The sequence below is a fragment of the Enterococcus sp. AMC1623 genome (genome assembly GCF_058216495.1).
Genome location: NZ_CM177096.1, coordinates 1968186 through 2083528, shown reverse-complemented (window position 1 = coordinate 2083528; position 115343 = coordinate 1968186). Strand labels below are relative to the sequence as shown.

The following is a 115343-nucleotide window of genomic DNA, read 5'->3' as shown; positions in this document are numbered from 1 at the left end:
GTCGGCATGTACTTGGAGCATGAGACATCTGAAGGAATTTTAGGAGGATATATTGTTGACTGTGAAGCCTATTTAGGGCCAGATGACCAAGCAGCACACAGTTATGGGATGCGCAATACGCCTCGTTTACAAGCGATGTATCAACAGCCTGGAACGATTTATCTATACACGATGCATACGCATTTGATTTTAAACATGGTGACACAGCCAGAAGGCATGCCTCAAGGTGTAATGATTCGAGGAATTGAACCTGCTACAGGCATTGAACAAATGGAAGAAAATCGTGGGCGTTCAGGCAAAGAATTATCAAATGGACCAGGAAAATTGGTAGCGGCATTAGGTATTACTAAAGAGCTTTATGGGCAATCTATTTTTGCAAGTCCGCTACATTTAGTACCTGAAAAGAAACGAACACCTAAAAAAATTGAAACGTTACCCAGAATTGGTATTCCCAATAAAGGCAAATGGACAGATATGCCGTTAAGATTTGTGGCAAGTGGAAATCCATATATTACGAATATTCGAAAAAGAGATATTGATCCAGATTTTGGCTGGTTAGAAAAGAGGAAAAAATAAATGGCAAAAGAAACGCTTATTACTTATTTAGATAAACAACTAACAAAGAAAATTACCGAATACGATACAGCAATTGATTGGGATGCAAAAAATCATACTATTGAACTAGTGATTCGTTTGTTTGCTGAAAACGCAGCAGGTACCGTCATTGATGATGCAGAAGGTGTCGAATCAGAAGAGGAAATCATTGAATTTGAAGATGGTATTTTATTTTACAATCCGCAAAAATCACGTTTTGATGAAGAAGATTATCTAGCAATCATTCCATATGAAGGCAAAAAAGGTATCCAACAAGCAGTGATTGACGGTTTAGTTGATTATTTACAAGAAGTATTAGATCAAGGTCAAAGTGATTTATTAGATTTTTTATCGGAAGAAAACGAAGATGAATTTTTTGAATTACAATTTTCAGAAGAAGCATTGGATCAAGCAATCGAAAAATATGAGGAAAAAGGTTATTTACCTTACCCAAGTTATTAAGGAGTAAAAAGAATGAAGTGGAATGAAGTAAAAATCGAAACTGCAAGTGAAGCGGTAGAAGCGGTAGCTAATATTTTAATGGAAGCTGGCGCAAGTGGAGTAGCCATTGAAGACGCCCTAGATATAGAAAACTTTCAAGGTGATGCATATGGAGAACTCTTGGACAAAGAAACTATTACCTCGTTAAAAGAAGGGGCATATGTAGCAGCGTATTTTCCTGAAATAATTTTCTTACCCGAAATTTTACCTTTTATTCGTGAAGAAGTGGCTAAATTACCTGAATACGGTTTAGCAATTGGCAAAAATGAAGTAACTGTCAGCGAAGTAGCAGAAGAAAACTGGGCAACTGCATGGAAAAAATATTACCACCCGGTACGCATTTCACGTTATTTGACTATTGTTCCAAGTTGGGAAGAATATACAGCTCAACATACCGACGAAAAAATTATTACTTTAGATCCTGGGATGGCTTTTGGTACAGGCACACATCCAACCACTCGTTTAACACTTCAAGCATTAGAAGTAACCTTGCGTGGAGGAGAAACTGTATTAGATGTTGGGACGGGTTCAGGCGTGTTAAGTATTGCAAGTAAATATTTAGGAGCTAAGGACGTTCACGCCTTTGATTTAGATGAGGTTGCCGTGCAAGCTGCACAAGAAAATATGGACTTAAATCCAATTGCTAGTGATGTGTCCGTAAGTGCCAACGATTTATTGAAAAGTATTGAAACGCCAGCCGATGTCATTGTAGCAAATATTTTAGCGGATATCATTGTTTTGATGGTACCTGATGCATGGCGTTTGTTGAAATCAGATGGTACGTTAATTGTTTCCGGAATTATCCATGAGAAAAAACAAATGGTTATTGATACCCTTGAAGCGCAAGGTTTTGAAGTTGACCAAGTTTTCCAACAAAAAGATTGGTATGCCATCATTTTGAAGAAACCTGAGGAAGATTAAGATGCAACGATATTTTTTAGCTGAAAACTATACACCTAAAGAACAATATGAAGTAACGGGGGAACCTTACCATCATATGGTCCGTGTCATGCGCATGAATACTGGACAACAAGTGTATTTAGCCTTTCAAAATCAATTGTCGATTATTGCTGAAATTAGTGCGATTACCGATGCTAGTGTTATCTTAAAAGAAATTGAAAAAGAGCAACAAGAAAAAGAACTACCAATTTCGATTACAATTGCAAGTGGGTATCCAAAGGGTGATAAATTAGATTTAGTGGTTCAAAAGGGAACGGAACTAGGCGCAGCAGGGTTTATCGGTTTTCCAGCCAAAACCTCGGTAGTAAAATGGGATGCTAAAAAATTAGCAAAAAAACAACAACGCTTAGAAAAAATTGCTCAAGAAGCAGCGGAACAATCACACCGTCAAGTAACCCCGATTGTTGAGCTTTTGGCAACCGAAAAAGAATTTTTAGAAAAAGTAGCTACCTATGACGTCATTGTTGTTGCCTATGAGGAATCTGCGAAACAAGGAGAACATGCACAGCTTGCCCGTATTTTGCAAAAGGTGGAAAAAGGTACCCGTTTATTGGCTATATTCGGACCAGAAGGCGGACTTGCTCCTCAAGAAATTGAAACATTGGTTGCAATGAATGGACAACTTTGTGGCTTAGGTCCTCGTATTTTACGAGCAGAAACAGCGCCGTTTTATTTATTAAGTGCGGCGAGTTATCAATTAGAATTAATGTAAAAATTCCTTGATAACTTTGGTTTTACAGGTTTGAAAAAAACACGGAAAATTTGTATAATATAACTGGTACTTAGGGATAGAAATTCCCAATCGGTCTCTTGTATACAAGTATAACCAAGAAGAGTCTGGGCGTTTGTCCAGACCTTTTTTCTCAAAGGAGGTTCCTACAATGGCTAAAGAAACGATTATGTCAGGCCCAACAGTGGTAAAACTTGTCTCTTATTATATGAGTAAAGAGCATGTCGCGTTTGTCCAAAAAGCGTTGGATTACGCAACCAAGGCGCATGAAGGACAATTTCGTAAATCTGGCGAACCCTATATTATTCACCCCATTCAAGTTGCGGGGATTCTAGCAGAATTACATATGGATCCTCATACTGTGGCGACAGGATTTTTACATGATGTTGTCGAAGATACAGATGTGACCTTAGATGACTTAAAAGCAGAATTCGGACCTGATGTGGCGATGCTAGTGGATGGCGTTACTAAATTAGGAAAAATTATGTACAAATCGCATGAGGAGCAATTAGCAGAAAACCACCGCAAAATGTTGTTAGCAATGGCACAAGATTTACGCGTGATCATGGTGAAACTGGCCGACCGTTTGCACAATATGCGGACATTAAATCATTTGCGTGAAGATAAGCAACGACGGATTGCCCAAGAAACAATGGAAATTTATGCCCCTCTCGCACATCGTCTAGGGATTAGTCGAATTAAATGGGAGCTAGAAGACCGTTCGTTGCGTTATTTAAACCCAAATCAATATTATCGTATTGTTCACTTGATGCAAACCAAACGTGAGGAACGTGAAGCGTATGTGGAAGGAACAGTTGAAGAAATTCGTCTAGCGACAGAAGAACTCGATATTTATGCGGAAATTTATGGTCGTCCCAAACATATTTATTCTATTTATCGCAAAATGGTGGATAAGAAAAAACAATTTGATGAGATTTATGATTTATTAGCTATTCGTGTAATTGTCGATTCTATCAAAGACTGTTATGCAGTTTTAGGTGCGATTCATACGAGATGGAAACCTATGCCGGGACGTTTCAAGGACTATATTGCTATGCCAAAAGCAAACATGTATCAATCCATCCATACGACAGTGATTGGTCCGAATGGCAATCCAATCGAAATTCAAATTCGGACCCATGAAATGCATGAAATTGCCGAATTTGGGGTTGCGGCTCACTGGGCATACAAAGAAGGACACACCGAAGAAATCAAACCAGATGCCATGACTCAACAGGTTGGTTGGTTTAAGGAAATTTTAGAGCTACAAGATGAAAGTTTTGATGCTTCTGAGTTTATGGAAGGGGTTAAAGGAGATATCTTTAGTGATAAGGTCTATGTCTTTACACCAAAAGGAGATGTCTCTGAATTACCAAAAGGGTCTGGTCCGCTTGATTTTGCCTATAATATTCATACCGATATTGGAAGTAAGACAGTTGGAGCCAAAGTGAATGGCAAAATGGTTCAATTGGACTATAAATTGAAAACAGGTGATATTGTAGAGATTATGACTTCGGCTAATTCATCTGGACCAAGTCGTGACTGGTTAAAATTAGTCGCAACAAGCAAAGCGAAAAATAAAATAAAACGTTTCTTTAAAACACAAGATCGTGAAGGAAACATCGAAAAAGGACACGAAGCAGTAGTCAAAGCGTTGCAAGATTTAGGCTTCGTTCCTAAAGAAATGCTCTCTAAAGCTAAAATGCAAGAAGCGTTGCAACGCTATAATTACCATACAGAAGATGATTTGTTTGCAGCAGTGGGTTACGGTGAAGTTAGCCCAACAACTTTAGCCAATCGTTTAACAGAAGAAGAGCGTCGAGAACAACAAATCGAAAAAGATAAACAACGCATGCAAGAAATTATGAATAAGCCGGCGAAAAAAGAACCGGAAAAAATGAAAATTCGTCATGAAGGCGGCGTCGTCATTCAAGGTGTAGAAAATTTATTAATTCGCATGAGTCGTTGTTGTAATCCAGTTCCTGGTGATGACATTGTGGGTTATATCACGAAAGGACGTGGGATTTCTATTCATCGTGCCGATTGTCCCAATGTGACGAATGCTCCTGAAAATGAGAACCGTTTGATTGAAGTAGAGTGGGAAGATACTTCTAGCAATCAAAAAGAATATGCAGCTGACTTAGAAATTCATGGTTATGATCGCTCCGGTTTATTAAATGATGTGCTACAAGTTATTAGTTCACAATCGAAAAAATTACTCGGTGTCACTGCACGTTCAGATAAAGACAAGCAAGCAACGATTCGTCTATCAGTTTCAATTCAAAACCTATCCCATTTACAAACAATTACCGATAAACTGAAACAAGTACCAGACGTGTACAGTGTTCATCGTGTGAAAGGATAAAAAAATGCGCGCAGTTGTTCAACGAGTAAGTGAAGCAAGTGTCAAAATTAAGGGTGAAATTACAGGGACTATCGAGCAAGGATACATGATTTTATTAGGCATTCATGCGGAAGATACCCAAGCAGATGTAGAATATTTAGTCGGAAAAATCGCTAAATTACGGGTTTTTGAAGATGACGAGGGGAAATTGAATCGCAGCATTGATGCTGTGGCAGGAAGTATTTTAAGTATCTCTCAATTTACTTTATACGCTGAAACCAAGAAGGGCAATCGACCAAGCTTTATCAAAGCGGCTCGCCCAGAAGTAGCAGTTCCTTTGTACGAGGCTTTTAATGAAGGTTTACGTCAATTACAAATACCTGTTGTGACGGGTAAGTTTGGTGCAGATATGAAAGTCGCTCTAGTTAATGATGGTCCAGTAACAATTATTTTTGATACACGTGAATAAAAAACTGTGGTTCGTTCCATCTATTGGAAACGAACCACAGTTTTTTTCGTTAACAATCAAACAATAAAAAAACAGTGTATATTTTACGTTCAGGCAAGAATTAGCGACGTTCAGGGAGAAAATGGTTCTGCTACAGTGAAAAAAGGTATAATCAACTTAAATACCCAAATTTATTCATTCGTTCATGTCTTACAAAACTGTTAGTTCCTGTTAAAAGGGAATTTTTTAAGAAAAAAACTCTAATAAAACCGCAGAAACAGGGTTCTTTTGAGAAGATGTTTGATTTTTTTTGTTTAAAAAGACAACAAATGTATGTGAAAAGCTTATAAAAATGATTGTAAGCCTTTTGTATCTATGGAATAATGAATAAAAATGTGATGTGATATGGAGGATCTGAAAGATGAAATTTTGGCAACGAGCACTGAAAAGTGTGACACGAAGAAAAGGGCGCTCTTTTATTTTATTTTTAGTTATTTTTATTTTAGGGAATGTTATTGCGGGGGCAGTGGCAATTCAACAATCCACAGAAAACGTTGAAAAAGAAACCAAGAAACAGATGGGATCGCAAGCAACTGTTGACATGGATTATGAAAAGCTGGAAAAAGAGCAACAAAAAAATCCAGAGAAATTTGAAGGCGATGAGTGGGCTAAACCACCATCAATGAAAGAATTAGAAGCAATTGGCAAATTATCTTATGTTAGATATTATGATATGTCCATTCCTGGATATATTGGAACCAATAAATTTAAAGCTTATTCATCAGAGGAAGGTAGCGTTAGTTATGGCGGTCCCTATAAATACGGTCTTAACATCAAAGGTGTAAACCGTAAAGAAGTTGTGGATCTTGAAGAAGGTATTATTAAGTTGGAGAGTGGCGAAACCTTTACTGATAAGGCTATTAAAGACGGAGAAAATACAGTGTTAATCAGTCGTGAAGTTGCTGAAGCAAATAATCTTTCTGTCGGGGATCAAGTAGCACTTGATGTATCTGAGCAAGCTTATTCCGAAGAGCCGATGGAAGAAGAGAGTGAGGAACCTGCGACACCTGAAGTTCTCACGTTCGATTTTCCAGTTAAAGTTGGTGGAATCTTCTCGGTCGTAAAAAAAGAAAACACAGAGAAAAATAAAGGCGAAGACAATGGCGAAGATGAATGGCGTGCGACGGAACAAATTAACACCATTTATATGCCAAATGAATTAGTCAAGGCTTTAAATAAAGAACAGTCTCAAAAGTTTTGGAATATGAGTGAAGAAGACCTCGCCTTACAAGAATCGCAAGAATATTATCAAGTAACCTATGTCTTGAAATCAATTGATGATGTAGAAGCATTTCGTGAAGAAGCGAATGCATTAATTAGTAATGAATATTACCAAGTCTTTGCCTCAACCGATCAATACGATCAAATCGCAGGTGGAATGAAAAAATTAGGTACTATTTCAAAATATGTCGTAATTATTGCAGCTTTAGCAACGATTTTAATTATTTCATTAGTGGTGTTGTTATTCTTGCGTGACCGTAAACATGAATTAGGCATCTATCTATCCTTAGGTGAAAGTCGTACGGAAATCATTGGTCAAATTATTGTTGAGTTGTTACTAACAAGTATTATCGCTTTGGTACTTTCACTAATAACAGGAAATCTATTAGGTGGTGCAGTATCAAATTCATTGTTACAAACAGATTGGTTAAATAATTCTAGTGATATGATGGGTGGCTATATGGGTGGTTATTCGTTAAATACACCAAACGTTTCTTATGAAGATATTCAATCAGCTTATAAAGTGACGTTCTCAGTTGGCTATATTATTAGTTATTTACTATTAGGCTTAGGAACAGTCTTGCTTTCAGCAATTTTACCATTGCTTTATATTCTACGCTTGAATCCGAAAAAAATTATGATGTAAGGGGGATGAAATAATGACTTTATTGGAAACAAAAAATGTTGATTATTTTTATCAAGATGGCGATCAACGCCGTTATATTTTAAAAGAGACGTCTGTGTCTTTTGAAAAAGGAACGTTCTATGCTATTTTAGGTCAATCTGGCTCAGGAAAAACAACCTTTTTATCATTAATTAGTGCGTTAGATTCGCCAAAATCAGGCGAAATTTTGCTTAATGGTAAAGACATTAAGGCATTAGGTTATGATAAGTATCGTCGGGATGAAATTAGTATTATTTTCCAAAGTTATAACTTGATTCCTTATTTAACAGCAGTCGAAAACGTCTTAGTTCCAATGTCAATTACTGATAATAAATTGCCGGACAATCATCGTGAAGTTGCTTATAATTTGTTGGATTATATTGGTATTACTCGTGATAAAGCCGATCGTTTAGTCAATCAATTATCAGGTGGAGAACAACAACGTGTGGCGATTGCGCGAGCTTTGGCTACGAATGTGGATATTATTTTAGCAGATGAACCAACTGGAAATTTAGATGAAGAAATGGAACAAGAAATTGTTGATATTTTTAAAGAATTAGCTCACGCACATAACAAATGCGTGATTATGGTGACTCACTCTAATGAAATTGCCCAACAAGCAGATGAAATGTTGTACTTGAGAAAAGGTGTGTTGAAACCATATGAGTGATTTTCTTTCTAACTTTACGAAAAATAATTATGATGGGCAAAAAAAAGAGACGGCAAAAAAGACCTCTGAACCTGAAGAAAATCTAGAAGAAACGGTGTCTTCTGAACCTGTTGAAGAAAAGAAGGTCTCAGAACCCATCAAAGAAACACCGCCGTCTAAAGAAGCAATACGCAAAGCTAAACCTAAATCAGAAGAAAAAACGGTCAGTCGTTTTCAAACGGAGGAGACTGAATTTGATCCAACCTATCAAAAACGCCAACGAAAAAAATATCTTTTTATTGGTTTGGCGGCAGTTTTGGCAGCAATCGCTTTGTTTTTCACTTATTATCAATTGACCCACGTGAAAGTTCCAGATTTTGTCAAAAAAGAAATTTCTGAGGTGCGTACTTGGGGAACTGAAAATGGAGTAGTCATTAAAGTCGATCAAGAATACGATTTTGATACGGAAGTTAACAACGTAATTTCTCAAGCTGTTGCTCCAGATAAAAAAATTAAAAAAGGTAAAACCTTAACGATTAAAGGTAGTCTTGGAGCAGATCCAGAAGAAAAAATTGCCCTGCCAGATTTTAAATCGATGGATAACACCGCCGCTTCTGATTGGATTACAGAACATAAAGCCGAAAATATTACGTTGCTAGAGTCGTTCGATGACAAAGTGGCTAAAGGCGAATTTATCAAACAAGAAGCAGCAAATAAAGAATTAAAATTAGAAGAATATAAACGAAAAGATCGTTTAACCATCTACTATTCAAAAGGAAAAGAAGTATTTGAAAAAAATATTGAAGTTCCGGATTTTAAAGGTAAAGATCTATCTGAAGTAACAGACTGGACGAAGAAAAATGAAGTGAAGCTAAAAACCATTAAAGATTTTTCTAATGATGTTGCGGTAGATACTGTTATTTCACAAGAAACCGGAAAAGGAACAAAAATCGCGAAACAAGAGGAAATTGTCGTACACATTTCAAAAGGCAAAGCGATTGTTGTTCCTGATTATGCAACCTATACATTGGAAGAGGCAAGTAGCATTGAATCTAAAGTACCAGTGATGATTAAAAATCTATTTTCATCGGATGTGCCATATGGTCAATTCATTAGCCAATCAGTGGAACCAGGAAAAGAATATACAGAAGGGGATACGATTCCGCCTGTAGAAGTGGTTTATTCGCAAGGTCGTCCCTATATGAAGGATTTACGTGGCAGCACGAATGAAGGAGATTTACCAAAACTCTTCTTTGATGAATATCAATCCAAAGGTGCATATATTTATTATACCGTTTATTATGTCGATTCTTCTGAACCTAAAGGAACAGTCGTCGAAATGAGTCAATATGGTCAATTTTTACCAATTGAAGCTACGATTAATATTGGGATTAGCTTAGGGAATTTGAAACCAAAAGTGGACGAAATTCCCGAAACGCCTGAAACACCCACTTTAGAAACTGAAGAACCAGCAGAAGATAATCCAATAAATGAATAAAAATAAACCGAAGCATTTTTTGCTTCGGTTTATTTTTTAGGAACGTATGTTTGTTTTTCGCAATAAGATATGCTATATTTTGGTTAGAATATACCAAGTAGATAAGATAGAAAGTAGGAACGTTCAATGAAACTATTATATACGACGACCGCAATAATTGGTGACCAAGAGTATACTTTTGCCGCAACGGACTACGGTTTAGCTTATTTTGATTTAGTAACGAACGATGAAGATATACCTAAATTTTTTAAAGGGTATCAAGTGATTACGGATAGCCAAAAAGTCGCTAGTTATGTTCAACCACTCAAAGATTATTTTGCACAGACAGGGACGTCATTTCCATTTGCGATTGATTTAATTGGTACTGATTTCCAAAAACAAGTTTGGCAAGAATTGTTAAAGGTGCCTTATGGAACCACCACCACCTATAGTGCGTTGGCAGAAAACATTGGTCGCCCAACGGCTGTTCGTGCGGTTGCTAATGCAGTGGGAAGAAATCCGCTCTTAATTGTAGTTCCCTGCCATCGAGTTTTAGGAAAAGATGGCTCATTGACAGGCTTTCGTGGCGGATTACCATTGAAACGTCGCCTATTAACAATTGAAGGGCATGCCTGTTTTTAACGAGCAATTGCTCGTTTTTTTGTATACAATCCCAACTTCCGATATAATAGAATTATCAGAATTTTTTATTTATTTGTAGAGGAGTGAGGAAATGGGATCTATTCAACAATTCGAGCAAACAGACATTCGTCCGGAAAATCCATTATTTTCGAGTACGAAAACATTAATTGAAACGATATTTTATGGAAACAATGTCGAACTTGTATCTGATTTAGAAAGCGCTTACTATAAGGCGGCAAAGGCACCAGGTACCATTGTTACAGATTTACCGGTTAAGCATGCGGATAAGTTAGCGTTACCTGCAGATGCAAAAATGCTTGTAGGCAATGATGGTAAGATTGTGGGACGGACATCAGCGGCACGGGTGATTATTGGTCAGCCAGGTGTGGATCAAAAATATTATGATGCCTTATTACGTGAAGCGATGTATCAAGCAACCAAACAAACATTTTATCAAGGCAATGCGATTGTTGGTTTACATGAAGAATTCATGATTCGTAGTCATGTGTTAGTACCAAAAGGCTTTGAATTAAATCTCTATTCGTATTTATTGAATTTTCAAATTGAAACAGCCCAGTGGCGTACGCGGTATCAACATTCCAAACCACTTAAAGAAAATGATATCTATCTATTTGCCAATCCGGAATGGGCGCATCCAGATTTTCCTCATGGGTTAGCCTTATTTGACCCCATTCATAATGTCGCAGCAATTTTGGGATTGCGTTATTTTGGTGAATTAAAAAAAGGAACGTTAACTTTGGCGTGGGCAACCGCCCATCGAAATAATTTCGTGGCATGTCACGGTGGGCTAAAACAATATCAATTAACCGATAGACAATTTACGATGGCAGCTTTTGGACTTTCAGGTTCGGGAAAGTCCACGATTACTTTAACCAAACATCGTGGCCGCTATCATGTGGATGTATTGCATGATGACGCTTTTGTTATCCATAAAGAGACGGAAACCACAATTGCTTTGGAGCCTGCTTATTTTGATAAAGTCCAAGATTATCCACTAACGGATAGTCGCGTAGAATATTTTTTAACGATGCAAAATGTGGGTGTCACATTAGATGAACAAGGCCGGAAAGTTCCAGTCTTAGAAGATATTCGTAATAGCAATGGGCGAACAGTTAAATCGCGATTTGTCACGAAAAATCGTGTAGATGTGATTACTGAAAAAATTGATGCTATTTTTTGGATTATGAAAGATGACAGTTTACCCCCGGTTGTTAAAATCGACGATCCAGTTTTGGCAGCTGTATTTGGGTTAACATTAGCAACCAAACGAAGTACAGCAGAAAATTTAGTCGGAGAGGTTGACTTGGAGGCGCTAGTTATTGAACCATATGCTAATCCTTTCCGTAGTTATCCTTTAGGTGAAGATTATCAAAATTTTCGTGAGTTATTTCAAAAGCAAGCGACAGATTGTTATATCTTAAATACAGATGCGTTTAATGGCAAAAATATTCCCGCAAAGGTAACGTTGGCAAGTATTGAAACAATTATTGAACAACCCGACGCTTTTGTACCATTTGATTCAATTGACGGATTAAGTTATTTACCTTTAGATGATTTTGTCGTTGATTTTACCCAGGTGACTTATTTGGAAAAAGTGCAAGCAAGAATGCAAAACCGACTTGATTTCATATTAAAGCAAAATGACTTCAACCGTTTACCAGAAGAAGCTGCACAAGCGATGGAAAATGTAATTGATTCCTTAAAGAGAATGAAATAAAAATTCGCAGGAAATGTGTTATCGAGGCATTTCCTGCGAATTTTTTTGGCGTAAGGCAGAGGGCGAAACACCGTATTGCTTTTTGAAGGATTTGCTAAAATGGTAGGCATCTTCATAACCCACGGCACGAGCAATCTCTTTGATTGGATATTCTTCTGTCATTAAAAGTTGTCGTGCTTGTTGTAAACGAATCAAAATTAAATAATTAATCGGCGAAACGCCGGTCACTTCTTTAAAAATTTTAGATAAATAGGTTGGACTGACATAATGAGTTGTTGCTAATTGTTCAATTGTAATTTCTTGGGCATAGTTATTTTCAATGTACGTAATAATCAGTTGAACCGCTTGTTTGAGTCGTTCGTTTTTACTTAAAATAGAAGGCTCAGTTTGTTCATTTTGTTCTAAACAACGTAAAATCAACCCCATCATTTCGTAGATCAATCCTTTACAAATCAAGTTGATATTATGGTGACCGAATTCGTTGATTAGTTGCCAAGCTTTGTCAAAGACTTTAATTTGGTCTTCTTGACTAGTTAAAATAATTTCTTGATTGGGAAAAGTATTTTCGGAAAGCCCTTCCAATTTGAAGCTACCAATCCCGATATGCAGTTGATGCGAATAAGTTTTAGGCAGTTGACGTTCGGCATGTTCAACGCCTGGATTAAATAATAAAATATCGCCACCTCGTACGGTTTGCCACTGCTGGTTAAAAAAATAAGATGCTTCACCTTCTAAAATAATAGAAATTTCGAAAAAATCATGATGGTGTTTCCCGTTGGCATTGTTTTCAGGATTCCACACATCAAATGCATAATAAATTTTTGGATTAAACTCTTGGATGTCCATTCACTCACCTCTTTTTTTTATTATAGCGTAAAATAACAACTTGATTAATGAAAAGCAGAAAATACCTATTTTAAATATGGCAAAAATCTCCATCTTTCTAACTAGAATATTCCATTCTAATTGAAAATTATAACGGTATGATAGTGAATACAAAGGACAGTTTGGAGGGATGTCTATGAATAATTTCCAATGGATTTGGAATTACGCCAAAGTTTATAAAGTTCGTCTGCTTATAGCTCTTATTTTTGTGGTCGTGAATTCCATTTTAATCATCGTAAATCCAGTTGTTTCAGGGATGCTGGTCGATCAAGTTATTGAACAAGGAAAAGGTCAATTATTGTTGCCGCTACTAGGCGTGATGATTGGAATTACACTTTTTAGGACCATTGTTCGTTATGCGTATCAAATGATTTTTGAGCGTATTGGTCAAAATGTATTGTTTCAATTACGGAAAGATATGTATAAAAAGCTACAAGAATTAGATTTTGACTTTTTTAACCATACACGTGTAGGCGATATTATGGCACGAATGACTGGAGATACGGATGCTATTCGTCATTTTGTTTCGTGGGTGTCTTATAACATTATTGAATGTGTGTTATGGTTTGCGACAGCTATCATTATGATGGGAACCATTAATTTTCCTTTAATGGTTGCATTAGTGGTGATTACGCCAATTATTTATTTCTTAACGATGAAAATGTCAAAAGAAGCGCATCCAGTCTTCTTTGAAATTCGTGAAAGTTTTTCTCGTTTGAATTCGATGGTAGAAGAAAATATTGGTGGGAACCGTGTCGTTAAAGCATTTGCTAGAGAGCCTTATGAAATTGAAAAATTCCATGCTTACAATGAAGATTATAAACAAAAAAACATGGAATCTGCTAAAGTATCGGCAAAATATTTACCTTGGTTGGATATGCTCGCAGGCAGTTTAAATTTAACGACCTTGATTTTGGGTGGTTGGTTTGTCATTCAAGGGGAGATGTCACTAGGGAATCTGATTACCTTTAACGGTTTTTTATGGATGCTCAATCAACCTATGCGCATGAGCGGCTGGTTGATTAATGATGTGCAACGTTTTTCTGCGTCATGTATTAAGATTCGTCAAATGATGAATACTCAAGCAACCATTCCAGTGGAAGGCGAAGATGAGGTAACTATTCAAGGATATGTGGAATTCGACCATGTCTCTTTCCATTTCTCAGATGATCCAAATAGTAACGTCTTAGAAGATGTCTCATTTAAAATTGCCCCTAGTCAAACCTTAGGAATTTTAGGTGAAACCGGCTCAGGTAAAACAACGTTAGTCAATTTAGTGGCACGGTTTTATGATCCAACTAATGGCCGTGTATTGATTGATGGGAAAGATGCGAAAAGTTATCCAGTCCGACAATTACGCGAAAATATTTCGATGGTTATGCAAGATGTCTTTTTATTTTCGGATACGATTGAAGATAATATTGCTTTTGGTAATCCTTATGCGGATGAAGCTTATATCCAACGAGTCGCTGAAATTGCTGATGCTCATCATTTTATCAGCCGAATGCCAGAAGGATATGAAACGATTGTTGGCGAACGTGGTGTTGGTTTATCAGGTGGGCAAAAACAACGGATTTCTCTAGCGCGAGCGTTAGCGAAAGATCCAGCAATTTTGATTTTGGATGATACAACATCTGCGGTGGATATGGAAACAGAGTCTAAAATTCAAAAAGAATTAACTGCATTAACGGATGCGAAAACGACCTTTATTATTGCTCACCGGATTTCGTCTGTTCGTGAAGCCAATTTGATTTTAATGATGGAAAAAGGACGAGTTATCGAAGCCGGAACACATCAAGAACTGGTTGCGAAAAAAGGTTTTTATTATGATGTTTATCAGAAACAACTGGGTTTAGTTGATGGGGAGGTGGAATAGATGGCACGAAATAAATTTGATGTGGATGAGGAATTAACCCGCGAATTTAACTGGTCGCATTATAAGCGACTAGGAGGGTATATCAAACCTTATCAAACAGCAATTTTTAAAGTCCTATTTGTCATTATTTTAGCAAATACGGCTGGAATGTTAGGACCTTATTTCACTAAAATTGCGATTGACGATGTCATTCCCCAAAGGAACGTTCAATTATTATTAGGGTTAGGCGCAATCTTTTTAGTCTCGTTGGTTGTGATTGCCTGGTGTATGAAATACCGAATTTTGGCGATTACTGAAATCGGTCAAGATATTTTAAAAGATATGCGTTCTTCAATTTTTGAACATTTGCAACGCTTGCCGTTTTCATACTTTGATAATCGTCCACACGGGAAAATTTTGATTCGCGTGGTCAACTATATCAATACATTAAGTGATTTGTTAAGTAACGGTCTCATTAATTTAATTTCAGATATTTTTAGTGTGATTATTACATTGATTTTTATGTTTTTTATCGATGTCAAATTAACTTTATACAGTCTAGCGCTGTTGCCAGTCTTGTTTGTTTTGGTGATGGTAATTACGAGTCAGCAACGAAAAGCTTATCAAGCGTTGAGTAATAAGCAATCCAATCTGAATGCCTACATTCATGAAAGTATTGCTGGTATTAAAATTACCCAATCTTTTGCACGTGAGAAAAAGAATTATGAAGTTTTTAATGAAGTCAGTGAAGAATTTCGAACCTCGTGGATGCACGCTGTCAAAATCCAATTTTTATTATGGCCAGGTGTTCAAAATATCTCTGTATTAACCACTTGTTTGATTTATTTTTTAGGGATTCGTCAAATGGGCGTGGATGTCTCAACGGGGACATTGATTGCGTTTATTGGTTATATTAATAACTTTTGGAATCCGGTTATTAGTATTGGAAACTTTTACAACTCTTTAGTAACCGCAACAGCTTATTTAGAACGAATTTTTGAGACAATGGATGAAGTACCGGATATTCAAGATGCGCCAGATGCGAAAATTTTACCATCGATTAAAGGACAAGTTGATTTTGATGAAGTGACTTTCCGTTATGAAGAAGGCAAAAATATTTTAAATCATGTGTCGTTTCATATTACTCCAGGGCAATCCATTGCATTAGTGGGGCCAACTGGGGCAGGGAAAACCACGATTATCAATTTATTGAGTCGTTTTTATGATGTTAATGAAGGGAGCGTTAAGGTGGATGGTTATGATGTCAGAGAGGTGACCTTACATTCTCTAAGAACGCAAATGGGTGTGATGCTGCAGGATACGTTTGTTTTCAGTGGCACGATTTTAGAAAATATTCGCTATGGAAAATTAGATGCAACCGAAGAGGAGATCATTGCAGCAGCAAAAATTGTACGTGCGCATGACTTTATTTCAGAATTAAAAGATGGCTATCAAACGGTCGTGGAAGAAAGAGGAAGCACCCTTTCTGCAGGACAACGTCAATTGATTTCTTTTGCACGTGCATTATTGGCAGATCCTAAAATCTTGATTTTAGATGAAGCAACATCTAGCATTGATACAAAAACAGAGGAGCTTTTGCAAAAAGGGTTGCAGGAATTATTAAAAGGTCGGACATCATTTATTATCGCTCACCGACTATCAACAATTAAAAATAGTTCTCAGATCTTTTATGTAGATCAAGGACAAATTGTTGAAGCAGGAACGCATGATGAATTGATGACTCTAAAAGGCAAATATCATCATTTATATCAATCGCAATATGATTTGATTCATACTAATTAAAAAAAGCATCTATCAAACTTTTTAGTAAAAAATACCTAAAAAGCGCGATAGATGCGATTTTTTTTGTTATAATGAAAGCGCAACATGATTGAAGGGGGAAAACACATGACAGCATTAGAAAAATTGCAAAATGGTTCAGACATTCGCGGTATTGCGATTGCGACCGAAGAGTATCCAGCTAATTTAACACCAGCTGCGATGGAAAAAATTGCTTCAGGTTTGATTCATTGGTTACGTACCAAAGTAGATGAGACACCGCTTGTTGTTGGAATTGGGCAAGACAGTCGTTTAAGTGGAGCCAGTCTAAAAACAGCCTTAATTGATGCGCTGACTCGTCAAGGAGTGGATGTAATTGATTTTAATTTAGCGACAACTCCCGCAATGTTTATGAGTACACAATTTCCAGAATTTGCTTGTCATGCAGGTGTCATGCTGACAGCGAGTCACTTACCTTATTACTTTAATGGTGTCAAAATATTTAGTCGCCAAGGTGGCGCTGAAAAAGAAGATATTCAATTTATTTTAAGTCATACCGATGAAATTAACGCCGAAAAAGGCAGTGTGCGCCAAGCCGACATTTTAACACCGTATGCCAACGATTTAGTTCAAAAAATTCGTCAAGGAATTGAGGGCGCACCGCAAGAACCATTAAAAGGATTAAACATTATTGTAGATGCTGGAAATGGCGCTGGCGGTTTCTTTGCAGATCAAGTGTTAGCACCATTGGGAGCAGATACAACTGGTTCGCAATTTTTGGAACCAGATGGGAATTTTCCTAACCATATTCCCAATCCAGATAACAAAGAGGCGATGGCAAGTATTCAAGCAGCTGTTTTAGCAAATCAAGCCGATTTAGGTGTTATTTTTGATACGGATGTCGATCGTTCAGCAGTTGTTACTAAAACGGGAGATGTGTTAAATCGAAATAATTTAATTGCTGTCTTGAGCCGAATTGTGTTAGCTGAACATCCTGGAACAAGTATTGTAACCAATTCGCCAACCACAGACCATTTAAAGGCCTTTATTGAAGCCCTAAATGGGAAACAGGTTCGTTACATTTCAGGGTATCGGAATGTCATTAACAAAGCGATTCAGTTAAATGAAGCTGGTGTTGATTCTCAATTAGCTATCGAAACGAGTGGTCATGCGGCCTTTAAAGAAAATTATTTCTTAGATGACGGTGCCTATGTGATTGCCAAAATTCTAATGTTATTGCCACAATTACAAGCTGAAAATCAAACATTGGAAGGTTTAATTGCTGATTTAAAACAACCCGCCGAAGCACAAGAAGTACGTTTTAAATTGGAAGCCGATGAATATCGTAAACTAGGCGAAGCAGTGATTCAAGATCTTGCTAACCATCAAGTTGCTGGTTGGACGGTTGACCCTGAAAACGATGAAGGTATTCGCTTTAAACTATCAGATGATTTTGGATCTGGTTGGTTCTTATTGCGCATGAGCTTGCATGAACCACTCTTAGTTTTACAAGTAGAAAATGATGAAGCTGGCATTATTCCAAGTGTCTTACGTGAAATTCATCAATTTTTAAAGGCTTATGAAGAGGTTAATCAAGAAAAATTATTGCCACTTATTTAAATAAAAAGTCAAGAATTTTAGAAATAGAATTCTTGGCTTTTTTGTATGGATTATCAATGGTCTAAATACTAGAAATTTGGTACAGTAAAGAAGACAAGGAGGCACGAACATGGCAAAAATTATGATTGTAGAAGACGAAGCAGTGATTCGTCAGTTAATTATGGAAGAATTAGAAAAATGGCAATTTGAAACATTTGGGACGACTGATTTTCATCAAGTTTTGTTGGATTTTAAAACCGAAGACCCTCAATTGATTTTATTGGATATTAATTTACCAGTGTTTGACGGATATTATTGGTGTCAAAAAATTCGTGAGATCTCAAAAGTTCCAATTATTTTTATTTCAAGTCGAAATACCAATATGGATATGATTATGGCGATGAATATGGGAGCGGACGATTTTATTACTAAACCATTCGAACTCGATGTGTTGGTTGCCAAAATTAATGCATTGTTGCGTCGATCATATAATTATGTTGAAAACAATAGCGAGACAATTAGTCACAATGGTTTAGTATTAAATGTGGATAACGGTAGTGTTGACGTAAATGGGGAAGTGATTGATTTAAGTAAAAATGAATATCGTTTATTGTATATCTTAATGAAAAATCATGGGAAAATTTTGAGTCGCGAGAAATTATTACGCGCACTATGGGACGATGAACGCTTCGTGGATGATAATACGTTAACGGTGAATATCAATCGATTGCGTCGTAAAATCGAACAAGCAGGAGTCGAAGGATATATTGAGACGAAGGTTGGTCAAGGCTATATTATTCCGTGAGGTGAGCGATGAATATTTTTAACTATTTAAAAGATCAGTGGTGGGTATTTATCGGCTGGTTTCTTTTTGTGGTGCTAACCATGTTTGTTATTTGGCTATCACCTGGTGTGCAGCTAAGTACAGGGACATTTTGGTATTTAATTTTAATGCAAAGTGTGGTTTTAGGCATTATGTTAGCTGTTCATTATTTATCGAAGCGACGTTGGTGGCAAGAGCTTTCCTTTCACAAAGGCGATAGTGTGTTGCAAAAATATCTTTCAACTGCCAGAAGTAAAGAAGAGCGTTTAGAACAAGAATTTATTAACCAAGTCATTCGTGAACATCAAGAGAATATGCAACAGGTAGTCACCAACCAAGACGAACAAAAAGATTATATTGATTCATGGGTCCATGAAATCAAGGTACCGTTAGCAGCTAGTCAGTTATTATTACGCTCGATTGAATTTGATATTGATGATAATAAATACATTGCATTAGAAAATGAATTGCATCGCATTGATGAATATGTTGACCAAGTTCTTTATGTCGCTCGTTTGGATAGTTTTACGAAGGATTATTTAATTCAAGAAACATCCCTTAAACAAATAATTCAACCTGTCTTACGGAGTCAAGCCAATTATTTTATTCAAAAAAATATTCGTTTCACTGTAGAAGGCGAGGATCAGCAGGTATTGACTGACCCAAAATGGATTAGTTTTATTTTTCGCCAGTTATTGAGTAATGCAATTAAATATACATTGGAAAATGGCACCATTACGATTCATTTGCAAAAGAAACGCGAAGGGGTGCAATTGGAAATTGAAGATAGCGGTATCGGTATTCCAGAAGAGGATATGCGGCGAATTTTCGATAAAGGATTTACTGGACAAAATGGTCGAAACGCGCAGACGCATTCAACTGGACTTGGATTATATTTGGCTAAAAATTTAGCGAAGCAACTAGGAGTGGAGTTAACCGCAGAATCTGTAGTGGGTATCGGCACCAAGATGATCTTATTTTTCCCTATGCTAAGTTACTATGAAGAAGAACGCTAAAAGTTCTCTCATATAACACATGTTACTCTTGTCATAATCAGGCATTCATTGTTAGACTAATACGGTATTTTTATTAATTTTTAACAGAATGGAGTTCATATGACTATTTTAATTGCGTTAGTACCAATGCTTGCTTGGGGAAGTATTGGGCTAGTTAGTGGGAAAATTGGTGGCGATGCCAATCAACAAACATTAGGAATGACGATTGGTGCGTTTCTATTTTCTCTCGTATTATTTATTACTTTACAACCAACCATCACCCCGTGGATTTGTTTGATAGGCTTCTTATCTGGACTATTTTGGTCTGTTGGACAAAATGGACAATTCCATGGCATGAAATACATGGGGGTATCGGTGGGATTACCTATGTCAACTGGGATGCAGCTTGCATTGAACACTTTAGCAGGAGCTGTCTTTTTCCATGAGTGGACGCAAACCCGTGATTTTACGATTGGAATCTTAGCGTTATTCTTCTTAGTGTTTGGTGCGTATTTAACTGCTCGCCAAGATGATGAAAAAGAAAAAACCGGTCGTTTCTATGATTTTGGTAAAGGATTTAGAGCCTTAATTTTTTCAACAATTGGATATGGTGCCTACACGATTATCATTACGTGGGCAGAATTAGATCCATTGGCAATTATTCTCCCTCAAAGTATGGGGATGATAGTTGGTGCCAGTATGTTTGCCTTTAAAAAAGTAACTATTGATTCTTTCGTGTGGAAAAATATGGCTTCAGGGTTACTATGGGGTATCGGTAATATTTGTATGTTGATGACCGTCCAACAAATCGGTTTAGCAATTGGCTTCTCTTTATCACAAATGGGAATTATCATCTCGACATTAGGCGGTATTTTTATTTTAGGAGAAAGTAAAACGAAGAAGGAGTTCCGTTATGTGATTCTGGGTTGTTTCATGGTCATCATTGGCGGATTATTGTTAGGTTACTTAAAGGCAGCGTAATAAGGACTTAACAGATGGAGGACACATGAAGATATTTAGAAAAAAGTCAGTGAATAAACAGGTCGTAAGCTATTTAACGAAAGAGCTAACGCTAAAAGATTTGATTATGCTTGGAATTGGCGCGGTCATTGGTACCGGCATTTTTGTAGTAACAGGACAAGCGTCAGCCAATTACGCAGGACCTGCATTAAGTGTTTCATTTATTGTTGCTGCGATTGTTGTGATATTAAGTGGTTTATGTTTTGCTGAATTTGCCTCACGAGTTCCCATTTCTGGTGGACCATACGGCTACATGTATGTCGTTTTTGGAGAATTAAGTGCCTGGATGGCAGGTTGGTTTTTAATTTGCGAATACATGTTAGCTGTGTCATCGGTTGCGTCAGGCTGGTCTGGTTATTTGCAAGGCTTTTTGGGAAGTATTAACCTTTCGTTGCCAAAAGCGTTAACTGCCAGCTACAATCCCCAAGAAGGCACCTATATTGATTTGATTGCTGCATTAGTCGTCGTCTTTATCACCTTGTGGGTAACTCAGGAAGCGAAAAAAGCTTTACGATTAAATAATTTGATGGTTTGGGTGAAATTTGGCATCATCATTTTATTTATTGCAGTAGGTGTTTTCTACGTGGATCCTACTAATTGGCAACCTTTTATGCCCAATGGAATGAAAGGGATAATGGATGGTGCCGCTTTGGTATTTTTTGCTTTCTTAGGATTTGATGCCATTTCAATGGCTGCAGAAGAAGTAAAAAATCCTCAAAAAGATATTCCTAAAGGGATTATTGGGGCAATTGTGATTGCGACATTGCTGTATATCACCGTAACCATGATTTTAACCGGAATTGTGCCGTTCGAACAATTAGGAATTGGTGATCCTGTTGCATTTGCGATGCGTTATGTTGATCAAGGAGTGGTTGGTTCCATTATTTCTGTGGGAGCAATTTTAACCTTATTAACCGTAACTATTTCGATGTTGTATTCGTTAGCACGTTTGATTTATGCAATCAGCAAAGATGGTTTGTTACCTAGCTTTTTACAAAAGATTGATGAAAAACGTCGAACACCTAAAAATGCCACCTATGTAGCAGGTGGAATTGCTTTATTCTTTGCGGCAGCTTTTCCCTTGACGATTTTGGCAGAGTTAACAAATATTAGCGCATTAGCGTGTTTGGTGATGATGTCTTTAGGGATTTTACGCTTACGCAAGCAACTGGGGACACCTAAAAAAGGAGAATTTCAAGTCCCTTTTGTACCCTTATTACCGATTATATCAGTGATTGCCTGTGTTTTTTTAATGACACGTTTTAGTGCAGTCACATGGATTGTTTTTGGAATTACGATTGCTTTAGGATTACTTATTTATTTTGTGTATGGGTATCAACATAGTCACTTAAATAAAAAATAAGACTGCTGGCACGTTAAAGGTGCCAACAGTTTTTTTTGTTTTAGCAGGCGGAAATTTATCTGTGTTACACTAGAAGTAGCGAAAAGGAGGAGCGATATGAAAAAGCGAACCAAAAACATCTTGATTGCCATTGCTGGACTGATTACAGGTTTTATCTTGTCGTATATTTTTAGAACGTTCTTTTTTTAGAAGCTAAAAAAGAACCAACTACTATTTAAGTAATTGGTTCAAAAAATTAATTTTGATTGCCAGATGTAATTTCTAATAGACGTTGTTTTAAATCTTCTTCCATCATCCCTAATTCAACTTCGGCATTACGGCGTTTTTCTTTTCCTTCTTGTTGAATACGCAAGGTTTCTTGAATAGTTTCTACTAGATCATTTTGTGTTTGTTGTAAGGTTTCAATATCAACAATGCCACGTTCGTTTTCACGAGCAGTTTCAATGGCAGAAACTTTCAACATTTCTGAGTTTTTACGCAATAAATCATTCGTTGTTTCAGAAACTTGACGTTGCGCAGTAGCGGCATCTTTTTGACGTAATAAAGTTAAAGCAATTACTACTTGGTTTTTCCATAAAGGAATTGCTGTATTAATTGATGCGTGGATTTTTTCTGCTAATGCTTGGTTTGTATTTTGAATCAAGCGAATTTGTGGTGCTTGTTGAATGGTAATTTGACGTGCTAAACGTAAATCATGTGTTCGTTTGTCTAAACGATCTAAAAATTGTGAATAATCATTCGCAATTTGCACATCCATTTGATCGCCAGTTTGACGAGCTTTTTCTAAGGCTTCAGGAATGATAGTTGTTTGTAATTCTTCCATTTTTAATTCACCGGCTGCGATGTAGATGTTTAAAGCATCGAAATAATCTTTATTTTTATTATAAAGTTGTTCCAGCATTAAATTATCTTTTAACAAACCTTCTTTTTCTTTGTCTAACTTCACCGCAACTTTATCAATTTGGGCACCGATTTTTTGATATTTTGCAGTAATTTCAAAGATAGATTGTTTAACTTTACCAAACATACGCTTAAAGATACTACCTTCACCAGCACGTAAATCATCAGGATTGGCTTCTTGTAAACGATACATTAATTCTGTCAATGAATCACCCACTGGACCAATATCAGCCGCTTGCACATGATTTAACATTGATTGAGAGAAATCGCTTAACTTTGTTTGAGCAGCGGCACCATAAGTAATTACGGCTTGTTGGTCAGTCGCATCGATTTTTGACGCTAATTCTTTGGCTTGTTGTTGACGGCTTTCTGGTAATTGGTCAATTAATCTAGGTGCTTTTTGTTGCTCTTGTAAAGATGAAATCTCTTGTTTTTGCGTAGTTGTTAATGAGTCTAAATTTGGTGCAAATGGATCACTTAATAAATCTTCTAATGTATCAGTCACATCTGTCTTAGGTGTGTCAGTCATATATGTAGTTCCTCCTTTGATAGAAACCTTGTTTTATTCGAGAGAAATGAGACAAAAGATTTCTTTTATCTCACTTCTTCTTTATATTGATTTTCTCTTTTTATGCTTTGTTTGGCAATTGATAACTCTACATCTAATTCTTCTAAATCATCCGATACAAATTTTTGGTAATCTTGTTTGATTAATGAAGCCATTTGATCGATGATTTGGATACTTTCTTCCATTTTTTCATATGTGTCACGACTTTTAATTTCGTGATTATTGATTTCTAAATATTTATCAGTTAAATCAACCATATTTGGTAAGTGAGTATAAAGAAAATGACTTGCTTCGTTTAAACGAGTTGGTTCTTTGACTAATTCTTTAAATAAAGCTTTTGCTGCTCTAATTGTATCATGACGTAAATCAATTGCCTTCAATTTGGCATTTTGACTAATGTTGGCTTGTAATTTTTCAATTTCTGTTTTCGCTTGATTTAATGTTTCACGGAAAAATTCAATCTCACGATAAGACATCCCACTGTCCAGATAAGTTTGTTCCCGTTTTTTGGACAAAACAGGCAAGCTATTGTTTGAAACGGGTGCTGATTTTCCTTTGAAACCATACACAACCAGTAGAACGCCACCAATTAGTAAAAGCACAGGGAAGTAATCGGATAACATCGTGCCAAAAACAATTGCACCGATAGTGACAAGACCAATAACAGTCCAAGTTGAACGTTTCATTTGCTCATTCCTCCTAAATTTATTGGATACAACATGCTGTTTTAAATTTGTTGTTGTTATAAATTTATTTTAGCATGTAACTGAAAATAAAAGTATCCGACTTGCGGTGGATTTTTATGAATTTAGGAAATTTATAAGAAATGTTTGTATTTCAACCGATGTATTTGTTAAGAAATAAAACTTAAAATACAAGTTTCCGCATCACTACTTATTTCGACTAAATATTTTTCATTGCGTTGTAAATTTGGTAAAGCTTGCTGTGTATTTGGTTCAAGCGTATATTCACCGATTTTTTGATTATCAGAAAGACGAGTAATTCGCAGACTAACTGACGCCGTCTCTGAACCATTAACCACTGATTTTATTCCTAATAAAGCTCGCGTAGAAAGGTAAGGAACTGTTTGCTCTTTTGTATCTGTAAAAGAAGCAGGAAGCCATTCTTCTCGTTTTTCTTGTGGAATTTGAGTGATAGAAACCTCATGTGCGGTCATAATTTGTGAAAAATTGGAGCCTTGATACGTTAAAGCCAATCCACCGATTAAGAAAAAAATAACGGTAAGTAATCCTAAAATAAGATAACCTTTTAAGCGATTTTGTTTTTGTTCATGAGTAATTTTTTTGACCACTGAAGTATCTTTAGAAAATAAGTTTTCAAGTGGTACATCAAATAGTCGGCTGAGAGAAACCAAATAGTCCAAATCAGGAAAACTTTTGCCGCTTTCCCAATTAGAAATCGTTGTACGTGAGACAGCCAGTTTGTCGGCTAGTTCGTGTTGCGTCCAATTGTTATCTATGCGGTATTGTTTTAATTGTTCTCCAAGGGATTTCATCGCTTTCCTCCTAGCGTATTTACGGCTACAGTAATTGCTTATTATTCTTATTATAGAGGAATTATGAGGGTTTTTCTATTCGTAATTTAATTTTCTGCTCATTTTATCGAGAAAATAACGCAATTTTCTTCATTTTATTTATAAAACTCTATCTTAGGTCTTAGGAAATCTCATCTTTTCTATGGTAAACTAAGTGATAATGAATAAATCAAGAAAGAATGGTGACACAATGCTTCGTTATGAAGATTTTGAAGAAAAAACAATTACACGTAAAGAAATTTTTCACGGGAAAATTATCGATGTTGCATTAGATGAAGTTCGCTTACCAGATGGCCAAACAGCGAAACGTGAACTGGTTTTTCATCCAGGAGGAGTCGGTGTGTTAGCGTTAACTGATGAAAATAAAATTGTTTTAGTCAAACAATTTAGAAAACCTTTAGAACAAGTTATTTTTGAAATTCCTGCAGGGAAAATTGATCCTGGTGAGGGACGCCATCCAGAAGAAACAGGCGCACGAGAATTAGAAGAAGAGACAGGCTATCGTGCTGAGAGCATGGAACATTTGGCATCTATGTATTTATCACCAGGTTTTGCTAATGAATTATTGCACGTCTATTACGCTAAAAATATAAAAAAAGTTGATAATCCATTGGCACAAGACGAAGATGAAGTTTTAGAAGTTTATGAATGGACATTGACAGAAGCAAAACAAGCGATTCAAGAGAAAACAATCTGTGACGCTAAAACAATTTTTGCGATTCAGTATTGGGAATTGTTGATTGCTCAAGGGAGGGTATAAGATGGCGAAACGTCCTTTAGTGACACGATCAGAGTTACGGAAAAGAAAAGATGAAAAAGAAGCCGCTTTAGAGCGCAATCGTCAAATTATAAAGAAACCAAAAAATAAAGAAGTTCCTTTAAAAAAATCAACGGAACAAGAAACAAAAAAAGCCAAAACAAAAGAAAAACAACCAACAAATTATTATCGAAAAGAATTAAAAAAAGAGACATCGAAAAAAACACGTACGAGTGAGCAACAACGTTCTCGTGAAATGAACACTTTTTTAATTAAAAGTATTGTGATTGTAGGGCTGTTGCTTGTCGTCGTGATGATGATGATCTTTTTCTTATAAAGGAGTAGACGAATGAAAATTGGAATTATTGGAGCGATGGCACAAGAAGTTGCTGTTTTAAAAGAAAATTTAGCAGATATGCAAACATGGGAAAAAGCTGGCGCAACATTTTATTCAGGGACATATGCCGGTCATGAGGTAATTGTTGTTCAATCGGGCATTGGAAAAGTCTTATCTTCATTAACAACTAGCTTATTAATTCAGCAATATGAGGTAGATGCTGTTATCAATACGGGGTCAGCAGGTGGCATTGGTACTGGTCTAGCAGTGGGGGATTTAGTTATTTCTGAAAAATTAGCTTACCACGACGTAGATGCCACTGGTTTTGGTTATGCCTATGGACAAGTTCCTGGAGGGATGCCGTTGTATTACGAAGCAGATGCTCAGTTGATACAAGCAATCGAAAGAGCTGCTGAAAAAACCAAGCATCAGGTGAAAAAAGGTCTGATTGTGACAGGAGATTCGTTTATTGCCGATTCTGAGAAAATTCGTGCTATTTTGGAACATTTTCCAGAAGCCTTAGCTTGTGAAATGGAAGGAGCGGCAATTGCTCAAACAGCGATGCAATTTGATGTGCCTTTCTTAGTGATTCGCGCAATGAGTGATACTGCTGACCACGAGGCAACTCAATCATTTGATGAATTTATCGAGGTTGCAGGGAAACGTTCAGCAGAGATGGTCTTGGCTTTTGTGGAGGCTTTAGCATAGGAGGAAAAGATATGAAAGCATTGATTTCGATAGATTATACCAATGATTTTGTTGCAACAGATGGCGCATTAACGACCGGTGCAGCTGGTCAAGTAATTGAAGAAACGCTAGTAGCTCAGACGAAGGCTTTTATCGAGAATGGTGATTTTGTGGTCTTTGCGATTGATCGACATGAACTAGATGATAATTTTCATCCAGAAAATAAATTATTTCCACCCCACAATTTAGCGGGCACTGCTGGACGGGAACTATATGGTAGTTTGGCGCCGTTATACGCGAAGCATCAAGAGGATAAAAATGTCTATTGGTTGAATAAACGCCATTATTCGGCATTTAGTGGTACCGATTTAGATATTCGTTTGCGTGAACGTCAGATTACGGATATTTATTTAACGGGTGTATGCACTGATATTTGTGTCTTGCATACAGCAGTTGATGCGTATAATTTAGGCTACACTATCCATATTATTGAAAAGGCCGTTGCTAGTTTTGATCCGCAAGGTCATGAATGGGCATTGCGTCACTTTAAAGGCAGTCTAGGCGCAACTGTCGAATAATAAAACAACCATCCGTAGTAGATAGAGTGAGTAATTCTTCTATCCACTACGGATGGTTTTTAGTTTACCAAATTTCTACACGATTTTCAGGTGCACGATACATAGCATCTTCTGTTTCAATGCCATAAAACTCGTGGAAGTCTGCTAAATTTTGTAATTGAATATTTGCCCGTAATTTAGCAGGTCCGTGCACATCGACAGAAAGTAGTAATTGTTGGTATTGTTCTTTGGCTTTCGTACGCCAGATTTTGGCCCAGTTGGTAAAGAAATCGTCTAATGAAACGTCCGCCTCTTTTTTCGCTGCTTCTAATGCACAACTTAATCCGCCTGCATCCGCAATGTTTTCAGAGACGGTTAATTTCCCATTAACTTTGCCACCAGCAATTTCCAAGCCGTCAAATTCGGCAATCATTGCTTCAGCTAATTGATTGAAGTGTGCTAAATCCTCTTCAGACCACCAGTTATTCAGATTACCAAATTCATCAAACTTAGCGCCATTGTTATCAAACGCATGTGAAATCTCATGAGCGATTACTGCTCCAATACCGCCATAGTTGGCACTTGCCGATTGTTCGACACTATAAAACGGCTGTTGTAAGATGGCTGCTGGGAAGACAATGACATTCATCATGCCACTATAATAGGCATTGACGGTACAAGCTGCCATGCTCCATTCGTTGCGATCAACGGCTTGTTTTATTTTAGCAAAACGAGCTTCCCGAGCTAGACGTGAGAAATGCCGGACGTTGCTGACAAGGGTGCCACCTTCTTCAGCTGTTTGGGTGATAAATAAATCATAGACGGCTGGAATTCTATCGGGATAACCGACATGGACACCGATGTTATTTAGTTTAACAATCGCTTTTTCACGAGTGGCAGGACTAAGCCATTCTTTTGTTGATAAGCGTTCTTTATACACATCAATCATTGTGTGGACCATATGTTGGACATCTTGCTTCGCTTGATCGCCAAAATATTTTTGCCCGTAATATAAACCGATTACTTGCCCAAATTCACCTAATGTTAAGTGATACGCTGCTTTTTCTTGCGACATGGCTTCGTCAATACCTGAAAGGAAACGACGATAGGTACCACCTAATTGGCGCAAATCTTCACTTAAATAGCTAGTATAAGCTAAGATTGTTTGGATATACATCCAACTTTTTAATAGTGGTAGATTTTCCTCATTCATAATTTCATCCAAGGCTTCAAAATAAGCAGGTTCTGTCACAATCACTTGCTCAAGAGGAACAGCCACCAATTCGCCAATTACTTTTACAAAGTCGAGCTGTTCAGAATAGGCAGCAACCTCAGTAAGTTTTTTAGGATTGTAAGCTTTGGTGTAATCGGCACTTTCTTCTGCACTTAATACATGAGGCGCAATCGCTTTATCAAATGCTAATGCTTGTTCAGCAATGGTTTCTGCTTCGGGAAGCGTTCTGCCAAATTTTTGCAATAATTTAACAGACATTTCAAAGAATACTTGCAATAATTTTTCGGCTTTGGGATGTCCGTCTTCATAATACGTTTTATCTGGCAAAATTAAGGAAGTTGGATTCAAGTACAAGGCATGCTCAGTTGTATTTTTCATATCAGGCATGACAAAAAAATAGAACGGTAAAGGTAAGCCTTCTTTAATCCAATTACTTAATTGATGATTTAATTCTTCAAAAGAAGATAACGCAGCGACTCGTTTCAACAAGTCAGCAATGGGCTCATCGGCTAATTGATTTCTGGTATCATAATCACGTGCTAGTTGATAAAATTTTACAGCGTCTTGCATGCGATTTTCAGGGATGGCTAATTCATTTTGACTCATTTGATTAAGTTCATTGATTAAACGTTGGTCAATCCCCTCAACTAAATCTTGGAAACCACCTGTTGCTGGTTTGTCAGCTGGAATGACCGCTGTTTTGATCCAGTCTCCATTGACATACTCGTAAAAATCTTGTTTTTTTAAATCTGTCATTGTTTTCACTCCATTTCATTCCCTTATTATGATACAGTTGAAGCAAACACGCAAATGAAGGAGACAAAGAATGAAAAAAGATGAATGGATCGGCATTCCCGAAGAACGATTTAGAGCGTACCGCCAATGGACAACGCCTCAAGGTTATCTTTGTGGAACCCATGCGGCCGCTGTTTTACTAGCGTATTATCAAGATTATCTTGATGAAGAAGTTATTCCAACATATATTCGTCAGAAAAATAGTCGCCAATCAAAAGCACTAGTGAAATTTTTACAGTTATTTATTCAGCGCTATGGCTTGCCAACAGTAGCATGGCAAGTAGCGCATGGCTTATCTGCGTATTTTGATTATACTGATAAAAAACTACGTGCTCGTATGACAATGGCGGGTGGTTGGCAACGTGCAGTGAAGCGAATTGACCAAGGAAAACCAGTTGTAGTCGGGGTTTTAAAAGTTTTAGGTAGCACGTATGGCAACCATTGGGTAACCGCCTACGCATATATGGAAACAAGTGAGGGAGAACGTTTTTTGAAAGTTCATGATAATTGGGGCAATTATAATAAAATTATTCCTGCAAAATGGGTCAACGGTACAGTGTCACTTCCTTGATATCATGCAGAGAATCATGCTAAACTAAATCGGTAAAGTGTGTTAAAATGAAAAAAAATTCTATTGGAGGATCACATGGTCGAAAAATATCACGATGAATCGTTGAAAATCTTTAGTTTAAATGGAAATGTTCCATTAGCAGAAAAAATTGCAGAAGTATTTGGTTGTAAATTAGGAAAATGTGACATCAAAAAATTCAGTGATGGTGAAATTGCTATCAGTATTGAAGAAAGTGTCCGTGGTGCACATATTTACATCATCCAATCAACGAATCAACCCGTAAATGATTACTATATGGAATTAATGATTATGATTGATGCTATGAAACGTGCAAGTGCTAAAACAATTAATATTGTATTGCCTTATTATGCGTATGCTCGTCAAGACCGTACAGCAAAACCTCATGAGCCAATCACTGCTAAATTAATTGCTAATATGTTGGTAGAAGCAGGAGCAACACGTTTGTTAACACTTGATTTGCATACTGTTCAAGTTCAAGGGTTCTTTGATATTCCGGTAGATAATTTATTTACAAGTCCATTGTTTGCGCATTATTACAAGGATAAAGGATTTGATGGTGATGACTATGTTGTTGTTTCTCCGAAAAATAGTGGTGTGCAACGTTCAAGAAGCTTAGCTGAGTATTTGAATACAACGCTAGCAATTGTTGACCAAGATGATGAGTTAGAAAATGGTGGGTATGTTATCGGTGATGTTGCTGGTAAGACCTGTATCATGGTTGATGATATTTTAAATTCTGGAAAAACATTTGCACAAGCAGCTCGTCTATTGAAAGAAGCTGGTTCTGGCGATATTTATGCATGTGCATCACATGCATTACTTTCACCACCAGCTAAAGACACCTTAAATGGAGCACCAATAGAAGACATTTGTGTGACTGATTCTTGTTTGACGGATGAATCACGTCATCCAGAAAATTTAAGTTATGTGACTTGTTCGAAATTAATGGGTGAAGCAGTAAAACGAATTCACGAAAACACACCAATGAGTCCATTATTCAAACTAGATGACGAAAATTATTTATAAAAAAAGGAACCAATCAAAGAAGAACTGTGCCTCTTCTTCTTTGATTGGTATTTTTCATAATTTTGTTATAATAATGTTATTAAAAAAGAAGGTGACAAAATGACATATTTAGATCATGCTGCAACCACACCCGTGCGACCAGATGTTGTAGAAAAAATGAGTGAAGTAATGCTGGAAGTTGTCGGCAATCCCTCGAGTATTCATCAATATGGCAGACGTGCGCATGAATATTTGGAAAATGCTCGTCAAATAATTGCGGATAGTTTAGCAGTAAACCCGCATGAAATTATTTTTAATAGTGGTGGAACAGAAGGAGACAATACTGTATTGATTAATACAGCTCTGGGACGCCAAACAGAAGGAAAACATATTATCACTACCGCCATCGAACATCCAGCTATTTTACGAACAGCAGAATATTTGGAAACACTGGGATTTGAGGTGACGTATCTGCCCGTGGATAAAAGCGGACAAATTCTCCTGACTGATTTAGAAGCAGCGTTGCGTCCAGATACAATTTTGGTATCGATCATGGTTGCGAATAATGAAACTGGAAACCTATTACCTATTCAAGAAATTGGCGAATTATTAGCAGAACATCCGGCTTGGTTTCATACAGATGCTGTTCAAGCTTATGGAAAAATACTATTGCAACCCAAAGAATGGCACATTGATTTGTTAACCGTTTCAGGCCATAAAATTAATGGACCTAAAGGAATAGGGTTTCTTTATAAAAGTGATGATGTACAGTTAAAGCCGTACCTTCATGGTGGTGAACAGGAAGAAAAACGTCGTGCGGGTACTGAAAACTTAGCGGCGATTTGTGGAATGGCACAAGCAATTAACGCTTTGACGCCAGAAGTTCAACAACAACAACAACAGACCTATGCGGAATTTTCCACGTATGTAATTGACCAATTAACGAATGCAGGTGTTGATTTTCATTTGAATGGAGATCAAACCAATAAATTAACGCATATTTTAAATTTGCGTTTTCAAGGGGTTCCAAGTGATTTATTGTTAATGCATTTAGATTTAAAAGGATTTGCCGTTTCAACAGGTTCTGCGTGTACTGCAGGAAATGTTGAACCTTCACACGTTTTAGAAGCTATATATGGAAAAAATGCACCAGCCATTCGCGAGTCTATTCGTATTAGTTTCGGTTATGGAAATACGCAAGCAGAAATTGAAGACTTTGTGGCCGTGTTAATTGCTTCTGTCCAACGTTTGAAAAGAGACTAGTCAAACCTCTCAGAACCCTTTATAATGAGAATAAATGAACAAGATGAGGTGAAAAAATGGCATTTCAAGAAATCGATACAGTCTTAGGCGCAGAGGTGAGTTACCGTTTAGCACCAACTGCTAAGCGTTATACCTTACGCGACAATGGCTTTACTGAAACAAAAGGCGGGAATTTTCAGTTAATTCGTCCGCTAGAAGCAACACCACAAAGCAAAGAAGGCTTTAAATTAAAAATTACAGTTGATAAAGACATCCAAAAAATCAAAATGTCAGTGACAACTGCTAACGGCTTAAAAGCTGTCAATATTTTTAAAGATTCAGCGAATGATTTATTACAAGAAAAATTTTATTTCTTAATGGACGGTTTTATCAGCCGTGGACTATTTGAAAAAGTGTAAGAACAAAAAGATATGTAAGGCAACGAATATCCGAACTATTTTTAATGAGAATTGTTAGTTCTTGTAGGTTATGAAAAAGACCTGCTAGACGCTCATAGCAATCTCTAATAGTTCGGGTATTTTCTTGTCAATTTGACTTAAGACACAAGCTGTTTAGTTAAACAGTGCGAAAAATGTCCATATCAATGGACATACAAAAAAGATTGCGCTTACAAAAATGCGCTATAGTATGTACAAGGAGTTGATGATATGCAGCTGAGCAAAAGAGAAAATCATTTGTTAGAACTATTGATAAAAAATGACATGACTCTAACAGCACAAGAACTCGCCAGTTTTGCTCATGTCTCTACTAAAACAATTTATCGAACCATCAAAAGAATCAATGACGAGTTTCCCAGTGGAGACATTATTATTTCTGAAGTCGGAAGAGGTTTTCGTTTGGACTACGAGAAATATTTGAGAGAGAGTCGCGAAGGAAATGTAGAACGAATGGACGAAGCACGTAATCGACGCAATAATATTCTGTTGACGCTACTTTTTAAATCGCCAAATTCAGTAAGCATTAGTGAGTTGTTTGAACCTTATTTTGTTACGGAGACTGTTATTATACAAGATTTAAAAAAAATGCAGTCATTTTTGAGAACCTATCAATTAGAAATTCGAAAAAAGAAGCAACGTTTATCAATACTTGGTGGAGAAAAAAATATTCGCAAGACAGTTAACTATTTAATCGGACAAGAAAATTTAATCAATGACACATTTTTAGCAGATGCTAAAAATGTAAATGCTTACGATATTGATTATATTACTTCCTTACTAGAATTTATTGAAAAAAAGTTGAACACGACGATTAGTTATCCTTATAATATCAATATTTTTTCACATCTCTATATTTTATTGAAGCGTAGTCGAGAAGGGGCCATTTCTAAAAAAATAGATAATACCTTAGATGATAGTGAAAAAAAGTTGATTGTGAAATACCAGTCTCTCTACGATGTATCAGTCGAAGTTGTTCAACGAATGTCAGGGTATCTAGGGACAGCTTTAGCTGAAATTGAATCCTTTTTCTTGTTTCAATATTTACTTTCTTCCCGTTTAGAGAGTTACTATACGAATGTTATTGCTAAAGAGGAAGAAGCGATTGAACTCACTGCCTTTTTTATGGAAGAGATGAGGCAACTGATTGGTACAGAAATCGATATCGATGAATATCAGGAAGACTTGATTAGCCATATTGCTCCTTTATTATATCGCTTAAAAAATGAAATCGTTATCAAAAACGAGTTGCTAAAAGATATCCGTTTAGAATATCAGAGTATGTTTCAATTTGTCTCGCAAGTATCCAGGAAAGCTGAGCAAACATTTCAATTATCCACAATTAGTGATGATGAAATTGGTTTTTTAGTATTGTATTTCGTACGCTACAAAGAAATACAGAAACGAAAGAAACGCATATTGATTATGTGTAGTAGTGGTGTAGGGACATCAGAACTATTGAAAGTGAAGGTTAGAAAAGCGTTTCCCGATTTGGAAATTGTAGATGTATTATCTTCTAAAAAATTTAGTAAGAACTTAGAGCAATATGAAGATATTGATCTTATACTCACAACCATTCATTTTACATCACCTACAACGATACCAACGATTTTAGTTAACTCTGTTTTTACAAAACAAGATGAGGAAAGAACAAAGAAAATTTTAGGAGGAATTGGTAATGGATCAACATTTAACAGAAAATTTCAGCATAGCTAATGTTATTACAGAAGACTTAGTAAATTTAGAATTACAGGCAACTACAAAAGAAGAGGCACTTAAAGAGTTAACCCAACTTCTTTATCAAAATAAGTTAATTACAGATGTGGCAGGCTTTTTGGAAGATGTGTTCAATCGCGAAAAGGAGGGGATGACGGGACTAGGACAAGGTATTGCGATTCCACATGGCAAATCAGATTGCGTGACCAAAACATCACTTGTTGTTGGAAAAACGCAGCAACCTATTGAATGGGAGTCATTAGATGAGGAACCAGTGAATGTGATTATTTTATTTGCTGTTAGAAATGTAGAAGCGAATACATTACACATTAAGCTGTTGCAGAAAGTAGCGATGTTACTAGCAGATGAAACGTTTATTGAAGACTTACATCAAACCACCACCAAAGAAAAAATGATTGAGTTATTGTCTAAGGAACCTGAATAGTCGAATGCTTAAATGGAAAAATGAGGAGGAACTAAAATGAAAATTGTTGGCATTGCTGCTTGTACATCAGGCATTGCGCATACGTATATTGCAAAAGAAAAACTAATCAAAGCTGCTCAAGCGCTAGGTCATGAAATTCATATTGAAACGCAAGGCACAATTGGAACAGAAGACGAATTGAAGCAAGCAGATATTGATGCTGCCGATATTGTGATTATTGCTGCCGATATTAAAGTAGGTGGGAAAGAGCGATTTAAAGGAAAAAAAGTAGTAGAAGTACCGACAAGTTTAGTTATTAAAGCACCAAAAGGATTAATCAATAAAATAGAAGAACAATTATAAAGGAGACAGGCTTATGTTGCGTAAATTAGAAATAAAAAAACACGCTTTAACAGCTATTTCTTATATGTTGCCAGTTGTAGTAACAGCAGGTTTATTGATTGCTATTGGGAATTTAACTGGTGGACAAGTAATTAGCGATTATTCTACCAATTATTCTGTATCAGATGCACTTGTTTCTCTAGGTGTCTTAGGAATGGGCTTACTAGCACCTGTTATTTCTGCTGCGATTGCCTATTCGATTGCAGATAGACCAGGAATTGGGCCAGGGTTATTTATGGGGCTAATTGCTAATTCTATTGGCGCAGGTTTCTTGGGAGGAATGTTGGGTGGTTACATTGTAGGTTTCTTCGTTTTATTTCTAGTGAAAAATCTTAAAGTACCGAAATGGGCGCAAGGATTAATGCCGATGATGATTGTACCAGTTACATCGACGATTGTGGTTGGTTTAGCGATGTATTTCGTTATTGGTGTACCGATTGTGTGGGCGACAAATGCTTTAACTGAATTTTTAACCAATCTTCAAGGGTCTGGAAAATTCTTGTTTGGCTCAATTGTGGGTGGTATGGCGGCCTTTGACTTTGGAGGTCCTGTTAATAAAGTGGCTTCTCTCTTCGCAGATGGGATGTTGTTAGAAGGAATTCAAGAACCGGAAGCAGTCAAAATCCTAGCGTCTATGGTTCCGCCGTTTGGTGTAACATTTGCTTGGATTTTATCGAAGGTATTCAAGAAACCAAAATTCTCACAAGGAGAAGAAAACAATATTAAAATTGCGTTTCCAATGGGCTTGGCAATGATTACAGAAGGTGTGATTCCAATTGCAGCAGTCGATCCACTACGAGTAATTGCTTCATGTACAATCGGTGCTGCGATTGGTGGTGGGCTGAGTATGAGTTGGGGAGTGGGGTCTCCTGTGCCATCAGGTGGTGTTTTCATCATTCCGGCGATGACTGATCCATTGAAGTTCACGATTGCATTATTAATTGGTTCGGCAATTACGGGGATTCTGCTGTTTGTTCTCAAAAAAGAACCAGTTGAAGAGGTAGAAGATGTCGAGGAAGAAGAAGTAGACTTTTCTTCCATCAAAATTTCTTAGGAGGTTATTATGTACGTTTCTATGAGAGAAATGTTAGCTAAGGCGAATAAAGAAAAATATGCGGTATTAGCAATTAACTGTTTTAATTTAGAAACAGCAAAGGCAGTCATTGAGGCTGCCGAAGAAATGCATTCGCCAATTATTATTGATTTATTACAAGATCATCTAAAAATGCATTTGGATCACCGCTATTTAACACAACCAATTATTCGTATGGCTAACAATGCTAAAGTGGAAGTTGCGATTAATCTGGATCATGGACAAGATATAGCATTTGTTAAGCAATGTTTACATGAAGGATTCTCAAGTGTCATGATGGATGCTTCCATGTATCCATTGGAAGAAAATATCCGTATTACGAAAGAAATTGTAAAGTTTGCGCAACAATTTAATGCCAGTGTTGAAGCTGAGGTTGGTGATTTAGGGGTGGTAGATGGAAATCAATGGACCAATACAGAAATGTATACAGATCCGGACGAAGCAATCTATTTTATTCAAGAAACAGGAGTAGATTGTTTGGCATTATCTTATGGCTCAACACATGGAGATTATCCTGAAGGGTATGTGCCAGAATTCCGATTTGACATTGTAGAAAAAATTAAAGCAGCAACTAATTTGCCATTGGTTTTACATGGAGGATCGGGTGCAGGGGAAGCAAACATTCGTCAATCCGTTGCATTAGGAATCAACAAAATTAATGTGGGCTCTGATTTTATGAAGGCACAATCGTTAGAAATTCAGAAATGTCTCGCTGAAGATCCAACGATTGGCTATCCTGAGCTAATTCATGGAACAATTGCAGCAGGTAAAAATGTTGTTAAGAAGTATATTGAGATAGCCGGTTCCAAAAATAAAGCATGATAAAAAAAGATTGGAGAGTACGTAAATATGTTAATTAATATGAGCCAAATGTTAGAAATTGCCAAAGAAAATCGATTTGCTGTGGGAGCATTCAATGTCGCAGATAGTAACTTCTTGCGCGTAGTTATTGAAGCTGCAGAGGAAAATGATTCACCTGCTATTATTGCGGTGCATCCAACTGAACTTGATTTTGTCAAAGATGAGTTCTTTCAATATGCTGTTTCTCGTGCGAAAAATAGCAGTGTACCTTTTGTGATTCACATGGATCATGGAGATAGTTTAGCTAGTATCATGCGTGCGATTCATTGCGGCTTTACGTCAGTGATGATTGATGGTTCTCTGTTACCGTTTGAAGAAAATATTGCGGTAACAAAAGAAGTCGTGGATGTATGTAAAACGATTGGAATTTCGGTTGAAGGTGAATTAGGAACAATTGGCAATACAGGAACCACAATTGAAGGTGGGGTATCGAAGGTTATTTATACGAAACCAGAAGATGCGGAAGAATTTGTTGCCAAAACAGGGATTGATACATTAGCTGTAGCAATCGGAACAGCCCATGGCATTTATCCAAAAGATGTCAAACCAGAACTAAAAATGGATGTATTGGAACAAATCAAAGATCGAGTAGATATTCCCTTAGTATTACATGGTGGTTCAGCCAATCCAGATGAAGAAATCGCACGAGCTGTAGAAATTGGCATTCAAAAAATAAATATTTCATCTGATTACAAATATGCCTTTTATAAAAAATGTCGTGAAATTTTGGCTAGCACCGAGTTATGGGATCCCAATGCTATTTATCCAGAATGTATTGATGCTGCCAAAGAAGTGGTTAAACAAAAAATGGGATTATTCAATTCTATTGGAAAAGCAAGTATTTACCGAGAAATTCATGAAAAACCATTTAGACAAGCATTTAATTAACATCTTGATTAGGGATATCCGTCTGTTTAACAGATGGGTATTTCTTTTTGAGGAATAAACAATTAAGAGAAAATAAATAGGAAATGAAAATAATCAACAAACGTGAAATTCTTTTTAAACTACTGTATAATAGCAACTACTGAAAAAGTAGCGACCTTCAAATCGTGGATGTTTCAGAATCTATATTGAAATGATGGTGAAATTCATGACAGACAATAGCAAAATCCGTGTTGTCGTTGGAATGAGTGGCGGGGTGGACTCGTCAGTAACAGCACTTTTGTTGAAAGAACAAGGGTATGATGTAATAGGTATCTTTATGAAAAATTGGGACGATACCGACGAAAATGGTGTATGTACAGCAACAGAAGATTATAAAGATGTTGCGAAAGTCGCAGCACAAATTGGGATTCCTTATTATTCTGTGAACTTTGAGAAAGAATATTGGGACCGTGTTTTTGAATATTTCTTAGCGGAATATCGTGCAGGGCGCACACCAAATCCCGATGTTATGTGTAACAAAGAAATCAAATTCAAAGCCTTTTTAGACTACGCAATGGATTTAGGTGCAGATTATGTAGCGACTGGACATTATGCACAAGTAGAACGCGATGAAAATGGCGTTTCTCATATGCTTCGTGGTGTCGATAATAATAAAGATCAAACGTATTTTTTAAGTCAACTCTCACAAGAACAACTAGCAAAAACGATGTTTCCACTAGGTCATATGGAAAAAGCAGAAGTTCGTGCAATTGCTGAACGAGCTGGGTTAGCCACGGCTAAGAAAAAAGATTCAACAGGTGTTTGTTTTATTGGAGAAAAGAACTTTAAACAATTTCTAAGTAATTATTTACCTGCTCAAAAAGGGAATATGGTAACATTAGATGGCGAAATTAAAGGACAACATGATGGGTTGATGTACTATACAATCGGTCAACGCCAAGGGTTAGGTATTGGTGGTGGTGGTAAGTCTTCAGAACCTTGGTTTGTTGTTGGTAAAGAATTAGAAACCAATACTTTGTATGTTGGACAAGGATTCCATCATGACGCATTGTATGCAGATCGTTTGGAAGCCAGTGAAATTCACTTTACAACCAATGAAGAAAAACCAAAAGAATTTCGTTGTACAGCGAAATTCCGTTACCGTCAACAAGATACAGGTGTTACGGTTCGTTTGTTAGAAGACGATCGTGCAGAAGTTATCTTTGATGAACCTGTTCGTGCAATTACTCCAGGACAAGCAGTCGTGTTCTATGATGGCATGGAATGCTTAGGTGGCGGTTTAATTGATCACGCTTATAAAGCTGAAAAAGTATTGCAATACGTATAAACAAAAAGTATTTGAGACAACCATCTCAAATACTTTTTTTCTATTTAAAATAAAATCATTGACAATAGTTAGGTACCGAACTATACTAAAGGTGTATAAAACGTTAGGTACCTAAATAATTTGAAGGAGTGAAGAATATGAGTCACTTTACAATGCAATTGCTCAAACAAATTGAAGCAGTTAGCGGTGTTGCACGTACATTATTTTTGCAAAAAAATCAACGGTTTGATGGACAACAGCAAGTAATCAACCTTTTAGGAAAAGAAGATGGTATGACCCAAGGAAACTTAGCGGAACTTTTGGATATACGTCCCAGTTCATTAGCGGAATTAATTAAAAAATTAGAGAAAGCTGAAGCAGTTACGCGGGTAGAAGACGAACATGACAAACGAATTAAACGTGTTTATCTGACAGAAGTGGGCCGTCAACGCATTATTCAGACATCAGACGTACGAGAAGATTTAAGTGCACAATTTTTTGCTGGATTAACAGAAGAAGAACAACAACAGTTTAGTCACTATTTAGATAAAATTGTGGACGGTTGGCCAGAAGAATTTGAGGCTTATCAAACTAGAGCAAATGATCCAATGGAAAGACTAGCTGAATTTCAGCATTTACGAGAAAAAATGATGGGAATCGATTGGCAATCATTGTCTCATCAAGAACAACATCGGATGCATCGTGAATTTAAGCGTCAGTTGCGCCAAGCTGGAATGGATAATCGGATGTGGAAGGGACAATTTGAGCAAATGATGCGCAATCAACGAGGAATGCATCGTGAGTTCAGTGGTCGCCCATTTGAACGTCCTTGTCCACCAAAACAAGAACGACCTTCAGAAAGCGATTGGACAGATTTCTAATAGTAAGGAGAGTAAAATGGAAAAAGAAAATACCACAACAACTTACAAATTAAAAGATTTTATGCGTTTGATTAATAGTGTGAATCCTAAAAAATTTGTGTTTGCTTTTGGGTTATTTTTAAGCATTTTAACGAGTGGTGCAAGTTTACTTGTACCACAGTTAACGAAAGGATTAATTGACACAAGTCAGTTAGCCCAAATCGATAGTAAATTATTGGTTGTTTTAATCTTAGCTTTTGTTTCCCAATTAGTCTTTGGGGCAATTGGCGGGTATTTATTGCGGTATGTTGGAGAAACAGTAGTTAAATCTTTACGGGAAAAACTATGGCGTCAATTACTCTATTTACCAGTAGATTATTATGATCAAAATAAATCAGGTGAAACAGCTTCACGGCTAGTCAATGATACTGGAGTCGTCAAAGATTTAGTGGCATCACAGTTTCCTAATTTTATTACGGGTGCCATTCAATTAGTTGGTTCCTTGATTATTTTGTTTATCATGGATTGGAAAATGGCATCGATTATGTTTTTAATCATCCCAATTGTTGCGTTAATTTTGTTGCCAATTGGACGAATTATGATGAAACTAGGACGCCAATTACAAGCAGCAACTGCTAAGTTTAGTGGTGAAGTAACTGAAAAAGTTGGAGAAATACGTTTAATTAAAGCTAGCAATGGTGAACAAGTCGAAGAAAAACGGGGCAACTCGTTGATTCAAGATATTTTCAAAATTAGCATTAAAGATGCTCGTGTCGAAGCAATTTTACAACCGATTATGATGACGGCTATGTTAGGAATGTTTGTCGGCATTTTAGGTTATGGAGCTATTCGTGTTCAAGCAGGCACCTTAACAAGTGGATCATTAGTTGCTTTCTTATTATATCTATTTAATATTATTGCGCCAATTGCCACTTTTGCTACTTTCTTTTCACAAGTTCAAAAGGCGATGGGAGCAACTGAACGAATCGATAGTATTTTTCAAACGACAATTGAAAAAACAGATGAAGGAAAAGCCTTTGATGTCGAAGGACAAACCATTATTGCAGAAAATATAACCTTTGCGTATGAAGAAAATCGTCTAGTTTTAGAAAATGTTTCATTTAGAGCCGATCCCAATACGGTCATTGCTTTTGCCGGACCAAGTGGTGGGGGCAAATCAACGGTATTTTCTATCTTAGAACGTTTTTATCAACCTATATCTGGAAAAATTTCTATTGGAACTCAAAATTTAGAGGAGATTAAAATAGCTGATTGGCGTAGTCAAATTGGCTATGTCTCACAAGACAGTGCAGTGTTTGCAGGATCGATTCGAGAAAACTTAGTTTATGGTTTAGAAAAAGAATTAACAGATGACGAGCTATGGCACGGCTTAGAACTAGCTTATGCAGATCACTTCGTACGAGATTTTCCTGAAGCGTTAGAAACGGAAATTGGCGAACGTGGCGTGAAATTATCGGGAGGCCAAAAACAACGAATTGCAATTGCACGCGCATTTTTACGTGATCCTAAAATTTTAATGTTGGATGAAGCAACAGCCAGTCTCGATTCACAATCTGAAGAAAAAGTGCAACGAGCATTGGATAAATTAATGAATGGACGGACTACTTTAGTAATTGCGCATCGTTTATCAACAATTGTAGGTGCCAATCAAATTTATTTCATTGAAAATGGTCGAGTGACAGGGCAAGGTACGCATCAAGAATTATTGCAAAATCATGCGTTATATCGTGAATACGTACAAGAACAAGTTTTGAACTAATACAAACACCACAGAGATTTGTACCGACCTCCAGAAGTTAGTTTTTGGCGCTAACTTCTGGAGGATCTACACTTTCTGTGGCGTTTGTATTTATATACAAGCATGGTTCATACAAACAAGTGGGAAAATCACAATTAATATAGGTGTATTAGGCGGTATGATTAGTCAATAACTGGTACTTTTTTATCAGAAAATACAGAAAATAGTGACAGTTTTAACGGAAGCTTAGAAAATAATTTTACCATGGGGATTCTCTTGCTAAATAGATTGATAAAGCAGACTTTTAAACAAATTACCTAAGGATTATCTAAAAAATATCGTGGATTTACCTAGGTTATGATTCATGTGTTTTTTTATTATTTTTTATGGATATAATAATCAGTATAAAAGGCTATTTATCAATAAATTTTATTCATGTGAAATAAATAATAGTGATTATTGTACATGTATTTTTACAAGGAGCTAGAATAATCCCAAGTTCATAGTCTTTTAAACTATGATATACTAGTTGTCATGAATAGAATGATTCAAAATGATAGATTTCGAACCTTACAAGCATTGGCTTTCACAAGCGTGGTGCTTGAAACTTCTAGTTAAACTGACTAATATTACGGTAATAAATGAAGGTAAGGGGCGGAGTCCATGTATCAAGTAATAACCATGTATGGTGATAATGAACCCTGGTGGTTTTTTGAAGAGTGGCAAGCAGATATCCAAGAAGAAATGACTTTTTCAGCATTAGAAGAAGCACAATTATTTTATCGCAAAAAGTGGCAAGCAGTTTACGCAGAATATAGCTATATTCATGCCAAACCAAATTACTTGAGTGCTTTTTGGAATGATGGTGACGAACGCTGGTGCGAAGAATGTGATGAAGACTTGCAACAATATAAAGGATTAGCTCTTCTAAAAGATTATCAACCATTAACAATTGAAAGTGAAAGGGAATTTTATGAAGCAACTAATTCTAGCGGAAAAGCCAAGCGTTGCCAAAGATCTAAGTAAGGTTTTAGGAGCGAATCAAAAGCATAAGAACTACTATGAAGGTCCTAAAGTGATTGTCACTTGGGCTTTAGGTCATTTGTTAGGCCTAAAAATGCCTGAGGATATCAATAAAGAATGGCAAAGTTGGCAAATGGAAACTTTACCAATGATTCCAAAAAATATAGGAATTAAGCCTTTACCAAAAACAGGTCATCAATTAAAGGCAATTAAACAATTAGCACAACGAAAAGATGTTTCAGAAGTAGTCATCGCAACAGATGCTGGACGTGAAGGAGAACTTGTCGCACGTTGGATTTTGGAATGGGTGAGGTTTGATAAACCTGTTAAGCGTCTTTGGATTTCTTCGCAAACAGACAAGGCCATTAAAACAGGTTTCGCACAATTGAAACCTGCACAACAATACGACAACTTATATCAATCAGCCATTGCGCGCGCAAAAGCTGACTGGTTAGTTGGTTTAAATGTTACCCGTGCACTAACAGTAAAATATCAAGACAATTTAAGTGCTGGACGAGTACAGACGCCAACGCTTGCTTTAGTGCGTCAACAAGAACAACAAATTGAAAAATTTCGACCGCAAACATATTATGTCATTGAATTGGCTGTAGGTGAGGAACAAGCTCGATTGGTACAAAAAAATCCTTATGCTTTGAAAGAGCACGAACAAGCCCAACAACTGGTAAATAAAATGAGCAAAAAAAATGGTCGTGTGATGCAAGTTGTGGAAAAAATCAAAACAGAGTCGGCGCCCTTACCTTACGATTTGACTGAAATTCAGCGTGAGGCAAACCAGCGTTACGGTTTTTCAGCTAAAAAGACACTATCTTTAGTACAAAGCTTGTATGAAACGCATAAAATTGTGACCTATCCACGAACAGATAGTAAATATTTAACAACAGACATGAAAGCGACAATGAAAGAACGCCTTCAAGCTGTTTCAGACTTTGCGCCAGAAGTTAAAACGTATTTAAAAAATGGTGCAGTCGTCCAGCAAAAAGCGGTATTCAATGATGCGAAAGTATCGGATCACCATGCGTTATTACCGACAGAACAAAAACCAAACTATGCAAAATTAACCAGCGATGAACAACGAATTTATAATATGATTGTTATTCGTTTCTTAATGTTATTTGCATTACCGCACAAAAAAATCCAACAAAAAGCCACCGTGGCATTTGATACGGAACAATTTATTTTTACCCAAAATAAGATTGTTGAAGCTGGTTGGAAAACAACTGAAGAAAATAAAACCTCCACGATTAACTGGCAAGAAGGTATGAGCGTTGCACCAAATTTTGCTATAAAAAAAGAATTAACCTCGCCACCAAAACCTTTAAATGAAGGAACCTTGCTTGGAAAAATGGAGAAATTTAGTTTGGGAACGCCGGCAACGCGTGCAGAAATCATTGAAAAATTAATTAAATCAGAATTAATGGAACGGACACCAAGTGGTCTGCAAGTTTCTCCTAAAGGTAAACAATTGTTAGAGCTCGTTAATCCATCACTTGTTACACCAGAATTAACAGAGAAATGGGAAAAACAGCTAGAAGCAATTGCAAAAGGACAATTTTCAAGTGGTGCTTTCTTACAACAAATAGAAAACGATACGAAACAATTAGTCAAAGAAGTTAAGCATAGCGAACAAAAATACCAAGATTTCTCTCTAACACAAAAGAAATGTCCTGAATGCGGGGAATTGTTACGAGAAAAAAATACGCGTGATGGTAAAATTTATGTATGTTCAAGTAATGACTGTAATTATCGTCGTCGTAAAGATCCAAAATTATCAAACCATCGTTGTCCACAATGTCATAAAAAAATGGAGATTATTGAAGGAAAAAATGGAGCCTACTTCCGCTGCAAATTTGATGGCACGACTGAAAAAATTCCAACAAAAAAAGAACAAAAGAAAAAAATGACGAAGCATGAAGAACGACGTTTGATGAAAAAATATTCTCAAGAAGAACCACAAGAAAGTCCATTAGCTGCTGCACTGAAAGCTGCCATGGAGAAAAAATAAAGTTAAAGCGTCCCATTGTTCACGCAATGTGACGCTTTTTTTAAAAGATAGAATCCGTTTTTTTGAAATTAGGAAGTCATGAGAAATCAAAGATAGTAACTAGACTTTTTCCGGTTCGTAAGTGAAAATAAAGAGAGTTTAACTAAGGAGGGAAATTATGGAAAAAACAATGCCAAAAAACTTTTTATGGGGAAGTGCTTCTGCTGCTTATCAAATTGAAGGCGCTTATAATGAAGATGGAAAAGGCTTATCAAATTGGGATGAGTTCGTTAAAATTCCTGGAAAAACATATAAAGAAACAACTGGTGAATTAGCTGTTGACCATTATCATCGCTTCAAAGAAGATGTCGCTTTAATGGCTGAAATGGGCTTAAAAACCTATCGCTTCTCAATTGCATGGTCACGCATTTTTCCTAATGGTAAAGGTGAAGTCAATCAAGCTGGTTTGCGATTTTATGAAGAGTTAATTGATGAATGTTTGAAAAATAATGTAGAGCCAATGGTTACACTATACCACTGGGATTTGCCACAAGCATTAGAAAATGAATATGGTGGTTGGGAAAGCCCACAAGTGATTGATGATTTTGTTAATTATGCAACGTATCTTTTCCATGCATTTAAAGGTAAAGTTAATTATTGGATTACCGTGAATGAACAGAATATCTTTACGAATTTTGGCTGGATGAATGGCATGCACCCACCAGGTAAACATAACGAGGAAAAATTATATTACCAAGTGAATCATCATGTCTTTTTAGCACATGCCAAAACGGTAATCGCCTTCAAAGAAATTATTCCTGATGGTAAAATTGGTGCAAGTTTCGCGTATAGCCCAAGTTATGCGGTGGATTGTCAACCAGTCAATGCAATGGCGAAAGTAGATTACGATAATCTAAAAAATTATTGGTGGATGGATGTCTATGCCTATGGACGTTACCCACGCAATGGTTATGCTTATTTAGATAAAAAAGGAGTCGCACCAACAGTTAGCCAAGAAGATACCTCAGTGTTGAAAAAAGCGGCGAGTTTGATTGATTTTATGGGTGTCAATTACTATCAAACATCCGTGGTCGAATACAATCCAATTGATGGTGTGACACAATCAGGCGAAATGAACACCACTGGGAAAAAAGGTTCTGGTCAAATAACCGGTGAACCGGGAGTATATAAAAATCCACCAAATCCTCACTTGGAAACAACTGATTGGGATTGGACGATTGATCCTTCAGGGTTGCGTTATGCTTGTAAAGAAATTACTAGCCGTTATGACTTACCAATTGTTATTTCTGAGAATGGCTTAGGAGCCTTTGATGAGAAAACAAGCGAAAATGAAATTCACGATGACTACCGAATTGCTTATTTAAATGCACATGTGTATGAATTAATGCAAGCAGTTGAAGAAGGCTGCGAAGTGTGGGCTTATTGCACGTGGTCATTTACCGATTTATTAAGCTGGTTAAACGGTTATCAAAAACGTTATGGCTTTGTGTATGTTGATAGAGATGAAGAAGGCGGTTCGTTAGATCGTTATAAAAAAGACAGTTATTACTGGTATCAAGAAGTGATTCGTACCAATGGAGCAACAATTACAAAATAACAAAACGCTAGGCCTTGAGCAATCAAAGACCTAGCGTTTTTATATGACAGTTTACGTTGTTAAAATGATTCGTTTCTTCAATAATGCGAGAGGATAGTTAGACAAATGTGTTTACGAAGATTAATATCGCCAGCTACCTTCGTCAATAACTCTTGCACCAAATGGCATTAATGCTAGTTTCGCCAACTTGAATGATTGTTTACCAAAAGGAATACCGATAATTGTTACGTATAAAATTAACCCACTAACAATATGTGTTAGAGCTAATGGCAAACCACTTACAATTAACCAAATGATATTTACAATCAGTGAGACACTGCTGCTACTGTAAACGACATCTTTGCCAAATGGCCAAAAGCTTAGACCAGCTAGTTTAAAACATTGTATCCCAATTGGAATCCCAATAATAGTGATACACCATAATAAGCCTGCTAAGACCCAACCTAGTCCGCCTACGAATCCACCAAAGATGAACCAAATAATATTTCCTAAAAGTTTCATGTTCTCACCTACTTTATTTTCTTATATTGTATCATGATGAAAAATTTAGAACAGGGACTAAAGACTGAAAATGAAAAAGCACTGGCTTTCACCAATGCTTTTTCTGGGGGATACAAATAAGGAAAACACTATATAAGTTATCTATGATTATTATGGGGGCAAATCCATAATAATCACAAGAAACTACTATTTGATAACATCTTCGCTATCTTTATCGAAGAAGTGCGCTTTGTTTAAGTTGAAGGCTAAATCAATTGTTTCGCCTGGGCGGTGGAAGTCGCGCGCATCGACTTTAGAGATAAACTCTGTGTCACCAATTCTTGTATATAACATTGTTTCAGCACCAAGTAATTCTGATACGACAACTTCAGAACGAACTGTTGATTCTGGAGAAGCATCAATCGCTACTTGTTCACTGTTAATGTCTTCTGGACGAATACCAAAGACTAATTGTTTACCTTCATAACCTTTGTCTACTAATACTTTGTTACGTCCTTCTGGAATACGTAATTTTAATCCATGACCATCTGAAATCACACCATTATTTAGTGTTACATTGAAGAAGTTCATCGCTGGTGAACCGATAAATCCAGCAACAAAGATATTTTTCGGTGTATTATACACTTCTTTTGGTGAACCGATTTGTTGAATGAAACCATCTTTCATAATAACAATACGGTCAGCCATAGTCATCGCTTCTGTTTGGTCATGAGTAACGTAGATTGTTGTTGTTTCTAAACGTTGGTGTAATTTTGCAATTTCAGCACGCATCGCTACACGTAATTTGGCATCCAAGTTAGATAAAGGTTCATCCATCAAGAATACTTTTGCATCACGAACGATTGCACGACCTAGGGCAACACGTTGGCGTTGTCCACCTGATAAAGCTGCCGGTTTACGGTCTAAATATTCTGTTAAACCTAAAATTTCAGCAGCATTTTCAACACGTGATTTAATGTCTGCTTTATCATATTTACGTAATTTCAAACCAAATGCCATGTTATCGTAAACTGTCATATGTGGATATAGGGCATAGTTTTGGAAAACCATCGCGATGTCGCGGTCTTTTGGAGCAACATCATTCATTACTTTACCGCCGATTGATAATTCACCTTCTGAAATATCTTCTAAACCAGCAATCATACGTAAAGTTGTTGATTTACCGCAACCAGAAGGTCCAACGAAAACGATGAACTCGCGATCTTTAATATCTAAGTTAAAGTCTGTAACAGAATATTTATCTGCATTGTCATATTTTTTATATACGTGTGTTAGGGCCATTTCTACCATGAATGAATTCCTTCTTTCGCTTTAATTTATATACTTACTATAATGAAAACGGTTTACTTTAACAATGTAAACGTGCACAAAAAAACTTTTGATTTTTTGTGCACATTGTAAAAGGAGTTAATTTTTAGCAAAAGTCGTGAGTAAAAGATAGCATAAGAAGAGGGAATCCATTTCTTTGAGGTTAGTTAATGTTTGTTTTTGGAATTTATCAATTTTATATTGCAGGGTATTGCGATGCATAAATAAATCTTTCGCTGCCGAACTAACATTTCCTTGATTTTTCCATAATGCTAAGATGACATCATGGACATCATCTTCAAACCAAAGTTTGGCTAATTGGCGCATCATCATACTTTCTTTAATCAAATGAGTGGCAAAATAATGAATCGCTGTATTTTTAAGATCACAACATTTCGTTGGTAAATTTTGTTTAGTAATTGAAAGAAAAAGTTGCTGTTCTTCTTGTAGTAACGTTGTAAAATCACTGGTCACAGGGTAAAAAGCCCCTACAAATACGCGCGTATAGGTATTAAAATCACCGTCTAAAGCTAAAAAGATACCTTCTAATTCTTCTGTAGGTAAAGCATCTTCGCTATAAATTTCCACTAAAAAACTTTTGGTTCCGTTGATAAAGAAGTGATCCACTAGATGAGGAAAAATCCGTTTGATTTCTTCATCCCAAGAATAGGTATCGACTTGTTCAGGATTGGTAAATTCAACTTGAATCACTCGGAAATCGCCCGTTGTTAAGGGGGCACTTTCACTTTGAAAAAGAGTCGCATACCAAGGATGATGAGTTGGTAGCGTCGTATCAATGGTATCGGCTAACATTTTCAACACTTTTTTTTCAGTTATTGTCAAAGTTTGTTGTGGAATCCATAAAAATTGTCCTTCTAAATACAGCGATAAAAAATTTTCATCATCTGTAGGAAAGGTGTGCAATTGTGCCGTAGGGTAAATTTGTTGTAGCTCTAGTATTGTCACGAAAAAAACCACCTTGTCTATAAAAAAATCTTACACATCATTCGTGTGTCCTTAGTAGCATTGTATAGCAACTTTGATTATACGCCAATTATTCTTATGCTTTTATTTTTTTCACAAACGAAAGCATTGACAATGAGAAGTAGTTAAGCTAAACTTTATTAAAATTTAATAATAAAATTCATTGAAGAGAAAAGTAGATTTCGCAAATTTTCAGAGAGGTTCTGTCTGGTGAAAAGAACCAATTTAACAAATTGAAAAATGAGCTCTGAGAAAAGCTGTTGATAGGTAAGCAGTTTCGGGAACGTTCATCCGTTAACCATGAACACCAATCTCATGATGTGATGTTGGAGTAAGGGAAGTGTGAGCTTCTGAATAAAGGTGGTACCGCGATTAATTCGTCCTTTTACTGGTTCTGAAACTAGTAAAAGGACTTTTTTTATTTATAAAAGGAGGAGAAAGAAATGAAGAAATGGTTGAAATCAACAATTGCTTTAGGGGCAATTGCGATTGTTTTAGCAGGATGTAGTACAGGCAAACAAGCAACAGATGGGACAGATAGTTCAGGTGGATCCGCAGGTGGTGTCGAGCAAAAAATTGCGGTAAGTTTACCGGCTCAATTATCAACGTTGGATACCACACAAACTACCGATAAAGTCACCTTTACAGTCGTACAGCATCTTTTTGAAGGATTGTATCGTTTAGATGAAGAGAGTCAAACGGTTCCTGGATTAGCTGAATCTGTGGATATTAGCGAAGATGGCAAAGTGTATACTTTCCATTTACGTGAAGATATTAAGTGGAGTGATGGGACACCTATTACGGCAAATGATTTCTTATTCTCGTGGAAACGTTTGGTGAATCCAGAAACAATGGGACCAAACGCTTATTGGTTGGATAACGTGGTTAATAGTTTAGACATTCGTGAAGGAAAAGCTGATGTGGATACAATTGGATTAAAAGCGTTAGATGAAAAAACATTTGAAGTAACGTTAATTAATCCACAACCTTCTTTCTTATCAGTGGTTTCGATTGGTTGGTTAGCACCACAAAATGAAGACTACGTGACTGAAGAAGGATCAGACTATGCAACAACTAGTGAGAACTTGCTTTATTCTGGTCCATTTATTTTAGAAGATTGGACACCTGCTTCTGACACATGGACGTTAAAACCAAATCCAGAATATTACGATGCAGACAAAGTGAAATTAAAGACTGTTGAAGGTTCAACTATTAAAGAAGATAATACCGGAATTAACTTGTTCCAATCTGGTGAATTAGATTTCACAAAAATTACAGGACAATATGTACAACAATTTAAAGATGATGAAGCGCTAGTTTCACAACTAGAAGTAGCTAATCGTTTCTTAGACTTTAATAAAAAAGCAACTGAAGCATTGGGGAATGTGCATTTCCGTAAAGCAGTAGCATTAGCGATTGATAAAGAGAGTCTAGTTAATAATGTTTTAAGTGATGGTTCAACTGCCTTGAACGGGTTAATTCCAGCACAATTATATGCGAACTCTGAAACGGGTGAGGACTTCCGTGCGTATAGTGGCGATTATAACGTCTTCGATTTAGACGCAGCCAAAAAAGAATGGGAGCAAGCAACTGCTGAGCTAGGTGATTCAATTGAGTTAACCTTGCTGGTCGATGATTCTGATAACGGCAAAAAAGTTTCAGAGTATGTGCAAAACCAACTAGAAACCAACTTACCTGGTTTGAAAATTGAAATTACACCACAACCAGCCAATAATGTTAACCAAGCGCGTGCGGATAAAAAATATGAATTATCAATTTCTGGTTGGATCGCTGGAAGTAGCGATATGAATTCTTATTTCAACTTGTATCGCACAGGTTCTTCTTATAACTATGGGGAATATGACAATAGTGAATATACTGAGCTAGTTGAAAAAGCCATTACCGTAGATGCAAATGATGAAAATAAAACATTTGAAGACTACAAAGCGGCAGAAAAAATTCTTTTAGAAGATGATGCTGCACAAGTACCAATTTATCAAAGTGCGGCTAATTATTTAGTGAATCCAAAAGTAAAAGATATTGTATACCATTCATATGGAGACTATTTCTATTTACGTGAAGCTTATGTAGAAGAATAAAAAAAGGGATGAGAGACGTGAGTCAATTATTAAATGATTTTTTAGAATTTGTGCGTATCAATACACGTTCAGATGAAAAATCGGCAACTATACCAACCACTCCTGGTCAAGTGGAACTAGCCAAAATTTTAGAGCAACGTTTACGTGAATTGGGATTAGAAAATGTCGAATATGACGAAGAAAATAGTTTTGTTTTAGGGAAATTAGCAGGAAACCCGGAGAAAATGGCTTTAGGTTTTATTGCACATGTGGATACTGCAGACTTTAATGCAGAAAATAATCAACCACAAGTCATTGAAAACTATGATGGACAAGATGTTTGCTTAAATGCTGAACATGACATTGTGATGCAAGTTTCGGATTTTCCCAACCTAAAAGATTATGTAGGTGAAACATTAATTACCACCAATGGGTTAACCCTTTTAGGAGCAGACGATAAGGCAGGAGTTGCCGAAATTTTAGAGATGTTGCGCCAATTAATTGCCCAACCAGAGTTGGAACGAGGAGATGTTTGGGTAGCATTTGGCCCCGATGAAGAAATTGGTCGAGGTGCTGATCGTTTTCCAGTAGAGAAATTTCCTGTACGCTATGCCTATACTGTGGACAGTGGTCGTGTCGGAAATTTTGAATATGAAACGTTTAATGCCGCAAAACTGGATATCGAAATTGAAGGAACTAGCGTGCATCCCGGAACAGCTTATCAACAAATGGTAAATGCAATTCAACTTGGAAAAGAAATCGACAATCAATTGCCAAGTGAGGAAGTTCCTGAAAAAACACGCGACTATGATGGTTTTTATCTTTTAACTAAATTTTCGGGAACGATTGATCATGCTTCGTTAAATTATATTATTCGTGACCATGACGAAGCAAAATTTGCACAACGCAAGCAGACGATTATCGGAATTATTGAGACAATTAACCAACGCTTTGATAAACAGCGTATTACGTATCAATTAGAAGACCAATACTACAACATGCGTCAAGTGATTGATAAGCACCCGTTAGCCATCGAGTTAGCTAAAGAAGCAATGCAAACGATTGGCATTACGCCGAATGTACAACCGTTTCGTGGAGGCACGGATGGCTCGAAAATTTCCATGATGGGTCTACCAACACCGAATATTTTTACTGGTGGTGAAAATTTCCATGGACAATATGAATTTATTACGTTAGAAGCGATGGAAAAAGCGAGTCAGACATTAGTAGAAATTGTCAAATTAGCAACAAAATATTAAGAGAATGTTCCTTGTGCTTTCAAAAAACGAAAGGGCAGGGATTTTCTTTTTAGTAAATAGAATTTTCTGAATATTTTTCGTGTAAAACGATTGACAACTTTCATAGAAGAATGTAAAGTAGGAAACAACTTAAGAAAAGACATCGAAAAGAAGAGTAACATTGTCGCTTATTAAAAGAGAGTCTCTGGCTGGTGAAAAGAGATAATAACTTCATTGTGAAACACATCTTGGAGTCGGTTTTTTGAAGACTAGTAGGAAAACCCGGGAAGCCCGTTACAGCGATGGTTATTGATAGATAACTTCATGAGATTTATTCTGTGAGGAATAGATGAAAAAAGGTGGAACCACGTAATTTACGTCCTTTAGCCAATGCGGCTAGAGGGCTTTTTTTATTTTATCAACAACCATAGAAGGTCTTTTTCTGTGAAGAGAAGATGAAATGAGGTGGAACCACGTAAACTGCGTCCTCTTGGGTGAACCAAGGGCAGCTTGCGTGGTTTTTTCTTTTGCTAATAACAGGCAACAATACAAGGAGGTAATAAAATGGATATTCTTATTTCAGTTTTTCCGCAATTATTTAAAGGGACGGGTGTAACAATTCAATTATTTCTATTTACACTCATTGGTTCTATTCCATTAGGGATTTTATTGGCATTTGTTTTATCTAGTAAGTCTAAATTTTTTAAATCTATCGTACAGACTTACGTTTGGTTAATGCGTGGTACGCCGCTTTTACTACAACTAATTTTTGCTTTTTATGGGCTGGCAACGGTAGGAATTGTATTAGATCGTTTTGAAGCAGCAGTTTTTGCTTTTATTTTAAATTATGCTGCCTATTTCGCGGAAATCTTTCGTGGAGGGATTCAATCAATTCCTAAAGGGCAATATGAAGCTGCACAAGTTTTACGCTTAACTCCATGGCAAACAATTTCGAAAATTATTATTCCACAAGTTGGTAAAATTACGCTACCTTCTGTTGGAAATGAAGTGATTAGCTTAGTCAAAGATACGTCATTGATTTATATCTTAGGATTATCTGATGTGATGCGAATTGGAAAAATCGCTATGGAACGTGAAGCAACATTGTTACCGCTAATTGGTGTAGGTATTATTTATTTAGCATTAACAGGCTTCTTTACCGTTGTCTTGAAGCAAGTTGAAAAACGATTAGATTACTATCGATAGGAGGGAAAAAGGATGTTAGAACTAAAAAATATCAAAAAATCATTTGGTTCCAGAACAATCATCGATGGGTTGAATTTATCGATTTCAGAAGGCAGTATCCTAGCAATTGTCGGTCCTTCTGGTGGTGGGAAAACGACATTGTTACGAACACTTGCTGGTTTGGAAAGTATTGATAGTGGTGATTTTTTATTGGATGGCAAAAAATTTAATCCAATGAATTTGAAAGAACAAGAACAAGTTGTTGGGGTGGTTTTCCAAGATTTTCAATTATTTCCACATCTTAGTGTGTTTGAGAATATCACGTTAGCTCCTAAATTAGTATTAAAAGAAGACAAGGCTATTTATACTCAAAAAGCGCAACAATTAGCAGAACAATTAGGTTTAGCAACCTTACTAGAGCAATATCCTTATCAACTGTCTGGAGGACAAAAACAACGGGTAGCTATCGCTCGAGCAATGGCGATGAATCCACGAGTGCTGGCGTATGATGAACCAACTAGTGCACTAGACCCAGCATTACGACAACAAGTTGAAAACTTAATTTTAGATTTGAAGAAACAAGGCGTTACGCAAATCGTAGTCACACACGATTTGGATTTTGCAAAAAATATTGCAGATAATCTACTAGAAGTATCACCTGTAAAATAGGAGGAAGAAAAAATGAAAAAATTAACTGGTTTATTGATGGCAGCAAGTATTTTATTATTAGGTGCATGTGGCACTGGTGACAAAAAAGAAGATGTTGGTAGTGGTGCGGATAAAAAAGAAGTCGTTGTCGGATTAGATGATACATTTGTACCAATGGGATTTCGTGATGATGATGGGGAGCTAACCGGTTTTGACGTAGATTTAGCAACAGCTGTTTTTGATTTAACAGATACCAAAGTAACCTTCCAACCAATCGATTGGGCGATGAAAGAAACCGAATTGGACAACGGAACTATTGATATGATTTGGAATGGCTACACAGTCAATGACGAACGTAAGAAAAAAGTTTTATTCTCTGATATGTATATGCAAAGCTATCAAGTGCTTGTAACGAAAAAAGATTCTGGGATTGATTCATTAGACCAAATGAAAGATAAAGTATTAGGTGCCCAAGAAGGTTCTTCTGGTTATAAAATTTTTACTGAACAACCAGAAGTCTTACAAGATATGGTCAAAGACAACGATGCAACGCTTTATGCAAGTTTCAATGAAGCCTTTATCGATTTAGAAACAGGACGTATCGATGGCGTATTGATTGATAGCGTATATGCAGAATATTACCTAACCAAAATGAACAAATTGGATCAATTTAATTTAATTAATAGTACCTTTGCCCAAGAAGGTTTTGCAGTTGGCGTGCGTAAAGACGATGAAAAACTAGCTGAAAAAATTAATGAAGGGCTAGCTGAATTACGCGATAATGGCGAATTCAAGAAAATTAGCGAAAAATGGTTTGGAAAAGATGTGACAATCGATTAAGCTTGAGAAAGATGGGGGACTTTTGTGTTCCTCTTCTTTTTTTTGTATAATGATGGGAGATGAAAAGAGGGATCATAGACTATGGCACAGAAAAAACGCCGTTCAAATACAACGAAACGAAAAACAAAAAAACAATTACAACAACAAGAAAAATTAACATTGATTGGTTTAGGCTTCTTGTTTTTTTTATTCGCACTATTTGGATTCATGCATTTAGGTTTTTTAGGCACGCTCATTGCCAATGGATTTCGGATGATTGGCGGAAACACGTATCAAATCTTGTGTTTAGCTTTAGCAGCGTATAGCATTTGGTTAATTTTTAAAAATACAAATGCCAAAGTTACGAATGTGAAACGGATAATTGGCGGACTTTTCGTATACAGTGGAGTATTACTGTTTCTTCACGCCAATTTATTTAGCCGATTGCAAGATGGGGAAACCAATATTATCCATACGACTTGGACATTACTGGTGCAAGACATTCAATCAGGGCAAGTTGTTGAAAATGTTGGTGGTGGAATGATTGGTGCAACTTTATATCAAGTGAGTTACTTTTTAGTATCGCAACTTGGAAGTTATTTGATTGCAATTTTGCTAGTATTAACCGGGATTTTCTTTATTAGTCAAATGACTACCCAACAACTTCTTGAAAAACTTCAAGACATCAAAGCGATGATTGAACCATTATTAGAAGGCAATCCTGAAAAAAAAGCTCAACGTGAAGCAAAAAAACAAGCACGAAAAGTAGCTAGAGAAGAGAAAAAAGCTGCTGAGCGTGAAGCAATTTTAGCCGAAATAAAAGAGCAAGAGAAAAACCAAGTACGTCCAATGACCAAAGAAGAAAAAACAACCGGAGAGACACCTAGCGAGTTGAAAATTGAACCAGAGCAATTGAGCTTTGTGCCGATTGACAGTTTTCAACAGCAGCCACAAGCTGCACAGCAAGCTCGTCCAGAACCTAAAAAGAAAGAAGAAGTCGATGACAGTGAGCCATTAGATTTTGATATTTTACAAGAGGTAGAAGATGAAGATTACGAGCTACCGCCAGCAACCTTATTAAATGCTGTGCCACCAACAGATCAGAGTAGCGAATACAAAAAAATTGAAAAAAATATCACTGTACTGGAGCAAACCTTTGAAAGCTTTGGTGTGGATGCCAAAGTGGTGAAAGCCAGTTTAGGTCCAGCCGTGACGAAATTTGAAATCCAACCAGCAGTCGGGGTTAAAGTAAGTAAAGTCGTAGGGTTAACCGATGACATTGCTCTGGCTTTAGCGGCAAAAGATATTCGAATGGAAGCACCAATTCCAGGGAAATCATTAATTGGTATTGAAGTACCGAATGATGCCGTAAGCATGGTTTCTTTTAGAGAAGTGATTGAAGCAACACCTGCGCACCCAGAAAATTTATTAGAAGTACCCTTAGGACGGGATATTTCTGGAAAAGTCCAAACGGCTGATTTAACGAAAATGCCGCATTTATTAGTGGCGGGTTCAACGGGTAGTGGGAAATCTGTTGCAATTAACGGAATTATCACCAGTATTTTAATGCAAGCCAAACCCCATGAAGTCAAAATGATGATGGTCGACCCGAAAATGGTTGAATTAAATGTGTATAACGGGATTCCACATTTATTAACGCCTGTAGTAACCAATCCTCGCAAAGCGGCACAAGCACTTCAAAAAGTCGTCAAAGAAATGGAAGAGCGCTACGAGAAATTTGCAGCAACAGGTGTCCGCAACATTACTGGTTATAATGAAATGATTGCTGAGAAAAATCGTGAAACGGGTGAAAAACATCCGATACTACCATTTATTGTGGTAATTGTGGATGAGTTAGCCGATTTAATGATGGTTGCGAGCAATGAAGTGGAAGATGCAATTATTCGCTTGGCACAGATGGCACGTGCTGCAGGAATTCATATGATTTTAGCTACACAACGCCCAAGTGTGGATGTCATTACCGGAATTATCAAAGCCAACGTTCCGTCACGAATGGCCTTTGCCGTTTCTAGTGGAACCGACTCACGAACCATTATTGATAGTAATGGAGCTGAAAAATTATTAGGGCGTGGAGATATGTTGTTCTTGCCGATGGGTGAAAATAAACCGATTCGGGTGCAAGGTGCCTTTATTTCAGATCATGATGTCGAATCAGTGGTTGAATTTGTGACAGAGCAACAAGGCGCAAATTACGAAGAAAAAATGATGGTAACAGAAGAAGATGTTGCTTCGGGTGGCGGCAGTGAACCTCAAGATGAATTGTATGACCAAGCGAAAGACCTGGTCATTGAAATGCAAACAGCGAGTGTCTCTTTATTGCAACGTCGCTTCCGTATCGGGTATAACCGTGCAGCCCGATTAGTTGATGAACTTGAAGCCAATGGCGTGGTAGGTCCATCAGAAGGCAGTAAGCCACGAAAAGTGTTGCTTGCTGAAACACCTGAATATTATGAAGAAATCGAAGAGGACAGATGATGGTAACCAGTCATCTGTCTTTTTTATATGACAAAATTGTTCGTTTACTGTTATTTCAATCAATGTTCTGTAAGTTGTTTTTTGTCTACACTAAGTGTACGAAAAAAAATAAAAGGAGCGTCAAACGATGTTACAAGTAGAAAACTTACGAAAAGTATATGGTCAAAATATGCAATATGAAGCATTAAAAGGAATTGATTTGACCGTCAATGATGGTGAATTTATTGGAATTATGGGGCCTTCTGGTAGTGGGAAATCAACATTTTTAAACTTAATAGCAACTATCGACCAACCAACGAGTGGAAAAATTTTGTTAAATGGTAAAAATCCTAATGAGTTAGATCAAGAAAAAATTGCGCAGTTTCGTCGAACACAATTAGGTTTTGTGTTCCAAGCTTTTAATTTATTGCCGACATTAACGGTAGAAGAAAATATTGTGTTGCCGTTGACATTAGATGGTGAAAAAGTCGCAGTTATGAAGAAGAAAGTTCGTGATATTGCTCCACGTTTAGGAATTGAAGGCTTGTTAAATAAACGGATTGCAGAGATTTCTGGTGGACAAGCGCAACGGGTCGCAGTTGCTCGAGCAATGGTTCATCAGCCAGAATTATTATTAGCTGATGAGCCAACGGGGAACTTAGATACAAAATCGTCAAAAGATGTCATGGGCTTGTTACGTCAATTAAATGAAGAGGAACAAGCAACGATTTTATTAGTAACGCATGACCCATTGGCTGCGAGTTATTGCCAACGGATTGTGTTCATTAAAGATGGAGAATTAGTCCATGACGTTCGTCGTCAAGGAACACAAAAAGAATTTTACGACGAAATTTTAGTGGATTTAGCAAGAATTGAAGGTGTCGATAATGAATTTTAGACAATTTGTTGTACGAAATACGCTACGTAATAAACATTTATATTTAGCGTATTTTCTAAGTACCTTATTTTCAGTGATGGTCTTTTTTACCTTTAGTGTGATGGCATTTCATCCCTCTTTATCTGGAAACTTAAATGATAAAGTTCAAACAGGAATGTTAGGCTCTGCGATTATTATTTATGGTTTCGCATTTTTCTTCGTCATGTATTCAATGGGTGTCTTTTTACAATCGCGGAAAAAAGAATTTGGCCTATTGATGATTCAAGGAATGAGTCCAAAGCAATTGCGAAAAATGGTTTTTATTGAAAATTTAGTCATTGGTTTTTTTGCCACTATCTTAGGTAGTTTAGTAGGAATTGGTTTTTCTCAAATTATTTTGTGGATCTCACGTGTGACGTTAGGGATTGATTTTGGTTTTTATTTCCCAGTAAAAGCTTTAGCATTAACGATTGTATCGTTTTTAATTTTGTTCTTCTTGATTTCTTTCTTCATTCAATTTAGATTACCAAAATTAAATGTTCAAGAACTATTAAAAGCTGGAGAATTAGGTAAAGGCAGCTTTAAAGTTTCAACAATTAAAAGTATTTTAGCTATTTTGCTAATTGGCATCGGTTATGCAGTGGCGTTGTTGACGCCAGGCATGGGAGTGGTTGTCGTCTTTTTACCAGTGGTTTTTATTGTTATTTTAGGAACAAATTTCTTGTTTAATCAATTTAGTGTTTTTGCGATTGAAAAAATTAAAAAGCGCGAATCAGTTTTCTGGAAAAAAACCAATATGGTCGTTTTCTCTGATTTAGCATTTCGAATGAAAGACAACGCACGTAGTTTCTTTTTAGTTTCAGTAATTTCTACGGTAGCATTTGCGGCAATTGGCACGCTTTATGGTTTACAGTCAATTATTTTAGGCGCAGTAGGATCAGCGCCATACAGTTACGCTGCCACAGCTGATGAAGAGAATACTATTCAAAAAGTAGAAGACAGCTTGGCAAAAGAAAAATTAAACGCAGATAAAGCAACCTTTGTGTATTACAATACGGATGAATATATATTTATTACTGAATCTGAATATAATAAAGCGGCAAAATTAGTCGGTGAAGAGACGATTACCGTTAAAGATGCTGCAGTACAATTGAAAACTTCAGCACCATTCGATACGACTACGCTACAAGCAACGGTTCAAATTAACGACCAAGAGTATCGCGTGTCAGAATTAGTAGAAACAGATGCCATGGCAGTGTATCTGCCAACCTTTGTTGTCCCTGACACACAAGCAGGAACACCGCAAGTAACCGAAGAAACGTATTGGGTAACCAAAGGCGGTAAAGAAGCTCAAATTCGTGTCGGTAAAGAACTAGAAGAGCAAGGTTTGTATAATGTGCAATCGATTGAATATATGAAAGACAGCATCATTAAATCCTATGCACCAATATTATTTGTCGGTATCTTCATTGGAATTGTCTTCTTCGTTTCTGCAGGAAGCTTCTTATATTTCCGCTTATATAGCGACATGGATAGTGATATTGAGAAATTTAAAATGATATACAAACTAGGTCTATCAAAAAAAGAATTAAAGAAAATGATTTATCAACAAGTAGGGATTTTGTTCTTTACACCAATTATTGTTTCTTTTGTTCATGGGGCAGTGGCTCTAACCGCGATGTATCACATGTTTAACTTAGGAATGCAGCTGGCAGGCTGGCAAGTTTTAGGTGTCTTTTTATTGATTCAATTCATCTATTACCTTGTTGCACGTATTTTTTACTTTAGAAAAGTCTATAAAGGCGTGTCTGCTTAATCAAAAAAGAGTATGGAGGTGGCGACCCCTAAAAGTTAGAGTTTTTATTATGCAGCTGATTGGCTGGATTGAATTCGGTATTCGACCGGACTCAGTCCAGCCAATTTTACTTTTGATCGTACGTGGTTATACCAGTAGATGTATTCTTTAATTCGTCGTTTTAATTCTTCATAACTGACTAGTTTCTCTCCATAATACATTTCTTGTTTTAATATGCCAAAGAAATTCTCCATCGAAGCATTGTCTGCACACGTTGCTTTACGTGACATACTCTGGAATACATTGTTTTTATTTAATGTTTTTACCCATTTATTATGTTGGTAATGCCAACCTTGATCCGAATGGATAGTTGTACGGTAGGTTGCGTGATTCTTTATTATCTCTATTGTTTCATTTAGTGGCTCCATGACTAAATCTAATGTTGGGCGTTTCTTAATTCCAAACGCAATCACTTCTCCATTATATAGGTCAAGAATAGGGTTTAAATACAACTTTTCTTCCCCTAGACATTTGAATTCCGTAATGTCAGTTACTAGTTTCTGAAATGGGATAGGTGTACTAAACCGACGTGACAATCGATTCTTCACTATTTTTCCAGTAGTTCCTTTATATGAATTGTATTTACGGGATTTTCGCATGAATTTTACACACTTTAATCCTAGCTCTCGCATAATGCGATACACCTTTTTATGATTAATACAGTATCCTAATTTCTTTAACTCGTCTGTAATCCGTTTATATCCATAACGTTCATAAAACGCCTTAAATAGGTGAGTAATGCGTTCTTTTAGTTCGATATCCAGATCTTCTTTTCCGAAGTTCTTGACATGATAGTGATAGGTTGCTTCGGGAATTCCCACAACTAGGATAATATCCTTTAATCGGAACCCTTCTTCTTTAAGTTCGAATGCCCATTTTGCTTGCGCTTTTCGAGTAAGACATTCGGATTTTCCCGAAAAGCTCTCAGCTTTTTTAAATAGGCAATTTCTAATCTCAGTAGTTCATTCTCTCGTTCTAACTCCGTTTCACGTGTGAACTTGTTTTCTTCCTTTTTCGTTTGTTTATTTAGTTTCTTAGTCATAGAAGGTCGCTCCTTTGATTTTGGTTTCAAGCCTTCTATCCCTTGAGAATTAAAATCTTTCATCCAACGATAAATTAATGAAGGATTATTTAATCCGAATTGTTCAGTCGTTTCCTGATAAGAAGCACCTGTGTCTAACATAAATTGTATCGTATTTAATTTAAATTGAACAGGATATACTTCCTTCCTTTTTCTTCGTTTTAATCCCTCCATCCCTTGTGTTTTATAAGCTCTTACCCAATTTTGTAATGGTGTTGCAGAAGGCATATTGTATTTCTTCGCCAATAATTTATAACCAATATTTCCATCCAAATACTCCGTAACAAGCTTTATTTTAAATTCTTCACTATATTTAGCCATAAAAATACCCCCGAAAGTTAGATTTATTACTCTAACTTTCGGGGGTCGGTACCGGATAATGTTATCCATACTCTTTTTTATCTATTTTTCATCAAAATGAAAGCCTATTCAAATAGAAAAAAGCTATCACCGTCTGCGTTGACTTATTTTAAGGAAAGGGCTATGCTTTTAGGCAATATCACTATTAAAAGAGGAGGACGACAAATGGGACGTGTGGTTGTAGGAATTGCTGCAAATGAATCACTAGATGCAGGCGAAAATTTACATCATTTATCAATTGCATACACACCAAGTGGGTATGTCAAAGCAGTGCAACAAGCAGGTGGTTTGCCTATGGTGATGCCAATTGATTCTGCGGACATGGCAAAAGAATATGTTGCGCGAATTGACAAGCTTATTTTAGCTGGCGGACAAGATGTTTCACCGCGTTATTACAAGCAAACAAAAACCGTTCAAGGAAGCTATTTAGAAAAACGCGATCAGTTTGAATTAGCTTTAATGGACGAAGCATTAAAACAAGGAAAACCGGTTTTTGCAGTCTGTCGTGGCATGCAATTGATGAACGTCTTCTTTGGTGGCGATTTAAAGCAAGAACTACATTCTTACACTGAAATTGCACATATGCAAAATCCCATTCCGAAAGAACAACCCGCGCACGAATTGTTAACGCAAGAAACAAGTATTTTACGTTCAATTTACGGGAAACAGGCAGAAGTCAATTCTTTTCATAATCAAGGCGTCAATCGAGTGGCACGTGAGTTTCAAGAAGCCGCATGTTGCTCAGATGGTTTAGTTGAAGCAATTGAAAATAAACCGCGTCGCTTGTTAGGAGTACAATGGCATCCAGATTTTGCCTTTACTACCCAACCAAAAGAAATGGAAGTTTTTGATTATGTCGTCAATGCATTATAAAAATATGTATTCAAAAGATAAGGAGAATATGCAATGAAAAAACTAGGATTTTTGTTAGTTGCATCCACTCTGTTATTAACAGGGTGTTTTGGTGGGGGTAACACAACAGGGAGTAGTGCAGGTGAAAATGACAATTCAGCCGCCGAAAACGTTAAACAAGAAATTTCTGTTTCACTTTCGGGAGAACTATCTACTTTAGATAGTGCCCAATATACAGATGTAAATAGTTCAGATATGATTGGTCAGTTAACAGAAGGCTTATACCGTTTAGATGAAAACAACGACCCAGAATTAGCTTTAGCTAGTGCAGAACCGACAGTCAGCGAAGATGGTTTGACGTATACGTTTACGTTACGCGATAGTAATTACAGTGATGGTACGCCAGTTAAAGCAGAAGATTTCGTGTATGCTTTCCAATCCGTTGTTGATCCAGAAACAGCATCTAGTAGTAGTAACCGCATGGATATTTTCAAAAATGGTCGTAGTATTCGTGAAGGTGAGAAAGACGTTTCTGAATTAGGTGTTAAAGCTGTGGATGATACAACGTTAGAATTACAATTAGAAGATCCACTACCATTCTTACCACAAATTTTGACGGGGACACCATTTATGCCTAAACAAAAAACTTTTGCAGAAGAAAAAGGTAAAGCCTACGGAACAACTGCAGAAAACTTTATTGGCAACGGTCCGTTTGTGATTAAAGGCTGGAATGGAAATAATGAGTCATGGACATTAGAAAAAAATCCTGAGTATTGGGATAAAGAGAATGTAAAATTAGAAACGATCGATGTTCAAGTAGTCAAAGAAATTGCTACGGGTACAAATTTATTTGATGACGGGCAACTAGATTACACGCTCTTGGCAGATACGTATGCCCAACAATATCAAGATTCAGCCCAAGCAAATTTCGAGCCTAAAGCGACTGTTGGTTATATTAGTCCTAACCAAAAACGTGAAGTGACAGGCAATGTAAATGTGCGTAAAGCAATTTTACAAGCGATTGACAAAGAAAGCTTTACCCAAAATATCTTGGCAGATGGTTCAACCGCATTGAATGGTTTTGTTGCGAAAAATTTTGCGAAAAATCCAAGTAGCGGTGAAGATTTCCGTGAAGAAAATGGCGATATTTTACCTTATAATGTAGAAGAAGCTCAAAAAGCTTGGCAAGAAGCCAAAAAAGAATTAGGTAAAGATGAAATTACCTTAGAATTGTTATCTGCTGATACGGCGCTAGCAAAGAAAACCATTGAGTTCATTCAAGGTCAGTTAGAAGAAAATCTTCCAGGATTAACAATAGAATTGAAATCTGTTCCTTTACAAAACCGTTTAGACTTACAAACACAAGGAGAATTTGACTTAGTTTTCGGAACTTGGACACCCGATTATGCTGATCCAATTGATTTCTTAAACTTCTATGATTCTAAAAGTGGTTTGAATACTGCAGGTTATAATAACTCAACGTATGATGAAGGCTTACAAGCGGCTCGTACAACATTAGCGAATGATCCAGATGCTCGTTGGCAAGAATTATTGAAAATGGAAAAACTACTCATTGGTGAAGATACAGCAGTGTTGCCTTTATATCAAGGTGCAGTAGCTTATTTGAAAACCGATCGTTTAGAAGGATTACAAGTTTTCCCATTTGGTCGTACCGTATCATTTAGAACAGCCTATGTGACGGAATAGAAAATAAATTTAAAACGCCAAAAACCTATTAAAATGAGGTTTTGGCGTTTTTTTTAAGAAAATATTGAGAGAATTAAGAAAAATATCTTGCATTTTTAATAATTACTGATTAAAATCAAACTTAACTTCAGAAAAAATGAATTATTCTGAAAATTCACGGACATTTAAGGAGTTTTGGAAATGAAGAAAAGATATGCTTACGGTTTTCTAGCTATCTGTGGTTTAGTTCTTGCAGGTTGTACAACGGGCGGAAACAAAACTGATGATAGTGGTGCTGCGGAAGGTACTTCAGGTACAGCACAAGAATTTAATGTAGTGGTTCAACAAGAAATGCCAACAGCGGACTTATCCGTAGCGACAGATACAATCAGTTTTTCAGCATTAAACAATGTGTTTGAAGGGATTTATCGTTTAGATAAAGACAGCGTTCCTCAACCAGCTGGCGCAGCAGAAAAAGCTGAGGTAAGTGAAGATGGTTTAACTTATAAAGTTAAATTACGTGAAGACGCAAAATGGTCAAACGGTGATCCTGTAACAGCCGCAGACTACGTTTATGGCTGGCAACGTACAGTAGCTCCAGAAACAGCTTCTGAATATGCGTCAATGTTTGAAGTTGTTGCTAACGGAAAAGAAATTGCAGAAGGATCTAAAAAACCTGAAGAATTAGGTATCAAAGCTGTAGGTGATTACGAATTAGAAATTACTTTATCAAAAGCAACACCATACTTTGATTTCTTACTAGCATTTCCATCATTCTTCCCATTACATCAAGCAACAGTTGAAGAATTTGGTGACAAATATGCTGCGACAAGTGATAACGCTGTTTATAACGGTCCATTTACTTTAGACGGCTTTGACGGACCAGGTACAGATACTGAATGGAACTATGTGAAAAATGATAACTATTGGGATAAAGATACAGTGAAATTAGATCAAATCAACGTTAGCGTTGTAAAAGAAGCAAATACAGCGTTGAATCTATTCCAAGATGGACAAGTTGATGATGTTATTTTGACAGGTGAATTAGCACAACAAATGCAAAATGACCCAGCATACATTGCTCAACCAGAAGCAACGACTTATTATATTGAACTAAATCAACGCGATGAAAATTCACCATACCGTAATGCAGATTTACGTAAAGCAATTTCTTATGCAATTGACCGTGAAGCATTAGTGAACTCTATCTTAGGTGATGGTTCAGCTCCAGCTGTTGGTTTAGTACCAGAAAAAATGACGTTTAGTCCAATTGATGATAAAGACTTTACTGAAGAAGCTGGTTCTGTCTTAGAATACAATCCAGAAAAAGCCAAAGAGCATTGGGAAAAAGCGAAAAAAGAATTAGGTATCGAAACACTTGAAGCAGAATTCCTAGCTTCTGATACTGACTCTACGAAAAAATTAATTGAGTACCTACAAAATACACTTGAGGAAAACTTAGATGGCTTCAAAGTAACCTTAAGCCCAGTACCATTCTCAGTACGTTTAGATCGTTCAAATGCTGGTGAGTTTGATTTATTAAATGGGGGATGGGGCGCAGACTACGCAGATGCAAGTAGCTTTACTAATTTATTTGTAACTGGTAATTCTTACAACCGTGGTGGTTACAGCAATCCTGAATATGATAAACTTATTGATGAAGCAAACAACACTTATGCAAATGATCCAGAAAAACGTTGGGAAAGCTTGATTAAAGCAGAGCAAACAATCATGGCAGACCAAGGTATTATTCCAACGTATCAAAAAGCTGAAGCACATCTACGTGCAGAAAAAGTTAAAGGTGTTGTTGCTCACGTAGCAGGCGCACAATATGATTACAAATGGGTAACAATCGAAGAATAATCATTCAACATGAGTAGAAACGACAAATAATAATAGGCTGAGAACACTACTACGAAAAGTAGGGTTTCAGCCTATGTTATTTACTACTTGCAATCAATAAAGATAGTAAGCTCAAAACAAGTAAAATACCTGCCGGTTCTAGCCAAAACCGAAAGCTAGAACGCCCAACTTCTGACAATTTCAAATACTCTGTTTTTGATTTTTGACTGCGTTTTTTGAAGGATGCTTGAAAGAGGTCAAAAAATCCTGAGGCAAATACCCAAAGAAAACCGCCAATAATGAGAAACAGCAATGTAAATATGAATAGTGAATCTGATAAGGCACTAAATGAAAATTTTTGTAGGATAAATAAGCGAAAGACACTAAATAGTGTGCAAGCAAGACTAATTATCCACGAACTTTTTTTTAAATACATAAAATTATCCTTTCCTGTAAAAATTGGTATAATAACCAAGGGATAGTTTTAATTTACAAAACTATTGTCTAGAAGTCAAAATAAATTAGGAGGAGCTATCGTGAATAGTTATATTAAATACTTATTAAAACGCGTATTTTATATGCTGATTACGCTGTGGTTAATTGCAACAATTACATTTTTCTTGATGCAATTTCTACCAGGAACACCGTATTCAAATGCAGAAAAATTATCGCCAGAGCAAATTGCTCTCTTAAATAAACAGTTAGGTTTAGATAAACCTGTAATTGTGCAATATGGAAATTACTTATTAAACTTGTTACAAGGTAATTTCGGAATTTCATTCCAATTTAAAAACCAAGCAGTTTCTAGCTTATTAGGGGGTCGTATTGGACCATCTATGCAATTGGGGGTTCAAGCAATTATCTTCGGAACGGTTTTTGGAACTATTTTAGGAACCATTTCTGCGATGAAACAAAACTCTTGGGTGGACACAGGTGCGACTTTAGTAGCAATCTTGGGCCGCTCAATCCCTAACTTTGTATTTGCGGTATTATTACAATACATTTTTGCGATTAAATTACAAATTTTGCCAATTGCGAAATGGGATAGTTTCATCTACACTATTTTACCAACAATCGCGCTTGCAATGTCACCATTAGCCGATTCTGCGCGTTTTATTCGTACAGAAATGGTTGAAGTATTACACAGTGATTATGTTGAATTAGCTCGGGCAAAAGGTTTAAGTCGTTGGGAAATTTCTTTCCGTCATGGCTTGCGCAATAGTTTAATTCCATTATTAACCTTGTTAGGACCTTTAGCTGTTGGATTAATGACAGGTTCATTAGTTGTTGAAAATATTTTTGCGATTCCTGGTATTGGAGAACAATTCGTAAAATCAATCATGACCAATGATTATCCAACAATTATGGCTGTAACGATTTTATATTCAGCAATGTTAATTTTCGTGATTTTTATTGTCGATATCTTATACGGAATTGTTGATCCTCGTATTCGTGTATCAGAAGGGAGTCGTGGATAATGGAAAACGCAAAGAGAACACAAGCGGAAATTAATCAAATTCCAGCTTCTCAATTTGAGCCCTTAGAAAAAAATACTGCGATTGAACGTGAAGTCATTTCGGCACCTTCTTTAAGCTTTTTACAAGATTCTTGGCGTCGTTTGAAGAAAAATAAAGCGGCTGTTTTTTCTAGTAGTTTATTACTTGTCATTCTTTTGATTTCGATTGTGACAATTTTCTTCTCACCACATGATCCAACCGCACAAAATGTAAACTACATTAACTTACCGCCAAAAATTCCAGGAATTGATATCAATGGTTTTAATGGAACAGCAATGGTCGGTGGACAATTAGTTGATAAATATGCAGCAGCTAACGTTCCAGATGATGTGCACTTCTTTTTAGGGACAGATGGTTTAGGCCGTGACTTATTAAGCCGTTTATTCATGGGTACACGTATCTCCTTGTTAATTGCGTTTATTGCAGCAATGCTTGATATTATTTTTGGTGTGACATATGGTTTGATTTCTGGTCTTCTAGGTGGTCGCGTGGATAACGTGATGCAACGTATCTTAGAAGTATTATCAGGTATTCCAAACTTGGTTGTTATGATTTTAATGTTAGTTGTATTTAAACCAGGTATCTTCTCAATTGTTGCTGCAATGGCAATTACTAACTGGATTCCAATGGCACGTATTGTACGGGCACAAACAATGAAATTAAAAGATCAAGAATTTGTCTTAGCAGCGACAACGTTAGGTGAAAAACGTAGTAAAATTGCGTTTAAGCATATATTGCCAAATATTTCTAGTGTGATTATCGTACAAATGATGTTTAGTATTCCTTCTGCGATCTTCTTCGAAGCCTTCTTGAGCTTCATTGGTTTAGGTTTGAAACCACCAACCGCTTCTTTAGGGATGTTATTGAGCGATGGATATAAAACATTTAGATTCTTACCCTATCAAATGTGGATTCCAGCAGTTGTATTATCAGTAATTATGATTGGCTTTAACTTATTAGCAGATGGACTAAGAGATGCTTTTGATCCGAAAATGAAAGAGTGAGTATGATGAAAAAAATTTTAGAAGTAAAAGATTTAAAAATTTCATTTGAAACCTATGCTGGTAAAGTACAAGCTATTCGTAATGTTGATTTTGATTTATATCAAGGTGAAACTTTAGCTATCGTAGGTGAATCAGGTAGTGGTAAATCCGTAACTACTCGTAGTATCATGGGCTTATTAGCAAATAACGCTGTTGTTGAAAGCGGTGAAATTTTATTTAACGGCTCAGATATTTTGAAAAAATCAGAAAAAGAAATGCAAAAAATTCGCGGAAAAGAAATTGCAATGATTTTCCAAGATCCGATGACTTCACTTGATCCGACCATGACAATTGGAAAACAAGTGGCAGAATCATTATTAAAACACAATAAGATTTCGAAAAAAGAAGGCTTGGCGCAAGCGTTAGAATTATTAAAACTTGTAGGTATTCCTAATGCTGAAAAACGTTTAAATAATTATCCTCACCAATTTTCTGGTGGACAACGCCAACGTATCGTTATTGCGATTGCCCTGATTTGTTACCCACACATTCTAATTGCTGATGAACCAACGACAGCGCTAGACGTAACAATTCAAGCTCAAATTTTAGAGTTATTAAAAGAAATTCAAGAAAAAATGAATTCTTCGATTATTTTCATCACCCATGACTTAGGAGTAGTTGCCAATGTGGCTGACCGTGTAGCAGTTATGTACGCTGGGAAAATTGTTGAAATCGGTACAGCTGAGGAAATTTTCTACAATCCACAACATCCTTATACGTGGGGATTATTGGGTTCAATGCCAACATTAGAAGGAACTAGCGATCGTTTATATGCAATTCCTGGTACACCTCCTGATTTATTAGAACCACCATTAGGCGATTCTTTTTATCCACGTAATGAATTTGCTTTGAAAATTGATGCTGAAGAACAACCACCATTTTTCGAAGTATCACCAACCCACAAAGCAGCAACGTGGTTATTAGCACCACAAGCGCCAAAAGTAACGCCACCAGAAGAGATTCAAATTCGTTGGGCGAAATTTAAAGAAAAACAACAAGGTAGAGCATAGGAGGGAAAGTCAGTGAGAAAAGTTTTACTAGAAGTTGAAGGCTTAAAACAATACTTTAACGTCGGTCGTAAAGACGAAGTGAAAGCTGTTGATGACATTACTTTCCATATCTATGAGGGAGAGACGTTTGGTTTAGTTGGTGAATCAGGTAGTGGTAAATCAACAACTGGACGTACAGTTATTCGTTTGAATCACCCAACAGGCGGTAAAGTTGTCTTTGATGGCAAAGACGTAATGAGCTTAAAATCAAAAAAAGAAATGAAAGATTTTCGTCGTGATGTGCAAATGATTTTCCAAGATCCTTACGCATCATTAAATCCACGAATGAAAGTTCGTGACATTATTGCAGAAGGGATTGACGTAAACGGGTTAGCTAAGACTGAAAAAGAGCGTAATGATCGTGTGAATGAGCTGTTAAAAACAGTCGGCTTAAATCCAAACCATGGAACTCGTTACCCACATGAATTCTCAGGTGGCCAACGTCAACGTATTGGGATTGCACGTGCATTAGCAGTTGATCCTAAATTCATCATTTGTGATGAGCCAATTTCTGCCTTGGACGTATCCATTCAAGCCCAAGTGGTAAACTTATTACAAGATTTACAAAAAGAACATCAATTAACTTATTTATTCATTGCCCACGATTTATCCATGGTAAAACACATCAGTGACCGAATTGGTGTAATGCATCATGGGAAATTATTAGAAGTAGGTAGCAGTGACGATATTTATTATCATGGTGTGCATCCATATACAGAAAGTCTGTTGTCAGCTATTCCATTACCTGATCCAGATTATGAGCGCACTCGTCAACGTATCAAATACGTAGATGACCCAAATGATACACGTCCACGCAAGATGCAAGAAATTGCTAAAGGGCATTATGTCTATGCTACGGATGAAGAAAAAGTAATCTATCAAGAAAAATTACAGCAAAAACAAAAATAATCATTGATTCAGTTAATTAAGAGGAAAACAAATTAGTGTTTTTCTCTTGATTATTACCTCGTGATTGCTTATTATGATACGTATCCGTATAAACTGAGTATTCAGAATTTTTAGGAAATTAAGATTGAAGAGGAGATTGGAGTAAGGGGTGGAGAAATGAGCGTATTAAAAGGTTATAAATTTCGCATCTACCCAGATGAAAAACAAAAAAAGTTTTTTATTGAAACGTTTGGTTGTGTCAGATTCACATACAATCATTTATTAATGGCTAGACAAACAGGTGCAGCGAGAAATACTACAATGACACCTGCGTCATTGAAGAAAGAGTATCCTTTTTTAAAGAAAACAGACAGTTTAGCTTTAGCGAATGCCCAAAGGAATTTAGATCGAGCATTTCGTAATTATTTCAGTGGTCGGGCTGGTTACCCAAAATTGAAAACAAAAAAAAGCACATGGCAATCTTATACAACAAATAACCAGCAACATACGGTTTATTTAGAAGGTGAATATTTAAAAGTTCCCAAGCTAAAAAGTCTCGTGCCGGTTCATTTGCATCGTGAAATACGTGGCAAAATTAAGTCAGTGACGATTTCTGCTAAGCGCAATCGTGAATTTTATGCCTCTATTTTATGTGTAGAAGAAGTAGAAGAGTTGCCAAAAACAAATGATTTAGTAGGCATTTCATACTGTCCAGAAAATCTGATTCAGATTTCTGCACAGAGAGAATTACCACAAATCGATCAATCCCATTTAATTAAACAATTAGGGAAAGAACAAAAGAAATTGCAACTAAGAGCAAAAGTTGCGAAAAAACGTAAAGTACGTTTAATCAATGCCAAAAATTATCAAAAACAAAAAGAACGCGTCTTGAAATTACGCACGACTAAATTGGATCAAAAAAGAAATTTTATCGATCAGCTAACAATTAGTTTGGTTCGCGATTTTGATTATTTATTTATTGAATCTAAACCAAAGTTTCAAAATGAATCTGGAGAATTTTCAGAAGCTGATTGGCAACAATTTATTCAACGAATCCAATACAAAGGTCGTTGGTATGGCAAAGAAGTTCGTTATATTGAAGTAAAAGAATTGAAAAATGAAAAGTGTAAAGAAATAGAACGTTTGGGTCGTGCACAATTGACCTAAACCTTAAGAACTGAAAGGGACTTCAGGGATCGCCTAGGGTATAGAAAAAATCTTCGCATTTTTGTTTCTAGGAACACTGTCCACTAATTATGAAAAACCGAAAAGAAGCTGTTTTGTCCTTGGGGCAAAACAGCTTCTTTGTATTAAATTTCTTCGTGAAAAACATCTTCTTTGAGGCGATAGATTTTCGATGGACGACCAATTCCTACTGGCCGTTCTCCGATTTCATCGAAAAAACGTAAAAGAGATTTTTTAAAATTGGAATGATCGATGGTACGAAAATCAACTCCTAAAAATTTGGCAAAAACTTTTCTTGCTTCAGTAATCGTAAAACTATCACCAAGGACTTGTAAGACTTGCGGTTCATGTTCCATTTTGTTTACGACACGTTTGAAGGCTTTTAAAATAATTTCGCTGTGGTCAAAGGCTAGGGTATCTTTACCTAAAGATTGACCGGTCCGCAAATCTAAAATGATTTCAACGTCCCCGTTAATTAAATACAATTGATTGTTTTTACGCTCTAGCGAGAACCAACGTACTTCATTCGCGTCATCTCCAGCAGATAAGGGTTCTTCGCCAATAAAAGCAAGATAACTTACCGTTACGACCCAACCTCGTGGATCACGATTCGGTGTGCTAAAGGTATGTAGTTGCTCAATATTTTGGGCAGAAATGGTGACGCTTGTTTCTTCTTTGGTTTCGCGGAGTACACTTTCACCTGTGGATTCATTAGGATTAACAAAGCCTCCTGGTAATGCCCACGAATCACGATAAGGATTGCTTTTTCGTTGGATTAGAAGAACTTTTAATTGGTCGTTTTCTTTGTTGTAACACATTAAAACGATATCGACAGTGACAGAAGGTTTTTCGTATTTTGGTTGTTCTTGCTTTTGATACCAATCTAGAAATTCTTGTTCTGTCGCATGTTGTTCATAATAAGTTTTTTCTTCGGCTTTGGAAGCAAACGCCATCTTTTTCCCTCCCTAAGTAATCTATTCGTCCTTTTATTGTATCATGCTTTATAGAGAAGCTAAAGCCTAGGAAAAGAGAAACATCAGAATTAGATTAAAGAAGAAAAGTGCTAGATACGTCAACATTCCTTTTTTATTTTTTTGTTGTAGCTGTGTAAATCCTAGTCCAATAATCGCTAATAAAATGGCTACTCGAATCAGCTTAGTCAACATCAAAAAGAGCAGAAGATGTCCATGGATATTCATATAGCCATAAATTGGTGGATAAAAATTACAAAATAAAACATGAATTGCCGTTAAGATAATAAAAAATAATAAGAGTGAACGTTCTTTGGTATTCATACAAGCTCCTTTCATAGATACGTCTTATATTATAGCAAAACTTATTTTACGCGCCAAAAATTCTTTTGCAGATTATAAATTTAGGAAACTCAGTTAAAAATAAAAACACACTAACTAAAATGTGGTATACTAGCAAAGAATAATCTCGTTTTAGAGCAGAGGAGGAGACCCATGGCTGAGAAAGAAACTTTTTATATTACTACGCCAATCTATTACCCAAGCGGCAAATTACATATTGGTAATTCATACACAACAATTGCTTGTGATGCAGTTGCTCGCTATAAAAGATTAATGGGATTTGATGTCTTCTACTTAACTGGAGTAGATGAACATGGACAAAAAATTGAGAAAAAAGCAGAAGAACTCGGTGTAAAGCCACAAGAATATGTTGACCGTATGGCAGCAGATGTCAAAAAACTATGGAAGACATTGGATATTAGTTACGATAAATTTATTCGTACTACAGATGATTATCACAAAGAAGCTGTGAAAAAAATCTTCCAACAACTATTAGACCAAGATGATATTTACTTAGGAGAGTACGAAGGCTGGTATTCAGTTTCTGACGAAGAATTCTTCACGGAAACACAATTAGCGGAAGTATATCGTAATGAAGACGGAAAAGTCGTTGGTGGGAAAGCACCAAGCGGTCATGAAGTAGAATTAGTTAAAGAAAAATCTTATTTCTTCCGCATGGGAAAATATGCCGATCGTTTGTTAACCTATTACAACGAACATCCAGAATTTATTTTGCCAGAATCACGTAAAAACGAAATGATTAAAAACTTTATTGAACCAGGCTTAGAAGATTTAGCGGTTTCTCGTACAACATTCAAATGGGGTGTACCCGTGAATGCCAATCCTGAGCATGTTGTTTACGTGTGGATTGATGCGTTATCAAACTATATCACTGCTTTAGGCTATGGTTCAGACGATGAGAGTTTATTTAACAAATATTGGCCAGCAGATGTGCATATGGTTGGAAAAGAGATTGTTCGTTTCCATACGATTTATTGGCCAATTATGTTGATGGCATTGGATTTACCATTACCGAAAAAAATCTTTGGTCATGGCTGGTTAATGATGAAAGATGGTAAAATGTCTAAATCTAAAGGCAATGTCGTCTATCCAGAAATGTTAGTAGAACGCTATGGCTTAGATGCACTGCGTTATTATTTACTACGTTCGGTACCATTTGGTAGTGACGGAGTATTTACACCAGAAGACTTTGTAGCTCGCGTGAATTACGATTTAGCAAATGACTTAGGAAACTTGTTAAACCGTACCATTGCGATGATTAACAAGTATTGTGAGGGCATTGTGCCAAACTATGCGTCAAAAGTCACACCATTTGATAGTGAATTATCAACGACCGCAGCTAATGTTGTTGGACGTTATCACGAAGCAATGGATAAAATGGAATTTAGCACAGCGCTATCTGAAGTTTGGACGTTGATTTCTCGTGCTAATAAATACATTGATGAAACAGAGCCTTGGGTATTAGCAAAGGATGAAGAACGCAAAGCTGAACTAGATAGCGTAATGGTTCATTTAGCAGAAAGCTTGCGAATTGCGGCGATTTTATTACAACCAATTATGACAGAAACACCAGCAAGAATCTTTAGCCAATTAGGGTTAGATTCAGCGATGGACTTAAAGGATTTACATTTTGGGGAATTCCCAAGTGAAACAAAAGTAACGGTCAAAGGTACGCCAATTTTCCCACGTTTAGACATGGAAGTTGAAATAGACTATATTAAGCAGAAAATGTCTGAAGGAACAAAAAACAATGATGATTCTGTAAAATGGAGTCCAGAAGAAACAGAACTTGTTTCAGTCAAAGATAAAGAAATCAAATATGAAGACTTTGATAAAATCGAATTAAAAGTTGCTGAAGTGATCGATTGTCAAAAAGTCAAAGGTGCAGATAAATTATTACAATTCCGTCTAGCCGCTGGTGACAATCAAGATCGTCAAATTTTATCAGGGATTGCTGAATTTTATCCAGATCCAAGTGCCTTAATCGGAATGAAAGTTGTGATAGTGGCCAACTTGAAACCACGTAAGATGCGTGGTCAAATTAGCCAAGGGATGATCTTATCTGCTGAAGATGCTTCTGGTAAATTACAAGTTGTTGAAGCACCAAAAGGTATGCCAAATGGTTCAATTATAGCGTAATATAAACGAAGAGCATGACATTTGTTGAAGTGTCATGCTCTTTTTTATTTTGGTTTCATTCATAATTGTTTTGTGAAAACAAAAAAGAGTGGATTGCTCCACTCCGTTTTTGTACGTTAATCATACATTTAATCTATTTCAATTTGAGCAGGTTTTTTCGCATTACTTGGATTTTTAATTCCCACAATAAACCCAATCAAAGCAATTGAGATAAGGACAGTCCAGAAAATAACTTCCCATAAAGTAGAATGTGGGAATGAATGTGGAATAACGCCTAATTTCTCATGACCTAATGTTAAGACAGCTAATTTGACACCAACCCAACCAACAATTAGGAAAGCGGCTGTTTCTAGAGATGGGAATTTTTCTAGAAGAGTAACAAACCAACGAGCTGCAAAACGCATCATAATAACACCGATTAGACCACCTAAGAACATGACCACAAAGGGACCTGCATTAATACCGCCAATGCTAATGCTGCCTAAGCTAGGCAATGTAACGGCAATAGCAACTGCTGCTAAAATAGAATCTACTGCAAAAGCAATGTCTGCTAATTCTACTTTTAAGACAGTCATCCAAAAACCAGATGTTTTTTTCTGTGCTTGCGCTTCATCTGCATGACCTGAATTAGTCAATATTTCGTAAATATGTTTACTTGACATAAACAATAGATAAATCGCTCCTACAGCTTGAATTTGCCAAAAATTAACCAACACGGTGATTAAGAATATTGCAATAAATCGGAAGATAAATGCTCCGAATAATCCATATAATAATGCTTTTTGTTGCTGATCTTTTGGTAAGTGTTTGACCATGACAGCCATCACAACAGCGTTATCAGCTGCTAATAAGCCTTCTAATACAATCAATACGACAAGTACCCAAGCGTATTGTAATAATATTGCTTCCAATGTAATGAAAATCCTCCTTTAATTTTAAAAAAATGAGAATGATTTATCTTGTATCGTAAGACAAATCATTCCCCTATGAATACTACCATATCAACTTATAGTTGTAAATATTTGAATGAATAAGAAAAATCGGATTTTTGCAAAAAATGGCTTTTTTTATTACTATTAAAATAAGATGAAAGATTGGAGATGTGTAAATTGGGTGTAGATGATGATAAAAAGAAAAATTTCTCAGTGTTCAGTCGGATTTCTAAATCACTAGGAGTGGAAAAGAAAGACGATACGACTCAGGAAGAAGAACCGACTATTGACGTTAGCACAACAGATGAGCAACAAGTAGACTCCATATCTGATAATGTTGTGGATTTGGCTGAAAAGCAAAAACAAGAAAAGAGCCAAGAAGGATTAAAATGGTTAAAGGCTGCCGCAGATGTCGGCGATACTGGAGCTATGAATGAGTTGGCCTATTGCTACCTATCTGGCGTGGGTTTAACGCCTGACCCGATTGAAGGTGAGCTTTGGTTACGTCGTTCCGCAGAACTAGGTGACTTATGGGCAATTGTGGATTTAGCAGTGCGCTTGTTAGATGGTGAAGGAATCGAAAAAAATTCTTTCGAAGGAGAAAAATGGTTGCGTTTGGCAGTTGAGCGTCGTGATGCGATTGCCACTAGAGTACTCGGTTATCGTTTGTTACATGGCGATGGCTTGCAGAGAAATAAAGAAGAAGGCGCTCGTTATTTGTTTATTGCCGCAGAAGAGCTACATGAATTAGTGGCAATGCGTTTATTGGGCATCTATCTTATCAAAGGCGATTTCTTAACCAAAAATGTAAAACAAGGGGAATATTGGTTAAAAAGAGCTGCAGATGGTGGCGAGAAAGTTGCTATGCGTGAATGGGGCAGATATTTAATACGAGGGCTGTAAATAAGTACAGCTCTACGCGATGTCATTTTCCAGAAAGTAAGGCTAATTTGGCAATTCCGCAATTTCTTGTTCAATAAAAGTTTCTATTTTTGAATGAAGAAATTGCGGATGCTTCAAAGTCTATTTGGTGAGAAAAATTGACTTTCAAATTTCTTTTCAGAAAACTGTCAAATAAATTGTCAGAAGAAAAAACATCTTGTATAATAAATTCTGTAATAATTTTTTTGTATCATGAGGGAGTAACTTGCAGCACATACGCTGTGGCAACGTCACCAACCGAAAAGAACCTAACAACTTTTTTTCTGGTGTTGCCTTAATTAGTGAGACTTATGTATGTGTCGCACATACACAAGTCTATTTTTTTTGAAAAAATAGAGGTGTATGGAGGCAAAAATTAAAGGAGGAAGAACATGTCAGAGGAAAATGCAAAGAAACAACAACTATCGCAAGCTTTTTACTCTCAAACAGTGGATGCTGTTTTTGAAGAATTAGGATCACAACCTGAAGGACTTTCTGATAGTGAAGCGAAAAGTCGCTTAACGCAATATGGTGCCAATGAATTAGAAGAAGGCAAAAAGAAAAGCATGTTGCAAAAATTCTTAGAGCAATTTAAAGATTTAATGATTCTTGTTTTAATTGCTGCTGCTGCAATTTCAGCGATGGTACCAAATGCAGAAGGCCACCGTGAGTGGGTGGATGCAATTATCATTCTAGCCGTAGTTATTATCAATGCGGTAATGGGTGTTATCCAAGAAGCGAAGGCGGAACAAGCAATTGAAGCTTTGCGTGAAATGTCAACGCCTAATGCGAATGTATTACGTAATGGTCATAGTGTGACGGTAAGTAGTACAGAATTAGTTCCAGGAGATATTGTTTTATTAGAAGCTGGGGATGTTGTTCCAGCAGATATGCGTTTAATTGAAGCGAGTTCGTTAAAAATTGAAGAAGCGGCTCTTACTGGAGAATCTGTTCCAGTTGAAAAAGAATTAACAGTTCTTGAAGGACAAGATATCGGAATTGGTGATCGAATCAATATGGCGTATTCAAACAGTAACGTAACATATGGTCGTGGTAAAGGGATCGTTGTTAATACTGGGATGAACACAGAAGTTGGTAAGATTGCTGGTATGTTAGCAAATGCTGACGAAACAGAAACGCCATTAAAACGTAACTTGAATCAATTAGGTAAATTCTTAACTGCTGCAATTTTAATTATTGCGGTTATCATGTTCTTTGTTGGTACAGTCTTAAATGGTCGTGATTGGGTTGAGATGTTATTAACTTCTATCTCATTAGCTGTTGCTGCGATTCCAGAAGGGTTGCCAGCGATTGTAACTATTATCTTAGCTTTAGGTACGCAAGTAATGGCGAAGCGTAATGCGATGATTCGAAAATTACCAGCTGTTGAAACATTAGGAGCTACTGATATTATTGCTTCTGACAAAACGGGAACATTAACGCTAAACCAAATGACTGTTGAAAAATTATACTTTGATGACCATCAATATGCAGCATCAGATGATATTTCAATGGATAATATGGCGTTAAAAATTATGAACTTCGCAAACGATACACGTATCGGTCAAGAGGGGAATCTAATGGGTGACCCGACAGAAACAGCTTTAGTTCAGTTTGGTCGTGACAAAGGCTTTGATGTTCGTCAAGAAGAACCGAAAGAACCACGCGTTGCAGATTTACCATTTGATTCAGATCGTAAATTGATGAGTACAATTCATAAATTGGCAGATGGTCGTTTCTTAGTAGCAGTAAAAGGTGCGCCAGATGTATTATTAGGTCGTACCAAAGAAGTACTATTAAACGGTAAAGTTTTACCAATGACAGCTGCTGAACAAGAAAAAGTATTATCAAACAACAAAGACATGGCAAAACAAGCATTACGTGTCTTAGGTATGGCGTATAAATACATTGACAGTGTTCCTGAAAAATTAGTTTCAGAAGAACTTGAAAATGATTTAATTTTTGCTGGATTAGTCGGCATGATTGACCCTGAGCGTGCGGAAGCTGCAGGTGCAGTTAAAGTTGCTAAAGAAGCAGGGATTCGTCCAATTATGATTACCGGTGACCATCGTGATACAGCAGAAGCAATTGCAGGACGTTTAGGAATCATCAAACCAGGTGATGACGCTGCTGTTTTAACTGGTGCTGAATTAAATCAAATGTCTGATGCTGATTTAGCACAAAATATTTCAAAATACTCTGTTTATGCTCGTGTATCTCCAGAACATAAGGTACGTATTGTAAAAGCTTGGCAACAAGAAGGTAAAGTTGTAGCCATGACTGGTGACGGTGTAAACGATGCACCTTCATTAAAACAAGCCGATATCGGTGTTGGTATGGGGATTACTGGTACAGAAGTGTCTAAGGGTGCTTCTGACATGGTATTAGCGGATGATAACTTTGCGACAATCGTTGTTGCTGTCGAAGAAGGACGTAAAGTCTTCTCAAATATTCAAAAGGCTATCCAATATTTAATGGCTGCAAACTTAGGGGAAGTATTGACACTATTTATTGCAACATTATTAGGTTGGGACACATTACTACCAATCCATCTATTATGGATTAACTTAGTGACAGATACATTCCCAGCGATTGCTTTGGGTATGGAACCTGCTGAAAAAGATTTGATGGCGCATAAACCTCGTGGTAAGAACTCAAACTTCTTCTCCGGTGGTGTTATGAGTAGTATTATTTACCAAGGTATTTTAGAAGCTGCAGCTGTATTATTTGTATACTGGTCTGCACTACAATGGCCAGCGCATACAGCGGCAAACATGCCAGGTTTAGATGCCACAGGATTGTATGACTTACAACATGCAGATGCGTTAACAATGGCGTTCGCAACATTAGGTTTGATGCAGTTATTCCACGCGTTCAACGTGAAATCTGTTCATCAGTCATTGTTCAAAGTCGGCGCATTCCGAAACAAAGCCTTCAACTGGGCGATTCTATTATCATTTGTATTAATGATGGGGATTATCGTTATTCCAGGTCTAAACGATATCTTCAAAGTAACGCATTTAGACTGGTACCAATGGGGAATCGTAGTGGGTGCTTCATTTGCGATTATTCCAGTTGTTGAGATTGTCAAAGCAATCCAACGTGCAATGGGTAAAGAATAAAATAAGGAAAAGTGATTAGCTGTTTAGCTAGTCACTTTTTTTATGAAAAAATCTTCATCTATTATTTACCCTAAACATTTTCGAAAAAGGAAGTCTTTCTTTATAATGAAGAAAAGGAGGGCTGTAGATGGAAAATGTCAGCATTTTATTAGTGGAAGATGAAGAAAGTTTAGCTAGTTTTATTCAATCTGAATTAACATTTGAAGGCTATGAGGTCATCTGGGTGAAAGATGGACAAGAAGCACTAGATGCTTTTGCTACACATGCGTTCGATTTGATTTTATTAGATTGGATGTTGCCTAAATATGATGGGATTACGGTGGCTAGACGGATTCGCAAAGAGAGCGATATTCCGATTATCATGATGACCGCTCGCAACCAAACAACGGATATTGTGATTGGCTTAGATACAGGATTGGATGATTATATTACCAAACCATTTGATATTGAAGAGTTATTTGCGCGCATTCGTGTCATTGAACGACGCTTAAATAAACAAGAAGCAACAACAATCACCTATCACCAATTACAGTTAGATATTGCCAAACACCAAGTAACCATCGATGAGGAAGAAATTTATTTAACACCCAAAGAATTTGGCATATTGTATGAATTAATGAAAACACCAGAAGAAATAAAAACACGTGACGAATTGTTAAATACCGTATGGGGCTATGATTTTATGGGACAAACGAATGTTGTGGATGTGTATATCCGCACGCTTCGCAACAAATTAGGAAAGTACGGATTAATGATTCAGACGGTACGTGGAGTAGGCTATGTATTGAGGGAATTAGATGACAGATAGAAAAAAAGGTGCACAGTTTCAGCTAACAAGTCGTTTTGTAGCCATTTTGACGGGCTTGTTACTTATTGTCAATGTAGCCTTTGTTACGATTTCTTTATATTCTGTTTATTATTATTTAGCCGATCAAGCCAAAGAAATTGCGACTACCTTAGAGGAAGTACCGCAAGCAACAGATGATTGGGATGCTTTAGTTGATGTGACAATTGCTAAAAATGAAGAGGATGCCGTGCGAATTTTGTTAACAGATGGTCCGACGTATTATTCAAAAGATGGCAAGGAAATTTTTACCGAATTGGCAGAAGGTACGGCTTTACCCATCTTTAAAGGCATTATTTTGATGGAGGATGAAATTTATTATTTTCAACGGCATCAGCAGCAAGGACGAACTGTAGAAATTGCGATTCATGGCAATACAGTGATTGAAATGATGATGCGCATGTTAGTCATTAGTGTGCTGTTAAATCTGTTTGCCGTATTGATCGGCAGTTGGATTGTTTACTTTTTCGTTGGTAAATGGAGCAAGACTTTGCAACAAATGACCCAAGAAATGAAAGAAATCGAGTTAACCAACAACCAAGCAAAACTATTGAGTGTCCCAGAAACGCCAAGTGAAATTAAACAAGCTGCATCTTCCTTTAATCAGTTATTACGCATGCAACGGGAAGCGATGAAACGAGAAGGGCAATTTGTGACGGATGCTTCTCATGAATTACGAACCCCATTAACGGCGATTCGCGGTCATGTCCAATTAATCAAACGGCGTGGATCAGCCCATCCAGAAGTCATTGCGCCATCAATTGATTTTATTGATAAGGAATCAAAGCGGTTAGAAACCATGACGAATCAATTATTGCTATTAGGTAAACATCATGCTACACAGGTTTGTAAAGAGGTTGATTTCTCTGTCTTAGTGCAACAAGAAGTTCAGAAATTACAAGCGTCTTGCCCTCAAGAAGTGACGTTTGATATTCAAGAAAACATTCATATGTATGCTGACGAATTAGAGCTGCAACAAATTTGTCAAAATTTATTTGGGAATGCCAGAAAGTATTCCGCAGCCAATGAGACTATCCACATTCGTTTACGGGCAAACGAAACCATTCAATTAGACGTAGCCGATACTGGGGAAGGCATTCCAGATGAAATGAAAGGGCGGATTTTTGAACGTTTTTTCCGTGTAGATAGTTCGCGCTCTAGCCAAGTTGAAGGTTCAGGAATCGGTTTAGCCATCGTGGCGTCGATTGTTGAAAAATATCAAGGAAAGCTATCTGTAGCCGATAATCAACCAAAGGGCAGTATTTTTACCGTGGAATTTCCTAAAAAATGAAAAAATCTTCATAGCAATTTTAGATAACTCGATAGTAAAGGGTCGTTAAAATGATTAAACTATAGATAGAAATTAAAGGAGGAAACCAACGTGAAAAAAACAATCTTATATACAAGTACCCTAGCGTTAGCATTAATTTTTGCTGGCTGTTCCGCTGAAAATCCAGTTTCTTCAGGAAATGAAACGCCAACAAATACATCATCAACGTCATCAAGTGCAACAACAAGCTCATCAACAACAGCTACATCTGCTGCAGCTGAAATTCCAACCTTTAAAGTAACGGTAGAAGATGCCATTCAAGCTTATCAAGAAACACATCCAAATACCGATATTACATCCATTGAATTGGATTCTTCATTAGGAAATTATTTCTATAAAGTAGAAGGTGTGGATGATGACAACGAATACGAAGTCAGTGTCGATGCACAAACCAAAGAAGTGAAGAAACAAAAAGAAGAAGCCCTAGATGCCGATGAACAAAAAGGTGTCAAACGTCAAGAAGACAAATTAGACTTGTCTGATTTATTAACAGTTGAAGAAGCTGCTAAAATTGCTACCGATGAAGCCAAAAGTGGTCAAGTAACTGATTGGGATTTAGATAAAGAAATGAATATCACTTATTGGGATGTTCAAGTCAAAGATGGCAACAAAGAAACCAATGTGAAACTAGATGCTAAAACAGGTGAAGTTTTAGAAGTTGAATTGGATGATTAATCCGAACGGAATAGTCTGATAAAAAATAAAACAAACGATATCCAAACTATGTAAAATGAGCGGGTTAACCTCTCGATAGTTTGGATATTTTCTTTTTGACTTTTCTAAATCATTGAAAAAAGGTACAATGAAGCAAACAAAAAGAAAGTAGGGAATGATGGGTGAAACCTAATTTAGGCTATTATGTACAAAAAATTAACGATATTGTAAAAAATACAGAAGCAATCGGTGAAGAAATGCATCCTTGCTACGAAGAAATTCGTCAAGCGATTGATAAAGAAGAGCTAGCGGCTATTTCAGATGAACGTCGTGCAGAGATTGTTACTATTTTTAAAGAAGGAACGAACCAATACACAGCGATGCAACAAACGGTTAGTACATTGCGTCCTCCAGCACGTGTGATGGGCATTCATAAAAAATTTGAACGTGCGTATACCGAATATGTTCAAGGATGCGAAGAAATGATTACGAGTCTTGAAACGGGGATTGACGTTGCAGCTTTTGATCGTGCAGAAATAAAACAAGATACAGCAACAGATGCTATTTCATTTTCTATTCAACGAATGACAAGTTTATTATTGAAAAAATAAAAATGATAAAAATAAAGCGAAAAACGAGAAATATTTAATGGAACTATTAGGTTATTTTTATGACAGAAGTCTTAAAAGGGGCTATACTAAGTCCATAACCAACAATAACCTTTTTATTTTTCATTTTACTCCTTAGTAGAGTAATTACTCCTTTTTCCGTCAGTCCTAACCAAACTGGCGGTTTTTTTGTATAGTTAATTAAGAAAGAGGTGGCACTATGAGCTTAATTGTTTTAATCGGCGCACAAGCAGTAGGAAAAATGACCGTCGGCAAAGAATTGGAAAAGCAAATCGATGGCAAATTATTATATAACCATCAGACAATTGATTTGTATGCTAATTTTTTAGGTTACACCCAAGAAACTTTTCGCTTATCGGATTTAACACGTAGAGAATTGTTCAAGTCCTTTGTGTTAAATAAAAACAATAATGTCACAGAAGCAATTATTTTTACGATTATGATTGGGTTTAGTGAGGCCTATGACCGTCAATTTTTAAAAGAAATTGCGGCTATTTTTTTAGATGCTGGCGAAGAGGTTTATTTTGTCGAACTGGTGACAGATTTAAAAACACGCATTCAGCGAAATGTCGGCGACGATCGTTTGGCCGCCAAACCTTCTAAACGGGATATTGCATTTTCGCATCATGAGTTAATCACGTCAAATGAAAAATGGCGTTTGGTTTCTTTACCTAATGAATTAGCTACATTAGAACCACGTGCCAAAACGTTGATTATCGACAATACGCAGTTGTCACCTGTTGAAACTGCTACAAAAATCAAAGAAACGTTTGACTTGTAATTTTTTTCGTTGCATGGAAATTTCAATCATGGTATGCTTAATTTAATAAAAAACGAAGTGAGGGATCCTCTATTGAAAAACTAAGCCAATTTGTTGAAGCTGCATAAAGACTGTCTTGTTTACAAGGAAGCAGTGTGCAGATTTTCAGGATTGGGTAGTTTTTTGATACGGGGTCTTTTTGTGTACCTTTGTATAAGAATCCTTGTCCTGAAAATAGCCAAGGATTTTTTCTTGCCTTTAAAAAGGTGAGTCGAGGTGAATAAAATGACAACAATTGAAATAAAAAATTTAACATTTGGTTTTGATGCGCAAACAACATTATTATTTGAAGAGACCAATTTAACCTTAGATGCTACTTGGAAACTGGGGTTAATTGGTCGCAATGGGCGTGGCAAAACGACCTTATTACGTCTGTTACTAGGTGAATATTCTTATAGTGGCAAAATTGAACACCAATTAAACTTTACGTATTTTCCCCAAACAGTGACGGATAAATCGCAATTGACCTATTATGTCTTACAAGAGCTTTCTGACTTTGAGCAGTGGAAGTTAGAGCGTGAACTGAATCTACTCAAACTAGATGCTGAAATATTATGGCGCGAGTTTTCAAGTTTGTCTGGCGGCGAACAAACCAAGGTTTTGTTGGCATTGTTATTTGTAGATGATGTGAATTTTCCATTGATTGATGAACCAACCAATCATTTAGATGTAACTGCGCGTCAGCAAGTGGCAGACTATTTGAAAAAGAAACAAGGGTTTATTGTCGTCAGTCATGACCGGAGTTTTGTAGATGAAGTTGTGGACCATGTTTTATCCATTGAAAAAAGTCAATTGATATTGTATCAAGGAAATTTTTCAGTTTATGAAGAGCAAAAAGGATTACGTGATGTATACGAACAAGAACAAAATGCGAAATTGCAAAAAGAAGTGAAACGCTTGAAACAAACTGCTGCAGAAAAAGCAGAGTGGTCACGTGGACGTGAAAAAGACAAATATGGTTCACCAACAAAAAAAGGTAGTGGAGCCATCTATGATACCGGAGCGATTGGTGCACGAGCTGCTCGCACAATGAAACGCTCTAAAGCAATCGTTAAGCGGATGGAAGACCAAGCAGTTGAAAAAGAAAAATTATTAAAAGATATTGAATATATTGATCCTTTAACAATGAACTTTCGACCAACACATCGCAAGCAGTTATTGAAAGTAGAACAGTTACAATTGAGCTATGGTGAGCGACAGTTATTTCAACCTATTTCATTTGAAATCAATCAAGGAGAACGTGTGGCTATCCAAGGAGCGAATGGTTCAGGAAAATCCTCCATTATTCAATGCCTATTAGGTCAGTTCAAGGGAGAAATCAGTGGCGAAATTGTTCAACCACAAGGCGTGACCATTAGTTATGTACGTCAAAATTATGAAGATAATCAAGGGACATTGCAGGAATTTGCAGAAGAACATCGCTTAAGTTACCAAGATTTATTAAACAACTTACGGAAATTAGGTATTGAACGAACCGTCTTTAATAATCGTATTGAAAATATGAGTATGGGACAGAGAAAACGCGTAGAACTAGCGAAGTCATTAGCAACTCCTGCTGAATTATTTATCTGGGATGAACCATTAAATTATTTGGATGTGTTTAATCATAAACAACTAGAAGAAGTCATTCAATCGATTCAACCAACGATGCTGATTGTCGAGCATGATACAACTTTCTTAAAAAATGTAGCTACAAAGATTATCCAACTTTAAAAAGCAGTGTACTTGAAAAAAAGTGGTGCAGAAATTTTCTGCACCACTTTTTAGTTTTCGACATTACGGACGTAATCATCGAAGTATTGTAATAATTCATTTTTTAATTGTTGGTAATCGTCTTCTGTATAGTCTTTTTCCGCTAGTTTAATTTCTAAAAAGGGAATATTCAACTCTTCTTTTAGACGATCCAGTACATCTAATCGGTCCATTTTTTTCACCTTTATAATAAATTAAATGATGCATTGACAGTTTCATAGGTTTGACTCATGTAGATTAAACGATTATAAAGTGATTCCAAATCATCATTTTTATGGAAAAGGACTTGCTTTAATTCGAAATAAAATACATCAAACGCATTAACAAATTCTTCTACTTCTTTCGTTTGTAATTCTTCAAAAGTATCGCAACGAACATAAGCTTTTTCAGCAATCGCATAAGCTTCTGCTGTAGTCAAAATAGCTAAATATTCATTGAAATTACGACTAGTGACTAATTCATAAGCGGATTGGCATTTGTTATAAATATTTGAAAAGTCTTTAACTAATAATTCGACTGGCGTTTTTGAAAACATAGCGACTCCTCCTAGGGATTATTTTTCAAATAAGACACAGACACATTCTGGTGCATAAATATCTTTTTTAATAAGTGTCAATGTGCCATTTTCTGGATCACGACGATACAATGTAAGGTTATCTGTATTTTGATTGGCACAGATGACAAAGTTTTCTGTCGGATCTAAATCAAAATCACGAGGATGATCGCCTTCTGTTGAAATGTGTTGAACAAAAGTAACACTTGCGCCTTCTTCTGCTACAGCGAATACAGCGATAGAGTTATGACCACGATTTGATAGATAGACAAAACGGCCATCACTAGAAATACGAATAGCTGCGCCACCGTTAAAGCCTTCGAAATCTTCTGGTAAAGTGGACACTTTTTGTAACTCTTTAAATGTACCTGTTGGCGCATCATAAGCTAAAACAGTAATCGTACTGTCTAATTCTCCAAATAAATAGGCATAGTTAGTATTTGGATGGAAAACTAAATGACGAGGACCTGTTCCAGCAGGCGCAACATATGTCGCAACTTCGGTTAATTTTCCTTCGTTAGATACATCGTATGTGTAAACACGGTCTGTTCCTAAATCACAAACAACTAAACGATCATCTGGAGTTAAGTCTGTGTAATGTACGTGAGGAACATTTTGATTTTCATGTGGTCCGACTGGCTCATCATGAAACACTGCGTCAGTTGCTTCTAAAGAACCATCGTCCAAAATTTTGTATACGTTTACTTCGCCTTTGTGATAGTTGGCACCGTAAACAAGTTGACGTGCTTCGTCTACTGCTACATAACATAACGGAGCGCCTTCTTCTGTCACAGCATTTAAAAAGTTAAATTCTGAATCATACGCACCCGCGCCGCCTTTACCGTCAATTTCTGTGACTGTATACGTGAAGCCTTTTTCACTACGTGCTAAATAAGTGGGACTATTTTCTTCAGTAAGTAATTCTAAGTCTACCAACTCTTCTTTATCTGTGTCTAAAACTAAAGAATAAATTCCTTTACTTTCACGACGAGTGTAAGTTCCTAAAAACATTTTTTCTAACATAGTGTTACCTCCTAAAAATAGATTATATTTATTTTAACATACAACTTCTGAAAGAAGAACATTGTCTGACTCAAACATCTGTGAGAAATAACATAAACATAAGGAACCTTCTGACAGACTTAATAAATAATATGTTATAATTTATCTATCCATAATAACAGGAGGTCGATGTTTAGGATGCATCAAGGAAAAGTAGTTACAATTGGTCAAGAAGCAATTGATGAAAATGAAAAAATCTTGATTTTTTTCGGTAAAGGAGTAACAGATGGGTTACGTCCATACTCTATCATTCAAGAAGTCGAACAAGCAAAAGACATCGAATTAGCCGTAGGCGGGAGTATTTTGTTTGGGGCCCAAGAGTACCAAATTACGTATGTAGGCCATTTGGCGAATCAAAATTTACAAACGATTCAACATATTTCATTTGTATTTTCTGAAGTGCCAACCGATAAATTATCAAGTAGCGTGTATTTAACACCTGCTAAACTTCCCGAAATAACAGAAGGGATGACCATTACTTATCGCTAGGAGGAGAAACGATGGAAAAGAAAAATAAGTCGCTTTCGTGGTTTTGGAAATGGTTTTTAAATAATCAAGTAGTGACCGCATTATTAATTGTTTTGCTCGTCCTACTTATCATTAATCTATTTACCCGCGTCTCGTATTTATTTACGCCGGTACTACAATTTTTAGCAATTGTCGGTTTACCGATTATTTTAGCAGGAATATTGTATTATTTAATGAATCCGGTGGTCGATTTTGCAGAGAAAAAAGGCATCAAACGAATTTACAGTATTATTGCATTATTTGTTTTAGTAGTAGGGTTATTGGCATGGGGAATTGTCGTAATCGTGCCAAAAATTCAAGAACAAACATTAAGTTTTGTAGATAATTTTCCACAATATGTCAAAGTAGTTGAAAAAACAGTGAATGATTTATTCTCTGATCCAATTTTTAGTCAGGTTCAAGAACAATTGACCGCATCTGGCGAAAAATTCATGAACTCATTAACAGAAGTCATTCAAAATGTATCAAAAACTACTTTCCAAAATCTGGGGAATTTCTTCGGGGCAGTGGCATCCATTGTCGTCGCAGTGATTACCATGCCGTTCATTTTATTCTATCTATTAAAAGATGGGAAAAAATTGGGTCCTTATATTGTCAGCTTTTTACCAACCAAATTGCGTAAACCAACTTTGAAAGTTTTGGGTGAAATGAACGCTCAAGTATCTTCTTATATTCGTGGACAATTAACGGTAGCTTTTGCAGTGGCAATTATGTTTATGATTGGGTTTTCAATTATCGGTTTAGATTATGCCATTACACTAGGGATTGCAGCAGGTTTCTTAAATTTAATTCCGTATTTGGGCTCATTTTTAGCTCTTGTTCCAGCGGTCTTTTTAGGAATTGTGGGCGGACCAGTGTTATTAGTGAAAGTTCTGGTTGTATTTGTTATTGAACAAACGATTGAAGGCCGTGTGATCTCACCATTAGTTCTAGGAAGTCAGTTATCGGTTCATCCCGTTACGATTTTATTAGTGCTATTAACTTCTGGAAAACTATTTGGTTTAGTGGGCGTAATCTTGGGAATTCCAGCATATGCCGCAATTAAGGTAGTGATTGCTAACGTGTTTGAATGGTACAAACGCATTTCTAATTTATATGAAGAAGAAACAGAAGTTGTATCAAAAGAATAAGCAAAAAAAGCTAGAGACCTTTTTTCAAGGTTTCTAGCTTTTTTGATGACTAAAAGTTTAAGCTAATTTCTTCAGCTTTTTCAATAGCTTCATTGATAATTGATTCTGTTTTTTCTGGAAAATGATCGGCGCCTTCAACAAAGATTTGGTTGAAATCAGTCACGCCAATAAAGTTTAAAATACCTTTGACATATTGTGAAGCGAAATCCTGTCCTTCATAAGCACCACCACTCGCTTGAATATGCAAGGCTTTTTTGCCTTCTGTTAAAGGTTGTGGTCCAGCTTCTGTGTAACGGAATGTTTTTCCCGCAACGTTGATCGTATCAAACCATGCTTTCAAACGTGTAGGAATGTTTAAGTTCCACAAACCGTTTGCAATAACTACTTTATCAGCAGCTAAGAATTGGTCTGTTGATTCGTTGAAACGCGCAATTTTGCGTTGTTGTTCTGCTGTTAATGTAGAAAAATCTTTGCCTTCACGTAAATCGTTCCAACCAGACATAATATCATAATCAATTTCAGGAAAATCTTCATGATATAAATCTAATGTAATGATTTCGTCTTCCGGGTGACTTTTTTTGTAACTATCTAAAAAAGCATAAAAAACTTTCATGGATTTTGATGCTTCATCTGTCATTGGGTGCGCTTTAACCGCTAATAATGTTGCCATAGAATCTCTCCTTTTAATTTGTAAGTAAGTTCTTAAAAATAGTATACAAGATAAAAAAAGGAATTCAAATATATTTGTTTGATTTTTTTCTGCCTAAAGGCAATATCTATTGTAGAATTAATTAAAACGTATATGGAGGATTTGAATGTATGATTAATACCGTAATTTTAGATTGGGCAGGAACAACAATTGATTTTGGATGTATGGCGCCAGTGGATGCCTTCTACCAAGCCTTTAAAAAAGAAGGTATAATAGTAACAAAAGAAGAAATTCGATTACCAATGGGGACAAAAAAACACGATCATATTATGACTATGTTAAAGATGCCGCGAATTGCTCAAGAGTGGTTAGCTGTTCATGAACAAGAACCAACAGAAACCGATATTAATCGTATCTATCAAACATTTGAAGACGTGATTTTTCAAACCTTAGATCAATATTCAGACGTGAAATTAGGTGTGTTAGAGGTAGTCGAACAATTAAAAGCGATGGGGATATCGATTGGCAGTACAACAGGATACACAAGTGACATGATGAAAATTGTTGCTAAAGTTGCAGCTGAACAAGGTTATGAACCAGATTTCATTGCAACTCCTGATTTAACAAAAGGAATTGGTCGTCCGGCACCGTATATGATTTTTCATATCTTAGAGCATTTTTGCACACCATCAGTTCAAAATGTTGTTAAAATTGGTGATACGATTTCAGATATTGAAGAAGGCAAAAATGCAGGTGTCTTTTCGATAGGTTTAAATAGAAGGCAGTTCATTAGCGGGTTATTCTTTTGACGAGTATCAACAGTTATCAGAAACAGATAAACAGGAGCTGGATGAACGTGTGCGTGAGGAATATTATGTTGCGGGAGCAGATGCGGTGCTTGATAACTTAGCTGAATTGCCAGCGTTTATTGCGATGCTAAATAAAAAATCAAATGAATGCAAAAAGAGCAACTGAACGAGAACGCTCAGTTGCTCTTTAGTGTTATGCAGCTTCTTTTCTAAGAGCTTTCATACCACCGATGACATGTATTGCTTTATATCCATGATTATTTAAAAATTGTGCAATGATGTCTGAACGACGACCAGAATGACTGAGCACATAATAAGTTGTATTTTCATCTAATTCATTTAAACGATTCGGCAAACTAGTTGTCGGCATAGAAATAGCATCAGGTAGGTGACCTTCGCTAAATGCACTTGCATCACGAATATCCAAAATAGCAATAGATTGATTTAGCAACAGTTGAAAGTCTTGTACATTGATTGAATTCATAAAAAAATTCCTTTCTTTCTTGAATGAATTGATTTTATGTGCTTTTTTGAAAATATGCAACGTTTTTGTATATAGATGAAAAAATAATGAAACAAATCTTAATGTTTTCAACATCAAACATAGAACAACATACGTTTTGTTTGTATAAATATTGTTTTTCCGTAAATTAAACATAGAAACTTGCTTTTTTAGAGAGAATCAAGTAAAGTATATCTGTGCGTTAAGCACCACCTGTCACTTGGTTTGACGAATCACCAACGTTTTACTCAGTTGCAGGGAAATAATCGAAAGAGGTGGAAAACATGGCAATTTCTAAAGAACGTAAAAACGAAATCATCAACCAATTTGCTCGTCATGAAGGAGATACTGGTTCTCCAGAAGTACAAATCGCTGTATTAACTGAAGATATCAATACTTTGAATGCTCACATCCGTGAACACAAAAAAGATCACCATTCATACCGTGGTTTGATGAAAAAAGTTGGTCACCGTCGTAACTTGTTAGCTTACTTACGTAACAAAGACGTAGCGCGTTACCGCGAATTGATCAAAGCTTTAGGATTACGTCGTTAATCATTACAATGAGAAAAGTGAGGTTCAACCGAATCTCACTTTTTTGTTGTGAAACACAGCGATTCGCCAACTGAAAGGCGAGCGAGAGCTGATGTTGAACAATACTAGCTGAGCGAAAGCGAGGGTAGTAACCGTACCACCGAAACACAGCGATTCGCCAACTGAAAGGCGAGCGAAAGCTGATGTTGAACAATACTAGCTGAGCAAAAGCGAGGGTAGTAACCTTTTGTACCAAAGGATGGTCAGAAGAGAAAGCTTATGTTGCACAACATGATTTGGGTAAAGCAAATCATGAATTTCAAAAAAACAAAAAAATAAAATCGCTGTGACTGTTGGCCTGGCTTACTACTAACCAAATGAAAGCACTGAAATTTCAATGTTTTCATTTGTTTAGTAGCAGCCTTGACTCACAGTAGAAAAGGAGTTCTTATGACAAAGCAAGTATTTAAAACAACTTGGGGCGGACGCCCACTAGAAGTAGAAGTCGGACAACTTGCAAAACAAGCCAATGGGGCTGTTTTAGTCCGTTATGGAGACACTGTTGTCTTGAGTGCAGCTGTTGCCTCTAAAGAAGCAAAAGATACTGATTTCTTCCCATTAACTATTAATTATGAAGAAAAAATGTATGCAGTAGGAAAAATCCCTGGAGGTTTCATCAAACGTGAAGGTCGTCCAAGTACAGATGCGACATTAACTGCACGTTTAATTGACCGTCCTATCCGTCCAATGTTTGCGGAAGGTTTCCGTAACGAAGTACAAGTAACAAATATCGTAATGAGTGTTGAACAAGATTGCTCACCTTCTATGGCAGCAATGTTAGGTTCTTCCTTAGCATTATCAATTTCAGATATTCCATTTGATGGTCCGATTGCCGGTGTGGATGTGGGTCGTGTAAATGGCGAATACGTCTTAAATCCAACTGTTGAACAAGCAGAAGCAACAGATATCGAATTAACCGTAGCAGGAACAAAAGATGCAATAAACATGGTAGAATCAGGTGCCAAAGAAGTATCAGAAACAGATATGTTAGGGGCATTATTATTTGGACATGACGCAATTAAAGAAATCGTTGCTTTCCAAGAAGAAATTGTTGCCGCTGTTGGTAAAGAGAAAATGGAAGTTACTTTATTACAAGTTGCTGAAGACTTGAAAAAAGAAATTTTCGATGCGTATTATCAAACAATGAAAACAGCTGTTTTAACAGAAGAAAAATTAGCTCGTGAAGACGAAATTGACAAAGTAAAAGATACTGTCAAAGAAGTTTATGCAGAAAAAGCAGCTGAATTAGAAGCAGATGCTGCTGCGCAATTAACAAAAGAAGTAAAACAAATCGCTGAAGACCTTGAAAAAGATGTTGTTCGTGAATTGATTACAATTGATAAAATTCGTCCTGATGGCCGTAAATTGGATGAAATTCGTCCATTGGCATCAGAAGTAAGTTTATTACCTCGTGTTCATGGTTCTGGTTTATTCACTCGTGGACAAACACAAGCATTATCTGCTTGTACTTTAGCACCATTAGGCGAACATCAAATTATTGATGGTTTAGGTGTGGAAGAATCAAAACGATTCATCCATCATTATAATTTCCCTCAATTCTCTGTAGGTTCAACTGGACGTGCTGGTTCTCCAGGTCGTCGTGAAATTGGACACGGTGCATTAGGTGAACGTGCATTAGCTCAAGTAATTCCAAACGAAGAAACATTCCCTTACACAATTCGTTTAGTTGCGGAAGTTTTAGAATCAAATGGTTCTTCTTCTCAAGCAAGTATTTGTGCAGGCACATTGGCTTTAATGGATGCCGGTGTACCAATTAAAGCCCCAGTTGCAGGGATTGCAATGGGCTTAGTTTCTGACGGTGAAAACTATACAATTTTAACAGATATTCAAGGTTTAGAAGACCATTTAGGTGATATGGACTTTAAAGTGGCTGGAACAAAAGATGGAATCACTGCGTTACAAATGGATATTAAAATCCAAGGTATCACAGAACAAATCTTACGTGAAGCACTAGCGCAAGCGAAAAAAGCACGTATGGAAATTCTTGAAGAATTAACTTCAACAATTGCAGAACCACGTGAAGAATTAAGCCAATATGCACCTAAGATTGAAATGATTAAGATTGACCCAGCGAAAATCAAAGACGTTATCGGTAAAGGTGGCGACACTATCAACGGAATTATCGATGAAACAGGCGTTAAAATCGATATTGATCAAGATGGAAATGTGTCAATCGCTTCTGCGGATGCCGATATGATTAAAAAAGCGATTAAGATTATTGAAGATCTAACAAAAGAAATCAAAGTTGGCGAAGTTTACTTAGGTAAAGTTGTCCGCATTGAAAAATTCGGTTGTTTCGTAAACTTAATTAAAGGAAAAGATGGTTTAGTCCATATTTCTCAATTAGCAAATGAACGTGTCAATAAAGTAGAAGACGTTGTGAAATTAGGCGACGAAATCTTAGTGAAAGTCACAGAAATCGACAAACAAGGTCGTGTGAACCTTTCAAGAAAAGCTTTATTAGCAGACGAAACAAAAGAAGAGAAATAAACAAAAAAGTTAGGATGGCAACATCCTAACTTTTTATGTATCTTAAAGGAGATTTCTTATGAAACAAAATTGGAAATTAAAAATCATGAAATTCATGCAAGGACGTTATGGACATTTTGATGCATTGGGTAAAATGCTTATTATCATTGCATTAATTGTATTGTTACTTTCTAGCTCATTTCGTTGGTTAGCCTACGTATTACTTATTGTGGCTTATTATCGCTTCTTTTCAAAAAAGATTTATGTACGAGCAAATGAAAATAAAAAATATTTAGTCATTCAAAATAAAGTCACAAATTTTTTCAAACAAAAAAAAGAAATGTTCCAACATCGCAAAACACATAGCTATTTTCGTTGTCCTGAATGTAAACAACCATTACGCGCACCAAAAGGGAAAGGGAATATTAAAGTGACCTGTAGTAATTGTCACCATCAATTTGTCAAAAAAGTTTAGCTTCAATCAAAGGGAAACTTTTGTATAAAAGAATAAAAGATGCTATAATACTTTTCCTTGCCCTTTGAAAACAGATGAATCGATGAACTCTGTGCAGAGCGTCTAAACAACGTGCAGTAGATAATTTGGGATCAGACCTTGCTGTTGCTTGATGGGATACTGTCAAGTAATGAGTTGAGAAATATGGTGACATATGATGAACGAGGAGTAAAAGCTCCTTAAGGCGAAGAATTATGCAAAATATTGCTAGATATAAGGTATGGTAGCTTACGGGGAGGAGAATAAAAAGCGTAGAGAAATACTCTCGCCTCTCCTTGCTGGCGCTTAAAAAGGGATTTTTAAGAAAGTCGAAGGAAGATCCAATTAACTCCTATGCTGTGAAGGTTAGAAATAATCTATAACGTAAGAAACGAGTAAAAGTAGCTCAAAGGCAGAAATTAAACCTAGAATGGTAGACAATTGACTGAATGTTTGAGTAAAATTTGTGGTCCGTTGTGATCGACAGCACTTAAGGTTGTTTTTACAACTGTATAAAGCAAGAGAAAGTTTCAGGTCGCTCCTGTGGCTCAGTCTTCTTGGGTGCGTGACTGAATAATATCACACCAATATGGCGTAGAGAGAAATACTCCAGCGATTCATTTGTTTTTAGAGGGTAAGTAAAAACTGCGAGAACGTTATTAACAACGTTCTCGCAGTTTTTTTAATTACGTGTAATTGTACATTGCATAATTAGTTCGCCATTTTTTGAATCTTCTTCATTTGTATGTGTGAAGCCAAATGATTCGTAAAAAGGAAAGGCTTTAAGATTTTCTTTGTGCACACTTAAATAAATAGTATCGACTTGTCTGTAGTGATCTTTTAAATAATTCAAAACAGCACGAAAGAGTGCATGTCCGTATCCTTGTTTTTGATGACGATAATCAATCATAAAACGATCAAACCAAATTGAGCGCTCTGTAGTATTTTCAGCGCCAATCATCGCAAAACCAACCATTTTATGATCCACATACAATCCGATAGGTGTCCATTGTAACGAACGATCATAAGCGGCTTCCAGTAATGAATCACGATTTTCTTCAATTAAATTTTTTTGGTTTTCCGCAACAGATAAGTTTGCTGCTTCACGCCAATTGTCTTGGGTAATTGGTTTTAATTGGTATCTCATATAAAAATCACTCCTTTCCCATAGTATATCAAACTTGAAATAATTCTAAAGTAAAACGTATTCATTTTTTTAGAAAGCGTTTTTTTCAGTTCCAGTATTTGAACTTCATTCTCAATTAGTCTACAATGAATAGGAATAAATAATGAATTTGGAGGGAACGGAATGTCTGTTTTAGAAATCAAAAACTTGCATGTTTCAATTGAAGATAAAAAAATCTTAAAAGGTGTTAACTTAACTTTAAATACAGGTGAAATTCACGCAATCATGGGACCAAATGGAACAGGTAAATCAACTTTATCTGCGGCTATTATGGGAAATCCTAACTTTGACGTTACTGAAGGAGAAATTCTTTTGGACGGCGAAGATGTTTTAGAAATGGAAGTTGATGAGCGTGCGCGTTTAGGTCTATTTTTAGCCATGCAATACCCTAGTGAAATTCCTGGAATTACAAATGCAGAATTCATGCGTGCGGCAATTAATGCAAAACGTGAAGAAGATGACAAAATTTCTGTGATGGATTTCATCAAAAAATTAGATGAAAAAATGGATTTATTGAATATGCCAGAAGAAATGGCAGAACGTTACTTAAATGAAGGCTTTTCTGGTGGGGAGAAAAAACGGAACGAAATTTTACAATTATTGATGTTAGAACCAACATTTGCTATTTTAGATGAAATTGATTCTGGTTTAGATATCGATGCTCTAAAAGTTGTGGCAAAAGGGGTTAATGAAATGCGTGGCGAAGGTTTTGGCTCGTTAATCATTACGCATTACCAACGTCTATTGAACTACATCACGCCAGATGTTGTGCATATTATGATGGAAGGTCGCGTTGTAATGACTGGTGACGCTGACTTAGCTCGTCGTTTAGAAGCAGAAGGTTATGCTGGTATTAGTAAGGAATTAGGTATTGATTACAAAGAAGAAGAAGCGTAAGGAGGTCAAGATATATGAAAAACAACTTGAAAGACTATCTTGACGCAGTCAACGTTTTTTCAGCTCTAAAGGAAGAACCTGCTTGGATGCTTGAATTGCGTCAAGCTGCGTTAGACAAAGTAGATGCACTACCATTTCCAGTAATTGAACGTGTGAAATATGAACGCTGGCCATTATTGAACATTGATGAAGCTGAATTGAATGGTGAAAATGTGGTAGAAGGAACTATTCCGTCATTTGACGAAATGAGCGACCATCCAATTTTAGTACAACAAGATGGCGCAACTGTTTTTGAACAACTTCCACAACATTTAATCGATCAAGGTGTCATTTTTACCGATTTGTTTACAGCAATGCAAGAGCATTCTGATTTAGTAAAAGAATACTACATGACGAAAGCTGTACCAGTGGATGAAGATAAAATGACAGCAGCACATGCAGCCTTTATGAATGGTGGTATGTTCTTGTATGTACCGAAAAATGTTGTCATTGAAGAACCAATCGAAGCTGTTTTCCATCATAATGGCAATGCAGCAACACATTTCTTCAAACATGTGTTAATCGTTGCCGATGAACACAGTGAATTTAGCTATTTAGAACGTTTTATTACAAAAGGTGCAGAAGCTGAAAAAATTTCTGGGAATGTGGTTGTTGAAGTAATTGCTAAACCAGGTTCAAAAGTGAAATATTCAGCGATTGACCAACTAGGTGTGAACTTATCCACTTATATGAATCGTCGTGGTTATATCATGCGAGACGCTTCTGTCGATTGGGCTTTAGGTGTAATGAATGAAGGCAATATCGTTGCCGATTTTGATTCTGATTTAGTCGGTGAAGGTTCTCATTCAGAAGTAAAAGCAGTCGCAATCAGTGCGGGACGTCAAATTCAAGCAATTGATACGCGCGTAACCAATAAAGCACCTCATTCAATTGGTCACATTTTACAACACGGAGTTATTCGTGAACGTGGAACCTTAACATTTAACGGAATTGGTCACATTCTAAAAGGAGCAAAAGGTGCCGATGCCCAACAAGAAAGTCGTGTTTTAATGCTTTCAGATAAAGCTCGTGGCGATGCTAACCCAATTTTATTAATTGATGAAAATGAAGTAACCGCAGGACATGCAGCCAGTGTTGGTCGTGTTGACCCAGAAGAAATGTATTATTTAATGAGTCGTGGTCTACGTAAAGAAGATGCAGAACGTTTAGTTATTCGTGGCTTCTTAGGATCTGTGTTAACAGCGATTCCAGTCAAAGAAGTTCAAAAAGAATTAATTGATGTTATTGAAGGGAAGTTGAACACATGATCAATGCCCAAAATCTTCGACAAGAATTTCCCATTTTGAATCAAATTGTCAACGATGAACCGCTTGTTTATCTTGATAATGCTGCAACGACACAAAAACCGGATGCTGTTTTACAAGCCTTGACGGACTATTATCATAGAAATAACGCGAATGTTCATCGAGGAGTGCACACATTAGCAGAACGTGCGACCCATGATTACGAAGCCTCAAGAGAAAAAGTTCGTCGTTTTATTCATGCGAAAGAAACTGCAGAAGTTTTGTTCACTCGTGGAACGACAACTGGATTAAATTGGGTATCACGAAGTTTTGGGGATGCATTTGTTCAAGAAGGCGATGAAATCGTCATTTCGTATATGGAACATCATTCCAACATTATTCCTTGGCAACAATTAGCAGCTCGTAAAAAAGCGAAATTGAAATACATTGCACTAACACCAGAAGGCTTTTTGGATATGGAAGATGCCAAACGTCAAATTACAGATAAAACGGCACTTGTCTCTGTCGCCCATGCGTCAAATGTGCTAGGTGTGATTAATCCCGTCAAAGAATTGGCAGAAGTTGCGCATGCACATGATGCAGTGATGGTGGTCGACGGGGCACAAGCAGTCCCACATATGCCAGTCGATGTGCAAGCTTTAGACGCTGATTTCTATGCGTTTAGTGCCCATAAAATGTGTGGTCCCACAGGAATTGGTATTTTATACGGCAAACGCAAATGGTTAGAGAAAATGGAACCCGTGGAATTTGGTGGCGAAATGATTGATTTTGTCCATTTATATGAAAGCACATGGAAAGAACTACCGTGGAAATTTGAAGCAGGCACGCCCAATATTGCTGATGCAATTGGCTTAGGTGCGGCTGTTGATTATTTAGAAGCGCTAGGAATGCAAGAAATTCATGCTTATGAAGCAAGTTTAGTGGCATATGTTTTACCAAAATTACAGGCGATTGAAGGATTAACGGTTTATGGACCACAAAATCCAGATGACCATACAGGTGTGATTGCCTTTAATTTAGATGGTATTCATCCACATGACGTGGCAACCGCATTGGATATGGAAGGGGTCGCTGTACGTGCAGGTCATCATTGTGCCCAACCGTTATTGAATTACTTAGATGTTCCGGCAACTGCTCGCGCAAGTTTTTACATTTACAATACAAAAGAAGATGCTGATCGTTTAGTGGAAGCAATTCAAGCAACAAAGGAGTTTTTCAAACATGGCACTATCTAGATTAGATAATTTATACCGTCAAGTGATTTTGGATCACTCCAGTCATCCACATCATCACGGTAGCTTAGAAAAATCAAATCAACGAATCGAATTAAACAATCCAACCTGTGGTGATGTTATCCATTTAGAATTAAATATGGAAGATGACGTTATTCAAGACATTGCCTTTTCTGGACACGGTTGTTCCATCAGTACCGCTAGTGCGTCAATGATGACCGAAGCGGTACTTGGCAAAACATTGGCAGAAGCAATGGCGTTATCCGAAAATTTCTCTCAATTAGTCCAAGGAAACGATGTCCCAGAGTTGGATAAATTAGGCGATGCAGCGATGCTTGGTGGCGTCGCAAAATTTCCCGCACGAATTAAATGTGCAACTTTAGCTTGGAAAGCCTTAGAAAAAGCCTTAGAACATCCTGAAACAGGAATTGGCGAAAGTGGCTTTATGAAGCATGAAGAAGAGAAGGAGTGAGAAACATGGGAGTACCTGAATTAGAAGAATATAAATATGGTTTCCACGATGATGTGGAACCAGTCTTTAGTACCGGAGAAGGACTAACAGAAGATATCGTCCGTGAAATCTCACGTGTCAAAGGCGAACCAGAATGGATGTTAGAATTCCGTTTGAAATCATTAGAAGCCTTCAATAAAATGCCGATGCAAAAATGGGGACCTGATTTATCAGATATTGATTTCAATGCCATTAAATATTACCAAAAACCAAGTGACAAACCAGCCCGCGATTGGGATGACGTTCCAGAAAAAATCAAAGAAACCTTTGAACGTATCGGGATTCCCGAAGCAGAACGTGCCTATTTAGCCGGTGCTTCTGCTCAGTACGAATCAGAAGTGGTTTACCACAATATGAAAGAAGAATTTGAAAAATTAGGGATTATCTTTACAGATACAGATTCAGCATTAAAAGAATACCCAGAGATTTTCAAACAATATTTCTCAAAATTGGTGCCACCAACCGATAACAAATTAGCCGCATTAAACTCAGCCGTATGGTCAGGCGGAACCTTTATCTATGTACCAAAAGGTGTTCGTGTTGATGTCCCACTACAAACGTATTTCCGTATTAATGCCGAAAATACAGGACAGTTTGAGCGTACATTGATTATCGTTGATGAAGGCGCCAGTGTTCATTACGTAGAAGGCTGTACCGCACCAACCTATTCAAGCAATAGCTTACATGCTGCGATTGTTGAAATCTTTACCTTAAAAGATGCATATTGCCGTTATACAACCATCCAAAACTGGTCAGATAACGTGTATAACTTAGTAACAAAACGTGCCAAAGCAATGGAAGGCGCAACCGTTGAATGGATTGACGGAAACCTAGGTGCCAAAACAACCATGAAATACCCAAGCGTTTATCTTGAAGGTGAAGGCGCACGTGGAACCATGTTGTCAATCGCCTTTGCCGGTGCCAAACAAATCCAAGATACCGGTGCCAAAATGATTCACAACGCCCCAAATACCTCTAGTTCGATTGTATCCAAATCAATCGCGAAAGACGGTGGCGAAGTGAACTATCGTGGACAAGTAACATTTGGGAAGAGAAGTAAAGGTTCCATCTCTCATATCGAATGTGACACCATCATTATGGATGACCAATCAAAATCTGATACCATCCCATTCAATGAAATCCACAACAGCCAAGTCGCCCTAGAGCACGAAGCCAAAGTATCAAAAATCTCAGAAGAACAATTATATTACCTAATGAGTCGCGGCCTTTCAGAAGGCGAAGCAACAGAGATGATTGTTATGGGATTTGTCGAACCATTTACCAAAGAACTTCCAATGGAGTATGCAGTTGAGTTGAATCGATTGATTAGTTATGAGATGGAAGGCAGTGTGGGTTAATAAATTTAAAGAGTATCAAAACATTGTTAATTCAATGTTTTGGGCTCTTTTTTACTTTTGTTAAAAGAAAAAGTATTTTCTATAATATTCGAATAAATGTACACTATTTTGAATATGGATTAATCGAAATAAACCGAATTCCTTGTCTAAAGGCATTTCTAGCTTGTTATGAGTCCTTAATTATAATTTAAATATTGTAATATTATTTAGTGTATCAATGATATAATAAGCCTATGTATTCTAACTATCGCTGTAATCAAGCGTAAGTTTAAAAAAAGTAAAGTAGAGTAAAAATATTGAATACCATGAAAGGAAGGATATAGTTGGCCGAAGCAAAATTTGAAGCAGCATTGATCAAAAAACTTGAAGCTGAGGGATGGACTTATCGTAAAGATTTGTCTAATGTCAACATCAAGAAAATAGAACAACATTGGCGAGAAGTATTAAATGAAACAAATGCACATAAATTAGCTGATGTACCATTGTCGGATATTGAATTCGGTTTGATCTTGCAAGAGTTACAACGCATACGAACACCATATGATGCACAACTGCTGTTAGTTGGTGCTGGTGGAGTGGGATCTATTCCACTTACACGGGACAACGGATCAAATATTGAAATTGAAATTTTTTATGAAGATGACGTTGCAGGCGGACGTTCTCGTTATGAAGTGGTTAGTCAAATTAATTTTACCGAACTGCCGAAAGGATTGACTACTAAACGAATCATTGATCTTGCTTTGCTAATCAATGGTATACCTGTGGCGCATATCGAAGAAAAAGATGAGCATTTGCAAAATCAGTGGAGCGCATTTGAGCAGTTGAAAGGATACCATGGTGACGGCTTATACCAAGGATTATTCGCATTTGTCCAAGTGCAGTTTATTTTGAGTCAACATTCCGCTCATTATTTTGCAAGACCGAATGCATTTGAACATTACAATAAGACGTATGTATTTGGATGGCGTGATGAAAAAAATAACGATGTGACGGATGCTTTTGTTTTTGTTCACCAAGTTATGGGTATACCAGCATTGCATCGATTGATTACTGTGAATATGATTCCTGATGCATCGAATGATAATTTGATGGTGATGCGTAGTTATCAAATTCAAGCCACACGGCAAATTTTGCAACGCATGAAAGAAATGGAAACTAGTGGTTTGATTCAAAAAGAAGGCGGTTATATCTGGCATACAACGGGATCTGGTAAGACTGTTACTTCTTTTAAAGTGGCACAACTTTTGGCATCCGCGCCAAGGATTCGGAATGTTCTATTCATTGTTGACCGTGTTGATTTAATTGATCAGACATTAGAAAATTTCAAAGATTTTGCTTATATTCATTTCAAGCAACGGATTAAAAAGGTTAATGGTTGGGAACTAAAACAGGCATTGAAACACAAAGGCGCTTCACAAATTTTGTTGATTTCTGTGCAAGGACTAACCAAAGCAGTTAAGAACGGCTTAAAGAATGAGGATTGGAATGTCATTATTATGGATGAAGCCCATCGTAGTGCTAGTGGTGAGTCAGTACAACTAATCAAACAAGCATTCAAGAAGACGACTTGGTTCGGATTTACTGGAACGCCGAATTTTTATTCCGATGAACTAAACGATATCAAAACATCACGCGAAATTTCAACCCATGATATTTTTGGTAAACGACTACATACCTATTCAATCAAAGATGCAATTGGTGATGGAAATGTGCTCGGGTTTGATATTACTTATTTTCGTCCACACTGGGTGATTGAAAACCCTGCGGATGATTTTTCTGAGAAAGACTATGAAAAAGAGATTTATCAAAGCGCTGTATATAGACAGGAAGTTGTGGAAGACATTCTGAAGAACTGGAAAAAGACGTCAAGCGGCGCATTGGTATCAGGAATAAGGGAAGAGAATGTGTTCCAAGCGATGTTAGCTGTATCTGGCAAACAAGCCGTAGCACATTATTACAATATTTTTAAAGAGAAGGCGCCGTATCTCAACGTAGCCATGACGTTCTCTCGTGATGAATCCAATGAACAAGGAACAAAGGAGCTCAATGAATCATTGAAGAAGGCAATTCGAGAATATACAGAGAAATTCAATGTTCCAAGTATTTTGGATGTCAAAGACCCTGCTCGTGCATATATGGTAGATATTACGAAACGTTTGGCACGAAAAAAGCCTTATAACAAAGAATTAGCTGAAGAACGTTTGGATTTAGTTATCGTCTCAGATCAATTGTTAACTGGCTTTGATTCTAAATACGTCAATATGATTTACATGGACAAAACGTTAAAAGAAGGTATGCTGATTCAGGCGATGTCCAGAACCAATCGGACATACAATCGTAACAGTAAGCCCTATGGCAAAGTCCGTTTCTATCGTCAAGGGGATGAAATGCAAGAATACGTTGAAAATGCGTTACGTATTTATACCAAAGGTGGAAATGATACTTTAGAAGAAGCAGAGAAAGATACGGCAGAGCAAGAAACCAAAGATTTGGAAAATGATGACATCTTAGCGAAACCGCAAAGCCACCAGATTCTTGACTTAGAGGATGCTATTATTCGCTTAAAAGAGCTGTCTGATGCGTATTTTGGACAAATACCTCGTGGAGAGAATGATTTGAAAGAGTTCGTCAATCTTGGTCTTGCTACACAAAACAAAATTCAACGATTGGTTCAGCAAGGATATGAATTGGGAAGCGAAATAGAGTTATTGGACGATAAAAGGGAACCAACGGGTGAGATGGTTCGTTTGGCTATCTCTAATAATGAGGAATTTGGTGCGTTGCAAGCAAGGCTAAATGATGCACGTGAACGGCTACCAGAAAAGGATCGTCCAGACTTAACAGAGATTAAAGTTGGGCTAGAGTTTTATAATCATCAAATCATTGACTATGACATGTTGGTTGAGTTACTGAACACCTTTATGGATAACAAAAGCACAACCAATAAAGAAGCAATTGAAAAACATATTACGCCATTGGATGATGAAAATCGCCAAGAAATCAATGACATCGTTCAAGATATTGAATCGGGAGAAATTACAAAACATTTTACAACAGAATCGTTGCAGAATACCCGAAAGAAATATCGAACAGAACGCCGTGAACTAAAAATTCGCCGATGGGCTGCCAATCAAAATGTTAATAGTAACATGATTTTAGAGGCATACGATACCTATATGCCGGGACATTCGTTGATAGAGAATCCAAAACTCCATGAGATAGTCAACCGAATCGAAGACCAAGAGGATATTGGTTTCTTTGAGGCTTCAGAATTTGAAGATGCGTTGATTTCATTTTTTGAGGAGTTTAAAAATTGATGTATTTGTAGAAAGTGAGAGAAGCAAAGATGGTATTATCGAAAGAACAGCAGACAAAGATGTGGGCGATGCTCAATCAAACACGAGGTCAAATTGGCTTAACCGCATATAAAGATTATATTTTTGGGATTTTATTTTATAAATACCTATCTGAAAAGGCAACCAAATGGTTAGGTGGTGTCTTGCGTGGAAAAACGTGGGAAGAGATTTATACCCAAGATCCAGCGAAGAGTTTAGAATATATGAAAAAAAATCTAGGGTATGCCATTCAACCAGGTAACTTCTTTTCTGATTGGAAAGAAGCGATTGATGAAAATCAGTTTAACATCGGATTGATGACAGATACTTTTGGACATTTTAATCAACAAATTGCATTAGCAGCAAAGGGAGATTTTGAAGGAATCTTCGATGGTATGCGCTTTGATAGTGCCGATTTAGGAGCAAATGCGCAAGCCCGCGCGAGTGTAATGATTTCTATGATTGAATTACTATCAGCGCCAGAGTTTGATTTATCAGGTGGCGATGATTCAATATCAGATATTTATGAATATTTGGTTGCACAATTTGCTACAGTATTGGCTTCAGATATGGGGCAATATTATACACCAAAAGAACTCTCAATTATCATGGCAAGAATTTTGACTCATGGTAGAGAAGAGGAAGAAAGTTTTTCTATCTATGATCCAACTGTCGGTTCAGGGTCATTGCTATTGACTACGGCGAGTTTTATGAATCATTCCCACAATCGTGGAATGATTAAATACTATGGACAAGAAAAAGATGCAACTCCTTATCGTTTAGCAAGAATGAACCTGATGATGCATGGTGTGGAATATAATGATATTAGTATCAACCATGCAGACACACTCGAAAGTGATTGGCCTGATGGTGTCGTTGACGGTAGAGATAATCCACGGATGTTTGATGCGGTCATGGCGAATCCACCATATTCCGCACATTGGACCAGCAAAGATCGTGAAGATGATCCCCGTTGGCGTGAATATGGTGTAGCCCCGAAAACCAAAGCTGATTATGCTTTTTTATTACATTGTTTATATCACTTAGAAGATAACGGTCGTATGGCGATTATTCTTCCTCATGGTGTGTTATTTAGAGGTGCAGCAGAAGGGCGAATTCGTAAAGCTTTGATTGATCGTCATCAAATTGAAGCAGTGATAGGTTTTCCTGATAAACTATTCTTAAATACACCTATTTCTGTCTGTGTTTTGATTTTAAGAAAAAATCGCGTAGCGTCGGATATTCTGTTTATTGATGCAAGCAAAGACTTTGAAAAACTGAAAAATCAAAAACGATTAAGAGTAGAAGATGTTGAAAAAATCGTCAACACAGTTGTTCAACGTAAAGAAATTGAAAAGTACGCCCATTTAGCAACTTTAGATGAAATCAAAGAGAATGATTATAACTTAAATATTCCTCGTTATGTTGACACTTTTGAAGAAGAAGAACCAATCGATATTGTGGCAGTGAGTCAAGAAATTACCAAAATCAATGCAGAAATCAAACAAGTAGAGTCAGAGTTTCTTACTATGTTAAACGAATTAGCTATTACTTCTGAGACCAAAGATTTGATAGAAGCTGCAAAAGGAGTGTTTGAATAGTGTCGGGAAAGAAAACTCCACAACTGAGGTTTGAAGGTTTCAATCAAGATTGGGAACAGCGTAAGTTGTCAGATATAGTGATTAGATTAAGTAAAACATCTAATTCTAATCAATTACCCAAAGTAGAGTTCGAAGATATTATTGCTGGAGAGGGAAGATTAAATAAAGATATCTCAAATAAAATTGATGAGAGAAAAGGCATTTTATTTGAACCACAAGACATATTATATGGGAAATTGCGTCCATATTTAAAGAATTGGCTATTTACTGACTTTAATGGGATTGCATTAGGTGATTTTTGGGTGTTTAGGTCAATAAATGTAGAACCTAAATTCATTTATAGCCTAATTCAATCTTATAGATATCAAAGAGTGGCTAATGATACCGCAGGAACAAAGATGCCGAGATCTGATTGGAAAAAAGTTTCATCAACTTATTTTTCAATATCTAAATCTATTGAGGAACAAAAAAAATAGGTTCATTCTTCAAACAACTCGACGACACTATCGCTCTTCATCAGTGTAAAATCGAAGCTCTAAAGCAGATCAAGAAAGGCTTTTTACAACAGCTTTTCCCAGCATCTGGCGAAAATGTCCCCCAAGTACGATTTGCTGATTTTGAGGGCGAATGGGAACTGCGTAAGTGGAATGAGACAGTGAATATATCCGTAGATATGATTGATCCAAAAACTGGTGATTATGATGATTTGCCTCATATCGGTCCCGGAAATATTGAAAGTTTTAGTGGGCGAATTCTAGACAATGTAAAAACTGTTAAAGAAGACAATTTGATAAGCGGAAAATTTCATTTTAATCCTGGTGATATCATATATGGAAAAATAAACCCTCAACTTGGAAAGTATGCTAACCCTTTGTTTGAAGGACTTTCAAGTGCAGATGCTTATGTATTAAACGCCAAAGATGATCTTGATCAATTATTTTTGTATACATTAATACAAACAAAAGATTTCTATAAGTATTCGGTTTCTGTATCAATGAGGACAGGTATGCCAAAAATTAATCGAAACGAATTGAATGCATACGCATATTTAATGCCAGTCAAGATGGAGCAAAAAAGAATTGGAAGCCTTTTTGCCCATCTTGATCAAACCATCACCCTTCATCAAAACAAACTTGACCAACTAAAAAAGCTTAAAACCGCTTTTTTACAAAATATGTTTATATAAAAAATTTCCACCTAGTTTATTCTAAAACTAGGTGGAAATTTTTTATTACATCAACAGTGATAAATGGCGGATAATTTTATCATTATCTTGATTTTCTAATTCTTGAATAATGTGTAGATAGGTTTCTTGAGTTGTCGTCATGCTAGAGTGGCCCAACCTGTTTGCTACACTGGCAATTGAAACGCCAGCAAATAACAATAAAGAAGCATGTGTATGTCGTAAACTATGAATAGTGATGATAGGGACATTTGCACGATTGCATAATACTTTTAAGCGATTGTTAATAGTTGAGTTAAACACTCTATTTTTTATAAAAATTGGTTTGCCTGCTTCTTTCAGTTTAATTAATTGTGAAAATTGCATAGCTAACTGCCAATCGATTTGCACTTTTCTTTTTGAAGATTCATTTTTAGTTGGTTGAAAGCCACCATTTGATTTTTTATAATTCCAAGTCTTATTAATAGTTATCTTTTGTTGAGAAAAATCAAAATCATTTGGTGTTAATGCTAGTGCTTCTGAAAAGCGCAGTCCTGTTTTTGTCACCAATAGAATAAACCAATCCCAATTAATTTCTTCCGTTAATTCCAGTTCTTTCAATAGCGCTTGTATTTCAAACTGATTGAGAAATTTTGCTTTTTTAGGACGCGGTGTTTTGCCTTTGATAACGATTTTTCTTGTAGGATTTTGAATAAGTATTCCATCATCAACGGCATCCAAAATAGCACCTTTCAAATGATGATGGAAATCCATAGTGGTTTGTTTCTCATGAGTGCGTGCATACTCATTTAGTAATTGCTGATAATTCGCACGAGTAAGTTCCTTTAATTTTAGGGTGGGTACAAGTTCTTGTAGTCTTTGCTCTGCAATATGATATTTTTGCAAAGTAATTGAGCGAACTGCTCCCTCTTTATAAAGACTTACCCACTCCTTAAAGTACTCATGAAACAGTTGTTCTTTTCCCTTTTTAGCTACCATAATAAAAAACCTCCTAGATAATAAGTCGATGAATGAACCATCTTACTTATTATCTAAGGGGAATATTTTTGTGTAAATATTTAGTTAAATAAACATATTTTGTAAAAAAGCAGTTTTAAGTTTTTTTAATTGGTCAAGTTTGTTCTGATGAAGGGTGATTGTATTGTCTAGAATTTTAAAAAAGTCACCAATTTTGTTTTGTTCCTCTATATTGCACGGAACATTCAGGTCTAATTTTAAAAATTCAGTTTTAGTAATATGAGGCTGAGCACTACCTACTTGATTTTTTTTCATGAAATCTGAAATCAATCTTCCTTTAAGCAAAGTGTGTAAATAATTATAAGATAATTGTTCATCTATTTTTCTTAAAATTAACATTGCCGAATTTATTCTAATCTTTGGATGAAGTTTATAGACTATTTCATCGTAGAATCCAACATTACCAAGTGTTCCACGAGAAGTTAATACAAAGTCATTTTTTTCAAGTTTTCCTGCGCGCAAATTTTCATCTTTTTCTTTGGTTATATATTTAAGACTATCAAAATTGAAGCCGTTTTTTGTCACATTACCTGTATCAAGAAATAGAGTATCTCCACTTTCGAAAAAGTCTGAGTCATGGGGGTAGTTTGAACCCCTATCTCCATCCAATACTTTAATAGAATTATTTAACTTACGCAGTTCCCATTCTTCTTTGAAATCAGTAAATCGCAGTTTTGGAATATTTTCCCCGTGTTTTTGATTCTTTAGAAAAAGCTGTTGTAAAAAGCCTTTCTTGATCTGCTTTAGAGCTTCGATTTTACACTGATGAAGAGCGATAGTGTCGTCGAGTTGTTTGAAGAATGAACCTATTTTCTGCTGTTCTTCAAAACTAGGTATCATCATCGGTAAGTTTCCTAAAGTTACTAACCCAATTCGTTTTCTTGTAGTACCTGTAGAATTATTTAATGCTTCTTTTCTAAAAACATCTGAATTAATTAGAGTTAATATATAATAATTATCAAAACAATTAGTATTAATTTTTAGTCTAATACCATCAGAAGCCATTAGATATTTTAATTCAATATTTGGAAGTATCGTTGCTCTTGCTAGAGGATCAGCCATTTTAGCAATTATAATTTCTCCTGGATATATTAGATTTGAATTTAAACTTTCCGCCTTTTCTTCAGAGGTATAAATTTTATAATCATTTAAAAATTTACCATCACCTATATTTTGTAATTGAATTATTCTTACACCTGTTTCAGTATAATCTGAAGATTTTAAATCAGAACCAAAAGGCCCTCCAGTATAAGAATATCTATCTTCTGTGTCTTTTACATCAAGTAGCTTACGCTGTTCCCATGCATGAAACTCCATTCCTCATTACTGAAATTTCAGTAAAAATAAGATACAATAAGGGTAACTAATTAATAAAGGAAGTGCTACTTATGACAACTCTAGACATAGATAAATCTAAACTAACGATTATGGGTGTTCAATTTGACTCTCAACAAGAGTTCAAGGGTGTTTGGTATGCACTAAGTACGAATATGATTGAAGGTTGGGAGCCTGAAAAACAAGATGTAGAAGAAATGAAGCAATATATCATCCAAAAGAATAAAGAGAAATTGTATGAGTAAATGTGACTTATACGAAGGGTACTACTATGATGATCCTGACAATGAGTATACTTACTCAGATTCATCTGTATTACGAAATAAATTTAACATTAGAGAATTTGAAGAACTAGTGAAACAAGAATATCAGCTGGTTAGAATCAAGCCTTTAGATCTTTACGTTTCTCCAATTTTAGTACATTCAATGAGAGATGTGTGTAAAATTCATTTTATGCTTTTTTCAGAGTTATATGAATGGGCTGGAAATTATAGAAAGGTGAATATTTCTAAGCAAGGAAACGCATTTATGGCAATGCAATCTTTTGCTACAGGTGAGCAGTATATGAATTCATTATTTAATGATTATTACGATAATGCTCATGATGTGAGTCAGATATCAGCTAAATTGGCAGTGATTTTAGATAATTTAAATTACATGCACCCCTATAGAGAGGGAAATGGCAGAACGCAGCGTGAAGTTGTAAGAGTTTTGGCCTTAGCAAAAGGATACGAGCTATTGATAAATGTTGATGGAGAAGATGAAGTTTACAAGCAATATATGGATGGAACGGTTTATTCAGATGTAAAGGTGTTAGATAAGTTAATCAGTTCATTGTTAGAGAAAATTGAAGAGTGATTATATCAGTTGAAATATAAAAGCTCCTCTTTGCATAGCCTGTCCGTTGAGATATTTTACCTGTCTGATATAGATTTTAGAGTAAATAATTTTTTTAAAAGCTTATTTGTAGAGATTTAGAGAGTTATAGTGAACTGTAGACTCTTAAAATCTTGAATGGAAAGGTCTGTGGGCTAAACGGTTTTCAGTCTAAATAAACGGGCTCTTTAACAATTAGTGTTGGTAGAAACTAATTGTTAAAGAGCCCGTTCAAGTCATCAGAGTAACATACAACTCCCCTGATGGCTTTTTTTGTACATCAACAACCTTCATCAAGAAACAAAAATTGATTGTTGACGAAACTGAATTTTTTATGAAATAGTCTATTTTCTCGTATTCTCCTAAACCCCACCATTCAAAACCCTAACCTGACCCAGCAACGAAGTTAATTCTATAATCTCAATTTCATCAATATGTTGGATAGTTGTGGCGATTTTATCCGCTAGTTGTTTATCAATGTTTTTGGTTAAGTAATAATATTTTTTAAGTAAGACGTCCCAAGAGGCAGGATTGGTGGTAAAGCCTTCGTAATCTTGTTTTTCTACAGAGAAAATAGTCCCGTCATTCGTTTCAATTTCAATTCGGCAGGCCATTTCTTGTGGGAAACGATTGCTATATTCGTCTGATACTTGAACATCTACTTTTTGTAATAGTTGTTGCACGTCGTCACTGTTAATGCGGTTAGTCTCGTACTGTTCTGGCATCACTTGACCATCTAAAAAGGCGACAGCAAGCATATAAGGAAGAGAGTGATCGGCTTCTTCTTTTGTTTTGATGGTTTTCTTTTCGCCTTCTTCTCCGCCGCCGATAATGTTATATGCAACATCGAAAGTTGCTAGTCGGATTTGTTTGATGTCTTGTGCAGCTATTTGTTGGTTATTTCGAATTTCCAAGATACCTTCGATAGAGGATTGGGAATGAATTTCTGCGTTATATTTTTTTATGATTGTATCGGTTACTCGTTCAAGATTTTCTTTGGACCAATCGATTTCAAAGGGACCGGCAATACTGTCCATGAAGCCTTTATTTCCTTCAAACACTTCACGAGCGCCAGTGATTCCATAACTAGCGAGGAGTGTTGCGTGAACAGCACCCATGGCGGTATTTGGATACGCTAAACCTTTCCAATTCGATAAAATTCCAGTTCTGGTGACTCTTAAAGCATTTTGCGTTGTACCAGCGATTGCGATGGCATTTGCGATACCCGTAGCAGCTAAACCGAGTGCTCGTGAAGCGCCAGCTGCGGCACCGTAAGCTCCTTGAACAGTATGATCAAAGCCATGTTTTCTAACAGGTGCTAGCTCAGATAGTCTAGCTTGGACTTGGTAAGCGATACCTAGTGACAATAAAAATTCTTTGCCGCTAATTTTATTGTATTCAGCCGCAGCAAGGACAGGTGCGATATTATCTGAAGGATGGCACGTTTCTTCTTTTGCTAGATAAGAGTCGTTATAATCAAGATAACGAATCGCTGCACCATTGTAGAAGGTAGCGTAATCTGGTGTTGTTTTTCCACCACCGATTAAGGTAACTAAGGGATTTCCTCCTAAATCATCTGTCATTTGACGGATAGCTTTTATCGGTTTACCATCCAGTGCGCCAATAGCAACACCGATGCTATCAAGTAAACGTCCTTTTAATGAGTCAACTGCTTCTTGTGATAAATCTGTCCATTGTAGTTTAGCAGTCCATTCAGCAAGTTCTTCAACCATAGTCATGTTCGTGTTCGTCATTTATTCAACCTCCATATTCTAACTGTTTCAAAAATAAGATTAATCGTTTTTGCCGTCATCCAATGTAAGGACGCGACCAAATAATTCAGTATTGCCCCAAATACCTCTACGCAAACCTTCAAGTTGGACAATTTGGCTATGGTCGACAAAAAGGTTGATTTCAGGACCATAATTTTTAATGTACCAAGCAAAAACATTCGGGTCAGCAGCTTCAAACATCACTTTTTCTGTCCCCAATTCTTTCACAAATTTAGAGACCATATCTGTTCGCCAAGTATCCACACTTTCAGTAATGCCTTCTGATTCGATCATTAACATATAAGCGCCTGCTTCTAAACATTTTTTACCAGTCTCGATTGCTTTATCGATGTCTGTTAAACCGGCAGCTTCGTTTTGTGCAACTGTATTTGTTCCTCCAGAACCGAATTGAATGCCAATCTCTGGTTTAGCCAATAAACCAGCATCTTGCACACGTTTGGTTAAGCGCACAATATCGTCACTTGGTATTGTTAGGAATCCAGTTGAAATTTCGATAATATCAAAGCCTAATCTTTTACATTCGCTAATATAATGGTCAACTGCTTCGATACCTTGCGTCAAGACATATTCCATCCAACCACCAGTATCCACTTTTACATCATATTCATGGCAAATATTGATGAAATTGATTAATTGATCTTCTGGCATTAAGGAGAATGAACCACCAGCAAATTTTATGATATCTACATGTTCGCCCATTGTTTCCATAATGTCTCTTAAATAGCGTTCACCCATAACATTGTAGTAAGGGCCACGGATTTCACTGACACCATATTTTCTTGGTTTTTTTGGTCTACTATTATGTCTAATTTTTGAAAATGCTTTATTGTTTGTCATATAATCACAATCCTTTTCTAAGTTTAAATTGAAGTTTGCTAATTACTTTTTACTATCCACCTTTCCTCTGTTATATCTATAAACGTATTTTCCGTTTTTATCAGTTTCCTTATCAAAAAAATTAACTTCTAATAAAGAAATAATGGCGACTGTTTTACTAATGTGTGATAAAGTGTTGATGTAACCTTGGTGTTATAGTAGCATTGTAGCTTCTATATATAAATATAGATTCTCGTTATTACTATCGGTTTTTTCGATGATTAGGAGTGAAGTGATGAATTTAAATCAGATTAATGCGTTTCTAACGATTGTTGAAACAAACAATTTTACAAAAGCAGCAGACAAGTTATATATTAGCCAATCGACGCTTTCAGACCGGTTATCCGCTTTAGAAGAGGAGCTAGACACACGTTTAATTAAGCGTCGTTCTGGTAAAAAAAAACTAGAACTCACGGAAAAGGGCATTGAATTTTTGGATTATGCCGCAAGATATATCGAATTAGAAAATGAAGTGAATGAGTGGAAACAAGCACCCTTACTTCCACATTTAAAAATTGGTGCGCCACAAAGTGTGAATACTTATTTATTTCGAGGGCTTTATAGAAGTTATTTAGCAGAGTCCTATCAAATTCATGTCAGTTCACATTGGAATCGAACGATTTATAGTATGGTAAATTCATTCGATATAGATATTGGCATTGTTTCTAAACCCTATCAATCGAATCAAGTAACCACAAAAGAGTTAATCAATGAACCGTTATTGATTATTTATGATAACCGCTTTTCTAATTATCATCAGCTTGATGAGTTGAAACGGTCAGATCAAATCTATATTGGCTGGGGACCGGATTATAAAGATTGGTACTATCGTCAATGGGATAGTAGTATTCCCGCAAGAATTACGCTGGATTCTCCTGAACTGCTGATGGATTATCTAGAATCAGAAGATACATGGGCAATCGTACCGTTATGTGTTTATCAGGATATCATTCAAAAAAATGATCATATTAAAACAGTTCCCACAGAAAGTGACATTCATCGCACGCTATACTTAATTTATAAAATGGGTCAAGGAGAAGCACGTAACCAAAAAATAAACGGATTTATTGAAAGCTTGCATGACTATATTTTAGACTTA

104 protein-coding genes, 1 pseudogene and 2 other annotated features (2 of these 107 cut by a window edge) are annotated in these 115343 nt (G+C 36.5%); of the genes and pseudogenes, 81 read left to right on the top strand and 24 right to left on the bottom strand.

Going from position 1 to position 115343, the window contains the following annotated elements; all coding sequences use genetic code 11:
• From AC4BC7_RS10105 to AC4BC7_RS10055, 11 genes are all read left to right on the top strand, one after another.
• A protein-coding gene (locus AC4BC7_RS10105) for a DNA-3-methyladenine glycosylase (RefSeq protein WP_207871621.1) crosses the window boundary here: on the top strand, positions 1–576 show its 3' portion. It extends 60 nt beyond the left edge of the window; only the last 576 of its 636 coding nucleotides appear in the window; the start codon falls outside the window, past its left edge; the stop codon is at positions 574–576.
• Complete coding sequence (locus AC4BC7_RS10100) at positions 577–1056, top strand: DUF3013 family protein (protein WP_207871620.1); 480 nt, start codon at positions 577–579, stop codon at positions 1054–1056.
• Between the two features lie 12 nt (positions 1057–1068).
• Positions 1069–2016, top strand: coding sequence for a 50S ribosomal protein L11 methyltransferase (gene prmA, locus AC4BC7_RS10095; protein WP_490502777.1), 948 nt, complete (start codon positions 1069–1071; stop codon positions 2014–2016).
• A 1-nt stretch (position 2017) separates the two neighbouring features.
• Positions 2018–2767 (top strand): 16S rRNA (uracil(1498)-N(3))-methyltransferase, encoded by a 750-nt coding sequence (locus tag AC4BC7_RS10090; RefSeq protein WP_016174136.1) that lies wholly within the window; start codon positions 2018–2020, stop codon positions 2765–2767.
• Between the two features lie 169 nt (positions 2768–2936).
• A complete protein-coding gene (locus tag AC4BC7_RS10085) occupies positions 2937–5150 on the top strand; it encodes a RelA/SpoT family protein (RefSeq protein ID WP_207871618.1) in 2214 nt (737 codons plus the stop codon).
• A 4-nt stretch (positions 5151–5154) separates the two neighbouring features.
• Positions 5155–5598, top strand: a complete 444-nt coding sequence (gene dtd / locus AC4BC7_RS10080) for a D-aminoacyl-tRNA deacylase (RefSeq protein ID WP_207871617.1) — start codon at positions 5155–5157, stop codon at positions 5596–5598.
• A 400-nt stretch (positions 5599–5998) separates the two neighbouring features.
• A complete protein-coding gene (locus AC4BC7_RS10075) occupies positions 5999–7504 on the top strand; it encodes an ABC transporter permease (RefSeq protein ID WP_490502776.1) in 1506 nt (501 codons plus the stop codon).
• Positions 7505–7517: 13 nt separating this feature from the next.
• Entirely contained in the window at positions 7518–8192 is a 675-nt protein-coding gene (locus AC4BC7_RS10070) for an ABC transporter ATP-binding protein (protein WP_207871615.1), read from the top strand.
• Positions 8185–9669 carry a PASTA domain-containing protein gene (locus tag AC4BC7_RS10065; RefSeq protein WP_490502775.1) on the top strand — a complete coding sequence of 495 codons (1485 nt, stop codon included), beginning with the start codon at positions 8185–8187 and terminating at the stop codon, positions 9667–9669. Before AC4BC7_RS10070 ends, AC4BC7_RS10065 begins: the two co-directional genes overlap by 8 nt.
• A gap of 126 nt (positions 9670–9795) precedes the next feature.
• Positions 9796–10290 (top strand): methylated-DNA--[protein]-cysteine S-methyltransferase, encoded by a 495-nt coding sequence (locus tag AC4BC7_RS10060; RefSeq protein WP_490502774.1) that lies wholly within the window; start codon positions 9796–9798, stop codon positions 10288–10290.
• 91 nt (positions 10291–10381) lie between these two features.
• The gene (locus tag AC4BC7_RS10055; RefSeq protein ID WP_490502773.1) at positions 10382–12028 is read left to right on the top strand and encodes a phosphoenolpyruvate carboxykinase (ATP); all 1647 of its coding nucleotides are present in this window, start codon (positions 10382–10384) and stop codon (positions 12026–12028) included.
• Between the two features lie 18 nt (positions 12029–12046).
• Here the strand turns inward: AC4BC7_RS10055 and AC4BC7_RS10050 are convergent, their stop codons facing one another.
• On the bottom strand, positions 12047–12874 hold the full coding sequence (locus AC4BC7_RS10050) for an AraC family transcriptional regulator (protein WP_490502772.1): 828 nt from the start codon (positions 12872–12874) through the stop codon (positions 12047–12049).
• A gap of 175 nt (positions 12875–13049) precedes the next feature.
• Here AC4BC7_RS10050 and AC4BC7_RS10045 point away from each other — a divergent pair, with 175 nt between their 5' ends.
• The 7 genes from AC4BC7_RS10045 (at position 13050) to AC4BC7_RS10015 (ending at position 22347) form a co-directional block, all read left to right on the top strand.
• A complete protein-coding gene (locus AC4BC7_RS10045; protein ID WP_490502771.1) occupies positions 13050–14789 on the top strand; it encodes an ABC transporter ATP-binding protein in 1740 nt (579 codons plus the stop codon).
• On the top strand, positions 14790–16571 hold the full coding sequence (locus AC4BC7_RS10040; protein WP_490502770.1) for an ABC transporter ATP-binding protein: 1782 nt from the start codon (positions 14790–14792) through the stop codon (positions 16569–16571).
• 105 nt (positions 16572–16676) lie between these two features.
• Positions 16677–18167 (top strand): phosphohexomutase domain-containing protein, encoded by a 1491-nt coding sequence (locus tag AC4BC7_RS10035; RefSeq protein WP_490502769.1) that lies wholly within the window; start codon positions 16677–16679, stop codon positions 18165–18167.
• Between the two features lie 109 nt (positions 18168–18276).
• On the top strand, positions 18277–18951 hold the full coding sequence (gene sapR / locus AC4BC7_RS10030) for a two-component system response regulator SapR (RefSeq protein WP_207871607.1): 675 nt from the start codon (positions 18277–18279) through the stop codon (positions 18949–18951).
• An 8-nt stretch (positions 18952–18959) separates the two neighbouring features.
• Positions 18960–19985 carry a two-component system sensor histidine kinase SapS gene (sapS, locus tag AC4BC7_RS10025; protein WP_207871606.1) on the top strand — a complete coding sequence of 342 codons (1026 nt, stop codon included), beginning with the start codon at positions 18960–18962 and terminating at the stop codon, positions 19983–19985.
• A gap of 99 nt (positions 19986–20084) precedes the next feature.
• Entirely contained in the window at positions 20085–20945 is an 861-nt protein-coding gene (locus AC4BC7_RS10020; RefSeq protein WP_207871605.1) for a GRP family sugar transporter, read from the top strand.
• A 25-nt stretch (positions 20946–20970) separates the two neighbouring features.
• Entirely contained in the window at positions 20971–22347 is a 1377-nt protein-coding gene (locus tag AC4BC7_RS10015) for an amino acid permease (protein ID WP_490502768.1), read from the top strand.
• A gap of 235 nt (positions 22348–22582) precedes the next feature.
• On the opposite strand, the gene AC4BC7_RS10010 is transcribed toward AC4BC7_RS10015, so the two are convergent.
• From AC4BC7_RS10010 to AC4BC7_RS10000, 3 genes are all read right to left on the bottom strand, one after another.
• The gene (locus AC4BC7_RS10010; RefSeq protein WP_207871603.1) at positions 22583–23776 is read right to left on the bottom strand and encodes a toxic anion resistance protein; all 1194 of its coding nucleotides are present in this window, start codon (positions 23774–23776) and stop codon (positions 22583–22585) included.
• Between the two features lie 65 nt (positions 23777–23841).
• Positions 23842–24501 carry a 5-bromo-4-chloroindolyl phosphate hydrolysis family protein gene (locus AC4BC7_RS10005; protein ID WP_207871602.1) on the bottom strand — a complete coding sequence of 220 codons (660 nt, stop codon included), beginning with the start codon at positions 24499–24501 and terminating at the stop codon, positions 23842–23844.
• Between the two features lie 167 nt (positions 24502–24668).
• Entirely contained in the window at positions 24669–25331 is a 663-nt protein-coding gene (locus AC4BC7_RS10000) for a helix-turn-helix transcriptional regulator (RefSeq protein WP_490502767.1), read from the bottom strand.
• A gap of 229 nt (positions 25332–25560) precedes the next feature.
• Here AC4BC7_RS10000 and AC4BC7_RS09995 point away from each other — a divergent pair, with 229 nt between their 5' ends.
• Genes AC4BC7_RS09995 through AC4BC7_RS09980 form a run of 4 tightly spaced genes read left to right on the top strand, consistent with a single transcriptional unit; the run spans position 25561 to position 27729 of the window.
• Positions 25561–26130 (top strand): NUDIX hydrolase, encoded by a 570-nt coding sequence (locus AC4BC7_RS09995; protein WP_207871600.1) that lies wholly within the window; start codon positions 25561–25563, stop codon positions 26128–26130.
• A 1-nt stretch (position 26131) separates the two neighbouring features.
• Entirely contained in the window at positions 26132–26464 is a 333-nt protein-coding gene (macP, locus tag AC4BC7_RS09990) for a cell wall synthase accessory phosphoprotein MacP (protein ID WP_207871599.1), read from the top strand.
• Positions 26465–26476: 12 nt separating this feature from the next.
• Complete coding sequence (locus AC4BC7_RS09985) at positions 26477–27172, top strand: 5'-methylthioadenosine/adenosylhomocysteine nucleosidase (protein WP_490502766.1); 696 nt, start codon at positions 26477–26479, stop codon at positions 27170–27172.
• A gap of 11 nt (positions 27173–27183) precedes the next feature.
• Positions 27184–27729 (top strand): cysteine hydrolase family protein, encoded by a 546-nt coding sequence (locus AC4BC7_RS09980; RefSeq protein WP_207871597.1) that lies wholly within the window; start codon positions 27184–27186, stop codon positions 27727–27729.
• A 64-nt stretch (positions 27730–27793) separates the two neighbouring features.
• Here the strand turns inward: AC4BC7_RS09980 and AC4BC7_RS09975 are convergent, their stop codons facing one another.
• On the bottom strand, positions 27794–29698 hold the full coding sequence (locus tag AC4BC7_RS09975; protein ID WP_490502765.1) for a M13 family metallopeptidase: 1905 nt from the start codon (positions 29696–29698) through the stop codon (positions 27794–27796).
• Between the two features lie 70 nt (positions 29699–29768).
• Between AC4BC7_RS09975 and AC4BC7_RS09970 the strand changes: the two genes are divergently transcribed.
• The 16 genes from AC4BC7_RS09970 to AC4BC7_RS09895 all read left to right on the top strand — a co-directional run bounded on the left by AC4BC7_RS09970 (position 29769) and on the right by AC4BC7_RS09895 (position 46983).
• Positions 29769–30308: a C39 family peptidase gene (locus AC4BC7_RS09970; protein ID WP_490502764.1), complete on the top strand. Its 540-nt coding sequence runs from the start codon at positions 29769–29771 to the stop codon at positions 30306–30308.
• Positions 30309–30383: 75 nt separating this feature from the next.
• Positions 30384–31355: a ribose-phosphate diphosphokinase gene (locus tag AC4BC7_RS09965; RefSeq protein ID WP_490502763.1), complete on the top strand. Its 972-nt coding sequence runs from the start codon at positions 30384–30386 to the stop codon at positions 31353–31355.
• Between the two features lie 99 nt (positions 31356–31454).
• Positions 31455–32597 (top strand): cysteine desulfurase family protein, encoded by a 1143-nt coding sequence (locus tag AC4BC7_RS09960; RefSeq protein WP_490502762.1) that lies wholly within the window; start codon positions 31455–31457, stop codon positions 32595–32597.
• Positions 32598–32653: 56 nt separating this feature from the next.
• On the top strand, positions 32654–32995 hold the full coding sequence (locus AC4BC7_RS09955; RefSeq protein ID WP_207871592.1) for a DUF1831 domain-containing protein: 342 nt from the start codon (positions 32654–32656) through the stop codon (positions 32993–32995).
• A 249-nt stretch (positions 32996–33244) separates the two neighbouring features.
• Entirely contained in the window at positions 33245–34747 is a 1503-nt protein-coding gene (locus AC4BC7_RS09950; RefSeq protein WP_490502761.1) for a BglG family transcription antiterminator, read from the top strand.
• The gene (locus tag AC4BC7_RS09945) at positions 34710–35192 is read left to right on the top strand and encodes a PTS sugar transporter subunit IIA (RefSeq protein ID WP_207871590.1); all 483 of its coding nucleotides are present in this window, start codon (positions 34710–34712) and stop codon (positions 35190–35192) included. Before AC4BC7_RS09950 ends, AC4BC7_RS09945 begins: the two co-directional genes overlap by 38 nt.
• Positions 35193–35228: 36 nt before the next feature.
• Positions 35229–35534, top strand: a complete 306-nt coding sequence (locus AC4BC7_RS09940; RefSeq protein ID WP_207871589.1) for a PTS fructose transporter subunit IIB — start codon at positions 35229–35231, stop codon at positions 35532–35534.
• Between the two features lie 13 nt (positions 35535–35547).
• Positions 35548–36627 (top strand): PTS fructose transporter subunit IIC, encoded by a 1080-nt coding sequence (locus AC4BC7_RS09935; RefSeq protein ID WP_207871588.1) that lies wholly within the window; start codon positions 35548–35550, stop codon positions 36625–36627.
• 9 nt (positions 36628–36636) lie between these two features.
• Complete coding sequence (locus tag AC4BC7_RS09930) at positions 36637–37488, top strand: class II fructose-bisphosphate aldolase (RefSeq protein ID WP_207871587.1); 852 nt, start codon at positions 36637–36639, stop codon at positions 37486–37488.
• Between the two features lie 27 nt (positions 37489–37515).
• Positions 37516–38415, top strand: a complete 900-nt coding sequence (locus tag AC4BC7_RS09925; protein WP_207871586.1) for a ketose-bisphosphate aldolase — start codon at positions 37516–37518, stop codon at positions 38413–38415.
• Between the two features lie 205 nt (positions 38416–38620).
• A complete protein-coding gene (mnmA, locus tag AC4BC7_RS09920; protein ID WP_490502760.1) occupies positions 38621–39742 on the top strand; it encodes a tRNA 2-thiouridine(34) synthase MnmA in 1122 nt (373 codons plus the stop codon).
• A gap of 137 nt (positions 39743–39879) precedes the next feature.
• Positions 39880–40602, top strand: a complete 723-nt coding sequence (locus AC4BC7_RS09915) for a MarR family winged helix-turn-helix transcriptional regulator (protein WP_490502759.1) — start codon at positions 39880–39882, stop codon at positions 40600–40602.
• Positions 40603–40618: 16 nt separating this feature from the next.
• Positions 40619–42361, top strand: a complete 1743-nt coding sequence (locus tag AC4BC7_RS09910; RefSeq protein WP_490502758.1) for an ABC transporter ATP-binding protein — start codon at positions 40619–40621, stop codon at positions 42359–42361.
• A gap of 642 nt (positions 42362–43003) precedes the next feature.
• Positions 43004–43366 (top strand): DUF1033 family protein, encoded by a 363-nt coding sequence (locus tag AC4BC7_RS09905; RefSeq protein WP_207871582.1) that lies wholly within the window; start codon positions 43004–43006, stop codon positions 43364–43366.
• Entirely contained in the window at positions 43314–45386 is a 2073-nt protein-coding gene (locus AC4BC7_RS09900; RefSeq protein WP_490502757.1) for a DNA topoisomerase III, read from the top strand. Before AC4BC7_RS09905 ends, AC4BC7_RS09900 begins: the two co-directional genes overlap by 53 nt.
• Before the next feature lie 157 nt (positions 45387–45543).
• Entirely contained in the window at positions 45544–46983 is a 1440-nt protein-coding gene (locus AC4BC7_RS09895) for a glycoside hydrolase family 1 protein (RefSeq protein ID WP_490502756.1), read from the top strand.
• A gap of 120 nt (positions 46984–47103) precedes the next feature.
• Here the strand turns inward: AC4BC7_RS09895 and AC4BC7_RS09890 are convergent, their stop codons facing one another.
• The 3 genes from AC4BC7_RS09890 to AC4BC7_RS09880 all read right to left on the bottom strand — a co-directional run bounded on the left by AC4BC7_RS09890 (position 47104) and on the right by AC4BC7_RS09880 (position 49758).
• Entirely contained in the window at positions 47104–47484 is a 381-nt protein-coding gene (locus AC4BC7_RS09890) for a YccF domain-containing protein (protein ID WP_207871579.1), read from the bottom strand.
• A gap of 186 nt (positions 47485–47670) precedes the next feature.
• The gene (locus tag AC4BC7_RS09885) at positions 47671–48774 is read right to left on the bottom strand and encodes an ABC transporter ATP-binding protein (RefSeq protein WP_207871578.1); all 1104 of its coding nucleotides are present in this window, start codon (positions 48772–48774) and stop codon (positions 47671–47673) included.
• Positions 48775–48891: 117 nt separating this feature from the next.
• The gene (locus AC4BC7_RS09880; protein WP_490502755.1) at positions 48892–49758 is read right to left on the bottom strand and encodes a helix-turn-helix domain-containing protein; all 867 of its coding nucleotides are present in this window, start codon (positions 49756–49758) and stop codon (positions 48892–48894) included.
• A 172-nt stretch (positions 49759–49930) separates the two neighbouring features.
• Positions 49931–50164: a binding site (T-box leader), on the top strand.
• A 55-nt stretch (positions 50165–50219) separates the two neighbouring features.
• Between AC4BC7_RS09880 and AC4BC7_RS09875 the strand changes: the two genes are divergently transcribed.
• From AC4BC7_RS09875 to AC4BC7_RS09840, 8 genes are all read left to right on the top strand, one after another.
• The gene (locus AC4BC7_RS09875; protein ID WP_490502754.1) at positions 50220–51875 is read left to right on the top strand and encodes a peptide ABC transporter substrate-binding protein; all 1656 of its coding nucleotides are present in this window, start codon (positions 50220–50222) and stop codon (positions 51873–51875) included.
• A gap of 17 nt (positions 51876–51892) precedes the next feature.
• Positions 51893–53113, top strand: coding sequence for a peptidase T (gene pepT, locus AC4BC7_RS09870; RefSeq protein ID WP_207871575.1), 1221 nt, complete (start codon positions 51893–51895; stop codon positions 53111–53113).
• Positions 53114–53246: 133 nt separating this feature from the next.
• Positions 53247–53479: a binding site (T-box leader), on the top strand.
• A gap of 177 nt (positions 53480–53656) precedes the next feature.
• Complete coding sequence (locus tag AC4BC7_RS09865) at positions 53657–54298, top strand: amino acid ABC transporter permease (RefSeq protein ID WP_207871574.1); 642 nt, start codon at positions 53657–53659, stop codon at positions 54296–54298.
• 12 nt (positions 54299–54310) lie between these two features.
• Positions 54311–54946: an amino acid ABC transporter ATP-binding protein gene (locus tag AC4BC7_RS09860; protein ID WP_207871573.1), complete on the top strand. Its 636-nt coding sequence runs from the start codon at positions 54311–54313 to the stop codon at positions 54944–54946.
• A 12-nt stretch (positions 54947–54958) separates the two neighbouring features.
• Entirely contained in the window at positions 54959–55765 is an 807-nt protein-coding gene (locus AC4BC7_RS09855) for an amino acid ABC transporter substrate-binding protein (RefSeq protein WP_207871572.1), read from the top strand.
• Between the two features lie 81 nt (positions 55766–55846).
• Positions 55847–58240 carry a DNA translocase FtsK gene (locus AC4BC7_RS09850; protein ID WP_207871571.1) on the top strand — a complete coding sequence of 798 codons (2394 nt, stop codon included), beginning with the start codon at positions 55847–55849 and terminating at the stop codon, positions 58238–58240.
• Positions 58241–58367: 127 nt separating this feature from the next.
• Positions 58368–59117: an ABC transporter ATP-binding protein gene (locus AC4BC7_RS09845; protein ID WP_207871570.1), complete on the top strand. Its 750-nt coding sequence runs from the start codon at positions 58368–58370 to the stop codon at positions 59115–59117.
• Positions 59107–60912 (top strand): ABC transporter permease, encoded by a 1806-nt coding sequence (locus AC4BC7_RS09840; protein WP_490502753.1) that lies wholly within the window; start codon positions 59107–59109, stop codon positions 60910–60912. Before AC4BC7_RS09845 ends, AC4BC7_RS09840 begins: the two co-directional genes overlap by 11 nt.
• A 47-nt stretch (positions 60913–60959) precedes the next feature.
• On the opposite strand, the gene AC4BC7_RS09835 is transcribed toward AC4BC7_RS09840, so the two are convergent.
• Together AC4BC7_RS09835 and AC4BC7_RS09830 are read right to left on the bottom strand one after the other, a co-directional pair.
• The gene (locus AC4BC7_RS09835; protein WP_490504395.1) at positions 60960–61904 is read right to left on the bottom strand and encodes an IS3 family transposase; all 945 of its coding nucleotides are present in this window, start codon (positions 61902–61904) and stop codon (positions 60960–60962) included.
• Entirely contained in the window at positions 61790–62353 is a 564-nt protein-coding gene (locus AC4BC7_RS09830) for a helix-turn-helix domain-containing protein (RefSeq protein WP_311055572.1), read from the bottom strand. The genes AC4BC7_RS09835 and AC4BC7_RS09830 overlap by 115 nt, the downstream gene beginning before the upstream one ends.
• A gap of 204 nt (positions 62354–62557) precedes the next feature.
• Here AC4BC7_RS09830 and AC4BC7_RS09825 point away from each other — a divergent pair, with 204 nt between their 5' ends.
• The 3 genes from AC4BC7_RS09825 (at position 62558) to AC4BC7_RS09815 (ending at position 66793) form a co-directional block, all read left to right on the top strand.
• The gene (locus AC4BC7_RS09825; RefSeq protein WP_490502752.1) at positions 62558–63265 is read left to right on the top strand and encodes a gamma-glutamyl-gamma-aminobutyrate hydrolase family protein; all 708 of its coding nucleotides are present in this window, start codon (positions 62558–62560) and stop codon (positions 63263–63265) included.
• A 33-nt stretch (positions 63266–63298) separates the two neighbouring features.
• Positions 63299–64951, top strand: coding sequence for a peptide ABC transporter substrate-binding protein (locus AC4BC7_RS09820; protein WP_490502751.1), 1653 nt, complete (start codon positions 63299–63301; stop codon positions 64949–64951).
• 180 nt (positions 64952–65131) lie between these two features.
• Entirely contained in the window at positions 65132–66793 is a 1662-nt protein-coding gene (locus tag AC4BC7_RS09815) for a peptide ABC transporter substrate-binding protein (RefSeq protein WP_207871566.1), read from the top strand.
• A 76-nt stretch (positions 66794–66869) separates the two neighbouring features.
• On the opposite strand, the gene AC4BC7_RS09810 is transcribed toward AC4BC7_RS09815, so the two are convergent.
• Entirely contained in the window at positions 66870–67208 is a 339-nt protein-coding gene (locus AC4BC7_RS09810) for a DUF3899 domain-containing protein (protein ID WP_490502750.1), read from the bottom strand.
• 100 nt (positions 67209–67308) lie between these two features.
• On the opposite strand from AC4BC7_RS09810, the gene opp3b reads away from it, so the two are divergent.
• From opp3b to AC4BC7_RS09785, 5 genes are all read left to right on the top strand, one after another.
• Complete coding sequence (gene opp3b / locus AC4BC7_RS09805; protein WP_207871564.1) at positions 67309–68250, top strand: oligopeptide ABC transporter permease; 942 nt, start codon at positions 67309–67311, stop codon at positions 68248–68250.
• Positions 68250–69293 (top strand): oligopeptide ABC transporter permease, encoded by a 1044-nt coding sequence (gene opp3C, locus AC4BC7_RS09800; protein WP_207871563.1) that lies wholly within the window; start codon positions 68250–68252, stop codon positions 69291–69293. The genes opp3b and opp3C overlap by 1 nt, the downstream gene beginning before the upstream one ends.
• 5 nt (positions 69294–69298) lie before the next feature.
• Positions 69299–70342, top strand: a complete 1044-nt coding sequence (locus AC4BC7_RS09795; RefSeq protein WP_490502749.1) for an ABC transporter ATP-binding protein — start codon at positions 69299–69301, stop codon at positions 70340–70342.
• Positions 70343–70354: 12 nt separating this feature from the next.
• A complete protein-coding gene (locus AC4BC7_RS09790) occupies positions 70355–71290 on the top strand; it encodes an ATP-binding cassette domain-containing protein (protein ID WP_207871561.1) in 936 nt (311 codons plus the stop codon).
• Positions 71291–71446: 156 nt separating this feature from the next.
• Positions 71447–72436, top strand: coding sequence for an RNA-guided endonuclease TnpB family protein (locus AC4BC7_RS09785; protein ID WP_207871560.1), 990 nt, complete (start codon positions 71447–71449; stop codon positions 72434–72436).
• Positions 72437–72579: 143 nt separating this feature from the next.
• Here the strand turns inward: AC4BC7_RS09785 and AC4BC7_RS09780 are convergent, their stop codons facing one another.
• The gene (locus AC4BC7_RS09780; protein WP_207871559.1) at positions 72580–73407 is read right to left on the bottom strand and encodes an NUDIX domain-containing protein; all 828 of its coding nucleotides are present in this window, start codon (positions 73405–73407) and stop codon (positions 72580–72582) included.
• A gap of 66 nt (positions 73408–73473) precedes the next feature.
• The gene (locus tag AC4BC7_RS09775) at positions 73474–73749 is read right to left on the bottom strand and encodes a hypothetical protein (RefSeq protein ID WP_207871558.1); all 276 of its coding nucleotides are present in this window, start codon (positions 73747–73749) and stop codon (positions 73474–73476) included.
• 171 nt (positions 73750–73920) lie between these two features.
• Between AC4BC7_RS09775 and metG the strand changes: the two genes are divergently transcribed.
• The gene (gene metG, locus AC4BC7_RS09770) at positions 73921–75927 is read left to right on the top strand and encodes a methionine--tRNA ligase (RefSeq protein ID WP_207871557.1); all 2007 of its coding nucleotides are present in this window, start codon (positions 73921–73923) and stop codon (positions 75925–75927) included.
• 128 nt (positions 75928–76055) lie between these two features.
• Here the strand turns inward: metG and AC4BC7_RS09765 are convergent, their stop codons facing one another.
• Positions 76056–76838, bottom strand: coding sequence for a TerC family protein (locus tag AC4BC7_RS09765; protein WP_207871556.1), 783 nt, complete (start codon positions 76836–76838; stop codon positions 76056–76058).
• A gap of 198 nt (positions 76839–77036) precedes the next feature.
• Between AC4BC7_RS09765 and AC4BC7_RS09760 the strand changes: the two genes are divergently transcribed.
• The 8 genes from AC4BC7_RS09760 to AC4BC7_RS09725 all read left to right on the top strand — a co-directional run bounded on the left by AC4BC7_RS09760 (position 77037) and on the right by AC4BC7_RS09725 (position 86892).
• On the top strand, positions 77037–77762 hold the full coding sequence (locus AC4BC7_RS09760) for a tetratricopeptide repeat protein (protein ID WP_490502748.1): 726 nt from the start codon (positions 77037–77039) through the stop codon (positions 77760–77762).
• A 410-nt stretch (positions 77763–78172) separates the two neighbouring features.
• Complete coding sequence (locus AC4BC7_RS09755) at positions 78173–80902, top strand: cation-translocating P-type ATPase (protein WP_490502747.1); 2730 nt, start codon at positions 78173–78175, stop codon at positions 80900–80902.
• A 127-nt stretch (positions 80903–81029) separates the two neighbouring features.
• Entirely contained in the window at positions 81030–81710 is a 681-nt protein-coding gene (locus tag AC4BC7_RS09750) for a response regulator transcription factor (RefSeq protein ID WP_207871553.1), read from the top strand.
• Entirely contained in the window at positions 81700–83037 is a 1338-nt protein-coding gene (locus AC4BC7_RS09745; RefSeq protein WP_490502746.1) for a sensor histidine kinase, read from the top strand. Before AC4BC7_RS09750 ends, AC4BC7_RS09745 begins: the two co-directional genes overlap by 11 nt.
• A 90-nt stretch (positions 83038–83127) precedes the next feature.
• Entirely contained in the window at positions 83128–83751 is a 624-nt protein-coding gene (locus AC4BC7_RS09740) for a PepSY domain-containing protein (protein WP_490502745.1), read from the top strand.
• A 161-nt stretch (positions 83752–83912) separates the two neighbouring features.
• A complete protein-coding gene (locus tag AC4BC7_RS09735) occupies positions 83913–84341 on the top strand; it encodes a hypothetical protein (RefSeq protein ID WP_207871550.1) in 429 nt (142 codons plus the stop codon).
• Between the two features lie 217 nt (positions 84342–84558).
• On the top strand, positions 84559–85140 hold the full coding sequence (locus AC4BC7_RS09730) for a DEAD/DEAH box helicase family protein (protein ID WP_490502744.1): 582 nt from the start codon (positions 84559–84561) through the stop codon (positions 85138–85140).
• A 264-nt stretch (positions 85141–85404) separates the two neighbouring features.
• Positions 85405–86892, top strand: coding sequence for an Lsa family ABC-F type ribosomal protection protein (locus AC4BC7_RS09725; RefSeq protein WP_490502743.1), 1488 nt, complete (start codon positions 85405–85407; stop codon positions 86890–86892).
• 50 nt (positions 86893–86942) lie between these two features.
• On the opposite strand, the gene AC4BC7_RS09720 is transcribed toward AC4BC7_RS09725, so the two are convergent.
• From AC4BC7_RS09720 to AC4BC7_RS09710, 3 genes are read right to left on the bottom strand one after another with little or no spacing between them, the layout of a single operon-like run.
• The gene (locus tag AC4BC7_RS09720; protein ID WP_490495117.1) at positions 86943–87104 is read right to left on the bottom strand and encodes a hypothetical protein; all 162 of its coding nucleotides are present in this window, start codon (positions 87102–87104) and stop codon (positions 86943–86945) included.
• Positions 87105–87115: 11 nt separating this feature from the next.
• Positions 87116–87466, bottom strand: a complete 351-nt coding sequence (locus AC4BC7_RS09715; protein WP_207871546.1) for a hypothetical protein — start codon at positions 87464–87466, stop codon at positions 87116–87118.
• A gap of 18 nt (positions 87467–87484) precedes the next feature.
• Positions 87485–88507 (bottom strand): lactonase family protein, encoded by a 1023-nt coding sequence (locus AC4BC7_RS09710; RefSeq protein WP_490495118.1) that lies wholly within the window; start codon positions 88505–88507, stop codon positions 87485–87487.
• A 177-nt stretch (positions 88508–88684) separates the two neighbouring features.
• On the opposite strand from AC4BC7_RS09710, the gene AC4BC7_RS09705 reads away from it, so the two are divergent.
• Together AC4BC7_RS09705 and AC4BC7_RS09700 are read left to right on the top strand one after the other, a co-directional pair.
• The gene (locus AC4BC7_RS09705; protein WP_207871544.1) at positions 88685–89035 is read left to right on the top strand and encodes a PTS glucitol/sorbitol transporter subunit IIA; all 351 of its coding nucleotides are present in this window, start codon (positions 88685–88687) and stop codon (positions 89033–89035) included.
• Positions 89036–89046: 11 nt separating this feature from the next.
• Entirely contained in the window at positions 89047–90204 is a 1158-nt protein-coding gene (locus AC4BC7_RS09700) for an AI-2E family transporter (protein WP_207871543.1), read from the top strand.
• A gap of 49 nt (positions 90205–90253) precedes the next feature.
• Here the strand turns inward: AC4BC7_RS09700 and AC4BC7_RS09695 are convergent, their stop codons facing one another.
• On the bottom strand, positions 90254–90874 hold the full coding sequence (locus tag AC4BC7_RS09695) for an NAD(P)H-dependent oxidoreductase (RefSeq protein WP_207871542.1): 621 nt from the start codon (positions 90872–90874) through the stop codon (positions 90254–90256).
• A gap of 149 nt (positions 90875–91023) precedes the next feature.
• On the opposite strand from AC4BC7_RS09695, the gene phnX reads away from it, so the two are divergent.
• Entirely contained in the window at positions 91024–91662 is a 639-nt protein-coding gene (phnX, locus tag AC4BC7_RS09690) for a phosphonoacetaldehyde hydrolase (protein WP_490502742.1), read from the top strand.
• A gap of 193 nt (positions 91663–91855) precedes the next feature.
• Here phnX and AC4BC7_RS09685 read toward each other — a convergent pair whose 3' ends face one another.
• Positions 91856–92146, bottom strand: coding sequence for a rhodanese-like domain-containing protein (locus tag AC4BC7_RS09685; protein WP_207871540.1), 291 nt, complete (start codon positions 92144–92146; stop codon positions 91856–91858).
• A 302-nt stretch (positions 92147–92448) separates the two neighbouring features.
• Here AC4BC7_RS09685 and rpsO point away from each other — a divergent pair, with 302 nt between their 5' ends.
• The 3 genes from rpsO (at position 92449) to AC4BC7_RS09670 (ending at position 95722) form a co-directional block, all read left to right on the top strand.
• The gene (gene rpsO, locus AC4BC7_RS09680) at positions 92449–92718 is read left to right on the top strand and encodes a 30S ribosomal protein S15 (protein ID WP_016174218.1); all 270 of its coding nucleotides are present in this window, start codon (positions 92449–92451) and stop codon (positions 92716–92718) included.
• Positions 92719–93147: 429 nt separating this feature from the next.
• Complete coding sequence (gene pnp, locus AC4BC7_RS09675) at positions 93148–95268, top strand: polyribonucleotide nucleotidyltransferase (protein ID WP_207871539.1); 2121 nt, start codon at positions 93148–93150, stop codon at positions 95266–95268.
• A 58-nt stretch (positions 95269–95326) separates the two neighbouring features.
• On the top strand, positions 95327–95722 hold the full coding sequence (locus AC4BC7_RS09670) for a hypothetical protein (protein ID WP_490502741.1): 396 nt from the start codon (positions 95327–95329) through the stop codon (positions 95720–95722).
• A 700-nt stretch (positions 95723–96422) separates the two neighbouring features.
• Here AC4BC7_RS09670 and AC4BC7_RS09665 read toward each other — a convergent pair.
• Entirely contained in the window at positions 96423–96887 is a 465-nt protein-coding gene (locus AC4BC7_RS09665; protein ID WP_207871537.1) for a GNAT family N-acetyltransferase, read from the bottom strand.
• A gap of 162 nt (positions 96888–97049) precedes the next feature.
• Between AC4BC7_RS09665 and sufC the strand changes: the two genes are divergently transcribed.
• The 9 genes and pseudogenes from sufC to AC4BC7_RS09620 all read left to right on the top strand — a co-directional run bounded on the left by sufC (position 97050) and on the right by AC4BC7_RS09620 (position 108350).
• Positions 97050–97823, top strand: coding sequence for a Fe-S cluster assembly ATPase SufC (gene sufC, locus AC4BC7_RS09660; protein ID WP_207871536.1), 774 nt, complete (start codon positions 97050–97052; stop codon positions 97821–97823).
• A gap of 14 nt (positions 97824–97837) precedes the next feature.
• Entirely contained in the window at positions 97838–99130 is a 1293-nt protein-coding gene (gene sufD / locus AC4BC7_RS09655; RefSeq protein WP_207871535.1) for a Fe-S cluster assembly protein SufD, read from the top strand.
• On the top strand, positions 99127–100362 hold the full coding sequence (locus tag AC4BC7_RS09650; protein ID WP_490502740.1) for a cysteine desulfurase: 1236 nt from the start codon (positions 99127–99129) through the stop codon (positions 100360–100362). The genes sufD and AC4BC7_RS09650 overlap by 4 nt, the downstream gene beginning before the upstream one ends.
• Entirely contained in the window at positions 100349–100831 is a 483-nt protein-coding gene (sufU, locus tag AC4BC7_RS09645; protein WP_490502739.1) for a Fe-S cluster assembly sulfur transfer protein SufU, read from the top strand. Before AC4BC7_RS09650 ends, sufU begins: the two co-directional genes overlap by 14 nt.
• A 5-nt stretch (positions 100832–100836) precedes the next feature.
• Positions 100837–102228: a Fe-S cluster assembly protein SufB gene (sufB, locus tag AC4BC7_RS09640; protein ID WP_207871532.1), complete on the top strand. Its 1392-nt coding sequence runs from the start codon at positions 100837–100839 to the stop codon at positions 102226–102228.
• A gap of 323 nt (positions 102229–102551) precedes the next feature.
• Positions 102552–105545: a DEAD/DEAH box helicase family protein gene (locus tag AC4BC7_RS09635; RefSeq protein WP_490502738.1), complete on the top strand. Its 2994-nt coding sequence runs from the start codon at positions 102552–102554 to the stop codon at positions 105543–105545.
• 29 nt (positions 105546–105574) lie between these two features.
• On the top strand, positions 105575–107164 hold the full coding sequence (locus tag AC4BC7_RS09630) for a type I restriction-modification system subunit M (protein WP_490502737.1): 1590 nt from the start codon (positions 105575–105577) through the stop codon (positions 107162–107164).
• Positions 107164–107816, top strand: a pseudogene (locus tag AC4BC7_RS09625) (restriction endonuclease subunit S); the annotation flags it as partial. The gene AC4BC7_RS09630 and the pseudogene AC4BC7_RS09625, both read left to right, overlap by 1 nt.
• 3 nt (positions 107817–107819) lie before the next feature.
• Complete coding sequence (locus AC4BC7_RS09620; RefSeq protein ID WP_490504425.1) at positions 107820–108350, top strand: restriction endonuclease subunit S; 531 nt, start codon at positions 107820–107822, stop codon at positions 108348–108350.
• 45 nt (positions 108351–108395) lie between these two features.
• Here the strand turns inward: AC4BC7_RS09620 and AC4BC7_RS09615 are convergent, their stop codons facing one another.
• The gene (locus tag AC4BC7_RS09615) at positions 108396–109325 is read right to left on the bottom strand and encodes a site-specific integrase (RefSeq protein WP_490502736.1); all 930 of its coding nucleotides are present in this window, start codon (positions 109323–109325) and stop codon (positions 108396–108398) included.
• An 84-nt stretch (positions 109326–109409) separates the two neighbouring features.
• Positions 109410–110681 (bottom strand): restriction endonuclease subunit S, encoded by a 1272-nt coding sequence (locus tag AC4BC7_RS09610; RefSeq protein WP_490502735.1) that lies wholly within the window; start codon positions 110679–110681, stop codon positions 109410–109412.
• Positions 110682–110752: 71 nt separating this feature from the next.
• Between AC4BC7_RS09610 and AC4BC7_RS09605 the strand changes: the two genes are divergently transcribed.
• Both AC4BC7_RS09605 and AC4BC7_RS09600 read left to right on the top strand, forming a co-directional pair.
• A complete protein-coding gene (locus AC4BC7_RS09605; protein ID WP_490502734.1) occupies positions 110753–110944 on the top strand; it encodes a hypothetical protein in 192 nt (63 codons plus the stop codon).
• On the top strand, positions 110937–111557 hold the full coding sequence (locus tag AC4BC7_RS09600) for a Fic/DOC family protein (protein WP_490502733.1): 621 nt from the start codon (positions 110937–110939) through the stop codon (positions 111555–111557). Before AC4BC7_RS09605 ends, AC4BC7_RS09600 begins: the two co-directional genes overlap by 8 nt.
• A 380-nt stretch (positions 111558–111937) precedes the next feature.
• Here the strand turns inward: AC4BC7_RS09600 and AC4BC7_RS09595 are convergent, their stop codons facing one another.
• Positions 111938–113329: an MmgE/PrpD family protein gene (locus AC4BC7_RS09595; protein WP_490502732.1), complete on the bottom strand. Its 1392-nt coding sequence runs from the start codon at positions 113327–113329 to the stop codon at positions 111938–111940.
• 39 nt (positions 113330–113368) lie between these two features.
• Positions 113369–114205 (bottom strand): phosphosulfolactate synthase, encoded by an 837-nt coding sequence (locus AC4BC7_RS09590; protein WP_207871528.1) that lies wholly within the window; start codon positions 114203–114205, stop codon positions 113369–113371.
• 274 nt (positions 114206–114479) lie between these two features.
• Here AC4BC7_RS09590 and AC4BC7_RS09585 point away from each other — a divergent pair, with 274 nt between their 5' ends.
• Positions 114480–115343 carry the 5' portion of a LysR family transcriptional regulator gene (locus AC4BC7_RS09585; RefSeq protein WP_207871527.1) on the top strand. It continues 51 nt past the right edge of the window, so 864 of the gene's 915 nt are visible here — the first part of the coding sequence; its start codon is at positions 114480–114482; its stop codon lies beyond the right edge, outside the window.

Coding starts and splice junctions, on each gene's coding strand:
- AC4BC7_RS10100 (WP_207871620.1), top strand. CDS start 577: ATGGCAAAAGAAACGCTTATTACTTATTTAGATAAACAACTAACAAAG.
- prmA (WP_490502777.1), top strand. CDS start 1,069: ATGAAGTGGAATGAAGTAAAAATCGAAACTGCAAGTGAAGCGGTAGAA.
- AC4BC7_RS10090 (WP_016174136.1), top strand. CDS start 2,018: ATGCAACGATATTTTTTAGCTGAAAACTATACACCTAAAGAACAATAT.
- AC4BC7_RS10085 (WP_207871618.1), top strand. CDS start 2,937: ATGGCTAAAGAAACGATTATGTCAGGCCCAACAGTGGTAAAACTTGTC.
- dtd (WP_207871617.1), top strand. CDS start 5,155: ATGCGCGCAGTTGTTCAACGAGTAAGTGAAGCAAGTGTCAAAATTAAG.
- AC4BC7_RS10075 (WP_490502776.1), top strand. CDS start 5,999: ATGAAATTTTGGCAACGAGCACTGAAAAGTGTGACACGAAGAAAAGGG.
- AC4BC7_RS10070 (WP_207871615.1), top strand. CDS start 7,518: ATGACTTTATTGGAAACAAAAAATGTTGATTATTTTTATCAAGATGGC.
- AC4BC7_RS10065 (WP_490502775.1), top strand. CDS start 8,185: ATGAGTGATTTTCTTTCTAACTTTACGAAAAATAATTATGATGGGCAA.
- AC4BC7_RS10060 (WP_490502774.1), top strand. CDS start 9,796: ATGAAACTATTATATACGACGACCGCAATAATTGGTGACCAAGAGTAT.
- AC4BC7_RS10055 (WP_490502773.1), top strand. CDS start 10,382: ATGGGATCTATTCAACAATTCGAGCAAACAGACATTCGTCCGGAAAAT.
- AC4BC7_RS10050 (WP_490502772.1), bottom strand. CDS start 12,874: ATGGACATCCAAGAGTTTAATCCAAAAATTTATTATGCATTTGATGTG.
- AC4BC7_RS10045 (WP_490502771.1), top strand. CDS start 13,050: ATGAATAATTTCCAATGGATTTGGAATTACGCCAAAGTTTATAAAGTT.
- AC4BC7_RS10040 (WP_490502770.1), top strand. CDS start 14,790: ATGGCACGAAATAAATTTGATGTGGATGAGGAATTAACCCGCGAATTT.
- AC4BC7_RS10035 (WP_490502769.1), top strand. CDS start 16,677: ATGACAGCATTAGAAAAATTGCAAAATGGTTCAGACATTCGCGGTATT.
- sapR (WP_207871607.1), top strand. CDS start 18,277: ATGGCAAAAATTATGATTGTAGAAGACGAAGCAGTGATTCGTCAGTTA.
- sapS (WP_207871606.1), top strand. CDS start 18,960: ATGAATATTTTTAACTATTTAAAAGATCAGTGGTGGGTATTTATCGGC.
- AC4BC7_RS10020 (WP_207871605.1), top strand. CDS start 20,085: ATGACTATTTTAATTGCGTTAGTACCAATGCTTGCTTGGGGAAGTATT.
- AC4BC7_RS10015 (WP_490502768.1), top strand. CDS start 20,971: ATGAAGATATTTAGAAAAAAGTCAGTGAATAAACAGGTCGTAAGCTAT.
- AC4BC7_RS10010 (WP_207871603.1), bottom strand. CDS start 23,776: ATGACTGACACACCTAAGACAGATGTGACTGATACATTAGAAGATTTA.
- AC4BC7_RS10005 (WP_207871602.1), bottom strand. CDS start 24,501: ATGAAACGTTCAACTTGGACTGTTATTGGTCTTGTCACTATCGGTGCA.
- AC4BC7_RS10000 (WP_490502767.1), bottom strand. CDS start 25,331: ATGAAATCCCTTGGAGAACAATTAAAACAATACCGCATAGATAACAAT.
- AC4BC7_RS09995 (WP_207871600.1), top strand. CDS start 25,561: ATGCTTCGTTATGAAGATTTTGAAGAAAAAACAATTACACGTAAAGAA.
- macP (WP_207871599.1), top strand. CDS start 26,132: ATGGCGAAACGTCCTTTAGTGACACGATCAGAGTTACGGAAAAGAAAA.
- AC4BC7_RS09985 (WP_490502766.1), top strand. CDS start 26,477: ATGAAAATTGGAATTATTGGAGCGATGGCACAAGAAGTTGCTGTTTTA.
- AC4BC7_RS09980 (WP_207871597.1), top strand. CDS start 27,184: ATGAAAGCATTGATTTCGATAGATTATACCAATGATTTTGTTGCAACA.
- AC4BC7_RS09975 (WP_490502765.1), bottom strand. CDS start 29,698: ATGACAGATTTAAAAAAACAAGATTTTTACGAGTATGTCAATGGAGAC.
- AC4BC7_RS09970 (WP_490502764.1), top strand. CDS start 29,769: ATGAAAAAAGATGAATGGATCGGCATTCCCGAAGAACGATTTAGAGCG.
- AC4BC7_RS09965 (WP_490502763.1), top strand. CDS start 30,384: ATGGTCGAAAAATATCACGATGAATCGTTGAAAATCTTTAGTTTAAAT.
- AC4BC7_RS09960 (WP_490502762.1), top strand. CDS start 31,455: ATGACATATTTAGATCATGCTGCAACCACACCCGTGCGACCAGATGTT.
- AC4BC7_RS09955 (WP_207871592.1), top strand. CDS start 32,654: ATGGCATTTCAAGAAATCGATACAGTCTTAGGCGCAGAGGTGAGTTAC.
- AC4BC7_RS09950 (WP_490502761.1), top strand. CDS start 33,245: ATGCAGCTGAGCAAAAGAGAAAATCATTTGTTAGAACTATTGATAAAA.
- AC4BC7_RS09945 (WP_207871590.1), top strand. CDS start 34,710: ATGGATCAACATTTAACAGAAAATTTCAGCATAGCTAATGTTATTACA.
- AC4BC7_RS09940 (WP_207871589.1), top strand. CDS start 35,229: ATGAAAATTGTTGGCATTGCTGCTTGTACATCAGGCATTGCGCATACG.
- AC4BC7_RS09935 (WP_207871588.1), top strand. CDS start 35,548: ATGTTGCGTAAATTAGAAATAAAAAAACACGCTTTAACAGCTATTTCT.
- AC4BC7_RS09930 (WP_207871587.1), top strand. CDS start 36,637: ATGTACGTTTCTATGAGAGAAATGTTAGCTAAGGCGAATAAAGAAAAA.
- AC4BC7_RS09925 (WP_207871586.1), top strand. CDS start 37,516: ATGTTAATTAATATGAGCCAAATGTTAGAAATTGCCAAAGAAAATCGA.
- mnmA (WP_490502760.1), top strand. CDS start 38,621: ATGACAGACAATAGCAAAATCCGTGTTGTCGTTGGAATGAGTGGCGGG.
- AC4BC7_RS09915 (WP_490502759.1), top strand. CDS start 39,880: ATGAGTCACTTTACAATGCAATTGCTCAAACAAATTGAAGCAGTTAGC.
- AC4BC7_RS09910 (WP_490502758.1), top strand. CDS start 40,619: ATGGAAAAAGAAAATACCACAACAACTTACAAATTAAAAGATTTTATG.
- AC4BC7_RS09905 (WP_207871582.1), top strand. CDS start 43,004: ATGTATCAAGTAATAACCATGTATGGTGATAATGAACCCTGGTGGTTT.
- AC4BC7_RS09900 (WP_490502757.1), top strand. CDS start 43,314: ATGAAGCAACTAATTCTAGCGGAAAAGCCAAGCGTTGCCAAAGATCTA.
- AC4BC7_RS09895 (WP_490502756.1), top strand. CDS start 45,544: ATGGAAAAAACAATGCCAAAAAACTTTTTATGGGGAAGTGCTTCTGCT.
- AC4BC7_RS09890 (WP_207871579.1), bottom strand. CDS start 47,484: ATGAAACTTTTAGGAAATATTATTTGGTTCATCTTTGGTGGATTCGTA.
- AC4BC7_RS09885 (WP_207871578.1), bottom strand. CDS start 48,774: ATGGTAGAAATGGCCCTAACACACGTATATAAAAAATATGACAATGCA.
- AC4BC7_RS09875 (WP_490502754.1), top strand. CDS start 50,220: ATGAAGAAATGGTTGAAATCAACAATTGCTTTAGGGGCAATTGCGATT.
- AC4BC7_RS09865 (WP_207871574.1), top strand. CDS start 53,657: ATGGATATTCTTATTTCAGTTTTTCCGCAATTATTTAAAGGGACGGGT.
- AC4BC7_RS09860 (WP_207871573.1), top strand. CDS start 54,311: ATGTTAGAACTAAAAAATATCAAAAAATCATTTGGTTCCAGAACAATC.
- AC4BC7_RS09855 (WP_207871572.1), top strand. CDS start 54,959: ATGAAAAAATTAACTGGTTTATTGATGGCAGCAAGTATTTTATTATTA.
- AC4BC7_RS09850 (WP_207871571.1), top strand. CDS start 55,847: ATGGCACAGAAAAAACGCCGTTCAAATACAACGAAACGAAAAACAAAA.
- AC4BC7_RS09845 (WP_207871570.1), top strand. CDS start 58,368: ATGTTACAAGTAGAAAACTTACGAAAAGTATATGGTCAAAATATGCAA.
- AC4BC7_RS09840 (WP_490502753.1), top strand. CDS start 59,107: ATGAATTTTAGACAATTTGTTGTACGAAATACGCTACGTAATAAACAT.
- AC4BC7_RS09830 (WP_311055572.1), bottom strand. CDS start 62,353: ATGGCTAAATATAGTGAAGAATTTAAAATAAAGCTTGTTACGGAGTAT.
- AC4BC7_RS09825 (WP_490502752.1), top strand. CDS start 62,558: ATGGGACGTGTGGTTGTAGGAATTGCTGCAAATGAATCACTAGATGCA.
- AC4BC7_RS09820 (WP_490502751.1), top strand. CDS start 63,299: ATGAAAAAACTAGGATTTTTGTTAGTTGCATCCACTCTGTTATTAACA.
- AC4BC7_RS09815 (WP_207871566.1), top strand. CDS start 65,132: ATGAAGAAAAGATATGCTTACGGTTTTCTAGCTATCTGTGGTTTAGTT.
- AC4BC7_RS09810 (WP_490502750.1), bottom strand. CDS start 67,208: ATGTATTTAAAAAAAAGTTCGTGGATAATTAGTCTTGCTTGCACACTA.
- opp3C (WP_207871563.1), top strand. CDS start 68,250: ATGGAAAACGCAAAGAGAACACAAGCGGAAATTAATCAAATTCCAGCT.
- AC4BC7_RS09795 (WP_490502749.1), top strand. CDS start 69,299: ATGAAAAAAATTTTAGAAGTAAAAGATTTAAAAATTTCATTTGAAACC.
- AC4BC7_RS09785 (WP_207871560.1), top strand. CDS start 71,447: ATGAGCGTATTAAAAGGTTATAAATTTCGCATCTACCCAGATGAAAAA.
- AC4BC7_RS09780 (WP_207871559.1), bottom strand. CDS start 73,407: ATGGCGTTTGCTTCCAAAGCCGAAGAAAAAACTTATTATGAACAACAT.
- AC4BC7_RS09775 (WP_207871558.1), bottom strand. CDS start 73,749: ATGAATACCAAAGAACGTTCACTCTTATTATTTTTTATTATCTTAACG.
- metG (WP_207871557.1), top strand. CDS start 73,921: ATGGCTGAGAAAGAAACTTTTTATATTACTACGCCAATCTATTACCCA.
- AC4BC7_RS09755 (WP_490502747.1), top strand. CDS start 78,173: ATGTCAGAGGAAAATGCAAAGAAACAACAACTATCGCAAGCTTTTTAC.
- AC4BC7_RS09750 (WP_207871553.1), top strand. CDS start 81,030: ATGGAAAATGTCAGCATTTTATTAGTGGAAGATGAAGAAAGTTTAGCT.
- AC4BC7_RS09745 (WP_490502746.1), top strand. CDS start 81,700: ATGACAGATAGAAAAAAAGGTGCACAGTTTCAGCTAACAAGTCGTTTT.
- AC4BC7_RS09730 (WP_490502744.1), top strand. CDS start 84,559: ATGAGCTTAATTGTTTTAATCGGCGCACAAGCAGTAGGAAAAATGACC.
- AC4BC7_RS09725 (WP_490502743.1), top strand. CDS start 85,405: ATGACAACAATTGAAATAAAAAATTTAACATTTGGTTTTGATGCGCAA.
- AC4BC7_RS09720 (WP_490495117.1), bottom strand. CDS start 87,104: ATGGACCGATTAGATGTACTGGATCGTCTAAAAGAAGAGTTGAATATT.
- AC4BC7_RS09715 (WP_207871546.1), bottom strand. CDS start 87,466: ATGTTTTCAAAAACGCCAGTCGAATTATTAGTTAAAGACTTTTCAAAT.
- AC4BC7_RS09710 (WP_490495118.1), bottom strand. CDS start 88,507: ATGTTAGAAAAAATGTTTTTAGGAACTTACACTCGTCGTGAAAGTAAA.
- AC4BC7_RS09705 (WP_207871544.1), top strand. CDS start 88,685: ATGCATCAAGGAAAAGTAGTTACAATTGGTCAAGAAGCAATTGATGAA.
- AC4BC7_RS09700 (WP_207871543.1), top strand. CDS start 89,047: ATGGAAAAGAAAAATAAGTCGCTTTCGTGGTTTTGGAAATGGTTTTTA.
- AC4BC7_RS09695 (WP_207871542.1), bottom strand. CDS start 90,874: ATGGCAACATTATTAGCGGTTAAAGCGCACCCAATGACAGATGAAGCA.
- phnX (WP_490502742.1), top strand. CDS start 91,024: ATGATTAATACCGTAATTTTAGATTGGGCAGGAACAACAATTGATTTT.
- AC4BC7_RS09685 (WP_207871540.1), bottom strand. CDS start 92,146: ATGAATTCAATCAATGTACAAGACTTTCAACTGTTGCTAAATCAATCT.
- rpsO (WP_016174218.1), top strand. CDS start 92,449: ATGGCAATTTCTAAAGAACGTAAAAACGAAATCATCAACCAATTTGCT.
- pnp (WP_207871539.1), top strand. CDS start 93,148: ATGACAAAGCAAGTATTTAAAACAACTTGGGGCGGACGCCCACTAGAA.
- AC4BC7_RS09670 (WP_490502741.1), top strand. CDS start 95,327: ATGAAACAAAATTGGAAATTAAAAATCATGAAATTCATGCAAGGACGT.
- AC4BC7_RS09665 (WP_207871537.1), bottom strand. CDS start 96,887: ATGAGATACCAATTAAAACCAATTACCCAAGACAATTGGCGTGAAGCA.
- sufC (WP_207871536.1), top strand. CDS start 97,050: ATGTCTGTTTTAGAAATCAAAAACTTGCATGTTTCAATTGAAGATAAA.
- sufD (WP_207871535.1), top strand. CDS start 97,838: ATGAAAAACAACTTGAAAGACTATCTTGACGCAGTCAACGTTTTTTCA.
- AC4BC7_RS09650 (WP_490502740.1), top strand. CDS start 99,127: ATGATCAATGCCCAAAATCTTCGACAAGAATTTCCCATTTTGAATCAA.
- sufU (WP_490502739.1), top strand. CDS start 100,349: ATGGCACTATCTAGATTAGATAATTTATACCGTCAAGTGATTTTGGAT.
- sufB (WP_207871532.1), top strand. CDS start 100,837: ATGGGAGTACCTGAATTAGAAGAATATAAATATGGTTTCCACGATGAT.
- AC4BC7_RS09630 (WP_490502737.1), top strand. CDS start 105,575: ATGGTATTATCGAAAGAACAGCAGACAAAGATGTGGGCGATGCTCAAT.
- AC4BC7_RS09615 (WP_490502736.1), bottom strand. CDS start 109,325: ATGGTAGCTAAAAAGGGAAAAGAACAACTGTTTCATGAGTACTTTAAG.
- AC4BC7_RS09610 (WP_490502735.1), bottom strand. CDS start 110,681: ATGGAGTTTCATGCATGGGAACAGCGTAAGCTACTTGATGTAAAAGAC.
- AC4BC7_RS09605 (WP_490502734.1), top strand. CDS start 110,753: ATGACAACTCTAGACATAGATAAATCTAAACTAACGATTATGGGTGTT.
- AC4BC7_RS09600 (WP_490502733.1), top strand. CDS start 110,937: ATGAGTAAATGTGACTTATACGAAGGGTACTACTATGATGATCCTGAC.
- AC4BC7_RS09595 (WP_490502732.1), bottom strand. CDS start 113,329: ATGACGAACACGAACATGACTATGGTTGAAGAACTTGCTGAATGGACT.
- AC4BC7_RS09590 (WP_207871528.1), bottom strand. CDS start 114,205: ATGACAAACAATAAAGCATTTTCAAAAATTAGACATAATAGTAGACCA.